This is a genomic window from Bradyrhizobium denitrificans (genome assembly GCF_013179005.1).
GTDB classification, from domain to species: Bacteria; Pseudomonadota; Alphaproteobacteria; order Rhizobiales; family Xanthobacteraceae; genus Bradyrhizobium; species Bradyrhizobium denitrificans.
This window is the reverse complement of sequence record NZ_JABFDP010000019.1, coordinates 55,916-167,449: the sequence shown is the minus strand read 5'-3', so window position 1 is coordinate 167,449 and position 111,534 is coordinate 55,916. Positions and strand designations below refer to the sequence as shown.

Annotated in this window: 109 protein-coding genes, 1 pseudogene and 1 riboswitch (1 of these 111 running past the window's edge); of the genes and pseudogenes, 61 read left to right on the top strand and 49 right to left on the bottom strand. The window is 65.6% G+C overall.

The genetic code is table 11. The annotated features are described in order from the left end of the window. Positions 1-939 carry the 5' portion of a carotenoid oxygenase family protein gene (locus HL671_RS22145; RefSeq protein ID WP_172238526.1) on the bottom strand. Its footprint begins 465 nt before the window's first position, so the window shows 939 of its 1,404 coding nt (coding positions 1-939); the start codon lies at positions 937-939; its stop codon lies beyond the left edge, outside the window. A 107-nt stretch (positions 940-1,046) separates the two neighbouring features. Between HL671_RS22145 and HL671_RS22140 the strand changes: the two genes are divergently transcribed. Both HL671_RS22140 and HL671_RS22135 read left to right on the top strand, forming a co-directional pair. Further along, positions 1,047-1,769: a TetR/AcrR family transcriptional regulator gene (locus HL671_RS22140; protein ID WP_012045401.1), complete on the top strand. Its 723-nt coding sequence runs from the start codon at positions 1,047-1,049 to the stop codon at positions 1,767-1,769. Positions 1,770-1,814: 45 nt separating this feature from the next. After that, on the top strand, positions 1,815-2,486 hold the full coding sequence (locus HL671_RS22135; protein ID WP_172238523.1) for a DUF6321 domain-containing protein: 672 nt from the start codon (positions 1,815-1,817) through the stop codon (positions 2,484-2,486). On the opposite strand, the gene HL671_RS22130 is transcribed toward HL671_RS22135, so the two are convergent. Continuing rightward, positions 2,483-3,115: a hypothetical protein gene (locus HL671_RS22130; protein WP_172238521.1), complete on the bottom strand. Its 633-nt coding sequence runs from the start codon at positions 3,113-3,115 to the stop codon at positions 2,483-2,485. The genes HL671_RS22135 and HL671_RS22130 overlap by 4 nt on opposite strands. Positions 3,116-3,241: 126 nt before the next feature. Between HL671_RS22130 and HL671_RS22125 the strand changes: the two genes are divergently transcribed. Beyond that, the gene (locus HL671_RS22125) at positions 3,242-3,934 is read left to right on the top strand and encodes an SET domain-containing protein (protein ID WP_012045398.1); all 693 of its coding nucleotides are present in this window, start codon (positions 3,242-3,244) and stop codon (positions 3,932-3,934) included. 5 nt (positions 3,935-3,939) lie between these two features. Here HL671_RS22125 and HL671_RS22120 read toward each other — a convergent pair whose 3' ends face one another. From HL671_RS22120 to HL671_RS22110, 3 genes are all read right to left on the bottom strand, one after another. Beyond that, complete coding sequence (locus tag HL671_RS22120) at positions 3,940-4,578, bottom strand: class I SAM-dependent methyltransferase (protein ID WP_012045397.1); 639 nt, start codon at positions 4,576-4,578, stop codon at positions 3,940-3,942. A gap of 123 nt (positions 4,579-4,701) precedes the next feature. After that, on the bottom strand, positions 4,702-5,100 hold the full coding sequence (locus HL671_RS22115) for a hypothetical protein (RefSeq protein WP_172238518.1): 399 nt from the start codon (positions 5,098-5,100) through the stop codon (positions 4,702-4,704). Positions 5,101-5,134: 34 nt separating this feature from the next. Further along, a complete protein-coding gene (locus tag HL671_RS22110; RefSeq protein ID WP_012045395.1) occupies positions 5,135-5,359 on the bottom strand; it encodes a hypothetical protein in 225 nt (74 codons plus the stop codon). A 103-nt stretch (positions 5,360-5,462) separates the two neighbouring features. Between HL671_RS22110 and HL671_RS22105 the strand changes: the two genes are divergently transcribed. Beyond that, positions 5,463-6,278: a helix-turn-helix domain-containing protein gene (locus HL671_RS22105; RefSeq protein ID WP_012045394.1), complete on the top strand. Its 816-nt coding sequence runs from the start codon at positions 5,463-5,465 to the stop codon at positions 6,276-6,278. 67 nt (positions 6,279-6,345) lie between these two features. Next, entirely contained in the window at positions 6,346-7,011 is a 666-nt protein-coding gene (locus tag HL671_RS22100) for a DsbA family oxidoreductase (protein ID WP_172238515.1), read from the top strand. On the opposite strand, the gene HL671_RS22095 is transcribed toward HL671_RS22100, so the two are convergent. From HL671_RS22095 to HL671_RS22085, 3 genes are all read right to left on the bottom strand, one after another. Next, entirely contained in the window at positions 6,989-8,164 is a 1,176-nt protein-coding gene (locus tag HL671_RS22095) for a GNAT family N-acetyltransferase (protein ID WP_246579549.1), read from the bottom strand. The genes HL671_RS22100 and HL671_RS22095 overlap by 23 nt on opposite strands. A 201-nt stretch (positions 8,165-8,365) precedes the next feature. After that, positions 8,366-9,412, bottom strand: a complete 1,047-nt coding sequence (locus tag HL671_RS22090) for an HD-GYP domain-containing protein (RefSeq protein ID WP_012045391.1) — start codon at positions 9,410-9,412, stop codon at positions 8,366-8,368. Between the two features lie 212 nt (positions 9,413-9,624). Then, the gene (locus HL671_RS22085; protein ID WP_012045390.1) at positions 9,625-10,014 is read right to left on the bottom strand and encodes a hypothetical protein; all 390 of its coding nucleotides are present in this window, start codon (positions 10,012-10,014) and stop codon (positions 9,625-9,627) included. Positions 10,015-10,236: 222 nt separating this feature from the next. Here HL671_RS22085 and HL671_RS22080 point away from each other — a divergent pair, with 222 nt between their 5' ends. Continuing rightward, positions 10,237-11,736, top strand: coding sequence for a caspase family protein (locus HL671_RS22080; RefSeq protein ID WP_172238509.1), 1,500 nt, complete (start codon positions 10,237-10,239; stop codon positions 11,734-11,736). A gap of 231 nt (positions 11,737-11,967) precedes the next feature. Continuing rightward, complete coding sequence (locus tag HL671_RS22075) at positions 11,968-14,013, top strand: pyrroloquinoline quinone-dependent dehydrogenase (protein WP_172238506.1); 2,046 nt, start codon at positions 11,968-11,970, stop codon at positions 14,011-14,013. A 107-nt stretch (positions 14,014-14,120) separates the two neighbouring features. Here HL671_RS22075 and HL671_RS22070 read toward each other — a convergent pair whose 3' ends face one another. Both HL671_RS22070 and HL671_RS22065 read right to left on the bottom strand, forming a co-directional pair. Beyond that, positions 14,121-14,372 carry a PilZ domain-containing protein gene (locus tag HL671_RS22070; RefSeq protein WP_012045388.1) on the bottom strand — a complete coding sequence of 84 codons (252 nt, stop codon included), beginning with the start codon at positions 14,370-14,372 and terminating at the stop codon, positions 14,121-14,123. A 144-nt stretch (positions 14,373-14,516) separates the two neighbouring features. Continuing rightward, positions 14,517-14,957 (bottom strand): PaaI family thioesterase, encoded by a 441-nt coding sequence (locus tag HL671_RS22065; RefSeq protein WP_172238503.1) that lies wholly within the window; start codon positions 14,955-14,957, stop codon positions 14,517-14,519. Positions 14,958-15,194: 237 nt separating this feature from the next. Here HL671_RS22065 and HL671_RS22060 point away from each other — a divergent pair, with 237 nt between their 5' ends. Continuing rightward, positions 15,195-15,491 (top strand): hypothetical protein, encoded by a 297-nt coding sequence (locus tag HL671_RS22060; protein ID WP_012045386.1) that lies wholly within the window; start codon positions 15,195-15,197, stop codon positions 15,489-15,491. Between the two features lie 129 nt (positions 15,492-15,620). Further along, a complete protein-coding gene (locus HL671_RS22055) occupies positions 15,621-15,851 on the top strand; it encodes a hypothetical protein (RefSeq protein WP_172238500.1) in 231 nt (76 codons plus the stop codon). A 15-nt stretch (positions 15,852-15,866) separates the two neighbouring features. Here the strand turns inward: HL671_RS22055 and HL671_RS22050 are convergent, their stop codons facing one another. The 4 genes from HL671_RS22050 to HL671_RS22035 form a co-directional block, all read right to left on the bottom strand. Continuing rightward, positions 15,867-16,004, bottom strand: coding sequence for a hypothetical protein (locus tag HL671_RS22050; RefSeq protein WP_172238317.1), 138 nt, complete (start codon positions 16,002-16,004; stop codon positions 15,867-15,869). A 182-nt stretch (positions 16,005-16,186) separates the two neighbouring features. After that, the gene (locus tag HL671_RS22045; RefSeq protein ID WP_012045383.1) at positions 16,187-16,426 is read right to left on the bottom strand and encodes a DUF6894 family protein; all 240 of its coding nucleotides are present in this window, start codon (positions 16,424-16,426) and stop codon (positions 16,187-16,189) included. A 396-nt stretch (positions 16,427-16,822) separates the two neighbouring features. Continuing rightward, positions 16,823-17,035, bottom strand: coding sequence for a hypothetical protein (locus tag HL671_RS22040; protein ID WP_012045382.1), 213 nt, complete (start codon positions 17,033-17,035; stop codon positions 16,823-16,825). Between the two features lie 637 nt (positions 17,036-17,672). Next, positions 17,673-18,026: a hypothetical protein gene (locus HL671_RS22035; RefSeq protein WP_041750887.1), complete on the bottom strand. Its 354-nt coding sequence runs from the start codon at positions 18,024-18,026 to the stop codon at positions 17,673-17,675. A 451-nt stretch (positions 18,027-18,477) separates the two neighbouring features. On the opposite strand from HL671_RS22035, the gene recA reads away from it, so the two are divergent. Both recA and HL671_RS22025 read left to right on the top strand, forming a co-directional pair. Further along, positions 18,478-19,566: a recombinase RecA gene (gene recA, locus HL671_RS22030; RefSeq protein WP_012045380.1), complete on the top strand. Its 1,089-nt coding sequence runs from the start codon at positions 18,478-18,480 to the stop codon at positions 19,564-19,566. 290 nt (positions 19,567-19,856) lie between these two features. Beyond that, the gene (locus HL671_RS22025) at positions 19,857-20,936 is read left to right on the top strand and encodes a DUF1835 domain-containing protein (protein ID WP_172238497.1); all 1,080 of its coding nucleotides are present in this window, start codon (positions 19,857-19,859) and stop codon (positions 20,934-20,936) included. On the opposite strand, the gene gcvP is transcribed toward HL671_RS22025, so the two are convergent. The 3 genes from gcvP to gcvT all read right to left on the bottom strand — a co-directional run bounded on the left by gcvP (position 20,915) and on the right by gcvT (position 25,528). Continuing rightward, positions 20,915-23,788: an aminomethyl-transferring glycine dehydrogenase gene (gene gcvP / locus HL671_RS22020; protein WP_172238494.1), complete on the bottom strand. Its 2,874-nt coding sequence runs from the start codon at positions 23,786-23,788 to the stop codon at positions 20,915-20,917. The two genes, HL671_RS22025 and gcvP, sit on opposite strands and share 22 nt — an antisense overlap. A gap of 194 nt (positions 23,789-23,982) precedes the next feature. After that, the gene (gene gcvH / locus HL671_RS22015) at positions 23,983-24,348 is read right to left on the bottom strand and encodes a glycine cleavage system protein GcvH (protein ID WP_172238491.1); all 366 of its coding nucleotides are present in this window, start codon (positions 24,346-24,348) and stop codon (positions 23,983-23,985) included. 25 nt (positions 24,349-24,373) lie between these two features. After that, on the bottom strand, positions 24,374-25,528 hold the full coding sequence (gene gcvT, locus HL671_RS22010; RefSeq protein ID WP_172238488.1) for a glycine cleavage system aminomethyltransferase GcvT: 1,155 nt from the start codon (positions 25,526-25,528) through the stop codon (positions 24,374-24,376). Between the two features lie 146 nt (positions 25,529-25,674). After that, positions 25,675-25,786, bottom strand: a riboswitch (glycine riboswitch). Positions 25,787-25,967: 181 nt separating this feature from the next. Here gcvT and alaS point away from each other — a divergent pair. The 5 genes from alaS to HL671_RS21990 all read left to right on the top strand — a co-directional run bounded on the left by alaS (position 25,968) and on the right by HL671_RS21990 (position 33,252). Then, entirely contained in the window at positions 25,968-28,658 is a 2,691-nt protein-coding gene (gene alaS / locus HL671_RS22005; protein ID WP_172238562.1) for an alanine--tRNA ligase, read from the top strand. 2 nt (positions 28,659-28,660) lie between these two features. Next, positions 28,661-29,890, top strand: a complete 1,230-nt coding sequence (locus HL671_RS22000) for a cyclic nucleotide-gated ion channel (RefSeq protein WP_172238485.1) — start codon at positions 28,661-28,663, stop codon at positions 29,888-29,890. A 1,149-nt stretch (positions 29,891-31,039) separates the two neighbouring features. After that, positions 31,040-31,606 (top strand): serine hydrolase, encoded by a 567-nt coding sequence (locus HL671_RS38825; protein ID WP_283813094.1) that lies wholly within the window; start codon positions 31,040-31,042, stop codon positions 31,604-31,606. Between the two features lie 23 nt (positions 31,607-31,629). Then, positions 31,630-32,151, top strand: coding sequence for a serine hydrolase domain-containing protein (locus HL671_RS38820; RefSeq protein ID WP_283813093.1), 522 nt, complete (start codon positions 31,630-31,632; stop codon positions 32,149-32,151). A 117-nt stretch (positions 32,152-32,268) separates the two neighbouring features. Further along, a complete protein-coding gene (locus HL671_RS21990) occupies positions 32,269-33,252 on the top strand; it encodes an alpha/beta hydrolase family protein (RefSeq protein ID WP_172238482.1) in 984 nt (327 codons plus the stop codon). A 34-nt stretch (positions 33,253-33,286) separates the two neighbouring features. Here the strand turns inward: HL671_RS21990 and HL671_RS21985 are convergent, their stop codons facing one another. Continuing rightward, positions 33,287-33,631 (bottom strand): leucine-rich repeat domain-containing protein, encoded by a 345-nt coding sequence (locus HL671_RS21985; RefSeq protein ID WP_172238479.1) that lies wholly within the window; start codon positions 33,629-33,631, stop codon positions 33,287-33,289. A gap of 35 nt (positions 33,632-33,666) precedes the next feature. After that, positions 33,667-34,044 carry a tautomerase family protein gene (locus HL671_RS21980; protein WP_012045371.1) on the bottom strand — a complete coding sequence of 126 codons (378 nt, stop codon included), beginning with the start codon at positions 34,042-34,044 and terminating at the stop codon, positions 33,667-33,669. A gap of 117 nt (positions 34,045-34,161) precedes the next feature. Here HL671_RS21980 and HL671_RS21975 point away from each other — a divergent pair, with 117 nt between their 5' ends. From HL671_RS21975 to HL671_RS21960, 4 genes are all read left to right on the top strand, one after another. Beyond that, positions 34,162-35,019, top strand: coding sequence for a LysR family transcriptional regulator (locus HL671_RS21975; protein WP_012045370.1), 858 nt, complete (start codon positions 34,162-34,164; stop codon positions 35,017-35,019). A gap of 444 nt (positions 35,020-35,463) precedes the next feature. Beyond that, positions 35,464-35,634: a type II toxin-antitoxin system RelE/ParE family toxin gene (locus tag HL671_RS38420; RefSeq protein ID WP_244424111.1), complete on the top strand. Its 171-nt coding sequence runs from the start codon at positions 35,464-35,466 to the stop codon at positions 35,632-35,634. 503 nt (positions 35,635-36,137) lie between these two features. After that, complete coding sequence (locus HL671_RS21965; protein WP_172238476.1) at positions 36,138-37,478, top strand: carbohydrate porin; 1,341 nt, start codon at positions 36,138-36,140, stop codon at positions 37,476-37,478. Between the two features lie 197 nt (positions 37,479-37,675). Further along, entirely contained in the window at positions 37,676-38,890 is a 1,215-nt protein-coding gene (locus HL671_RS21960) for an adenylate/guanylate cyclase domain-containing protein (RefSeq protein ID WP_172238473.1), read from the top strand. A 76-nt stretch (positions 38,891-38,966) separates the two neighbouring features. On the opposite strand, the gene HL671_RS21955 is transcribed toward HL671_RS21960, so the two are convergent. After that, positions 38,967-39,254, bottom strand: a complete 288-nt coding sequence (locus HL671_RS21955; RefSeq protein ID WP_172238470.1) for a DUF3303 domain-containing protein — start codon at positions 39,252-39,254, stop codon at positions 38,967-38,969. A gap of 238 nt (positions 39,255-39,492) precedes the next feature. Further along, positions 39,493-41,334 (bottom strand): dihydroxy-acid dehydratase, encoded by a 1,842-nt coding sequence (ilvD, locus tag HL671_RS21950; protein WP_012045365.1) that lies wholly within the window; start codon positions 41,332-41,334, stop codon positions 39,493-39,495. A 404-nt stretch (positions 41,335-41,738) separates the two neighbouring features. Here ilvD and HL671_RS21945 point away from each other — a divergent pair, with 404 nt between their 5' ends. Beyond that, entirely contained in the window at positions 41,739-42,104 is a 366-nt protein-coding gene (locus tag HL671_RS21945) for a copper resistance CopC family protein (protein ID WP_041750885.1), read from the top strand. 7 nt (positions 42,105-42,111) lie between these two features. After that, entirely contained in the window at positions 42,112-43,770 is a 1,659-nt protein-coding gene (locus HL671_RS21940; RefSeq protein WP_172238467.1) for a copper resistance D family protein, read from the top strand. Here HL671_RS21940 and HL671_RS21935 read toward each other — a convergent pair. The 3 genes from HL671_RS21935 to HL671_RS21925 all read right to left on the bottom strand — a co-directional run bounded on the left by HL671_RS21935 (position 43,755) and on the right by HL671_RS21925 (position 46,448). Beyond that, positions 43,755-44,558, bottom strand: a complete 804-nt coding sequence (locus tag HL671_RS21935; RefSeq protein WP_172238464.1) for a hypothetical protein — start codon at positions 44,556-44,558, stop codon at positions 43,755-43,757. The genes HL671_RS21940 and HL671_RS21935 overlap by 16 nt on opposite strands. Positions 44,559-44,624: 66 nt before the next feature. Beyond that, positions 44,625-45,134, bottom strand: a complete 510-nt coding sequence (locus tag HL671_RS21930; protein WP_172238461.1) for a DUF3455 domain-containing protein — start codon at positions 45,132-45,134, stop codon at positions 44,625-44,627. A 96-nt stretch (positions 45,135-45,230) separates the two neighbouring features. Further along, on the bottom strand, positions 45,231-46,448 hold the full coding sequence (locus HL671_RS21925) for an NADP-dependent isocitrate dehydrogenase (protein ID WP_012045360.1): 1,218 nt from the start codon (positions 46,446-46,448) through the stop codon (positions 45,231-45,233). Between the two features lie 305 nt (positions 46,449-46,753). Between HL671_RS21925 and HL671_RS21920 the strand changes: the two genes are divergently transcribed. The 8 genes from HL671_RS21920 (at position 46,754) to HL671_RS21885 (ending at position 58,189) form a co-directional block, all read left to right on the top strand. Continuing rightward, positions 46,754-47,953 carry a TrmJ/YjtD family RNA methyltransferase gene (locus HL671_RS21920; RefSeq protein ID WP_172238458.1) on the top strand — a complete coding sequence of 400 codons (1,200 nt, stop codon included), beginning with the start codon at positions 46,754-46,756 and terminating at the stop codon, positions 47,951-47,953. A gap of 328 nt (positions 47,954-48,281) precedes the next feature. Further along, positions 48,282-49,523 carry a tetratricopeptide repeat protein gene (locus HL671_RS21915; protein WP_210264013.1) on the top strand — a complete coding sequence of 414 codons (1,242 nt, stop codon included), beginning with the start codon at positions 48,282-48,284 and terminating at the stop codon, positions 49,521-49,523. 80 nt (positions 49,524-49,603) lie between these two features. Next, the gene (locus tag HL671_RS21910; protein WP_172238452.1) at positions 49,604-50,884 is read left to right on the top strand and encodes a tetratricopeptide repeat protein; all 1,281 of its coding nucleotides are present in this window, start codon (positions 49,604-49,606) and stop codon (positions 50,882-50,884) included. A 194-nt stretch (positions 50,885-51,078) separates the two neighbouring features. After that, a complete protein-coding gene (locus HL671_RS21905; RefSeq protein WP_172238449.1) occupies positions 51,079-52,791 on the top strand; it encodes a C2 family cysteine protease in 1,713 nt (570 codons plus the stop codon). Between the two features lie 337 nt (positions 52,792-53,128). Then, positions 53,129-55,246: a type I secretion system permease/ATPase gene (locus HL671_RS21900; protein ID WP_012045357.1), complete on the top strand. Its 2,118-nt coding sequence runs from the start codon at positions 53,129-53,131 to the stop codon at positions 55,244-55,246. A 10-nt stretch (positions 55,247-55,256) separates the two neighbouring features. Continuing rightward, the gene (locus HL671_RS21895; protein WP_172238446.1) at positions 55,257-56,678 is read left to right on the top strand and encodes an HlyD family type I secretion periplasmic adaptor subunit; all 1,422 of its coding nucleotides are present in this window, start codon (positions 55,257-55,259) and stop codon (positions 56,676-56,678) included. A 156-nt stretch (positions 56,679-56,834) separates the two neighbouring features. Beyond that, positions 56,835-57,947 carry a DUF2336 domain-containing protein gene (locus HL671_RS21890; protein WP_012045355.1) on the top strand — a complete coding sequence of 371 codons (1,113 nt, stop codon included), beginning with the start codon at positions 56,835-56,837 and terminating at the stop codon, positions 57,945-57,947. 23 nt (positions 57,948-57,970) lie between these two features. Beyond that, positions 57,971-58,189: a hypothetical protein gene (locus HL671_RS21885; protein ID WP_172238443.1), complete on the top strand. Its 219-nt coding sequence runs from the start codon at positions 57,971-57,973 to the stop codon at positions 58,187-58,189. An 18-nt stretch (positions 58,190-58,207) separates the two neighbouring features. Here HL671_RS21885 and HL671_RS21880 read toward each other — a convergent pair whose 3' ends face one another. Then, positions 58,208-58,888, bottom strand: a complete 681-nt coding sequence (locus tag HL671_RS21880; RefSeq protein WP_041750884.1) for a TetR/AcrR family transcriptional regulator — start codon at positions 58,886-58,888, stop codon at positions 58,208-58,210. Positions 58,889-59,136: 248 nt separating this feature from the next. On the opposite strand from HL671_RS21880, the gene HL671_RS21875 reads away from it, so the two are divergent. The 8 genes from HL671_RS21875 to HL671_RS38415 all read left to right on the top strand — a co-directional run bounded on the left by HL671_RS21875 (position 59,137) and on the right by HL671_RS38415 (position 66,273). Next, positions 59,137-59,679: an OsmC family protein gene (locus HL671_RS21875; RefSeq protein ID WP_012045352.1), complete on the top strand. Its 543-nt coding sequence runs from the start codon at positions 59,137-59,139 to the stop codon at positions 59,677-59,679. Between the two features lie 36 nt (positions 59,680-59,715). After that, positions 59,716-60,837: an acyl-CoA dehydrogenase family protein gene (locus HL671_RS21870; protein ID WP_172238441.1), complete on the top strand. Its 1,122-nt coding sequence runs from the start codon at positions 59,716-59,718 to the stop codon at positions 60,835-60,837. A gap of 47 nt (positions 60,838-60,884) precedes the next feature. Further along, positions 60,885-61,760: a sulfurtransferase gene (locus tag HL671_RS21865; RefSeq protein WP_012045350.1), complete on the top strand. Its 876-nt coding sequence runs from the start codon at positions 60,885-60,887 to the stop codon at positions 61,758-61,760. Between the two features lie 96 nt (positions 61,761-61,856). Then, a complete protein-coding gene (locus HL671_RS21860; protein ID WP_172238438.1) occupies positions 61,857-63,242 on the top strand; it encodes a CmpA/NrtA family ABC transporter substrate-binding protein in 1,386 nt (461 codons plus the stop codon). 181 nt (positions 63,243-63,423) lie between these two features. Further along, complete coding sequence (gene ntrB, locus HL671_RS21855; RefSeq protein ID WP_012045348.1) at positions 63,424-64,263, top strand: nitrate ABC transporter permease; 840 nt, start codon at positions 63,424-63,426, stop codon at positions 64,261-64,263. 7 nt (positions 64,264-64,270) lie between these two features. After that, complete coding sequence (locus tag HL671_RS21850) at positions 64,271-65,173, top strand: ABC transporter ATP-binding protein (protein WP_012045347.1); 903 nt, start codon at positions 64,271-64,273, stop codon at positions 65,171-65,173. Positions 65,174-65,220: 47 nt separating this feature from the next. Beyond that, on the top strand, positions 65,221-65,709 hold the full coding sequence (gene cynS, locus HL671_RS21845) for a cyanase (RefSeq protein ID WP_172238436.1): 489 nt from the start codon (positions 65,221-65,223) through the stop codon (positions 65,707-65,709). A gap of 177 nt (positions 65,710-65,886) precedes the next feature. After that, entirely contained in the window at positions 65,887-66,273 is a 387-nt protein-coding gene (locus HL671_RS38415) for a hypothetical protein (RefSeq protein ID WP_085972725.1), read from the top strand. A gap of 19 nt (positions 66,274-66,292) precedes the next feature. Here the strand turns inward: HL671_RS38415 and HL671_RS21835 are convergent, their stop codons facing one another. Continuing rightward, complete coding sequence (locus HL671_RS21835) at positions 66,293-66,613, bottom strand: DUF1476 domain-containing protein (RefSeq protein ID WP_012045345.1); 321 nt, start codon at positions 66,611-66,613, stop codon at positions 66,293-66,295. A 312-nt stretch (positions 66,614-66,925) separates the two neighbouring features. Between HL671_RS21835 and purC the strand changes: the two genes are divergently transcribed. The 5 genes from purC to HL671_RS21810 all read left to right on the top strand — a co-directional run bounded on the left by purC (position 66,926) and on the right by HL671_RS21810 (position 71,140). Beyond that, positions 66,926-67,693 carry a phosphoribosylaminoimidazolesuccinocarboxamide synthase gene (gene purC, locus HL671_RS21830; protein ID WP_008974302.1) on the top strand — a complete coding sequence of 256 codons (768 nt, stop codon included), beginning with the start codon at positions 66,926-66,928 and terminating at the stop codon, positions 67,691-67,693. Between the two features lie 13 nt (positions 67,694-67,706). Continuing rightward, positions 67,707-67,949, top strand: a complete 243-nt coding sequence (gene purS, locus HL671_RS21825; RefSeq protein ID WP_012045344.1) for a phosphoribosylformylglycinamidine synthase subunit PurS — start codon at positions 67,707-67,709, stop codon at positions 67,947-67,949. 186 nt (positions 67,950-68,135) lie between these two features. Next, on the top strand, positions 68,136-68,837 hold the full coding sequence (gene purQ / locus HL671_RS21820; RefSeq protein WP_012045343.1) for a phosphoribosylformylglycinamidine synthase subunit PurQ: 702 nt from the start codon (positions 68,136-68,138) through the stop codon (positions 68,835-68,837). A gap of 286 nt (positions 68,838-69,123) precedes the next feature. Further along, positions 69,124-69,555 (top strand): hypothetical protein, encoded by a 432-nt coding sequence (locus tag HL671_RS21815; RefSeq protein WP_012045342.1) that lies wholly within the window; start codon positions 69,124-69,126, stop codon positions 69,553-69,555. A gap of 184 nt (positions 69,556-69,739) precedes the next feature. Then, positions 69,740-71,140 carry a DUF1236 domain-containing protein gene (locus HL671_RS21810; RefSeq protein ID WP_172238434.1) on the top strand — a complete coding sequence of 467 codons (1,401 nt, stop codon included), beginning with the start codon at positions 69,740-69,742 and terminating at the stop codon, positions 71,138-71,140. A 102-nt stretch (positions 71,141-71,242) separates the two neighbouring features. Here HL671_RS21810 and HL671_RS21805 read toward each other — a convergent pair whose 3' ends face one another. Continuing rightward, the gene (locus HL671_RS21805; RefSeq protein ID WP_012045340.1) at positions 71,243-71,725 is read right to left on the bottom strand and encodes a PaaI family thioesterase; all 483 of its coding nucleotides are present in this window, start codon (positions 71,723-71,725) and stop codon (positions 71,243-71,245) included. 197 nt (positions 71,726-71,922) lie between these two features. Between HL671_RS21805 and purL the strand changes: the two genes are divergently transcribed. Beyond that, positions 71,923-74,130, top strand: coding sequence for a phosphoribosylformylglycinamidine synthase subunit PurL (gene purL / locus HL671_RS21800; protein ID WP_172238431.1), 2,208 nt, complete (start codon positions 71,923-71,925; stop codon positions 74,128-74,130). 298 nt (positions 74,131-74,428) lie between these two features. Here the strand turns inward: purL and HL671_RS21795 are convergent, their stop codons facing one another. Further along, positions 74,429-75,625: an acyltransferase family protein gene (locus tag HL671_RS21795; RefSeq protein ID WP_172238428.1), complete on the bottom strand. Its 1,197-nt coding sequence runs from the start codon at positions 75,623-75,625 to the stop codon at positions 74,429-74,431. Between the two features lie 413 nt (positions 75,626-76,038). Between HL671_RS21795 and HL671_RS21790 the strand changes: the two genes are divergently transcribed. Beyond that, positions 76,039-76,212 carry a DUF1328 domain-containing protein gene (locus HL671_RS21790; protein WP_012045337.1) on the top strand — a complete coding sequence of 58 codons (174 nt, stop codon included), beginning with the start codon at positions 76,039-76,041 and terminating at the stop codon, positions 76,210-76,212. 79 nt (positions 76,213-76,291) lie between these two features. On the opposite strand, the gene HL671_RS21785 is transcribed toward HL671_RS21790, so the two are convergent. Continuing rightward, positions 76,292-76,654 carry a DUF427 domain-containing protein gene (locus tag HL671_RS21785; RefSeq protein WP_172238425.1) on the bottom strand — a complete coding sequence of 121 codons (363 nt, stop codon included), beginning with the start codon at positions 76,652-76,654 and terminating at the stop codon, positions 76,292-76,294. A 227-nt stretch (positions 76,655-76,881) separates the two neighbouring features. On the opposite strand from HL671_RS21785, the gene HL671_RS21780 reads away from it, so the two are divergent. Continuing rightward, complete coding sequence (locus tag HL671_RS21780) at positions 76,882-77,121, top strand: BolA family protein (protein WP_012045335.1); 240 nt, start codon at positions 76,882-76,884, stop codon at positions 77,119-77,121. A gap of 25 nt (positions 77,122-77,146) precedes the next feature. Next, entirely contained in the window at positions 77,147-78,349 is a 1,203-nt protein-coding gene (locus HL671_RS21775; RefSeq protein ID WP_172238559.1) for a low temperature requirement protein A, read from the top strand. Here HL671_RS21775 and egtD read toward each other — a convergent pair. Further along, positions 78,325-79,296, bottom strand: a complete 972-nt coding sequence (egtD, locus tag HL671_RS21770) for an L-histidine N(alpha)-methyltransferase (RefSeq protein WP_172238422.1) — start codon at positions 79,294-79,296, stop codon at positions 78,325-78,327. The two genes, HL671_RS21775 and egtD, sit on opposite strands and share 25 nt — an antisense overlap. Before the next feature lie 52 nt (positions 79,297-79,348). Beyond that, a complete protein-coding gene (gene egtB / locus HL671_RS21765) occupies positions 79,349-80,602 on the bottom strand; it encodes an ergothioneine biosynthesis protein EgtB (protein ID WP_172238419.1) in 1,254 nt (417 codons plus the stop codon). A 303-nt stretch (positions 80,603-80,905) separates the two neighbouring features. Between egtB and grxD the strand changes: the two genes are divergently transcribed. From grxD to HL671_RS21750, 3 genes are read left to right on the top strand one after another with little or no spacing between them, the layout of a single operon-like run. Then, the gene (grxD, locus tag HL671_RS21760) at positions 80,906-81,244 is read left to right on the top strand and encodes a Grx4 family monothiol glutaredoxin (RefSeq protein WP_006609190.1); all 339 of its coding nucleotides are present in this window, start codon (positions 80,906-80,908) and stop codon (positions 81,242-81,244) included. Continuing rightward, the gene (locus HL671_RS21755; RefSeq protein ID WP_172238556.1) at positions 81,241-81,801 is read left to right on the top strand and encodes an O-acetyl-ADP-ribose deacetylase; all 561 of its coding nucleotides are present in this window, start codon (positions 81,241-81,243) and stop codon (positions 81,799-81,801) included. Before grxD ends, HL671_RS21755 begins: the two co-directional genes overlap by 4 nt. Beyond that, positions 81,802-83,046, top strand: coding sequence for a serine hydrolase domain-containing protein (locus tag HL671_RS21750; RefSeq protein WP_172238416.1), 1,245 nt, complete (start codon positions 81,802-81,804; stop codon positions 83,044-83,046). A 31-nt stretch (positions 83,047-83,077) separates the two neighbouring features. Here HL671_RS21750 and HL671_RS21745 read toward each other — a convergent pair whose 3' ends face one another. The 7 genes from HL671_RS21745 to murI form a co-directional block, all read right to left on the bottom strand. After that, complete coding sequence (locus HL671_RS21745; protein WP_172238413.1) at positions 83,078-84,145, bottom strand: threonine aldolase family protein; 1,068 nt, start codon at positions 84,143-84,145, stop codon at positions 83,078-83,080. A 77-nt stretch (positions 84,146-84,222) separates the two neighbouring features. Continuing rightward, entirely contained in the window at positions 84,223-84,750 is a 528-nt protein-coding gene (locus HL671_RS21740; protein ID WP_172238410.1) for a hypothetical protein, read from the bottom strand. A gap of 200 nt (positions 84,751-84,950) precedes the next feature. Further along, positions 84,951-85,568: a 30S ribosomal protein S4 gene (gene rpsD, locus HL671_RS21735; protein ID WP_012045327.1), complete on the bottom strand. Its 618-nt coding sequence runs from the start codon at positions 85,566-85,568 to the stop codon at positions 84,951-84,953. Between the two features lie 217 nt (positions 85,569-85,785). Next, a complete protein-coding gene (locus HL671_RS21730; RefSeq protein ID WP_172238407.1) occupies positions 85,786-86,601 on the bottom strand; it encodes an acyltransferase in 816 nt (271 codons plus the stop codon). 98 nt (positions 86,602-86,699) lie between these two features. Then, a complete protein-coding gene (locus tag HL671_RS21725; protein ID WP_172238404.1) occupies positions 86,700-87,086 on the bottom strand; it encodes a cupin domain-containing protein in 387 nt (128 codons plus the stop codon). Positions 87,087-87,148: 62 nt separating this feature from the next. Then, positions 87,149-87,922, bottom strand: coding sequence for an HpcH/HpaI aldolase family protein (locus HL671_RS21720; RefSeq protein WP_012045324.1), 774 nt, complete (start codon positions 87,920-87,922; stop codon positions 87,149-87,151). A 13-nt stretch (positions 87,923-87,935) separates the two neighbouring features. Then, positions 87,936-88,733, bottom strand: a complete 798-nt coding sequence (murI, locus tag HL671_RS21715) for a glutamate racemase (protein WP_172238401.1) — start codon at positions 88,731-88,733, stop codon at positions 87,936-87,938. Between the two features lie 1,290 nt (positions 88,734-90,023). On the opposite strand from murI, the gene HL671_RS21710 reads away from it, so the two are divergent. From HL671_RS21710 to HL671_RS21675, 8 genes are all read left to right on the top strand, one after another. Further along, positions 90,024-90,695 carry a transposase gene (locus HL671_RS21710; RefSeq protein WP_172238398.1) on the top strand — a complete coding sequence of 224 codons (672 nt, stop codon included), beginning with the start codon at positions 90,024-90,026 and terminating at the stop codon, positions 90,693-90,695. A gap of 181 nt (positions 90,696-90,876) precedes the next feature. Continuing rightward, on the top strand, positions 90,877-91,278 hold the full coding sequence (locus tag HL671_RS21705; RefSeq protein ID WP_012045321.1) for a thiol-disulfide oxidoreductase DCC family protein: 402 nt from the start codon (positions 90,877-90,879) through the stop codon (positions 91,276-91,278). A gap of 118 nt (positions 91,279-91,396) precedes the next feature. Then, positions 91,397-91,816: a CopG family transcriptional regulator gene (locus tag HL671_RS21700; RefSeq protein WP_172238395.1), complete on the top strand. Its 420-nt coding sequence runs from the start codon at positions 91,397-91,399 to the stop codon at positions 91,814-91,816. A gap of 4 nt (positions 91,817-91,820) precedes the next feature. Next, the gene (locus HL671_RS21695) at positions 91,821-93,056 is read left to right on the top strand and encodes an extracellular catalytic domain type 1 short-chain-length polyhydroxyalkanoate depolymerase (protein ID WP_172238392.1); all 1,236 of its coding nucleotides are present in this window, start codon (positions 91,821-91,823) and stop codon (positions 93,054-93,056) included. 85 nt (positions 93,057-93,141) lie between these two features. Next, the gene (locus HL671_RS21690; protein WP_012045318.1) at positions 93,142-93,420 is read left to right on the top strand and encodes a hypothetical protein; all 279 of its coding nucleotides are present in this window, start codon (positions 93,142-93,144) and stop codon (positions 93,418-93,420) included. Between the two features lie 159 nt (positions 93,421-93,579). Further along, positions 93,580-94,341, top strand: coding sequence for an ABC transporter ATP-binding protein (locus HL671_RS21685; protein WP_012045317.1), 762 nt, complete (start codon positions 93,580-93,582; stop codon positions 94,339-94,341). Next, complete coding sequence (locus HL671_RS21680) at positions 94,335-96,701, top strand: ABC transporter permease (RefSeq protein ID WP_012045316.1); 2,367 nt, start codon at positions 94,335-94,337, stop codon at positions 96,699-96,701. The genes HL671_RS21685 and HL671_RS21680 overlap by 7 nt, the downstream gene beginning before the upstream one ends. A gap of 2 nt (positions 96,702-96,703) precedes the next feature. Continuing rightward, entirely contained in the window at positions 96,704-97,903 is a 1,200-nt protein-coding gene (locus tag HL671_RS21675) for an efflux RND transporter periplasmic adaptor subunit (protein WP_172238389.1), read from the top strand. Between the two features lie 22 nt (positions 97,904-97,925). Here the strand turns inward: HL671_RS21675 and HL671_RS21670 are convergent, their stop codons facing one another. The 4 genes from HL671_RS21670 to HL671_RS21655 form a co-directional block, all read right to left on the bottom strand. Further along, positions 97,926-99,029, bottom strand: coding sequence for a D-alanine--D-alanine ligase family protein (locus tag HL671_RS21670; protein WP_012045314.1), 1,104 nt, complete (start codon positions 99,027-99,029; stop codon positions 97,926-97,928). A gap of 143 nt (positions 99,030-99,172) precedes the next feature. Further along, entirely contained in the window at positions 99,173-99,703 is a 531-nt protein-coding gene (locus HL671_RS21665) for a thermonuclease family protein (protein WP_012045313.1), read from the bottom strand. Positions 99,704-99,928: 225 nt separating this feature from the next. Then, positions 99,929-100,096: a hypothetical protein gene (locus HL671_RS21660; RefSeq protein ID WP_168167918.1), complete on the bottom strand. Its 168-nt coding sequence runs from the start codon at positions 100,094-100,096 to the stop codon at positions 99,929-99,931. A gap of 131 nt (positions 100,097-100,227) precedes the next feature. Continuing rightward, the gene (locus HL671_RS21655; RefSeq protein WP_012045311.1) at positions 100,228-100,641 is read right to left on the bottom strand and encodes a hypothetical protein; all 414 of its coding nucleotides are present in this window, start codon (positions 100,639-100,641) and stop codon (positions 100,228-100,230) included. Between the two features lie 513 nt (positions 100,642-101,154). Between HL671_RS21655 and HL671_RS21650 the strand changes: the two genes are divergently transcribed. From HL671_RS21650 to HL671_RS21645, 3 genes are all read left to right on the top strand, one after another. After that, entirely contained in the window at positions 101,155-101,970 is an 816-nt protein-coding gene (locus HL671_RS21650) for an HWE histidine kinase domain-containing protein (RefSeq protein ID WP_246579546.1), read from the top strand. A gap of 189 nt (positions 101,971-102,159) precedes the next feature. Continuing rightward, entirely contained in the window at positions 102,160-102,291 is a 132-nt protein-coding gene (locus HL671_RS38815) for a hypothetical protein (protein ID WP_012045309.1), read from the top strand. Positions 102,292-102,440: 149 nt separating this feature from the next. Next, a complete protein-coding gene (locus HL671_RS21645; protein WP_172238383.1) occupies positions 102,441-103,454 on the top strand; it encodes a zinc-dependent alcohol dehydrogenase family protein in 1,014 nt (337 codons plus the stop codon). A 108-nt stretch (positions 103,455-103,562) separates the two neighbouring features. Here the strand turns inward: HL671_RS21645 and HL671_RS21640 are convergent, their stop codons facing one another. From HL671_RS21640 to HL671_RS21610, 7 genes and pseudogenes are all read right to left on the bottom strand, one after another. After that, positions 103,563-104,210: a hypothetical protein gene (locus tag HL671_RS21640; RefSeq protein ID WP_246579547.1), complete on the bottom strand. Its 648-nt coding sequence runs from the start codon at positions 104,208-104,210 to the stop codon at positions 103,563-103,565. 151 nt (positions 104,211-104,361) lie between these two features. Further along, positions 104,362-105,258, bottom strand: a pseudogene (locus HL671_RS21635) (DMT family transporter); the annotation flags it as partial. A gap of 290 nt (positions 105,259-105,548) precedes the next feature. Then, a complete protein-coding gene (locus HL671_RS21630) occupies positions 105,549-106,721 on the bottom strand; it encodes a M20 aminoacylase family protein (RefSeq protein ID WP_012045305.1) in 1,173 nt (390 codons plus the stop codon). Between the two features lie 203 nt (positions 106,722-106,924). Next, positions 106,925-107,137, bottom strand: coding sequence for a zinc ribbon domain-containing protein (locus tag HL671_RS21625; protein WP_041750878.1), 213 nt, complete (start codon positions 107,135-107,137; stop codon positions 106,925-106,927). Between the two features lie 85 nt (positions 107,138-107,222). Beyond that, positions 107,223-109,013 (bottom strand): CYTH and CHAD domain-containing protein, encoded by a 1,791-nt coding sequence (locus tag HL671_RS21620; protein ID WP_172238377.1) that lies wholly within the window; start codon positions 109,011-109,013, stop codon positions 107,223-107,225. A gap of 240 nt (positions 109,014-109,253) precedes the next feature. Next, positions 109,254-110,207 carry an exopolysaccharide biosynthesis protein gene (locus HL671_RS21615; protein WP_172238374.1) on the bottom strand — a complete coding sequence of 318 codons (954 nt, stop codon included), beginning with the start codon at positions 110,205-110,207 and terminating at the stop codon, positions 109,254-109,256. Positions 110,208-110,235: 28 nt separating this feature from the next. Beyond that, complete coding sequence (locus HL671_RS21610; RefSeq protein WP_012045301.1) at positions 110,236-111,213, bottom strand: TerC family protein; 978 nt, start codon at positions 111,211-111,213, stop codon at positions 110,236-110,238. Positions 111,214-111,534 lie beyond the last annotated feature (321 nt).

The following is a 111,534-nucleotide window of genomic DNA, read 5'->3' as shown; positions in this document are numbered from 1 at the left end:
CGGATCGGTCGGCCGGCCGTCGGGGTGCGGAAACAGCGGCGGCTCGTCGAACTGCATGACGTCGGCGATGATGTGGTGGCCGTCCTCCCAGGCGTTCATGACATGAAAGACGTAACAAGCCTCGCCGCGATACCAGACGATGTCCTTGACGGCGCCGCCGCGCTTCATGACGCCGACATAGGCGCCCTTGTCGGGCTCCCAGGCATACGGCGGCCTGCCGGACATTGCGCGCTCCAAGCTTCCGGTGAGCGGCAGGATCGGAAACAGCACGTGATCAGCGGTGACGACGAAATCATGCACCATGCTGGCATAGGGGGCGTCGAAGCGATTGAGGCGCGTCAGCCGGCCGGAGGCGTCGACGGTGCCGTAGGTCAATGCCGGCGTCAGCGGCCCGGCGGCGTTGTAGCCGAAGAACAGCAGCTCGCCGCTGACCGGATCGGTCTTCGGATGCGCGGTGAAGGCGCCGCGCAGACGGCCGCCGAAATCGTGATAGCCCGATGTCGCCAAGGTGCCCGGCTCGATCTCGGTCGGCAGATGCGCCTCCTCCAGTGCAAGCAGACGACCGGCATGGGCGATGATGTTGGTGTTGGCGACGCCGCCATCCGTGACGTCGGCCGGCGCGTCCGGGAGTTTGCGGCCGAAGCCGCCGAACAGCGCGCGTCCCGCGCGGCGCTCGGCCTCGAATTTCGGCGTCCGGACCCAGCGGTTGCGATAGGAGGCGCGGCCGTTTTCGAGATGGAACGCGTGCAGCATGCCGTCACCGACGAACCAATGTGCGCCCGGCGACGAGAATTGCGGGTTCGGACCGTTGCGATACAGCGTGCCGTTGAGCTCGCGCGGCAGCTCGCCGCTGATCTCGAGGAACGGCGCATCGCATTCGAACGGGATCGGCGCGAGGTTGCTACGGTCCGTCCGGGGCGTGGCAGGCGTCTGCGTCATGGCCGTTTCCTCAGCTTATCTTTACGATGTAAAGATAAGCTAGCGGGACTTCCTGAGCTGGTCAAGTTCAATCTTTACGATGTCAAAATCACGAGTATAAGGAGTCCATGACGATCAAACCGGAACAGGGGCGGACGCGCACACGACGCCCGACCGCAGCAACGACACGCGGCAAAGCGCGCCGCGGGGCCGGCACCGCCGGCGATGCGGTCGCACCCTATCATCACGGCGCGCTGCGCGATGCGCTGCTCGAAGCGGCCGAGCGCGTGCTGGAGCGCGACGGTCTGGCGGGGCTCACATTGCGGGCGGTGGCGCGGGAGGCCGGCGTGTCGCATGCGGCGCCGACGCATCATTTCAAGGATCTCACCGGTCTGGTGAGTGAACTCGCCGCGATCGGCTTCACGCGCTTCAATGCCGCAATGAAGGCGGCGGGCGAGGGGCCGGGCACGCCGATCGAGCGCGCGATGGCGCGGGCGCATGCCTATGTCGCCTATGCGCAGGCCAATCCCGGCATGTATGGACTGATGTTCCGCACCGAGCGGCTCGACTATTCGCGTCCCTCGCTGCACGAGGCGGCCGAGGCGTCCTTCGCCGGTCTTGCTGGTTCGGTGGCCGCACGCAGCGGAGACCAGGTCGGCAATGAGGAGCTGACGATCGATCAGGCTGCGGCGATCGCGCGCGCCTGGTCCCTGGTGCACGGCTACACGATGCTGCTGCTCGACGGCCGTCTCGCCGACATCCTGCGCCGTTCACCGCCGGGCACCAATGCCGAATCGCTATTGGAGGCGATGCTGCGGGCCACGGTGCCGAAGCTGCCGCCGGGCGCGTAGCTCGACACAGCGGAAACCGGGCGGCGGATTGCGCGTTGGTGGGGCATGGCACGAACACCACGCGCTCCCTGGACGAAGCCCAATCCGCGCAAGCGCGCCGGCAAGGCTTCGACGCATCTCACCCCCGCCGAAAAGGCGACGGCCAAAGCGCGCGCCCGCCGCGCCGGATGGCGCTATCCCAATCTGGTCGACAATATGCGGGTGGCCGCCAACAAGGCGGCCAACACCAAGACCAGCGGGCGCAAGCGCGCCGCGACGTCAAAGACCAAGCGGCGCCCTGCATCGTCTGCCAAGAAACCGTCCGCCAAACCCGCCACGAAACGCGCCGTCCCCCGCGCCACAGCGACAGCGCGCAAGACAAGGGGGCACGCGCAGGAGAAGGATCCGCGCGGCGGCTTGACCGCAGCGGGACGCCGGGCGTTCGCCGAACGCGACGGTGCGCATCTGAAACCGGGCGTCAAGAAAGCGGTATCGCAGATGACGCCCTCCGAGATGCGCCGCAAGGGCAGCTGGGCGGTGCGGTTCTACGGACGCAAACAACTGCCGCCCTTGGTCGACGCAGAAGGGCGGCCGACCCGGCTCGCGCTGTCGGCGCATGCCTGGGGCGAGCCGGTGCCGCGCACGGTGAAAGCCGCGCGCCGAATTGCGGCCAAGGGCGAGCGGCTGCTCGCCCGCTATCATCGCATCAAGGACCGCGGTGCGCGCAGCCCGCGCTAGGGTCGCGCCAGGCCGATGACGCGGCCGCGCGTGCCGACGATCCTCACTTCGTCCTTGCTGCAGATGAAGCTCCGTGCGGTCTCATCGGCGGCCTGCCGCGCCAGTTCATTGGCGTTCGCGTTGGCGGTCGCATCGACATAGGCAACGTGGCACACCGGCCCTGGCGGTAGACGCGTCACCACCAGCATCGGCTTGTCCTTCGGCCCGCTCTTGCCCTGGTCGTCATTGTCGGCGATCTGCCAGCGCTGGATGATCGCGAACGGCCTGCCGTCGGCCACGCGCCATTCGACGGTGTTGCCGGCGGAATTGAACGGACCGAACCAGGATTCGGCTGCGGGCTCCTTCGCGGCGGCGCGCGCACTACGTCCCACCGAGACCGTCTGGCGAAGATCGCCCTCGTTGACGAGCAGGATCAGCCCGTTCTTGCCGGGGCAGATCTGCGTCGAACTGTCACCGTCCTTCTTGCCGCTGATGGTACGGCAATCCTTGGCGGCGGCCGAACTGTAGATGCTTCCGATCGTCTCGGCTGTAGCCTGGCTGCCGCACGCGCCGGTGAGGAGGAGTGCTGTGCCGATCCAGGCCAGGACCTGTGAGGCGGAGAGGGCGGTCAGTTGTTGGGCAGGAGACATCAGGAACTCGCCGTTAGGCCTGCGCAAGCTGGGGAAGGATCGGCGCGACGGCTTGAAACACCTGACAGCACCATGAATTTGTCCTAGAACGACCGCCTTGTACCATCCACTTATCAGCTCTCGGTCATGCCTGCCATCCCGCCGACCAAACCCTATCGCATCGGCCGCTCCAAGACGGGGCTCGGCCTGTTCGCCACCAAGCCGATCAAGAAGGGCACCAAGATCATCCGCTATTTCGGTCCGCTGCTGGATTCGAAGAAGGCGGATGAGGACGCGATCGAGAACAAATATCTGTTCGAGCTCGACAAGCGCTGGACCATCGACGGCTCGATTCGCGAGAACGTCGCGCGCTACATCAATCACTCTTGCAAGCCGAACGCCGAATCCGACGTCAAGCCGCGCAAGAAGAAGATCTTCATCCGCGCCATCAAGGACATCGAGCCGGGCGAGGAGATCAACTACGATTACGGTACCGACTATTTCAAAGCCTATCTGAAGCCGATCGGCTGCAAATGCGAGGCCTGCGAGAAGAAGCGGGCAAAGAAGAAGGCTGAGGCGCGGGCCGATCGCGTTCTTCAAAAGGCGAAGGACGAGCGCAAGGCCAAGAAGAAGGCCGAGAAGCTCACCAAGGACACGGCGAGGGATCCAGCGAAGGACAAGGCCAAGCAGCGTTCCAAAGCCAAAGCGAGCACCAAGGCCGGAGGCGATGCCCAGGCGCGCGGCAAGGCCAAGAGCCGGCGGCCGGTGCCGACCGTCGGCAAGCGCGTGAAGACTAGGTCCACCGTCAAGACGCTGACCAGCCGCGCCAAGGCGGCCTGAGGCGGTCAGCCTGCGTTCCTTGCCTCGTCACGCGGGCTTCTGAAAGCCAGCGTCGTCCAGGTGACGCCCGCGGCGCGGTTCTCGGCGCCGCGCGACGCGCCATCTTGGTTGAACACGAGGCTCATCCCGAGTTTCCGCGCAGGTTCGATGATCGCCTCGGCGTCGATCTCGAACATGCGGCGGCCCGGAGGCACCGGCCCGTGCCGCAAGGTCATGATCAGCAGGCCGCCGGGAGCGATTCGTGCCGCGATGTTGGGAAGCGCTTGTCGCCGCTGCGCGTCGTCGAGATGCATCAAGACGGCGGTCGACATCACGAGATCAAACTGTTCACCGCGAGCGGCCAGAACTGCGAGGTCCGGGAGGCTGTCGTCGATCCAGGTGATGGCAGGGCAGGCATGCAGCTCGATTGCGCCGATGCGCAGCTCATGAGTCGGCTCGACGGCCACCACCTGATGTCCCAGGCTTGCAAACCAGGCGGCGTCACGCCCCGTGCCCGCGCCGATGTCGAGCACGCGGGCAGGAGTCTCCGGAAGCAGATGACGCACGGCCGCATGGACCTGCTCCGCGGGGATGCTTTCATAACGGATCAAGAGGGTGTCGGCCTCGGCGGCGTAACCTTCCGTTCCGCTCACATGCGGCTGCATCGCTGCGCTCCCCCTTACGTTTTCGATCCTGCAGGGGACAGTTTCGCCGCCCATGTGCAGCCGTCAACCGGGTAGGAACGCCGGCCATCCGATCGCCATGGCCGGCGCCCATCTGCGTTTGCCTCATGCCATGATCGGACCCGCACTGCGGCGCAAGCCCATATATTGCAGCTCGGCGAACACGCCGGTGCCCACCGCCTGGGCCGCGACAAAGATCTCGCCGAGCGCGTTCGGGGCAACCAGGCCCGAGAACAAGAGGCCGATGCTGCCGACCGTCCACGCCGCGTTGCCGGCGATGACGAGCAGCACCAGCGGCCTGGGCGCCGTTGCGCGCGAGGCGAGCCAGCCGACGAGGATCGTGTAGGCGATCAGGAACAGGCCGGTCTCCCGCAGCAGCGCGTCAGGCAATTGCATCAGCGTCGCGAGGGGACCAGCGTCGACCGTGAGGACGAGGCCGGCGACGCCGCTGAAGATGGCGTCGGCGAGCAAGGCGCGGCGGAGCAGGGTGGACGAGGTGATCATGTTGTGTCTCCTTCGGTTGGGGGAACGGCATGGTTCAACGGAACCAGGCGAGGAGCTGACGGCGCAGGCGCCTCGGGCACAGCGAGCGTGCCGCCCGCGTCTCGATGGCGTAGACCTGCGCGAAGACGAGGCTGCCCGTGGCGTGCAGCAGCGGCTCCGGCATGTTCAGCGAGCGTGCCAGCAGAGAAGTCGCGAGGCCCGCCAGCCAGCTGCTGTGCGCCGTGAATGGAGTGCTCTCGGGATCCTGCTGCCTGCTCATGGTCTGCTCCTGTGAGCATCACGATGATCGGTCGCGGGAGGCTTTTCGATTACCTCGCACGTCATGGTGGCGCTGACGTCTGCGTGATAGATCTCCGCTCATGATGAACCAGCTCGCTTCGGCGCGCGCCGACCGCGCCAAACCCGTTCATGTCGGCGAGCATCTGCGGCAATGGCGGCAGCGGCGGCATCTCAGCCAGCTCGATCTCGCGCTCGATGCGGAAATTTCCGCCCGGCATCTGAGCTTCGTGGAGACCGGCCGGGCAGCGCCGTCGCGCGACATGGTCCTCAAACTGGCGGAGCGGTTGGACGTGCCCCTGCGTGAACGCAATGTGCTGCTGGTCGCGGCGGGCTACGCGCCCGCCTTTCAGCAGCGCCCGCTGGACGATCCGGCGCTGAAGCCGGCGCGCGAGGCGATGAACCTGGTGCTGACGGCGCATGAGCCCAATCCCGCGCTCGCGGTCGATCGGCATTGGAACCTGGTCGCGGCGAACCGCATGATCGCGCCGCTACTCGCCGGCATCCCGGATCACCTGGTGGCGGCGCCGCTCAACGTGCTGCGGGTGGCGCTTCATCCGGAGGGCCTGGCGGCGCGGACGGTGAACTTGGCCGAATGGAGCGGACATCTGCTGGAGCGGCTGCATCGGCAATGCGAAGCCACGGCCGACGCCGATCTGCTGGCGCTCTATCAGGAGCTGCGATCCTATCCGTTCCCGGCGCGATCCGGGCCGCTGGCGGCCGACAGCGTCGCGATTCCGCTGCGGCTCCGGGTCGGCAATGATGTGCTGAGCTTCTTCTCGACCACCATGGTGTTCGGCACGCCCGTGGACATCACCCTGTCGGAGCTGGCCCTGGAAACCTTCTTCCCGGCCGATGAGCTCACGGCGAGCAAGCTCAAGGAGATGGTTACCCTGCTGTGACCCCGGCTTGTGCTGGCGGGGCACGGGTTTATCTTGGGCGAATGCAAGCGAACCCGGAGCGACGCGCATGAGCCCCTTGAAGCCGCTGACCATCGATGTCGTGTCCGACGTCGTCTGTCCCTGGTGCTACATCGGCAAGCGGCGGATCGAAGAGGCGTTGAAGCTGGTGCCGGACGTGCCGGTCGAGGTGAACTTCCGGCCGTTCTTCCTCAATCCCTGGGTCCCTCGCGAGGGCATCAGCCGCGAGCAATATCTGACGACCAAGTTCGGATCGGTCGAGGCCTACAAGGGGATTGCGGGCCGGGTGGTCGCGGCTGCCGCGCAGGAAGGGCTGAGCTATCATCCCGAGCTCGTCGCCCGTCAGCCCAACACGATCGATTGTCATCGCCTGATCCGCTGGGCTGGCGACATCGGCAAGGCGCCCGAGATGAAGCAGCGGCTGATGGAATTGTATTTCCGCGACGGCGGCGATCTCACCGATGTGAACGTCCTGGTGCAGGCCGCAGCGGATTGCGGGCTGGATGCCGACGTCGTCCGCAAGATGCTCGCCACCGACCAGGATGTGGAGCTGGTCTCGGCGCAGGCCCAGGAAGCCGCAGAGAAAGGTATCTCGGGCGTGCCGACCTACGTGTTCGCGCAGAAATACGCGGTTTCCGGCGCACAGGATCCGCAGATGCTCGCACGGGCGATTCGCCAGGTGTCCGCCGAGGTCAACGCTGCGGCTGCGGAGTAGCGGCCCGGTTCTTTCGGCTGCCGCGCAGCGCATGCACTGTGCGGCGTGCAGCGGCGAGGCCGTCGCGGCGAAGCACCAGCGCCGCATGGATGATCTCGGCCACCGGATCGCGCCTGTAGAGCGGAATCAGCACGTCGCCGATGGCCAGGCGTCCGCGCCAGATCGGATTGATCATCGGATGATCGGGACCGGCGGTGGAATCGGCAGAGTTGATAGCCGGGTCACTGCAGAGGTGCCGTGTCAGATCAAGCGTCAGCTGCACGCCTGGGGAATATCTCGCGAAATGCTCGTCGACGCCGAGCTTGAAGAAGAAGGCGCGGTGCGCGTGGCGCAGCACGATGCCGGCGGCCACCGTCGTGTCTCCGGCCACGAGGCTGATGATCTCGCAATCGCCGTCCTGAGCCAATGCTGATGCCGCGCGCCGGATGAAGGCCGCGTCGCCATCGTGCTGAACAAGCGCCGTGCCACGGCGTCCCTTCCAGCCGCTCGCCTCCAGCCTCAGAAACGTCTCGAGCGCAGGAGCAATCTCGCCAGCCGACCGCGCGACCTCGAACCGCACGGGACCGTGCTCGGCCAGTCGATGCCGCTGGCGGCGTAACTCCTTCAGCTTCTTGGGGCCGAGAGCGTCCTGGAGCACCTTCTCGCCATCGCCCGTCGCATCCAGGCACGCCCGCTCATAGGATTGCAGGATTCGCGGCGACAGGCCGTCACGACGAAGAGCCGTCGTGAACGCCTGCATCACGGGCCCCGCGATCGACATGTCACGGAGCAGGATCGCGCGTGCGCCGGTGCGTCGTGCCTCGTCGAGCAGTCGGGCAGCGGCCGGTTCCGCATGCTCACGATCGAGCAACGGCGTGCACAACGTGCCGTAGGGATGGCCGCTGGCGAGGGCAGGCAGGGGCAGCTTGCAGGCCTTCCATAGCGAGGTGACCGGCATCAGACCGGCGAGAGAAGAGGGCTGAGCCTCATCGGAGGCGCAGAGCGCCGAGGTGCCGGTGCGGCCGCGGGCAGAGGCGTTGACCGCGAGCTCCCATCCGGGAAGATAATAGCCGTTGGGCTCTAGGGCGCGCGCGGCCAGATCCCGCCAAGCCTGCGGCGCTACGCTGTCGAGCGGAAGCGGCCGCGCGATCGGCGCGCGCCGTTCGCGATCCATGCCACGGTCCTCCGCTGCCGAAGGCGCATGGGCAATCGTACGATCGATGATCTCGGTCACGTCCCGCTGGTCCCCTCGCTGCACGCACATCGCGCAGCTTGGTCGAATGGTAATTGCGAAGCTGCCAAGATAGGCCTTGCCGATCAGCTCGAATTTGCGCGGCCGACTTCACCGTGCATTCACCACCCGGAGCAGCTGGGATCAGCGGATCAGGGCCACGTCGCGGAACGCGCCGATCAGCGGCTTCTCGAGCTTGCCCTCCATGCTCTGCAGGATCTCATAGGCCTTGTCGCGGGCCATCACCGGCTTGTAGCTGCGATATTCGATCAGCGCCGAGAAGATGTCGGAGATGGTGAGAATGCGCGTGAGGTCCGGGATGCTGTCGGCCATCAGCCCATCGGGATAGCCGCTGCCATCGAGAAACTCGTGGTGATGACGGACCGCATCGAGCACCTCGGTCGTGATCGCCGGGGTGCCTTTCAGGGCGTCATAACCTGCCGCCGGATGGGTCTCGACCAGCGCGCGTTCCTTGGTATCGAGGCGGCCCGGCTTGTCGAGAATGGCCAGCGGGATCTTCGCCTTGCCGATGTCGTGAAACATCGCGGCCATGTAGAGCCGCTCCAGATCCGTACTATGAACGCCAAGGCTCAGGCCAAAATCGACGGTAATGCCGGTGACCAGCAGACAATGCTGATAGGTGCCTTCATGATGACGGCGAACCGTCGCAAGCCAATCCGACAAGCCGTTCTCGGCGATGCAGTCGGCGATCCGCTTGCCGGCACGTCGGGTCTCGTCGACGTCGATCGCGGCGCCGCCGAGCACCGCCGCGAACATCGAGGCGATGCATGAAGCGCCTGCAAACGCGGCCTGGCGATCATCGGCCGCAACGCTCTTCGCATTGGATTGCGGGCGGGCATCGAGCAGTTTTCCCAGCAGCTGATTGCGGGTCGGCGTACTCGACAAGACGCTCGTGGCACCGAGCGCATAGGCCTGCACGGTCGACAGGCGTGACTTGTGGTTGGTCAGGAAGATGCGGCGCGGAATGCGCGCCAGCCGGTCGGAAATTTCTTTCAACGCCGTGATGTTGTCGACATCGCGCAGATCTGCGGATACGACGATCGCGTCAATGTCACCGCCGCGTATATCGGCGTCACCAATCAATTCAGATGTGAGCGAGCAGCGTTCGGCCAGCATGCCGCGTAGCAATGCGAGCTTGGCTGTATCGTCGCCAACGAGGTGAACGTTCATGTAGAACAGGTCCAGTGATCGTTCTGCACTTTAATGGGACCTGATGTTCCGCGAGAATCGTTAAATTTGAGCCATTCGTTCGGTCTCCGGCTACGGGTTTACGTTAGCTAAGAACTAACACTATTCTCTTTGAGCGGTAGCTGGTTCCGCCGCATCGCTGCTGCTGATCAGTTCAGGTGAGCGTCTTTGGCGTGTCTCGTCTGTAGGTTGTATTATTTGCTCGCGAGGACGGCGTTGTATTTTTGCGACATGCAGTCGTCGCCGGAGCCAGCGCGTCGGCGGTCGATGATCTCGTTCTGCTTGATCGTGAGCCGATACGTCTGGCGGCGGAGGGGAGCTCCGCTCGCGGAGATGATCTGGGCGCGCACACAGGCCGTCCATGCGTCACTCTCGTCGGCCCGCCGGGCTATGGAAGCTTCCAGCTCGCGGGGCTGCGTTGTCGCGACGAAAATCATGTCGAGGTTCTTGCGGACCAGGAGCGGAACGTCGGGGGGACTCTCGGGCGGCGACGGGGCGGCCTCCTTGGCGCGCATGAACGCCGGAAGACTGGAATGGCTGTCCGCGGCGCAGCCTGCGAGCAGCAGGGCAGCCAGAAGCGCCAATCGCGATGTGATCCGCCTCACTTTCGACCCGCCTCGCATCACCCGGGCGATCTAATCGGCGATCACGGCAAGGATGGGGGGATCTCGTGTCTGAACACGTCTGAACCATTGCGCTTTGCGTCTAATGTCGCGGCGGCGACGCGGCGGAGTTGCTCGCCGCAATGAACCGGGCCGCAAGCGACGTCGACCAACGGACATACCGCGCCCAGATTGGAGATCGTCATGTTCCGCCACGCTCTCGCAGCCGCCTTGCTTGCGGGCAGTCTGCTTGCCGGGCTGACGCCGGCTTTGGCCGAAAGCAGCCGGCTCGCGCTGGTGATCGGACAGTCGGCCTATCGGTCCGTGATGCCATTGCCGAACCCGGCGAATGACGCCAATGCCATGGCCAAGATGCTGGGAGAGGCCGGTTTCGATGTGACGATCGTCGTCGATCTTTCGCAGAAGGATCTCAACCGCGAGGTCGGTGATTTCGCGGCCAAGATCGCAACCAAGGGGCCCGAGACGGTGGCGCTGGTCTTCTATGCCGGCCATGGGCTGCAGATCGACGGCGAGAATTACCTGGTTCCCGTCGACGTCGATCCGCGGCGCGAAGCCGACATTCCTTTGCAGGCCGTGCGTCTCAACGATGTTCTCAACACGCTCAATTCAGTGCCGAGCCGGATGCGCATCCTGCTGCTCGATGCCTGCCGCAACAATCCGTTCCCGTCGATCAGCCAGAGCGCCGGCCGCGGTCTCGCGTTGCTCGATACGAAGAGCGGAGCACCCGGCACGTTTCTGTCCTATTCGACATCACCGGGCGCAGAGGCCGAGGACGGCAATGGCGCCAACAGCCCTTACACCACGGCCGTGCTCCAGGCCGCGCGCGAACCGGGCTTGCCGATCGAGGAGGCCTTCAAGCGGGTGCGCGTCGCCGTCAACAAGGCGACCGAAGGCCGGCAGACGCCCTGGGATTCCTCGTCGCTGACCGAGGATTTTCGTTTCGTCGGTGCAACCGACGCCAGCGCGGCCAATGCCGGGCCGCGGCCGGTGGTCGCCAAGCGCAGCGTCGACGAGTGGAAGCGCAACCTGCAGGGCAAGCCGATCGAGGCTGCGAACGAGATGATCGTCGGCGACGGCAGCGTCGAGGCCTACGAAGCCTTCGTCACGCTCTACACCGCGCCGCCTTTTGGCCCGCAGGCACGGCAATGGCTGGACCTTCACAACCGGATGGCGGCCTGGAACGAGGCCGTGCTGATCAACACGGTTGCGTCATATCAGACGTTTCTCGATCGTTATCCCGACAGCGACCTGACGCCGACCGCGCGCAAGCTGATTGAACGGCTGCGCAACCGTCCGGTGGTGACGCCGGTCGCCGCCGTAGCCAATGCGGCCATCCCCGTGAGTCCGCCCGTCGTGCCGACCAATGCCGCCCTCGGGCCGACCTGTCCGTGCTCTCCGTCACCACGCAAATTGGATACGCCCAAGCGGGCGGAAGAGAAGCCGGCGAAGAAGCGTGCCGAGGATCCGCCCAACAAGCGCGCCGGCCGCGCCCCGCGCTACCGCGATCCCGGCGATGATGTCGTGGTCTACGCGCCGCCGCCGCGGGACTATTATCCACCTCCGGTGCGGGTGGTGCCGCCCGCCGGCATCAGTATTGGCATCGGAATCGGTGGTGGCTATGGCGGCGGTGGCTACGGGCGGGGTCCCGTGACCTCCCCGACCCAGCGCGGCTACGGATATTGATGCCGGCTGACATCTGTGCCGTCGCGGTGGCCGTCCGAAGCGGCGGCCATTTTCGCGCGGCTCAACAGACGCCTCATCCAGCGATCCCGGTGGGTCTGCCAGCCGCCCCGCAATGATTCCGCTCGTCCCGCAGGCTCCGCCGCCCGTCCCATTGATGTCGACGCCGGGCTTGCCGCCAGCATCATGGTGCTGCGCGCCGCTCGCGGCGTTGTTCGCGACAAGGGAAAAGACATGGCGTTACGTCGGGATGCGATCGCAATTGTTGTCATCGTGGCGCACGGCCTTTTGGTGCAGGCGGCGGTTGCCTCGGCGCGGGCGTGGCCGCAATGGGGCGGTGATGCTGGCGGCACGCGGTTCTCACCGCTGGCGCAGATCACGCCGGCCAATGTCGACAAGCTGGTGCGGGCCTGGGACTACCACACCGGGGACAGCACGGTCCGGCCGCCTGCAGCGGCCCTGCGCACCAAATTCGAGGCGACGCCGCTGCTGATTGACGACAGCCTGGTGTTCTGCTCGCCGTTCAACGAGGTGATTGCGCTGGATCCTGGCACGGGCGTCGAGAAATGGCGCTTCGATCCGAAGCTCGCGAACGATCTGAGGCCGGCCAATCGATACGCCTGCCGCGGCGTCGCTCACTGGGTCGATGCGCAGGCGCCGGCTGACGCGGTCTGCCGCAGCAGGCTGTTCATGGGCACGGTCGACGCGCGGCTGATTGCGCTGGACGCCCGGACGGGCCGGCCCTGCGCGGGCTTCGGCGTCGGCGGAGAGGTGCGTATCGACCTCGGGACGGACCTGCTCTGGCCGGGCGAGTTTCAGATCACCTCGGCGCCGGCGGTCGGCCGCAATATGGTCGTGGTCGGCTCGTCGATCGCCGACAATCAGCGAGTCGCGGCGCCCCCCGGCACGGTGCGTGGCTTCGATGCGCGCACCGGCGCGTTGCGATGGAGCTTCGATCCGTTGATCCATGACGGCATCACGGCCGGCCACGCCAATGTGTGGGCGCCGATGTCGGTCGATGACGAACGTGGTCTCGTGTTCCTGCCGACGTCCTCGCCAAGCCCCGATTTCTTCGGTGGCGCGCGTCCCGGCGACAATCGCCACTCCGACTCCGTCGTCGCGCTGCGGATCGAGACCGGCGCGCTCGTCTGGTCGTTTCAGACCACGCATCACGACGTCTGGGACTACGATTTGCCGGCGCAACCGACGCTGGCGAGACTCGAGACCGGGCAGGGCGCGCGCGACGTCGTGATGCAGCCCACCAAGCAGGGCTTCGTGTTCGTGCTCGATCGCGACACGGGAGCGCCGATCTGGCCGGTGGAGGAGCGTGCGGTGCCGCAGGGCGCTGTCGATGGCGAACGGCTGTCGCCGACGCAGCCATTCCCGACCCATCTGCCGCCGCTGCTCGCGCAGCGTTTCACATCGGAGGACATCTTCCGTGTCGTGCCGCGCTTCGTCGATTCCTCCTGCGAGGATCAGCTCGCGCCGTTACGGAATGATGGCCTCTACACGCCGCCGACCACGCAAGGCACGTTGATCTATCCGATGACCGGCGGCGGCGTGAATTGGGGTGGCGCGGCGTTCGATCCCGTCCGCCAGATCCTTTACGCCAATGTCAGTCGGGCCATTCACATCGTCAGGCTGATCCCGCGTGACCAGGCCGACCGCATGCGATCACAGCCGGGGATCGAACTGGGTCTGCAGCGCGGCGCGCCCTTCGCCGTGACGCGGGCGATCGCGATGTCCAAACTCGGCCTATTGTGCAACCGGCCGCCCTGGGGGGAGATGGTCGCGCTCGACCTCAAGGCGGGCAAGGTGCTTTGGCGGTCAACGGTCGGCACCACGGAAGACCGCGCGCCACTCGGGCTGGCCTTCAAATGGGGGACCCCGCTCGTGAACGGCCTCGTCGTCACCGCCGGGGGACTCATCTTCACCGGCGCGATGGATGCGTATTTGCGCGCCTTCGATGCGGGCTCGGGCGAGGAGCTGTGGCAGGGGCGGCTGCCGGCCCCTGGTGTCGCCAATCCAATGACCTATCAGTGGAAGGGCGAACAATATGTGGTGATCGCCGCGGGCGGCCATTCCGAGGCGGGCACGACGCTCGGCGACGGCGTCGTGGCGTTTCGGCTGGCGCGGGTTGGCGAGTCGCCGTCCCTCTGGTCCCGCACCATCGACAGGCCGGGCGGCCGGCTCGCCGGTAGCGCGATGATGGCGGGCTTCGTCCTCGCCGCGCTGCTGCTGGCATGGTGGCAATGGCGTCGACGTCGCCGGCGCGCCTAGCGCATGATCCGCAAAGATGAAGACTGGCTCTCCGACGAGATCATGCTCAAAAAGAGCGATGAGATCGTGATGCGCGTCTGCGGAAACGCGTCATGATCTACGCGCGGTCAGTCGAATGCGACGCCGATCCGCTTGTCGTGGCTCCACACCGCATGGCAGCGCCGCGTGAACTTGTCGGAGGGGATCACCAGCGTGAAGGCTCCGGGCAGGCCGACCGGATTGACAACCTCGACGCGCGCGCCGGTATTCGACATGTTGCGGACCATGCAATCGACGGCGCCGCCGCCGTCGAACGCCAGCCTGCCTTGCTTCAGCACCCGGTGCCGGGGTGCGATCCGTTTCTCGTCTGTCTCGCTCATGGCCGTAACCCGATGCCGCTTGGCGCCGCCTTTCGCTTCAAATGCGCCTAAAATAAACCAGGGCCGGGTTTCATCGAGATAAATGCGGCTCGCGAAGATCGACATGCGATCTTCATCTTCTGTTAACGCCCGTAGCTTCCCGGATCAGAGCATCGCGAATGCGCTCGACACCATCGCGACGGGCTTGCCGTCAGTGGCGCTCGTCAGCGTGACACGGCCGAAGCTCATGGTGCGGCCGAGTCGGACAACGCGCGCATCGGCGAGCACATCGGAGGAGGCGACCGCGCGCATGAAATGCGTGGTCTGGTCGACCGTGGTCATCGGCCGGTAGCCGCTATTCGCCGTGACCATGGCGATCACCATCGCAGTGTCGGCGAAGGCCATCAGCGCCTGTCCGCAGACGACGCCATTGTCCCGGCACAGACGTGACGAGAACGGCATGCGCAGAATAGCGCCGGGCTCGCCCTGCGGCGTCGGCGCAATGTCCTCCACGGTCAAGGCAAGATCCTTGATCCAGGGCGCGAACACGTCGTCCAGGATTCGGCGCGCGTCGTCGAGGGTGAAGTTCAGGGCGTCAGTCGGCACGTACGGAGCCTCCCATGTCGTGTCATTTCGCCAGCCTTGATCGGGCGGGCAGCCGACCGATTGCCGCAGGCTGGCGGCTTGAAAAGGCCGGAGTTCGAATCCTATGATGAATGGCGGGCCGATGACAGCCGGCAGTGGATGGCCGGATTCGGCGCGGCGGCGTGGCTTGGCGCAGGGCGAAAGACTTGGCGCATGGCGAAGCGATGCTATAAGGCCCGCCACTATCGGGAGTAACCAATGAAGAAGCTGATTGTGACGATGGCGCTCGCCGTGGCTGCTGGCTGGGCTGTCCCGGCCGTGGCGCAGATGCCGAACATCAATCTTCTCGCTGACGGTCCCTCCAAGACGCCTGAGGAGAAGGAAGCCGAGGCGGCGCGCGAGAAGGCCTACAAGGACACGATGCGCAAGATCCCCGACGCCAAGACCTCCGCTGACCCATGGGGCAATGTTCGCGCCGTGGAACAGCCGAAAACGGCGCCGGCCGTGAAGACCACGGCAGCCAAGAAGCCCAAGGCGAACCCTACGACCAACTGAGCGCTGCCGCACTCGGCCGCCTGTGCCGTCCAGGCAAGATCGGCGATAGGCCCGGGTGGCAGTATGCCGGACTCGGATTCCGTGCGGCCTCGTCTATATTGACGGGGTGTAACGCGCTGGAGTTCGTCGATGGGATTGCGTCCGCGTGACATTGCCAGCCGGATGGCGGCCCGGCGCCGTAAGGGCGACGGCTATGTCCGTGACACGTTCAAGTTGCCGCGCGAGGAAGCACGCGCCAAGGCTCGCGACTATCTCACCCGATATCCGAAGGCGGGCTATATGAGCGCCGTCGAAAGCTGGCGCGAGCTGCCCGACGGGGCCATCGAGTTTACGATGCGGCGCCTGCCGAGCGCCGACTGAGCCGCTGCGAGACGATCATTCCTTTTCGCCCAGCAGTTTGCGCGTGTCGCGATTGATGAAGTGAAGCCGGGTACAGGCCTTGCAGACCACCGTTTCATACGCGCAGGCCGGGTCGCCCGGCTTCGGCTCTTCCAGCCAATGCTGCACGTTCATCCCGGTTCGCGGACATTTGAAGATCAGATTACCCATACAAATTTAAATGTCTGCCAGGACGGGAACAGGCATTTTGATCTAAATCAAAGTCTCACGAAGAATGGCCGGTCGCTCTACGTTCGCAACAGGCAATGATTGAATCTCAATTGCTGTTTCTACCTGGGAGATATGAATGGCCGCTATCACGCCTGATCGAGGGATTCCGCGACGATCCTGATCCGGAATACGGGCTGCCTCGCTTCGTCGAGCAACTCCATCTGCCATTCGGAGTTTTCGGCAAGCTTTCGCGAGATGCTGCTCGCCATGTCGGCGCAGACAGTGGTCATCTCTTTCCAGGCTGCATTCCGATCGGCACATTCGGTGCCATACTCGGACGCGCCGGAGAAGTGGCCATTACGGATACGAAAGAAATAGAGCGGCATTGCCAAAACCGTTGACCCCTGACCGCCCCAGGCCGCTGGGTTTGATGAACGCAGGGTAAATGGATGCGGAAAACCCAATCGGATCAATTCCGGTAAAATACGGTCGATGACGACCGCACCGGCACAGCGGAAACGTGTCCGCGGTGAAGCCTCACCCCTGATCTGCTGTAATCTTGGGCGGCCTGTGAACTGAAACAAGTGAGCCTCGGACCGCGGCGGTCCGAGGCTCCGCGTCAACGTCGTAGCTTCCCGACGGGGCAGTTCGGCAATGACAATTGCAACTATATGACAGGGCGTGCGCGCATGCTTTGCGACAGGTCAACGCTCGTCGCATAGGGGACCGACACCACATCCGCCGCGGCGTTTTCCCGAAACAGTCAGGGCCATCAACCGGTCTCAGCGATCGATGATCCGCTCCGGCGCGACCGCCAGGCGGTACGCGACGGCGGTCGAACCATCCGGCGTTTCGAGCAGCGCGTCGCATAGAGGGCAGCGCACGTCACCCGGTGGGCACGCATATGACCGCAGTTCGATGCGCTGCAAACCGGCTCTGCAGGAGAGGCACATGACCTCATCTTGTTTCATCCCCTCATGATGCACGAGCGGCACGATCAGTTCCGCGCGGATTGCGCCGGGCTGTATGACAACACCGTGCGGGGAGGCGGACGATCCAAAACGTCGAAAGCCCCGGACGGGGTCCGGGGCTTTCTCTCGCCCTTTGGCGCGGATGGTTTCAGGGCCGTGCGCCTAGAGGTGACAAAGCGCGGCCGTAAATCATGTGCTGATATCGGCCAGCTATCATCGCAACAAACAAACAAATTCGGGGCTGATCAAAAATCTGTTCGTGTCCGACAACCGAACCCATATATCGCAACCAAGAGTTTATGACAATGCTTGTTGTCCGATCCACTCCAGAGCGACTTGCGGGTCAGTGTTGCGCAGCGCGCGGTTCCGCCCCCGGGGCCATCCCTTTCGGCTGGCGTGGAAGAGATCGCTCTTTGCGGCCTGCGGCGCTTTATCTGCTGACCATCATATCGCGGCCATGGAACAAGCTGAGGGGGGCGCGGGGCGCATCGCATGGAGCGCATGACCGATGAAGCTCAGGCAGAAACGGATCGGATTGCACGAGAAATAAGCTGTCGCACGCGCTACGAGCCGAACAAAAGCAGAAGAGCGGTTGGAACTTCGTTCTTCTCAGGAGAACCACGGAGGTGCGGTCAGCGCACGCGCGCAGAAGTTGGTTGTTTCAAGGAAAAGTCTTGACCAGCACGATCGGACCGACAATGGCCGCATTGAACTCAGCAAGGTGCTCGCTCGGAATCCAGTACTCGAGATGATCGCGTCCGCCGGCCTCGCGTACCTCATAGCGATCGACGAAAGTGCGCAGCACCTCGAAGCGCAGCACGTGACCGCTGCCGCTCGCCGGCACGTTCCAGTCGCGCGCGATCTTCACCGCGTAGGCCTCGGTCAGCACGGGATAGAAGATCGGCTGCTCCGGCAGCCGCGGCGGAAACGCACGCATGCCCGACGCCGCGATCAGTGCGAGTTCCTTCGGACCCACCGGGCGCCATAGGGTGATCGTCGGGTTGGCGATGGTCATGTGGTTTCAAGGGAGGCCGGTGATCTGGTCTCTCCAGACCAAGCAGAACGGCACGGCTCCGGCAAGTTTTTCGTCATTGTCTCAATCTGTGATTGTCGTTCGATCTGCTTCGGTGGGGAGATGTGGCACCGAGCCTGCGGTCTTGTCCTGATCAGCGCCCGCCGATCATGCCCCCGCGCAGCGCCTGTGCCTCAGCGGGCAGCCCTGGCGCTGGGAACCGGTGCGTACTGCCGGGCGCGAGCGCGCGCCGGTCTGGCTCAGGCTCGGGATGTCCAGCGACCAGGGCAACTGGCTCTCTCGGGGCGCTATGAGCCGAAGCTGTAAATGCCCCCGAATGCGAGAAAGAACATATTGCGAACAAAGAACAGATCGGGTACATTCACCTCAAGATTGTTGCCCGGCCTCGTTAACCATTTGTCCATCCCGCGAATCCCCGCCATAAGGAGCGCCAATGTCCGCCACCGCCCTGCGTATCGTCGAAGGTTCCTCAATGGATAAGAGTAAGGCGCTCTCCGCTGCGCTGTCCCAGATCGAGCGTCAGTTCGGCAAGGGCTCGGTGATGAAGCTGGGCAAAAACGACCGCTCGATGGATGTCGAGACGGTGTCGACCGGTTCGCTCGGGCTGGACATCGCGCTCGGGATCGGCGGTCTGCCGAAGGGGCGGGTGATCGAGATCTATGGGCCGGAATCGTCGGGCAAGACCACTCTGGCCTTGCACACCGTCGCCGAGGCTCAGAAGAAGGGCGGCATCTGCGCCTTCATCGATGCCGAGCATGCGCTCGATCCGGTCTATGCGCGCAAGCTGGGCGTCAACATCGACGAGCTGCTGATCTCCCAGCCGGATACCGGCGAGCAGGCGCTGGAGATCTGTGACACCCTGGTTCGTTCCGGCGCGGTCGATGTGCTGGTGGTCGACTCGGTGGCGGCGCTGGTGCCGAAGGCCGAGCTCGAGGGCGAGATGGGCGAGTCGCTGCCGGGCCTGCAGGCCCGCTTGATGAGTCAGGCGCTGCGCAAGCTCACAGCCTCCATCAACAAGTCCCATACCATGGTGATCTTCATCAACCAGATCCGCATGAAGATCGGTGTGATGTACGGCTCGCCGGAAACCACCACAGGCGGCAACGCGCTCAAATTCTACGCCTCGATCCGTCTCGACATCCGCCGCATCGGCGCGATCAAGGAGCGCGATGAGGTGATCGGCAACACGACCCGCGTCAAGGTGGTCAAGAACAAGCTGGCGCCGCCGTTCAAGCAGGTCGAGTTCGACATCATGTATGGCGAGGGCGTGTCGAAGATGGGCGAGATCCTCGATCTCGGCGTCAAAGCCGGCATCGTCGAGAAGTCCGGTGCCTGGTTCTCCTATGACAGCCAGCGGCTCGGGCAAGGGCGCGAGAATTCGAAGTCGTTCCTCAAGGCCAACCCCGATATGACGGCGAAGATCGAGGCCGCGATCCGCCAGAACTCCGGCCTGATCGCCGAGCAGATCCTGGCCGGCAACGCGGAGCGCGATGCCGACGGTGAGGAGCCGGCGGAGGAGTAGGGGGACGACGGCGGCGGGGGCCGTGGACGTGAGTAGCCGACGTTCCGGCGCCCGCTTGCAGATGTGTGGTGCTCTATCGAAAACCGCGGCTGCTGCGTTCCCGAGTGCCGCGAGTATCCGTTTCTGAGCGCCGGATAAGATCTTCAACGCGACTAACTTAAAGTGCGCGCGGGCGGACCGGATCCGCGCGGCGGCGTTGCGATTTCCGACGCCAATCCTGGGCGTCGGGCGTCGATCGCGAACGTGTTGCTCGCGCCTTGAGCCAATCAGGTCGTCCCGGAGCCAACAGCATGACGCGTTTGTTTCTAGTGGCTGACGATCCCAGCGCCGGAGCGCTTCGGAGGAGCGGCTTTGCCGATCTGGTGGTACCAATTCTCCATCGTTTCGTGTGGGGACCGTTGCCATCCGACGCCGAGTTGTCGGCCAATCTCGCCCAGCGCACCGCGCGACGGAAGCGGGGGCATTGGTTGGACTTCGCCTCGCGTGGCGACTTCAAGGCGGTCGGCGGCCGAAGTCACAGTTTTCTCGAACTTGTCGACCGTTGCGATAGCGTCGAACTGTGGATGGGGACCCGTCCGAACGACCAGTTGGTGCTGATTTGGCTCTTGGACTATCTGCGCGATCACGCGGAGATCGCGACGAAGATCGTATTGCGGCATGTCGATGTCCCGCTATTCGATGCCCCGGCCGGGCGACGCGCCGGTCGGATGATGGCCGGCGTCGAGCTTGCACGTGCGCATCTCGACCTGGGTCATCTGGCATGGCAGGCGTTTCGTGCGCCGACGCCGCAAGCCTGGTCCGATCTGTTGAAGCAGGATCTCAGTGCGCTGCCGCAGCTTCGCCGCTGCGTGCAGGAGATGCTCGATGAGCTTCCCGGTGTTGCGACGGGCCTCGGAGCATCGGAGCTGAGAATCCTCGAATTGCTGTCAGCCGGCTATCAGCACCCGTTCGACCTGTTGCCGCATCATCGGGATCGCTTTCAACGCCGCGTCTATGACTATTGGGAAGGAGGCACGTTGCTCGACGGTCTGGCGCTGGCACGGGTGCCTGCAATTGCCGGCCTTGCCGAATGGCCATTCTCGGTCGAGATGCACGACCGCCGTGAAAGCCTCGAGCGCTACACGGCCAGCACCCTGTCGCTGACACCGCTCGGCAAGGCAATCCTCGCCGGCGAGGAGGATTTCAGCAGCCATAATCCGATCCGGCGCTGGTGGGGCGGCACCGAATTGACCAACGCCAATCTCTGGCGTTGGCATGCGGTGCTCGTCGCGCCGGATCCCGGCATGCCTGACCTCATTGATTGTCGCGAGCCGTGGTGTGCGATCTCTTGGGACATGCGTGAGGAGGCTTACTCCGCGGCCTGTGCGTAGTCGCCAATCGGCGGACACGAGCAGACCAGGTTGCGATCGCCATAGACATTGTCGACGCGTCCGACGGGGCACCAATATTTGTCGGTGCGCGAGGTGCCTTCGGGGAAGCAGCCCTCGCTGCGGCGATAGGCGCGGTTCCAATCGTCATCGGCGATGTCGTGCACCGTGTGCGGCGCGTGGCGCAGCGGTGAGGCCTCGATGGTGAAACGGCCCTGTTCGACCGCGGCGATCTCCTTGCGGATCGCGATCATGGCATCGCAGAAGCGGTCGAGCTCGGCTTTCGATTCCGACTCGGTCGGCTCGATCATCAATGTGCCCGCCACCGGGAAGCTCATCGTTGGCGCATGGAAGCCATAGTCGATCAAGCGCTTGGCGATGTCGTCGACGGTCACCCCGCAGGTCTGCTTCAGCGGCCTGGGATCGATGATGCATTCATGCGCGATGCGGCCGCGTTCGTTGCGATAGAGCACCGGGAAATGCGGATCCAGGCGCGCCGCCACGTAATTGGCGTTGAGGATCGCGATTTCGGTGGCGCGGGTGAGGCCTTCGCCGCCCATCAGGAGCATGTAGATGTAGGAGATGGTCAGGATCGAGGCCGAGCCGTAGGGAGCGGCCGAGACCGGTCCGACGGGAGACGGCGTCGCGGCGTCGGTCGCGGGGTGACCCGGCAGGAACGGCGCCAGGTGCGCCTTGACGCCGATCGGGCCCATGCCCGGGCCGCCGCCGCCATGCGGAATGCAGAACGTCTTGTGCAGGTTGAAATGGCTGACATCGGCGCCGTAGTCGCCGGGCCGGGAGAGGCCGACCTGCGCATTGAGATTGGCGCCGTCGAGATAGACCTGGCCGCCATGGGCATGGACGATGTCGCAGATGTCGCGGATATGCTCCTCGAACACGCCGTGGGTCGAGGGATAGGTGATCATGATCGCCGCGAGCTTGGCGCTGTGCAGCTCGGCCTTGGCCTTGAGATCGGCAAGATCGACATTGCCGTTGCTGTCGCAGCCGACGACGACGACCTCCATGCCGACCATGTGCGCAGAGGCCGGGTTGGTGCCGTGGGCGGAGGAGGGGATCAGGCAGATCGTGCGATGACCCTCGCCGCGTGCGGCGTGATAGCCGCGGATCGCGAGCAGGCCGGCATATTCACCCTGTGCGCCCGAATTCGGCTGCAGCGACACCGCGTCATAGCCGGAGATCCGGCACAGCCAGTCCTGCAGATCGGCGAACATCGTGTGATAGCCGGCGGCCTGCGCGCGCGGCACGAACGGATGCAGGCTGGAGAATTCCGGCCAGGTCAGCGGAATCATCTCGGTGGTCGCATTCAGCTTCATCGTGCAGGAACCGAGCGGAATCATCGCGCGGTCGAGCGCGAGATCGCGGTCGGCGAGCTTGCGCAGATAGCGCAGCATCTCGGTTTCGGAGCGATGCGCGTGGAACACCGGATGGGTCAGGAACGGCCGCTGCCGCTTCAGCTCGGCCGGGACAGCGTCGCGCGCCTCGGCTTCGATGGCCGCGTAGGAGAGCTCGCCGCCAAAGGCGCGCCAGACGGCTTCGACGACATCGGCCGTCGTGGTCTCGTCGAGCGCGATCCGCAGCCGGCTGCCGTCGCGCCCGAGATTGATCCGCTGGCTTTCCGCACGCGTGATGATCGCATCGCATTTGGCGCCGGCCTCGACGAGGACCGTATCGAAGAAGCTGTCGCTCGCCGGTGCGAAGCCGAGCTTGCGCAGCCCGGCGGCCAGCACTGCAGCCCGGCGATGCGCGGTCCGGGCGATCGATTTGAGCCCGTCGGGACCATGATAGACCGCGTACATCGCGGCGATCACCGCGAGCAGCACCTGCGCGGTGCAGATGTTCGAGGTCGCCTTCTCGCGCCGGATGTGCTGCTCGCGGGTCTGCAGCGCCAGGCGATAGGCGGGAGCACCGCGCGAATCGACCGAGAGGCCGACGATGCGGCCGGGCAGCGACCGCTTCAGCGCGTCGCGCACCGCCATATAAGCGGCATGCGGTCCGCCATAGCCCATCGGTACGCCGAAGCGCTGCGCCGAGCCGATCGCGATGTCGGCGCCGAGCTCGCCGGGCGAGGCGATCACCGTCAGTGCCAGCAGGTCGGCGGCGAGAATCGCCAGCGCACCCTTGTCGTGCAGCTTGGCGATATCGGCGCGCGGATCGCGCAGCGCGCCCGTGGTCTCCGGATATTGCAGCAGGCCGCCGAACACCTCGGCGCCGTCCAGATCCTTGACCGGATCGCCGACGATCAGCTGCCAGCCCAGCGGCTCGGCGCGGGTGCGCAGCACGGCCAGCGTCTGCGGATGCACGTTCCTGTCGACGAAGAACGCCTTGGTCTTGGCTCGCGCCGAACGCTCGGCGAGCGCCATCGCCTCGGCCGCCGCAGTGCCCTCGTCGAGCAGCGAGGCGTTGGCGACGTCGAGCCCGGTGAGGTCGCAGATCATGGTCTGAAAGTTGAACAGCGCCTCAAGCCGGCCCTGGCTGATCTCGGGCTGATACGGCGTATAGGCCGTGTACCAGGCCGGGTTCTCCAGGATGTTGCGCTGGATCACCGCCGGCATGATCGTGCCGGAATAGCCTTGGCCGATCAGCGAGGTGAACACCTGGTTCTGTGCGGCCAGCGCCCGCATGTGGCCGATCGCCTCGACCTCGCTCAAGGCCGGTTCGAGCGTGAGCGGCGTGGCCTGGCGAATCGTGCCGGGCAGGGTCTGCGCCATCAATTCGGCGACGCTCTTGGCGCCGACGGTCTCCAGCATCGCCGCGACATCACGGGGCGATGGACCGATATGGCGGCGGGCGAAGCTGGTGGCGGCATCATCGAGCGGCTTGAGCGGCGTGGTCATGAGGGCCTCGCTGGAAGATCCAAAGTTGGTGTCATCGTCCGTCCCACGGTCTCGCCTGCGGCGAGCCCGTGGACAGGCTGCAGCGGACGATCCAGTACGCCGAGGCGTCTCTGGTCGACCGCTGCCGCTGGTGTGAGTACTGGATGCCCCGCCTGCGCGGGGCATGATGGCGGGTGTGGTGGCCCGCAGAGGTCTCACGCCGTGTGCGCCTTGTACGCGGCCTCATCCATCAGGCCGCCGAGCTCGCTTTTGTCGGCGATCTTGAGCTTGAAGAACCAGGCCTTGCCGCCGGCGTCAGTGTTGACCAAAGCGGGCTCGTCGACGATGGCCTGGTTGACCTCGACCACCTCGCCGGTGATCGGCGCGTAGACGTCGGAGGCGGCCTTGACCGATTCGACCACGGCGGCGGCCTCCGTCTTCTTCAGCGCGCGGCCGACCTGCGGCAGTTCCACGAAGACGACGTCGCCGAGCTGGGCCTGCGCGAAATCGGTGATACCGATGGTGGCGACATCGCCCTCGATGCTGAGCCATTCATGGTCGGAAGTGTAGAGCGTGGTCATGGACGTCCTTCAGCGCTTTGCAGGGTCAACGTTTGTAGGTGTTGGGAACGAACGGCGTGGCGGCGACGCGCAGCGGCAGTCGCTGGCCACGCACGTCGGCGAAAAGCACGGTGTCCAGTGCGGAGAGAGCGGTCGGCACATAGCCCATCGCGACCGGTGCATTCAGCGTCGGACCGAAACCGCCGGAGGTCACCTTGCCGATCGGCTCGGCCGAATCGGCCGTCGCGAACAACGTCGCGCCCTCGCGGACCGGCGCGCGGCCTTCGGGCTTCAGACCCACGCGGCGGCGGGCCGCGCCACTATCGAACTGCGCCAGGATCTTGCCCGCGCCCGGGAAGCCACCCGCACGGGCGCCGCCGCTGCGGCGGACCTTCTGCACCGACCATTCCAGCGCCGCCTCCACGGGCGTCGTAGCCGTGTCGATGTCATGTCCATAGAGACAGAGCCCGGCTTCGAGCCGCAGGCTGTCGCGGGCCCCGAGCCCGATCGGCAGCACGTCCTTGTCGGACAGCAGCGCTTCGGCGAGTTGCTCGGCCTTGTCGGCCGGGACCGAAACTTCGTAGCCGTCCTCGCCGGTATAGCCGGAGCGCGAGACGTAGCAGGTGAGCCCGTCGACGTTGCGCGGCCCCGCATCCATGAACCGCATGGCCTCGGCGTCCGCACAGAATTTCGCCAGCACGGACGCTGCCTTCGGGCCTTGCAACGCCAGCAGCGCCCGGTCGGCGAGAGGCTGCACGTCGCAGACGCCCGAAAGTCCGTCGCGCAGCAGCTGAATGTCGGCGTCCTTGCAGGCAGCGTTAACGACCAGCACCAGATGCTCGCCGAAATTCGCCACCATCAAGTCATCGAGAATGCCGCCCTCGGCATTGGTGAACTGGGCATAACGCTGGCGCCCGGGCGGAATACCGATGATGTCCTGCGGCACCAGCCGTTCCAGCGCGGCTGCGGCGTCGGCGACTGTGCCGGATTTCGGCACCACAGCGACCTGGCCCATATGGGACACGTCGAATAGTCCAGCCGCGGCGCGGGTATGGAGGTGCTCCTTGAGCACGCCGGGCGCGTATTGCACGGGCATCTCATAGCCCGCGAATGGCACCATCTTGCCGCCGAGGCTGACATGCAGCGCATAAAGCGGCGTTCGCTTGAGAGGAGAGGCGGGAGTAGCAACGGGTTCAGCCATGGATCAGGGGTCCTCGCGCGGTTCCTCGGGACCAGTCCCGAAAAACGCCACCGAAGCCCCATCTGTCGCTGTGCCTGAGAGTATTATCCCGTCGGCGGACACTTCCCGGGATCAGGCCCGGCCAGCGTCTCTTTCCAGATGCAGTAGCAGTCGCGAGGGTCCTTTTGCCTGAGAGTTTCCGGGGCGGTTGCTCCTTCGGCGCCGATCCTTGAAGTTCAAGCAGAACCTCAAGAGAGCGGTCTCTCCCGACGCGACTGTCGTCAACGCCGCCGACCAAACACCAGGGCGCGCGAACTGTCAACGCGTCACGCTGGCTTTCAACCAGCTTTAGGAGCCGTGCAGCAAGCCCATGATGTTTCTGCACAGTTTCTGGACAGGCGAAGTCCGCTTGTCTAAAAGCAATGCCGCCGAATTCCCGGACTTCTTCGATTGGATTGCTATGAGCGGCGTCAACGAGATCAGGTCGACCTTCCTCAACTTCTTCGCCGCGAACGGCCACGAGATCGTGCCGTCCTCGCCGCTCGTGCCGCGCAACGACCCGACCTTGATGTTCACGAACGCCGGCATGGTGCAGTTCAAGAACGTCTTCACCGGCGTAGAGAAGCGGCCGTACCACCGCGCCACCACGTCGCAGAAATGCGTTCGTGCCGGCGGCAAGCACAACGATCTCGACAATGTCGGCTACACCGCCCGGCATCACACCTTCTTCGAGATGCTCGGCAACTTCTCCTTCGGCGACTACTTCAAGGAGAACGCGATCGAGCTCGCCTGGAAGCTCGTTACCAAGGAGTTCGGTCTCCCCAAGGACAAGCTGACCGCGACCGTCTATATCGACGACGACGAGGCGTTCGGCCTCTGGAAGAAGATCGCGGGCCTCCCTGAGTCGCGTATCATCCGCATCGCGGGCTCGGACAATTTCTGGCAGATGGGCGACACCGGCCCGTGCGGCCCGTGCTCGGAGATCTTCTACGACCATGGCGACAAGGTCTGGGGTGGCCCGCCTGGCTCGCCGGAGGCCGATGGCGACCGCTTCATCGAGATCTGGAACCTCGTGTTCATGCAATACGAGCAGCTCGAGGGCGGGGTCCGCAATCCCCTGCCGAAGCCGTCGATCGACACCGGTGCGGGCCTCGAGCGCGTCGCCGCGGTGCTGCAGGGCAAGCACGACAATTACGACATCGACCTGTTCGTCGCCCTGATCCGCGCCATCGCCGACCTCACCAATGCCGATCCGCAGGGCCCGCAGAAGGCGAGCCTGCGCGTCATCGCCGACCACCTGCGCGCCTCGTCGTTCCTGATCTCGGACGGCGTGCTGCCCTCCAATGAAGGCCGCGGCTATGTGCTGCGCCGGATCATGCGCCGCGCGATGCGCCACGCCCAGCTGCTCGGCGCCCGCGAGCCGTTGATGCACAAGCTGGTCGGCGCGCTGACCCGCGAGATGGGCCAGGCCTATCCGGAGCTGATCCGCGCCGAGGCGCTGATCAAGGAGACGCTGCGGCTCGAAGAGACCCGCTTCCGCAAGACCTTGGAGCGCGGCCTTGCGATCCTCGACGAGAAGTCGTCCACCCTCAAGAAGGGCGACATGTTCGACGGCGACGTCGCCTTCACCCTTTACGACACCTATGGCTTCCCGCTCGACCTCACCCAGGACGCGCTGAAATCGCGCGGCATCAGTGTCGACCAGGCCTCCTTTACCGACGCGATGGAGCGTCAGCGCGCCAAGGCGCGCGCGGCCTGGGCCGGAAGCGGCGAGGCGGCGACCGAGAATGTCTGGTTCCCGCTGCGCGAGAAGCTCGGTGCCACCGAGTTCCTCGGCTACGAGACCGAGACGGCGGAGGGCGCCGTCACCGCGCTGGTCAAGGACGGTGCCGAGGTCGACGGCCTCAAGGCCGGCGAGAGCGGCGCGATCGTGCTGAACCAGACGCCGTTCTATGGCGAGTCCGGCGGCCAGGTCGGCGACACCGGCGTGATGAGCGGCGATGGCGTTCGCGTTCGCATCACCGACACCCAGAAGAAGGCCGGCGACCTGTTCGTGCATATCGGCACCGTGGAGCAGGGCACGCTCAAGCTCGGCGCCGCGCTGCAGCTTGAGGTCGATCACGGCCGCCGCTCCGCGATCCGCGCCAACCATTCGGCGACCCACATCCTGCACGAGGCGCTGCGCCAGGTGCTTGGCGACCACATCGCGCAGCGCGGCTCGCTGGTCTCGCCCGACCGGCTGCGCTTCGACTTCGCCCATCCCAAGCCGATCTCGGCGGAGGAACTCGCCCGCGTCGAGGACATCGCCAACGACGTCGTGCTGGAGAATGCCGAGGTCACGACCCGGTTGATGGCGCTCGACGACGCCCGCGAGGCCGGCGCAAGGGCGCTGTTCGGCGAGAAATATGGCGACGAGGTTCGCGTCGTCTCGATGGGCAACGCCGCGCGCGACCAGGCCTCCAATGCGCAAGCCTCCAATGCAATGGGCTGGTCGGTCGAGTTGTGCGGCGGCACCCACGTCAAGCGCACCGGCGATATCGGCCTGATCGCGGTCACCTCGGAGAGCGCGGTGTCATCCGGCGTTCGCCGCATCGAGGCGCTGACGGCGCGCGGCGCCCGTGCCCATGCCAACCACAATCTCTCGCTCGCCAAGGCCGCCGCGGCCGAGCTGCGCACCACCGTCGACGAGGTGCCGGCGCGCATCGCGGCGCTGATGGAGGAGCGCAAGAAGCTCGAGCGCGAGCTGTCGGATGCGCGCAAGAAGCTTGCGATGGGCGGCGGCGCCGCGGCCGGCGGGTCCGCTTCCGGCATCCGTGAGGTCGCCGGCGTCAAGCTGATGGCCCGCGCCGTCGAGGGCGTCGAGATGAAGGATCTCAAGTCGCTGGTCGACGAGGCCAAGAAGCAGCTCGGCTCCGGCGTCGTGGCCATCGTCGGCCGCGCCGAGGACGGCAAGGCCGGCGTGGTCGTCGGTGTCACCGCCGATCTCACCGCGCGCTTCAACGCGGTCGAGCTGGTGCGCGCGGCATCGGAGGCGCTGGGCGGCAAGGGCGGCGGTGGCCGTCCCGACATGGCCCAGGCCGGCGGTCCCGATGGTTCCAAGGCGGAGGCCGCGCTCGCCGCGATCGAGAGCGCGATCAGCAGGGCGGGCTGATCGTGCCGCCGCTCGGGCCGGGGCAGAGCATTCGCGATCCCGACCTGCGGGACCGGCTCTACGAGCTGCTCGAGCACGACCATCTGCCGCTGTCGGTCGGTTCGCGCCTGGTGCGGGCGGTCGTCATCGTGATCTTTGCCGACGTCCTGGCGACGGTCCTGGCCTCGGTGCCGCATCTCGACGCCCGCTTCGGCGCGACCTTCACCACGGTGAAGGTCATGGCCGTGCTGGTGTTCGGCTTCGAATATGTCGCCCGTCTCTGGAGCGTCGCCGGCCATACGCCGCTGCATGTGTCGCCGTTGCGCGACCGTCTGCAATACGCCTTCTCCGCGCTCGGCCTCATTGATCTCTGCGCCTTCCTGCCGGCTGCCCTCGTGCTCGCCTTCGGCGATCACGCCACGCTTGCAGTGCTGGTCGTGCTGCCCTTCCTCAAGCTGGTGCGCTATTCGCCGGCGATGCGCTCGCTGTTGGCCGCGATCCAGGCCGAGCGCCGCACCTTGGTCGGCTGCATCGCGATCCTGGCCGGCGCCGTGCTGCTGTTCGCCTCGCTGCTCTACGCGGTCGAGCGCAACGTGCAGCCCGACAAGTTCGGCACCATCCCCGACGCGATGTGGTGGGCGATCGTGACGCTCGGCACCGTCGGCTATGGCGACGTGGTGCCGGTGACCCCGCTCGGCAAGGCGATCTCGGTGTTCACCATCGTCGGCGGCCTCGCCATGATCGCGCTGCCGGTCGCCATCATCTCCAGCGCTTTTGCTGATGAGGTGAAGCGGCGCGACTTCGTCGTCACCTGGGGCATGCTGGCGCGGGTGCCGCTGTTCTCGCATCTCGCCGCCGCCGAGATCGCCGACATCATGCGGCTGTTGCGCGCGCGCACCATCGAGGCCGGCGAGATCCTCGTCCGCCGCGGCGATGTCGCCTCGTCGATGTATTTCATCACCGCGGGCGAGGTCGAGATCGAGCTGCCGACGCAATGCGTGCGGCTTGCCGACGGCACGTTCTTCGGCGAGATCGCGCTGCTGCATCGGACCAAGCGCTCCGGCACCGTCAAGGCGACGCGCAAGACGCGGCTGCTGGTGCTCGATGCGCAGGATTTCCACGCGCTGATCGCGCGCATGCCGGCGCTCGCCGCCCACGTCACCACCACGGCGAAAGCGCGCATGGCCGATTCCGGCGACCTCGCCATCGCCGAACTGTCGCAGGTCGAGCACGACGACCAGCCGGGCGGGTAGGGAACGCGACACGTCCGCTGCCATCCTCCCCTGGAGGGAGAGGGTCGGCTCACATGAGCGCAGCGCATGTGAGCCGGGGTGGGGGTCTCTCCACGCGCACCAGCGTCCCCGCCATCCACGTCGTTCGGCGCCCTGAGAGCGACGTGGATGCCCGGGACGGAGTCCGGGCATGACGCCTTGGAGGCCGGGTCGCGAAACGACTCAGATCGTCCTGTGGGACAGAATGAGATATGCGTTTCGACGCGAGCCCAGGGCGGCGCCGACACAGGCGAACGCATCCCATCTTCCAACCAGTCAAACAGCCGGGCGTGCAGGCGCGATCCCGCGGCGCGTGGCGTCCGGGAGATGCAGCGGCGTCCGCCCTCGACAATGATGAGGGCGCAGGGAATGCCGGGCGAAGGCCTCGCCCATGGCCCGCCTGCGAACAAAAATGCAGGCGGCAGGTACCACAGGTTCAGCCGAACATCCGGCATTCCCTGCGCGGCAGTTTTAACGCTTATACGCGATCTCCTCGGTGCACCGGGCTTGTTGGCCACCGTGGCGACGACGCGCGTCACGCACGCCATCGCGGGACACCAGCATCGGGGTGTCAGGACCACGCGACTTCACGTCCGCAAGCGCATCATTCGTCCGCACCATTGAGGTGCGCTGATGCCCTCACGTCCACCGCATTGCCGGCCCAACGTCTCGTGACGACGCGTACGCCCCTCATCCGGACCGGAACGCGCGCAGCATATGCATGGAATGCTGATTTTCGGAAGATATTTATTTCTCCGCGAAGCTCTTGAAACGGACGATGGCGTTGAAGCTGCGGATGAAATACGCCGTTCGCCGCGAGGTGATCCGGGGGCAATCGGGACCAATTTCGCTGCGCACACGGCAGGCACGCTGCTCGTCGGGCAAATCGGCGAACGGCAGGTCACTGCAGGACCTGCGTCCAACTCGAGCGATGACAAGACCGATTGTGAGGCAAGCGGACCAAACCGCGATTTGCCAGTGACGGTCGCTTGTGACCAGCCGTCTTGGTGACCCGGTCTTAGCCTTGGCAATCGCCCTTGACCAAATCATCGGATATCGTAGGACGGAATAGGGTCTCGTGAGGGGCGAATGAGACGGCGCCGGTTTATCTCACTTCTGGGCGGAGCCGCGTTGGCGCCGTTCAACGCAATGCCAGTGTTCGCGCACCCACCCGATAGCTGCGGCGTCCCGCTTGCGCGGGAGGACGGCTGGCCCATCGCTCTCGTTGGCGAGGACAAACTCATAGACCACGCCGCGCTGTGCCGGATAGCGGAGCGGCTCGCCGCCCTCGGCAACCCCAATGTACATGCCGTGCTCGTCGTCCGCGCTGGCAATTTGGTGTTTGAACAATACTTCAAGGGTTCGGACGAGGTGCCCGGCCGCTTTTACGGCAGCAGGGTGGCAGATATCAACTTCGACGCCGATACGCTGCATAACGTGAAGTCGGTCTCGAAGAGCGTCGCGTCTCTCGTCCTCGGGATCGCGGTTGACCGCGGGCTGGTAAACAGCGTCAACGATCCGATCTTCAGCTTCTTTCCCGAATTGTCTGACTTGCGATCTCCCGAAAAGGAACGCATTCAGTTGTCGCACGCGCTCTCCATGTCGATGGGTCTAGAGTGGGTGGAGGCGACCCCGGCCACTGGAGACAATAACATAGGTCGCCCGATCCGTGTCGTTACGTCCTCGGTCTTCCAGTGAAGACTCCAGCCGGAACAGAATTCTTGTACAACACCGGCGCGCTCACTCTGGTGTCTGCCATCATCCGCAAGGCGACCGGACGCCCGCTCGACGAATTTGCCCGAGAGAACTTGTTCGAGCCGTTAGGCATCACCAAGGTCGAGTGGACGCGGATAAAGGGGGATACCGATGCTGGCGGAGGATTGCGCTTGCGACCGCGCGATATGGCAAAAATCGGCCAGCTAGTTCTTGCGGGCGGCTGCTGGAACGGCCGCCAGATCGTGTCCAAGGCATGGATCGAGACCTCGACAGCCCCTAGGATCAAGATCTCGGACGGTCGATCTTATGGATACCTTTGGTGGCTTGGTCGTTCCCTGGTCAACGGGCGCATGTTTCACCGGGCTGAGGCGCTTGGCCGAGGCGGGCAGCAGATTCGCATCGTTCCCGAACTCGATCTCGTTGTGGTGGTCACCGCAGGGTACTACCAGGACTATAGTCCCCGAGCCTTTCAAGTGCAGTCCGATGTTTTCAGAGACGTCTTACGGGCGATTTCGTCTTCTGGCTGACATACAAGCGCCACCACCAGCCTGCGTGCCGGATTTCCGCTTCTGGACCCAAAGGCGACATAGTCGCTTGGTCCAACGTGCCTTATTGTGAAGAGTCTTAGGCTATCGGAGCCAATGATGCGTAGCACTAAATTCGTGTTCGCCATCTGCTTCCTCTTCGGACTGACAGCGGCGAAAGCCGCGGGGGTCAGAAACTTTGACATTCCCGCTGGCGCGACGGGGCCGGCGATCAGACTGCTGGTCTGGACGCCGTGCGCGGAGTCGCCACAAGAAATGGACGCACGTGGAGCCATTTTCTTCGCCGTGCCCGGATGTCCAGTGACGGGCGAAAAACTCCCGCTCATCGTGATTTCGCATGGCAGGCGCGGATGGTTCGGCGGTCACCATGACACGGCCGCGGCGCTGGCCGATGCCGGTTTTGTCGTCGCCGCGCTCAACCATCCTGGTGACACCTGGCGCGACACCAGCCGCACTGACAGCCTTTCGGTGCTCGTCGAGCGCCCGGCGGATATTAGCCGGCTGATCGACTACATGCTCGATGGCTGGCCGGATGCGCCACGCATCGACGCCCAACATATTGGTCTCTACGGCTTCTCGTTTGGCGGCTATACGGGGATTGCTGTCATCGGCGGCAATCCCGATTTACGAAAGGGTTTGCCCAATTGCGCGACGTCGAGCCTGTTGGCCTGCAAGCAACTCGAAAGCGGCGAGGCGCCCGGTCAGCTGATCAAGCCTGATCCGCGCGTCAAGGCCGCTGTCATCGTTGATCCATATCCCGCTTTTGTCTTCCCCGAGAAGAACCTGAAGAGAACAACGATTCCCGTGCAACTGTGGAGTTCCGATCCGGCCCAGAATGCTGACGGTCTGTCAGGATGCTGCGCGGCAGCGGTCAAACAAGGGCTCCCGGTGCCAGACTATCACTTCGTGGCAAACGCCAGGCACTTCTCGTTCCTTGCCACCTGCACCCTAAAGGAAGCGCAGGCAAATCCCGCCGTTTGCACCGATGCGCCGGGTTTCGACCGCGTCGATTTTCATCGGAATCTCCACGCTGATATCGTGGCGTTTTTCCGCAAGCACTTCGCTGAAAGCGCGAACCCGTAGTCATCTCGCCGTGGCTGCCCCGACATTGGGGTTCTCACACACACGTCACCCAGCGCAGATCGAGCTTTTCGAGACGTGGAAGCTCGATCAGCGTTTCCGGCAATGCGGCGAGAGGGGTCCCTCTCAAATCGATCTGGCGCAGCTCCGCCATTGAACCGATCTCTTCCGGCAAATGGGGCAAGCTGTTGGTCCTGCGATACAGCTCACGCAGCCTTGAATCAGCTGTCCCTGACTCCAGGGGATTTATCCAGCATGCCGCCGTTCCAACGACGCGCTCTCCTTGTCGTTGCGAGCGCAGCAGCGAGGCAGCCCAGACTGTCTCGCCTGAGAGGGGATTCTGGATTGCTTCGCTCGCGCTCGCAATGACGCGTGGAGACATCGTGCTTCCAGGCCAGCCGCCCGTGACCCGTCGCCTCACGCGAACTGCGCGAGGCCGTGGCCGACCGACCAGTTTTCCTTGGCGGCGTCGAGGATGACAACGAAGACGTCCTCGGGCCGGAGGCCGGGGCTGTCGCCGAGCAGCGCGGCGATGCGTCGGAACAGCGCCGTCTTCTGCTCTGGCGTGCGGGTGTCGAAGACGGTGATCTGGATGTAGACGAGATCGTCACTGCGGTTGACGTCGAAGGCGTTGCCATAGCGGAAGTTGGAAGGATCGTGCTCGGTGATGATCATGAACTGATCGTCCTCCGGCACGTCGAGCGCCTCGCGCATCGCCCGGTAGAGGCTGTCGAAGATCGCCTGCCGGTAGGCCTCCGGCTTGCCCGCGCGCAGCGAGATGTGAAGCAGCGGCATCCCTGGTCCTTTCATCCGCGACGTCGGCTGATCATCCGCGACGTCGGTTGAGAGATTAGATGCGGCGGTGCGGTTCGGGTATGCTGAGGATCGAGATATCAGTCATAATGGCTGGAAATGACCGAACATCCGCTCGACCTGGACGAGGTCCAGGCCTTCGTCCGTATTGCCGAGCTCGGCAGCTTCACCCGCGCCGCCGAGGCGATGCAGACGACGCAGGCCGCGATCAGCCTGAAGCTGCGGCGGCTCGAGAACCGGCTGGGGTGCCGGCTGATCGAGCGCACGCCGCGGCATGTGCAGCTGTCGGAGCGGGGCAGGGTGTTTCTCGATCCGGCCCGTCAGCTGCTGGCGGCGCACGACCACGCGCTCGCGGCGTTTGCCGGCGTGCGGCAGCGCCTGATCATCGGCATCAGCGACCATGTCGCCGGGCCGGAGCTGCCGGCGCTGATCGCGCGCATGAACGACCATGATCCGCATCTCGTGGTCGAGATCCGCATCGGATCGTCGGGCGATCTGTTGCAGAGCTACGACCGGCGCGAGATCGAGGCGGTGATCGTTCGCCTGCATGCCGGGCGCAGCGATGGTGACCTCGTGACCGAGGAAAAGTTTGGCTGGTTCGCGAGCCCGAACTGGCAGCCGCGCGCGGGCGAGCCGCTGCCCGTCGCGACCATGGCGGAGTCCTGCGGCGTGCGCGCGATGGCCGCGCAGCATCTCGACGCCGCCGGCGTGTCCTGGACCGAAATCTTCGTCGGCGGCGGCGTTGCGGCGGTCGTGGCCGCTGTCACGGCCGGGCTCGGCGTCGCCGCGCTGGCGCCGCGCATGCTGCCATCGGGCGCGGTCGATGTCGGCGCAAGGCTCGGACTGCCGGAGCTGCCCCGGCTGCCGGTCCTGCTGCACACGCGGGTGCGGGAGGGGCGGGCGCGCGCGGCGCTCGATGCCCTGGTGGACGCCTACCGAAGCGCGGTGCAGGCGTGACCCATGCGGCGTCGGGGAGGGATCCTGGAGCTGATCATGGCTGCGGATCCTGCCTCGTAAATTTCCGTTGGCTTTGCTATAAGTTAGCAGGCGGCTCTGACCGGGCGTCGCGTCCTGGAAACCACCGATGTCTGAAACCAAAGCCCGCGTAATGCCCTCGGCGCTTCCGTCCAGCGAGGTGGAGCTCGCGGAATGGAACGCGTTGACCCGCGAAGAGCAGATCGCACGCGTCAGTGGATTCTTCGCGCATCCCGATTGTGAAACGTTCACCGACGAGACCGCTCAGGACATCATTGCGGCCGCTCGGCAGCGAGCTGCGGCGCGTCGTGGGTCGCTACCGGCTCTCGGTCCGCGCGCGAGACCAGCTCGCGCAGATCTTTGACTATACTGAGATCGAGTTCGGTCTCTATCAAGCCGAAGCCTATGCATCCGGAATGATCCGAGTTGCTCGCGGATTTTCCTGCCGTCGGTCAAGCCGACGAAGAGTTTCGGCGCGGACTGCGTCGGTTTCGTTTCCAGGCGCACGTCATCTACTACACGGTGTCGATCGACATGGTCGAGATTCGAGGCGTGTTGCACCATGCGCGTCGGATCAGGCCAAGCATGTTCGACTGATGCATTGGTTATGGACGGCCGCTTCAACTCGTCGGCGATAGTCCCCTGCAACTGCTCGGCCTGGCGCTGTTGTATCGCGAGCGGGGTGCCGATTGGTGTGCGGCCGACGAGGACATTGAAGCGTTCCTAGCTCGTTTCTGTTCCTGATCGCACGTCGGAACAAGGCGGCAGTGCACTCATGAAAATCATCTTTGATCCCGACCTCGGCGCGCTCCGGAGCAGTCGCCTCGGCAGGCGACTGGGTGCACGTCAAATTCCGCATCGCAGCATGTGACACTCATGTCACAGTTACTTTTATACCGACTCTCAAATATAATATGACTATTCAAAGGCATCTCGACGCTTGCTAGGGTCGCGGTCCAATCTCAGGTTGATGAACTTGCTCAGCTAACGAGCGACGCCGGGATTGAGCCGAGGGGAAGCGCGCACCGGGACGACGGCTTTGGGGCCGGGGCGCGACATAAAAACAACCAGAGCCTGGGGCGCTGCGAGGAGCAGAAAAGATGAATGGGTTTGTGACGACCGCACGCATGTGCGGCGTGGGTGTTGCTTTGTCTCTGGTGGGGTGTGGGGCGTATGCGGCGGATATGCCGACCAAGGCGCCGATTCCCTATGCCGGTGTCGATGACTTCTGGACGCGGCCATATCTGTTCGGCGATCTCGGCCGGACCAAATTGAAGGAGCAGGGCATCTCGCTCGCGCTCACGCTCGGCGACGAAGCCGTCACCAATCTCTCCGGCGGCTCGCGCAACACTTCGGCCAATGCCGGGCAGTTGTGGTTCCAGGCCAAGTTCGACATGGCCAAGCTCGCCGGAATCCCCGGCGGCACGATCGGCATCACGCTGGTCGATCGCTTCGGCAAGAACCTCAACAGCGAGGCCGGCATCCCGGCGCTGCAACTGACCAACGAGGTGTTCGGCCGCGGCAACATCCTGCGCCTGACCGAGTTCTACTACTCGCAGAAGCTGCTCGGCGACCGCCTCGAACTGAAGGGCGGCCGGCTGCCGGTCGGCTCCGACTTCTTCTTCGGCCAGTGCGAGTTCATCAACCTGACCTTCTGCGGCGGCCAGCCCGGCAACATCCAGGGCGGCTACATCTACAACTGGCCGGTCAGCCAATGGGCCGGCGTCGTGCACTACAATTTCACCAAGGAGTGGAAGCTGTCGGTCGGCGTCTACGACGCCAATCCGAACTATCTCACGACGTCGGATGCGGGCGTCTATTTGGCGCCGGGCATTCCGCGCTCGAACCCGGCCGCGGGCGTGCTGGTGCCGGTCGAAGTGGTGTGGGAACCGAGCGGTCCGCTGAACGGCACCTGGCGCTTCGGCGGCTGGTATGACAGCGCCCCGTCGATCGACGGTGGCCTGCCCGGCATCATCGGCGTTGTCCGCGGCGGCCCCGGCGTCGGCGACCAGAACCTCAGCAGCCAGCGCGGCCGCTACGGCTTCTACGAATCGATCCTGCAGCGCCTGACGGTCGACGGTCCCAAGGCTCAGGGCTGGTACACCTTCCTCAACACCAGCGTCGCCGATCACCGCACCTCGTATCAGGACTACCAGATCGCCTGGGGCATCAAGCACACCGGCACCTTCTCGTTCCGTCCCGAGGACGAGGTCGGCTTCGCGGTGGGCACGACACACGTCAATTCCGCGGCGCTGACGCCGAATGCCGGCGGCAACGAGATCCCGCTCGAAGCCTGGTACGGCTGGCAGGCGACCGGTTGGATGAACATCAAGTTCGACGCGCAATATGTCATCAATCCCGGCGGCCGCGGCTTCAACGGCGCCGGCGTGAAAACCAACAATGCCGTGGTGCTCGGCCTGCGCACCGTGGTCCACTTCTGATCCGATGCTCAATCGAGGGGCGGATGGCCACATCCGCCCCTCAGCGGCGCTGGAGCGCGCGATGGCGTTGCTGCGCGGATGAGCCGCCGCAGGGCTGCCCATCCGGGCAGGGGCGCGATGCGCGGACGCCGATTGACTCTTCCACACTGCGGCACGACATCTCCTGAAGCGCCGAGCGCGAGTCCGAGGGAGATCGCATGACCGTTTCAGACGCCCATCTCGTTCCCGGTCAACTGGTTCCCAGCCAACGCCGCGGTGACGACGTCGTGGACTGGCTTACCAACGGCACCCGCGACGAACGCTTCATCGACAACATCTTCGCCCAGATGTGTATCCGGCTGCAGCGTGCCGGCATCCCGGTGAAGCGCGCCTCGCTGCACGTCCAGATCAATCATCCGCTCTGGCTCGGCGCGCGCATCCTGTGGAGCGACGGCATGGAGGGCTCCGAGATCGACCGCATCGACTACGACGTCGGCGCGCGGTCCGAATTTATCGGCAGCCCGGTGAGCGAGATTTTTCATGGGGCCGACGAGATCCGCGAGACTCTGACACGCGACCGCGCGCTTGGCCGCCAGCATGCGGTCTATGACGACATGCGGGCCCAGGGTCTGACCGACTATGTCGCCTGGCCGATCTTCCACACGCTCGGCAAGCGGCACTGCGTCACCTTCGCGACCGACCGCCGCGACGGCTTCGATGAGGCCGATATCGATGCGTTGAAGCAGCTGCTGCCGGTGCTGGCGCTGGTCAGCGAGATCCGCATCAAGAACCGCCTGGCGCGCACCCTGCTCGAAACCTATGTCGGGCCGCATGCCGGCGAGATGGTGCTCGCCGGCGCCACGCGGCGCGGCAGCGGCACCACGGTGCGCGCGGCCATCATGATCTGCGATCTGCGCGACTTCACCAGGATCTCCGACAATTGGCCGCGCGACGACGTCATCGATCTCCTCAACGGCTATTTCGACGCGATGGTGGAGCCGATCACCCAGCATGGCGGCGAGATCCTGAAATTCATCGGCGACGGCCTGCTCGCGATCTTCCCGCTCAGCGACCCGCAGGCCTGTGCCAAGCTGCTGTATGCGGTGACCGATGCGCGCAAGGCGATGGCGGCCCTTAACGCACGCAATGCTGAAATCGGCCGCGCGCCGCTGAACTACGGCATCGGCGTGCATCTCGGCGACGTCATGTACGGCAATATCGGCTCGCTCAGCCGGCTCGATTTCACGGTTATCGGCCCCGCGGTGAACATGGCCTCGCGCATGGAGGCGCTGACCAAGCAGGTCGGCCGCAACGTGCTGCTGTCGCGCGCCTTCGCCGAGCACCTCGAGGGCGAGTTCGCGCTGGAGCGCGTCGGCGAATATCCGGTGCGCGGCTTCAGCGAACCGATCGAGCTGTTTGCGTATGAGGGGTAGGGGACGCGCGTATCCCGGATGAGCGCAGCGACGTCCGGGTTCAACTAACGAAATCGAGCATCGCGAGGCTTCGCCGTCAACTCTCATCCAGATACGGCGTCACCACCTCGCGGGTCTCGGCGCTGGTGACCACCGGCACGATCTCGAAGGTCATGCCGGTGTCGCGGGCATTGGCGAGAATCCACTGTTGCAACAGCCGTGCGTCGTCGCATTCCATCAGCTGGAAGCAGCGGTCGAAATTCGGCTCGATCCAGCTGCCGAGATATTTCAGCCCGTCGGGAAATTTGATTCCGGGATCGCGCACCCGGCGATAGACCGGGATCGGATCGCGGTCCTTGAAACGTTCGATGACCATGAACAGCATGCGCGCCCCCTCTGTGTCGGGCGCATTGTGAGCGGGATTCAGCTCTGATGCCAGATCGCACCGGTTGTCTTGCTGTTCGACCAGGCCGGGCTGCAGCCGCGCGGCGTCGTCCGCTCGCCGCCGTCCGGCCATCATCCGGCCGATGCGAGGAGATGGCCTGAACCATCTCCCCCTGAGATCGCGCTGTCCTCCGCATGATGAGAACCGCGCGTTGGTCCGCAACGCACGCAGTCGCGTGTCAGTCCTTGACGATGCGCACGGCGCCCTTGGCGGCGCTGGAGGCGAAGGCCGCATAGGCCTTGAGCGCGGTCGAGACCTTGCGGGCGCGCGTCTTCGGCTTCCAGGCCTGGTCGCCTTTGGCCTCCATCGCGGCGCGACGCCTGGCCAGCTCCTCATCCGACACCGCGAGATGGATGGTGCGGTTGGGAATGTCGATCTCGATGCGGTCGCCGTCCTGCACCAGCCCGATCAGGCCGCCTTCGGCGGCTTCCGGCGAGACGTGGCCGATCGACAGGCCCGAGGTGCCGCCGGAGAAGCGGCCATCGGTGATCAGCGCGCAGGCCTTGCCCAGGCCCTTCGACTTCAGATAGCTGGTCGGATACAGCATCTCCTGCATGCCGGGGCCGCCGCGCGGGCCTTCATAGATGATGACGACGACGTCGCCTTCCTTGATCTTGTTGGTGAGGATCGCTTCCACCGCGGCGTCCTGGCTCTCCATGACGCGCGCCGGACCTGCGAATTTCAGGATCGAGGCATCGACGCCGGCGGTCTTCACGATGCAGCCGTCGCGCGCGATGTTGCCGGTCAGCACTGCAAGGCCGCCGTCCTTCGAATAGGCATGGTCGATGTCGCGGATGCAGCCTTTCTCGCGGTCGAGATCGAGCTCCTGGTAACGGCGGTCCTGGCTGAAGGCGACTTGCGTGGGCACGCCGCCGGGGGCGGCCATGTAGAAATTCCTGACGCTGTCGCTCGCCGTGCGGCGGATGTCCCAGCGCTCCAGCGCAGCCTCCAGCGAGGCCGAATGCACGCTCGGCAATTCGGTGTGCAGCAGGCCGGCGCGGGCGAGCTCGCCGAGGATGCCCATCACGCCGCCGGCGCGATGCACGTCCTCCATGTGCACGTCGGCGACAGCGGGCGCGACCTTGCACAGGCAGGGGACCTTGCGCGAGAGGCGATCGATGTCGGTCATCGTGAAGGGGACCTCGCCCTCATGCGCGGCGGCGAGCAGATGCAGCACCGTGTTGGTCGAGCCGCCCATCGCGATGTCCATGCTCATCGCGTTCTCGAACGCCTTGAAGTTGGCGATGTTGCGCGGCAGCACGCTGGCATCGTCCTGCTCGTAATAGCGGCGGGCGAGATCGACGATCAGATGCCCGGCCTCGACGAACAGGCCGCGGCGGTCGGCATGCGTCGCCAGCACCGAGCCGTTGCCGGGCAGCGACAGGCCGAGCGCCTCGGTCAGGCAGTTCATCGAGTTGGCGGTGAACATGCCCGAGCAGGAGCCGCAGGTCGGGCAGGCCGAACGTTCCATCACCTCGACATCCGCATCCGACACCTTGTCGTCGGCGGCCACAATCATCGCGTCGATCAGGTCGACCTTGCGCAGCTTGCCCTGGATGTTGACCTTGCCGGCCTCCATCGGACCGCCCGAGACGAACACCGCAGGAATGTTCAGCCGCATCGCGGCCATCAGCATGCCCGGCGTGATCTTGTCGCAATTGGAGATGCAGACCATGGCGTCAGCGCAATGCGCGTTGACCATGTATTCCGTGCTGTCGGCGATCAGCTCGCGCGAGGGCAGGCTGTAGAGCATGCCGTCATGGCCCATCGCGATGCCGTCGTCGACCGCGATGGTGTTGAACTCCTTGGCGACGCCGCCGGCCTTCTCGATCTCGCGGGCGACCAGCTGGCCGAGATCCTTGAGATGCACATGGCCGGGCACGAACTGGGTGAAGGAGTTGACGACGGCGATGATCGGCTTGCCGAAATCCTCATTGGTCATGCCGGTGGCGCGCCACAGGCCGCGGGCGCCGGCCATGTTGCGGCCATGGGTGGAGGTGCGGGAGCGATAGGCGGGCATGACGGTTTCCTCAGGCGTTCCTCGAGAACAGGCAATGTTGGTCCGGACAGGCGGGCAGCAGGCCACGGCCGCCGTCCGGCCAAGGACGCCGCGAGGCATACAGCGAAGTCCTTGACGATTCGACCCTAAATTTCGCCGCATCGGGGATGCCAAGCGGGCAGGGCGGCGGTCCGCTGCCCGCCTGTCCGGCGGCGGCCGTCCACAGGCTGGCGGCGTGGTCACAACTTTGTGCCTATTTGTGGAACGCGCGCACGCCGTACATTAGAACGGAGCGGTTCTGTTCCTGGCCGGGAAAGCCGGACAGGTCCGCCATCAGCCTCGGTCGTTTGACTCCAGCTTCTAGAAACCAGCCGTTTGAGCCCAGTCGCTTGATCCCAGTCGCTTGATCCCAGTCGCTTGATCCCATGTCGTGCATCACCCGATCCCTTCACCTGCCCGTCATTGCCGCATTGCTGCTGGCCTGTCCCGGCACGGCGTCCGCGCACGCCATCATCGTCACCTCGCAGCCCGCATCGGGCGCGACCATCGACAAGGACGCGGTCGCGATCCGGCTGCGCTTCAACAGCCGCATCGATCACGCCCGGTCGCGGCTCAAGCTGCGCGCCCCCGATGGCGCGGAGCAGGCGCTGATTCCGGCCGCGGATGCGCCGGCCGACGAGATCGATGCCGAAGCCCGGGCGCTTCGCCCCGGCGCCTGGCACCTGCAATGGCAGGTGCTGAGCGTCGACGGCCACATCACCCGCGGCGACATCCCGTTCAACGTGCGCTGAGCGCGCCATGGCGCTGTTCCTCGACATTTTCGGCTATCTCTCGGTGGTGCTGCGCGGGCTGACCTTGCTGGCGCAATCCTTCACCATCGGCGGTCTCGCGTTCCAGCTCCTGCTGCTGCGGCCGCTGCAGGCCGAGCTCTCCGCCGAGGCGATCATCGTCGGCAAGCGCGGCCAGCGGCTGCTGCGCCTCAGCGCGTTCGGGTGGTTCGCCATCGTGCTGGCCGCGCTTGCGGTCAACATGGCGGCGCTCACCGGCACGCTGGAGCTCTCGCTGGGCGAGGCCGCAGGCGCCGATTTCGCGCGCTCCGGTTTCGCCGTAGCGGCCTGCGCGCTCGGCATCGCGTGGCTCGCCCGCACCGGCCATTGGGGGAGAGCGCGCGCGATCATGCTGGTCGCGCTGGTGGGTCTCGCGCTCGCGATGCAGCTCAATCTCACCCATGCGGCGAGCCGGCTCGACGTGCGCTGGCCGCTGCTCGCCGCCGACTTCCTGCACATGCTCGGCGCCGGGATCTGGATCGGCGGCCTGCCTTATTTCCTGCTGGCGCTGAACGGCTGCAGGTCAGAAGACGACCAGCGCCGGATCGGCCGGCGCTATTCGCTGATGTCGATGGCCTCGGTCGCCGCCATCGTGCTCGGCGGCACCATCATGGCGATGGCCTATCTCGGCTCGTTCGCGGCGATCTATGGCACCGCCTATGGCGTGATGACCTCGGCCAAAGTGGCCATGCTGCTGATGCTGCTGGCGCTCGGCGCCGGCAATTTCCTCGCCGTCGAGCGCCTGCGCCGCCGCGATCCGGCAGCACCGCTGCTGCGGATGAAGCGCTTCGTCGAGGTCGAGCTCGGCATCGGGCTCACGGTGCTGCTCACCGCGGGATCGCTGACCTCGCTGCCGCCCGGCATCGACCTCAGCCAGGACCGGCTGAGCTGGAGCGAGATCGTCGAGCGCGCCACGCCGCAATGGCCGCGGCTCTCCAGCCCCTCGGTCGACCAGCTGACGATCTCCCAGCTGCAGGCCAAAATCGACGCCGCCGACGCCCAGCGTGTGACCGCGCCGCAGGCCTATGTGCCGGGCGAGGGCGTGATCCTGCCGCGCAGCGCCGCCGACATTGCCTGGTCGGAATACAACCACCATTGGGCCGGCATCTTCGTCGTGCTGATCGGCGTGCTGGCGCTGATCGAGCGTTTCTCCTGGGGCCGGTGGGCGCGGCATTGGCCGCTGCTGTTCCTGGTGATGGCGGCGTTCCTGTTCTTCCGCGCCGACGAGATGGCCTGGCCGCTGGGCCCGATCGGCTTCTGGGCCTCGTGGCGCGATCCCGAAGTGGCGCAGCACCGGCTGTTCGTGGTGCTGATCATCCTGTTCGGCCTGTTCGAATGGCGGGTGCGGCTGCGCGGGCAACAAGCCGGCCGGGCGGCGCTGGTGTTTCCGCTGACGGTCGCCGCCGGCGGCGCGCTGCTGCTGACGCATTCGCACGCCATCGCCAATATCAAGGACCAGCTGCTGATCGAGATGAGCCACACGCCGCTGGCGCTGTGCGGCATCACCGCCGGCTGGGCGCGCTGGCTGGAATTGCGCATGGATGGCCGGATCAGCCGCGCCGCCGCCTGGGTGTGGCCGGTGGCCTTCGTGCTGGTCGGCTTGATCCTGCTCGATTATCGCGAGGCCTGAGGCGATGGGACGGCCGCGCCCGTGCCAGCCTCAGGCCATACGATCTCGATATGCTCGTTGTTGAAGTCGGGGTCGTTCTCGTCGCCGCGCCGCCAGCAGGTCATGCCGGCCGGCAGCCCGGCCAGCCGGATCGGCTGGCCGTCCGGCACCCGCGCGCCGAAGGCGAGCAGGTCGATGAAGCGGTTGACGAGGTCGAGAATGGCCTCGCGATGCTCTGTGCGGAGCCGGTGGATGCTGAGGTCGGGACGGCCGAACTTGCGCATGCCGCGGGTGTGGACCCACTCCGTGCCGTCTCCGTCCGGAGAGATCAAGGTCACGACGTGATGCCGGGGTGCGCAATGCCCGACATTGAAGGCGCGCGTGCGCCATTCGGTCGGACTCCACCATTTCAGCATCTGCGGGTCGTAGATCGCGACGCCGCCCACATCCAGGCAGAAGGCCAGGAGGCCGATCACATCGCGGAAATAGCTCAGCGTCCGCGGATCGGCGATGTCGCCTTTCACCACCAGGCAGCAATCCTGCGCGGCCACGATCGCCGCCAGATCGGGATCTTCGGCGATGAGCCGGGTCCAGGGATGTCCGGTGCGAAAGCGCCTCACGACGTCGGGATGCTCGGTCGGACCGTAGGACAGCAGATCGATGCCGTCAGGCACGCCGCTCGACCGATAGGCGCTCCTCGACAGCGGCCGATCGAGATCCACCCAGCCATAGACGACGTAGATCAGGAACGGGTTGTTGCCGCCCGCCACATAGTGAGTTCGCGGCCACTCGGCGAGCAATGGCGTCATGCGCGATGCTCCTGACATGGTGCCGGCTTGGCTTCGGCCTGGTCGCCTGCGCCGCGTTGCATCCGCTCACTCCTTGCGGAGGAAGACATAGTCCGCGGAATAGGCCACGCTGCGGAACTGCCCCGCGGTCTCGCAGGCGCCTTCCAGTTTGCCGCCGGCGGTGTTGATCCGCTGCACCGTGGTGACGTCGGAGAGCACGCCCTTTCCGCCGCGGTGCGAGACCACTTCGAGCTTCAGCCAGGCAATGTCGTTGTCGGTGGCGCCGATCGCGGTGCCCTGCACCCGGCCGCCGATGATCGAGCCGTCCTGATGCTCCCAGCTCGGCCCGGCAGAGTGGCGGCCGACGGTCTTGCCGTCCGCGACCAGCGTGGCGATCGGCTCGCGGAACGTCCAGGCGAGCTTGCCGTCTTTATCGGTCTTGCATTCATAGACCTGCGCGCCCTCGGCATGCAGCGTCAGCACCGGCTTCTCGCCGGCGGCGACGAGGGCATCGGGAATCGCGGTCTCGGCGGCATCGACCTGGACGGTCAGGGCGCCCAGCAGCAGCAGCAGCGACAGCGTGGGGATCACGCGCATGGTCAAGTCCTCGATCATAGCGAAAACGGAAACGAGCCGCGCTTGCGGCGCGGCCCGTCGATAGGTGACCAAACCAGAAGGCGAAAGTGGGGAGACTTACGCCGCCGCCATCGCCTTGGTCAGGTTCTCGGCGATCTTGTCGAGGAACCCGGTGGTCGACAGCCAACGCTGGTCGGCGCCGACCAGGAGCGCGAGGTCCTTGGTCATGTAGCCGGCTTCGACGGTGTCGACGCAGACCTTCTCTAGGGTGGCGGCGAACTTGGCGAGCTCGGCATTGTTGTCGAGCTTGGCGCGGTGCGACAGGCCGCGGGTCCAGGCGAAGATCGACGCGATCGAGTTGGTCGAGGTCTCCTTGCCCTTCTGGTGCTCGCGGAAATGGCGGGTCACCGTGCCGTGGGCGGCCTCGGCCTCGACGGTCTGTCCGTCCGGCGTCATCAGCACCGAGGTCATCAGGCCGAGCGAGCCGTAGCCCTGTGCCACGGTGTCGGACTGCACGTCGCCGTCATAGTTCTTACAGGCCCAGACATAGCCGCCCGACCATTTCAGCGCCGCGGCGACCATGTCGTCGATCAGGCGGTGCTCGTAGGTGATCTTCTTGGCCTCGAACTTGTCCTTGAACTCCTTGTCGTACACCTCCTGGAAGATGTCCTTGAAGCGGCCGTCATAGACCTTGAGGATGGTGTTCTTGGTCGAGAGGTAGACCGAATAGTTCTTGGCGAGGCCCATGTTGAGCGAGGCGCGGGCGAAGTCGTAGATCGACTCGTCGAGATTATACATCTCCATCGCGATGCCCGGGCCCGGCGCCTTGAAGACCTCCTTCTCGATCACCGTGCCGTCGTCGCCGACGAACTTCATCGTCAGGACGCCCTTGCCGGGGAATTTGAAGTCGGTGGCGCGGTACTGGTCGCCATAGGCGTGGCGGCCGATGATGATCGGCTTGGTCCAGCCGGGGACGAGGCGCGGCACGTTCTTGCAGATGATCGGCTCGCGGAACACGACGCCGCCCAGGATGTTGCGGATGGTGCCGTTCGGCGACTTCCACATCTCCTTCAGGCCGAACTCCTTCACCCGGGCCTCGTCGGGGGTGATGGTGGCGCACTTCACGCCGACGCCGACCTTCTTGATGGCGTTGGCGGCATCGATCGTGATCTGGTCGTTGGTCTTGTCGCGGCTCTCCATCCCCAGGTCGTAATATTGCAGGTCGATGTCAAGGAACGGGTTGATCAGCTTGTCCTTGATGTACTGCCAGATGATCCGGGTCATCTCGTCGCCGTCGAGCTCGACGACCGGGTTGGTCACCTTGATTTTTGCCATGATCGATGGGGCCTTCTTGGGAACAGCGCGCCAGGAATGGAAAGCGCTTGTGAAATCAAGCGCGTCATAGCACTGCTGCACCGCGGGCGGAAGCGCACCCGGTATGCGCCCGGTGCTGATTTTCGCAGCCCGCTCATGCAACGGGCGAAGACGGCGGGGCGGCCTCCCTCCGGCTTCGCGCAAACTGCAAAAATCCGGCTTAAGCCGATTATTTTGCTTGAGAATTCTCGCCAGCCGGGCCAACGGAGCGGGAGAGGCGCGCGCATGGCCGCGCCTCACGTGAGATGGAAGGTGAGGGCAGACCCGTGTCGGGGACCGACAAGACCAAGGCAGGCGTGGAGATCGCAGGACCGGTGGTGATCCTGGTCGAGCCGCAGCTCGGCGAGAACATCGGCATGGCCGCGCGTGCGATGGGCAATTTCGCCCTGACCGAGCTGCGCCTGGTCAACCCGCGCGACGGCTGGCCGAACATCGCAGCCACTCGGGCGGCCGCTGGTGCCGACCACATCATCGACCATGTGCGGCTGTTCGAGACCCTGCCGGAGGCGATTGCCGACCTCGACCTGGTGTTCGCGACCACGGCGCGCTCCCACGACCAGGCCAAGCCGGTGATGGGGCCGGAGGCGGCGGCGCGGGAGATGCAGGGCCAGATCGCCAGTGGCGGCCGGGCCGGCATCCTGTTCGGCCGCGAGCGATCGGGCCTGACCAACGAGGAGGTTGCCCGCGCCAACCGCATCATCACCTATCCGGTCAATCCGGGCTTCGCCTCGCTGAACCTCGCCCAGGCCGTGCTGCTGATGGGCTACGAATGGTTCAAGCTGGTGACCTCGGGCGCGCTGCCCTTCACGATGCCCGAGCGCTCCGAGCGCGCCACCCAGGAGCAGCTGGAGGCGTTCTTCGAGAACCTCGTGCGCGAGCTCGACCGGGTCGAATTTCTGCGCCCGGCCGAGAAGCGCGAGACCATGCTGGTCAACCTGCGCAACATCTTCTTCCGCATGGAGCCGACGAGGCAGGACATCCACACATTGCACGGCGTGGTCATGGCGATCGCCGAGGGCCGCAAGGGGCCAGCCAAAGGCGGCGTGCTCGACAGCACGCAGGCGACGCGGCTCCGCGCGCTGATCGCCGAGCAGGGCACGGTCGCCAACCTGCCGGATTCGCGCGGCTCCTTGCGCGGCCTGGCGCGGCTGCTCCGCCGCAACCCGACCGATGCCGAGCGCGCGCTGTGGCACGCGCTGTCGCGCGACCGCCGCTTTGCCGGCCAGTTCAAGCGCCAGACCCCGGTCGGCCGCCACATCCCGGATTTCGTGTCGTTCATCCACCGCCTGGCGATCGAGCTGGTCGGGACGGACGAGAGCGAGGGCGTGGTCGCGGACCGCGCCCAGCGCCGGGCGTGGCTGGAGAGCCGCGACTACCGCGTGACCGAGGTCAGGACGGCGGATGTCGAGAGCGATCTCGAAGCGGAGCTGAAGCGGCTGCAGGCGCTGATCGCCGGGGCGAACTAGCCGATCCGCTTCGACCTGCCGTTGCGCAGTGATCCCATTGTGATCGCGTTGGATCGCGAGCGGGGTGGCGAGCTGGCCTCCGCCTCTGCGCGTCCGCTGGGAGTGTCTTGGTCAATCCCCACGCACGGCGCAATCGCAGATTGAGACTTTGGCCGGCTCACAGCGCGGAAGACGCTGATGAGTCCAGCAGCGCGCGCGTGTCTGCGGCCCGGACATCGCCGACGCCCCTTGGCTTGCCGCGCCGCGTTGTCGGGCCGGACCTTCGCTGGTATCCTGATCGGCGAACGGACAGGGGCGTGGTGTCATGACGATGACTTGGCGGGGGCGTGTGACCCCAGCGGCCTTGGCGCTGGCTGTCGCAGCGTCCCTCTCGATGGGCGTTGCACGCGCGCAGGCGCCCTCGAGCGCGACGTGCGGCAACGAGGAAAATCTGAGCCTGGAGGACCGGATCGCGGGCTGCACGGCCGTGATCGAAGCGGCGGCCGCCAGTCAGCAAAGTGATGCCTTTGCCCGGCTCCGGCGTGCCGAGGCCTACGCCTTGAAGGGGCAGCTGGACCTCGCAATCGCGGACTATGACCGGATCATCGAACGCGATCCCAACGATTTGGCCGCCAGGCTGCGGCGCGCGTCTGTCTATCTCCTTCGGCGCGACCCGGAGGCTGCGACCGCTGATTTCGACAAGATCATTGCGACCGATCGCAGGAACGTCGACGCCCTCATCGGACGCGCCATGCTTCGCTTTGCCAAGCGGGACTTCGACGGCGCGGTGGCTGACTATGGACAGGCCCTGCGGGTCCATCCGGAGAATCTCAAGGCCCATGTCGGCCGCAGTCGGGCCTACAGGGGCATGCGGGATCTCGATAGCGCGATGGGCGACTGCAGCAAGGCGATCGAGATCGGCCCGCAGCGGGACGATGGTTACGTTTGCAGGGGCGAAATCTATCTCTCCAAGAGCGATCTCGATCGCGCCGCCGCGGATTTCGAGCGGGCCATCCAGGTCGATGCAAAAAGCTCGCGGGGATTTGCCGGCATGGCCGTCGTGCAGCAGCGCCGAGGAGAGATCGACGCCGCCATGGCCAGTCTCAATCAGGCCATTGGGCTTGACCCGAAGAATTTCGGCCTCTACCGCAGCCGCGCCTTTCTGTACCTCGAAATCGGCGACGTGCAGGATGCTGCGAGCGATTTCAGTCGATCACTGGAGCCGAATCCAAGAGATCGCTACGTTCAACTCTGGCTGGACGTCGCGCGCCGACGCAGCGCTCAGCCGAGCCAGCTTGCCGAAGCTGCCAAGGGCCTCAATCTGTCGGCTTGGCCGGGGCCGATCATCAAGTTCTATCTCGGCGAGATCACCTTCAGCGAGCTGATGTCGAAGGCCGACGATGCTGATCCATCGAAACTCAATGGGCAGATGTGTACGGCCAATTATTTCGCTGGCGAGCTCGCGCTGGCCGAGAAGGATTCTGGCAAGGCTGCCAAACTTCTCGGGGACGCCGTGAATATCTGTCCTGAAAGCTTCGCCGCGTCGACAGTGGCACGAGCTGAACTCCGCTCGCTCGGTATGAATCCATGATCAGCCGTGGGTCTCAGGTTGGCGACTGTCCTGTGAACGTCACGGAGCGAGCTTGGGGATTGAGCAGGGGACACAGCGTGATGCGGCAAGCTTCGCGCGCATTGGTCGTGACGGTGCTGATCGTGCTGGGAGGGATGTTGCCAGTCCCGATCCCGGCGGCGTATGCCAAGGAGGACCTCGCCGCAAAATGCCTTGCCGCAGCAGTCCAAATGAGCCCGGAGGATCGCATTGCCGCGTGCACTGCGATGATCGATGGCGAGACTGCGCCCCTGCAACGGTTGGTATGGGCGCGCCTCACACGGGCCGATGCCTATCTCAAAACGCAACAATTCGATCTCGCGATCGGAGACTATGACCGGGTCATCCTACAATTTCCAGACAACATCGTTGCGCGCCTTGCGCGCGCCTATGCTCATTGCAGGCAGGGAAACATCGCCGCCTCATTGGCGGACTACGAAGACGTCATCGGTCGCGATCCGCAGAATGCCGCGGGCTATCTTGGGCGAGCCGGCACTCGCATGACCGAAGGCGATCTTGACGGCGCCATCGCTGATTATGAGAGGGCCATGAAGGTTCATCCAGACAATGTCCAAGCCTATCTCGGCCGCAGCGCCGCCTACCGGGCCAAGGACGATCTGGATCGTGCCATCGCCGACTGCAACAAGGCTATCGCGATCAGCCCGGAGCGACAGTACGGCTACCTCTGCCGCGGCAGCGTCTATCGCGCAAAGGACGATCTTGATCACGCGATGGCAGATTTCGTGCATGCGGTCCAACTCGACCCCAAGGATCTGCGCGCAAAAGCAGCCATTGCCGGCATCCATCAAAGCCGCGGCGAGCAGGAGGCCGAGCTCGCCGCTCTCGACGAGGCGATCCGGCTCAATTCGCAAAATGCGTGGATCTACCGATTACGCGGATTCGCACGGATTCAAGCCGATCTGCTGCCCGATGCGATCGAGGATCTTCACCGATCGATCGAGCTCGATCCCAAATGGCCTTATACGCGGTTGTGGCTCGAGATCGCGCTGCAACGCAGCCGACAGCCAAGCCAGCTCGCGGATGCAGCCAAGGGGCTCGATATGGAAAAATGGCCGGCGCCGCTCATTCGCTTGTTCCTGCGTGAAACAACAGTCGACGCCGTGCTGGCCGCAGCCGATGACTTGATCATCAGCAAAAAGCGAGGGCAGGTCTGCGAAGCGAACTTTTATGCCGGGGAGTTGGCGTTGTCCCAAGGCGCCGTGGAAGAGGCAGGGCGGTTGCTGCGCCTTGCGGTCGATGAATGCCCCAGGACATTCATCGAACGGTCAGCGGCCAAGGCCGATCTGCGCAGGCTCGAAGCGGCTTCTCGGGACCCGTACTAATACGGCCGCCGTATCATTTGCTGCCGATCCGTAAATTGCTACCGATTCAACGGTCACAGCATACTGTTGATCAAGACAAGTTTCTAAAATTCGAACGGATTGCGCAGCTTTGCCGCAACGGCTGGTGCGAACGATGGGAACCCGATCGCGATGACGATCACCCATGCCCCATCGTTCACGGAGAGCCTCGACCAATGCCGATCCTGCCGCAGGGCCTACGCAAGCCGCAGACCGACCCAACCAGCGACCAGACCGGTTTCTTCGAGAACGACAGCTGGCTCACACCCGATCTGACACCGCTCTGGGTCGCCAACTCGGCCGCGAGCGCAGCCCAGCCGGCCGCCGCCCCCGCCGCGGACCAGTCGGCGGCGATCGCGCTCTACGGCAATTTCTGCAGCGTCGCGGCGACGGTGACCACGTCGTCGACATCGACGGCGACGAAGACGGCGGCGCCGACGACCAGCACCGCGACGGTCGCGGCGACGACCACGACCAAGACCACCGTGCCGGCCTGGGTGAACACGCTCACCAACGCCCAGATCAAGGCCGACATGACCGCGGCGATCACCAACGGCACCGTCACCTATGCCGGCCTGCTCAAGGTCTTCACCGACGTCGATGCCTCGCTGGCTGCGACCAAGACCAAGCTGAGCGCCAGCCAGTTCGCCGATCTCAAGACGATCGCCGCCAATCTCAACAACGGCGTGTCGACCTCGAGCTACCTGACCTACATCACCCAGGCCTTCGTCAACGGCAATGCCGCCAACGCGACCTGGACGGGCGGCGCCGCGAGTTCGGTTGCGCTCGGCAACCTCGCCACCGGCTCGACCGAGCTGCAATTCGCCGAACTGATCGGCAAATGGTTCCTCGGCACCGATCTGCCGTCGTCCAAGGTCGTCCTCGGCAGCACCCAGTTCTCGGTGTCCTACTCGAACGTGACCAAGCCGCTGTTCGCGACGGGCGGCGCCAGCCTCAACGACATCAACCAGGGCTATCTGGGCGACTGCTACCTGCTCGCCGGCCTCGCCGAGGTCGCCTACAAGGAGCAGTCGGTGATCTCGTCGATGTTCACCGCCAACGACAACGGCACCTATGGCGTGCGCTTCTACGTCAACGGCACCGCGCGCTACGTCACCGTGAACACCGCGCTCGCCAATGGCGGCACCATCTTCAACAAGGGCGGCAATGCGATCTGGGCGAGCCTCGCCGAGAAGGCCTATGCCGAGCTGCAGGCCAGCGGCGTCTACACCGGCAACTCCATCAATTACGGCAATTCCTACACCACGATCGGCAATGGCGGCGCGCCCGAGATCGCGCTCGAGGCGATCACCGGCGCCACCCAGATCACCGACTTCCGCGCCATGGGCGGCTCCTGGGGCAAGGTGGTGTACAACTCGTCGTTCGGCGTGACCGGCTACACGACCGGCAATTCGACGGCGAGCGTGCTGGCGACGATCGCGGCGAGCCTCGCCGCGGGCGACGACGTCATCCTGTCGTCCTACACCAACGCCAAGGATTCGACCGGCAAGACCACGCTCGTGGCCAGCCACGCGATGTCGATCTACGGCTACAACAGCGCCAACGGCATGCTGCAGGTCCGCAATCCCTGGGGCTCGGCGGCCGGCCAATATTGGCAGACCACCTTCGAGGTCAGCCTGGCGACCCTGCTGGCCGCCGGCGACACCATCACCATCGACAATGTCGGCGACGCCAAGAAGCTGGCGGCGAGCACCACCACGTCATCCTCGGGGCTGAAGCTCGTCTCCGACGTCAGCGATCTCTCGGGAGCCGCATCCGGCTTCGTCCAGGCGATCGCCTCGCTCACCGATGGCGGCGCGTCGAACGTCGCGTTCACGCAATCGCTGGCCTCGCAGCAGCACACCTTGGCGATGCCGCTGGCGGCGTGATCCGCCCCTGATCGCCGGGACGCGCACATGTGACGGATTCGCGATCGGCTCTCTGCACACGTCATGGCCGGGCTCGTCCCGGCCATCCACGTCGCGCGGCTTCCTGGGAAGGACGTGCATGCCCGGACATATGACGAGCAACTCATTAAGAGGTTGCCGGTGTGCGCGGGCGCTCGTCCGTGAGTTTGCGGCCGATTCGGCGGTGCAGCCGGCACGGTCTCTTCGTACCAGACCGCCGCCGCCATGCGTCACCTGTTAAGCATCCGATTTAACGTCGCGCCAACGCGAGCCGCGGAGGGTGTCGCGGGGATGTCGAACCACGAGGCGGGATCATTCGATGCAGGCGTGTACGGATCAGGGCGCATGGGCGCTGGCGCTGTCGCTGCATCTGCTCGGCATCGTCGCCGATCCCGGCCGCATCCAGCACGAGGCTGGCCGCAGCGACGCACTCTCGGTTGATGATCTCCTGCGCGCCACCGCGCGCTTTCCGGTCAAGGCGAGGCTGGTCACATCGAAGATCGCACGCCTGAAGACGACGCCGCTGCCGGCGCTCGCCGTGCTCAAGGATGGCGGCTTTGCCGTGATCGGCAAGGTGACCGAGACCGCTGTCCTGATCCAGGGGCTTAGCGATGCGGGGCCGCGTCTGCTGGCCTTTGCCGAGTTCGAAACGCTGTGGTCCGGCCAGCTCATCCTGATCGCCAAGCGCGCGGAGCTGTCGGACACCGCGCGCCGGTTCAATCTTGGCTGGTTCGTTTCAGCCATCGGCAAGTACCGGCGTATCCTGATCGAGGTGCTGCTGGCGTCGTTCGTGATCCAGCTGTTCGGCCTGGCGACGCCGATGATCTTCCAGGTCGTCATCGACAAGGTGCTGGTGCATCGCGGATTGTCGACGCTTGAGGTGATGGTTGCGGGCCTCGCGCTGATCGCGCTGTTCGAGGCGGTGCTGTCGGGCCTGCGCACCTATCTGTTCACCCACACGTCCAACCGCATCGATGTCGAGCTCGGTGCGCGGCTGTTCCGGCATCTGATGCGGCTGCCGCTGGCCTATTTCGAGAGCCGTCGCGTCGGCGACAGCGTCGCGCGGGTGCGTGAGCTGGAGACCATCCGCCAGTTCATCACCTCGTCCTCGATCACTTTGGTGCTCGATCTCGCCTTCGCCGCCGTCTTCATCGGCGTGATGTTCCTCTATAGCTCCACCCTGGCCTGGATCGTCTGCGCGACCCTGCCGGTCTATGCACTGCTGTCGCTCGCCACTACGCCCGCGTTCCGGACACGGCTGGACGAAAAATTCCGTCGCGGCGCCGAGAACCAGGCGTTCCTGGTCGAGAGCGTCACCGGCGTCGAGACCATCAAGGCGATGGCCGTCGAGCCGCTGATGCAGCGGCGCTGGGAGGAGCAGCTCGCGAGCTATGTCGGCGCCTCCTTTTCGGCGTCGCAGATCGGCAATTGGGCGAGCCAGGCCGCCAGCCTGCTCAACAAAAGCGTCGGCGCTCTGACGCTGTTCGTCGGCGCCGGCCTCGTGATCGCCAATCGGATGACGGTCGGCGAACTCGTCGCCTTCAACATGCTCGCCAACCAGGTCTCAGGCCCGGTGCTGCGGCTGGTGCAGGTCTGGCAGGATTTCCACCAGGTGCGGCTGTCGGTCGAGCGGCTCGGCGACATTCTCAACACGCCGGTCGAGGCGCAGAGCGGCGGCGCCGAGCAGAACCTACCGCCGCTGCAGGGCGCGATCGAGTTCGAGCGCGTGACTTTCCGCTACGGGCTCAACACTCAGCCGGTGCTGCGCGATGTTTCCTTGAAGATCGGGGCAGGGCAGGTGGTCGGCATCGTCGGTCCCTCGGGCTCCGGCAAGAGCACGATCGCCAAGCTGGCGCAGCGGCTGTACCTGCCGGAAGCGGGCCGGGTGCTGGTCGACGGCGTCGACACCGCGGTGCTCGATCCGTCCTGGCTGCGCCGCCAGATCGGCGTGGTGCTGCAGGAGAACGTGCTGTTCAACCGCTCGGTGCGCGAGAACATCGCGCTCGCTGATCCAGCGTTGCCGATGGAGAAGGTCGTCGAGGCGGCCAAGCTCGCCGGCGCGCATGAGTTCATCTGCCGGATGCCGCAGGGCTATGACACGGTCATCGGCGAGCGCGGCGTGTCGCTGTCCGGCGGCCAGCGCCAGCGCATCGCGATCGCGCGCGCGCTGGTCGGCGATCCCCGCATCCTGATCTTCGACGAGGCGACCTCGGCGCTCGACTACGAGTCCGAGAGCATCATCCAGGCCAATATGCGCGACATCGTGCGCGGCCGCACCGTGCTGATCATCGCGCACCGGCTGTCGACGGTGCGCAGCGCCGACCGCATCCTGACGATCGAGAACGGCGTGATCATCGAGGACGGCACCCACGATCAGCTGGTGGCCGGCGGCGGGCGCTATGCGACCTTGCACAGAATTCAGTCCGCGGGCCGCTGAGGAGAAGGCAATGAGCACACCTGCAAGCCTTCTGCGAAGCCTGTCGTTCGGCGGCGGCAACGTGTCGGAACGCGAATTCCTTCCCGCGGCCCTCGAAATCACGGAGACGCCGCCCAATCCGCTCGGACGCATCACGGCGCTGGCGCTGTGCACCGTGACCTTTGCGGCGCTCGGCTGGGCGTTCCTCGGCAAGGTCGATATCGTCGCGGTCGCCAGCGGCAAGGTGATCTCGCACACCCGGACGCAGGTGGTGCAACCGTTCGAGACCGCAAGCGTCAAGGCGGTGCTGGTGCAGCCGGGGCAGCGCGTGCGCGCCGGCGACGCGCTGATCGAGCTCGACAAGACGTCGGTGAGCGCCGAGGCCGATCGCGCCCGCAGCGACCTGATCGCGAGCCTGCTCGACGAGGTACGGCTGGCGGCGTTCCTCGACGGCGTGAAGATCGGGCCATTCGACCTCGTGGTCGGCGTCGATCCGCTCGACCGCGCCCGCGCCCAGGCCCAGCTCACGGCACAGCTGGCAATGCGCGCCAGCCAGTTGGCGGCGCTCGCGCAGGAGCGCGCCCAGCACATCGCCGAGCGCGAGGCGCTGCAGCAGACGGTTGCCAAATATGAGCAGACCCTGCCGATGGTCGCCGAGCGCGCCGAGATCCGCACCAAGGCGAGCGAGATCGGCAATGCCTCGATCATCGCCCGGCTGGAAAGCCAGCAATTGCTGGCCGAGACCCGCGCCGAGCTCGCGATCAACAAGGCCAAGATCGTCGCGCTCGACGCCACGATCGCCGGGCTCGATCAGAAGATCGCCGCGACCGAGGCCGAGATCCGCGACAAGGCGATGCGCGATCTCGCCACCGCGCGCGAGCGCGCCCGCGCCGCCGGCGAGGCCTTGACCAAGGCGACGCGACGCGCCGAGCTGCAGACCCTGCGCGCGCCGATCGACGGCACCGTGCAGCAGATGCACGGCGCCGCCGCGGGCGCCGTGGTGACGCCGGCGCAGCAGCTGCTGTCGGTCGTTCCCGACGACGACAGGATCGAGGTCGAGGCGGTGGTCGAGAACCGCGATGTCGGCTTCGTCGAGGCCGGCCAGCGCGTCGAGCTCAAGGTCGACGCCTTTCCGTTCACGCGCTACGGCCTGCTCGGCGGCCAGGTGACCTCGGTCGATCGCGACGCCGAGGCCGCGCCGGTCAATCCCAATGGCGTCCAGGGCGCCGAGCGCCAGGCCGACCAGACCGACCGCGTCGAGGCCAGCGAGCGGCTGCGCTACATGGTGCATATCGCGCTCGACCGCAGCACGCTGGACGTCGATGGCCGCACGGCGGCGCTGGTGCCGGGCATGTCGGTGAAGGCCGAGATCCTGACCGGCAAAAGGCGCATCATCGATTTCCTGCTGGCGCCGTTGCGGGAGCACCTCCACGACGCGATGCGCGAGCGCTGAGCAACGGCCCGGGCCGCCGGGCATGCTTAACGCGCCCTTGCGCATTTGACCGAAAAACCACGATCAAATCGTCACGCGCCCCGTTACGGAACACTCGCGTTCCGGCGGTATGAGTGCCGTACTACATTTTTTTCGCTGTGGCTGGCGGCTTTGATCATGAACGAAACACATTCCATATTGCAGGATCTTGAGGATGCGATCGCGCGGGGGACGGCTGACAGCCGCGAGCGCGCGCTCTGGCACGCGACCGATCTTTTGATCGCGGGACGTTATTGCGAAGAGGAGATCGCCACGTTCGGCGAGGTGATCGGCCGGCTCGCCGACGAGATCGAGACGGAAGCGCGCGCCAAGCTGGCGCATCGGTTGGCGAGGATCGAATATTCGCCGGCCAGCGTCGTTCGCAAGCTCGCTTTCGACGACGCGATCGAGGTCGCCGGCCCGGTGCTGCGCGAATCCGAACGGCTCGACGATGTCGCGCTGCTGGAGAACGCCCGCACCAAGAGCCAGGCGCATCTGCTCGCGATCGCCGAGCGCAAGAGCCTGAGTCCTGCCGTGACCGACGTGCTGGCCTCGCGCGGCAACAGCGCTGTCGCCAATGCGGTTGCGCGCAACCAGGGCGCGCAGTTCTCCGGCTCGGGCTTCCTGCACATGGTGCAGCGTGCCGAGAACGACTCCATCCTGGCCGAGCATCTCGGCCGGCGTCTCGACATCCCGCGTCATCTGTTCCAGCAATTGATCGCCAAGGCCTCCGACGACGTCGGCAAACGGCTGGCGGAGGAACGGCCGGAGCTCGTCGGCGAGATCCACAGCTCGGTCGCCAATATCGCCGGCGATCTGCAATCCAAGTTCGGCCCGGGCTCGCGCAACTACTTTGTCGCCAAGCGCACTGTCTCGATCCAGCATCGCCTGGGCAATCTGCACGAAAGCACCATTGCCGGCTACGCCGTCGCCCACAAGGTCGAGGAGGTGATGATCGGCCTGGCGCTGTTGTCCGGCCTGCCGGCCGATGTCGTCGAGCGGGCGCTGTTCGACCGCAATCGCGAGATGCTGCTGATGTTGGCCAAGGCGCTGCATTTCAGCTGGGACACGACCATGGCGCTGGCGTTCCTCGGCGCCCGCGAGCATCGAATCACCGCCGGCGAGCTGCAGGATCTGGAGCGCGACTATGCCCGCCTCGACATGCAGGCCTCGCGCAGCGTCATCGATTTCTATCAGTCACGGAAGAATCCCGCCAAGACCGGACGCGAGCCGCGTGCTCTCGCCCACTGACGTCGTCATCGAAGGACAGTGTTATGAACAGCATGGATCTACACGGCTCCGCACGACCGCTCCGCCGCGAGCCGGCGGCCGACCGCAGCGTGGCGGAGGCCGCCTGGCTCGTGCTCGAAGCCGCCAATGAACTCGGGGATGAGGATGCGGTGGCGGCCTGCCGGCGGGTCATCGACGCGGGCCTGAACGGGGCAAAGCCTCTGCCGCGCGACCTCGACCTTGTCGGCGATTATTTCCGCTGAGGGCGGCAGCCGCGGCGGCTACACCGCGGCGAGCTGAGCATCCGGCCTGCTGCTGCGCTTTCCGGCCTTCAGCCTGACCGGCTCGAACAGGGTGCTCGCGGCCAGGCCCGCGGTGTCGGCGACCTCGGGATTGCGCGACACCATGGCGGCGACGATCGCGCCGTCGATCAACAGCGCCAGCTGATGCGCGAAGCTTTCGGGATCCTGAGCTCCCATCTCACGGGCCAGTTTTTCGATATGGGCAAGCACCACCTTCTTGTGGCGCATCGCGATGGTGCGGAACTGCTTCTGGTCCTTGTCGTGCTCGCCGACTGCGTTGATGAAGGGGCAGCCATAGAAGCGCTCCTCGCCGAACCAGCTCTTCAACGCCGGAAAGATCCGCGCCAGCTTGGTCTCGGCATCGCCGCCGCCGGCCTCGATCGCGCCGATGAACCATTCCCGCCATTGCTTGCCCTCGCTCTCCAGCACGGCGGTGACGAGCGCGGTCTTCGATCCGAATAATTTGTAGAGTGTGGTCTTCGCCGTCCCAGCCTCGCTGATGATGGCGTCGATGCCGGTGGCGTTGATGCCGTTCTTGCAGAACAGCCGCGTCGCCGCGCCGAGCAAGCGGCCACGCGCCGAGTCCTCATCAACCGCCGCAATCGTCCGCACGATCGCCGGCTTCTTGCTTGTCTGTTTGCCCGCAGCTGACTTGCCCATGCGCGCGAGCTTAATCGCTGTGCGCGTGAGCAAGCAAGTGTGCTCGCGGCCAACAGGCGGACTTGCGCTCAATTTCATCGTGACGAGCAGCATTGTGCATCGCGCTTGGGCAGGCAAGGTCGGGCCACATTCTGCCATCTTGTCCTAAGCCGCGAGGATCATTCCGCCTTTTGATTTCCGGCCTCCCTGGCACGCTTCGTGCAGGAAACAGACCGTTCGGTATCCTCGATCCCAGGGAGAGAAATCAGATGACCGCTGTTGTTCAGAAGACGGCCCTCACGGGCTGCCTCGCACCGATCGATAAAGGCGGGCTCGAACAGCTCATCGCCAACGGCAAGGCCAACCCCAAGGTCATCAAGACCCTGAAGTGCAAGACCGTCGCGGAGGGCAAGTTCCGCCACGCCAACTACATCCGCAATCTCGCGCCTTACATCGTCGACGAGCCGCCGGGCCTGCTGGGCGACGACACCGCGCCGAATCCGTCGGAGGCCTCGCTCGCCGCGCTCGGCTCCTGCCTCGCGGTCGGCCTGCACGCCAATGCCGTGCATCGCGGCTGGATCGTGAACAAGCTCGAGCTGGAGCTCGAGGGCGACCTCAACATCACCGCGGTCTGGGGCACCGGAGACGTCTCCGAGAAGCCGGTCGGCTTCACCGATGTGCGCGTCAAGGTCGACATGGAATGCGAGGGCATCTCCAAGGAAGAGGTCCAGGCCCTGATCGATCACGTCAAGAAGTGGTCGCCGGTGGCCAACACCTTCACGCGTCCGGTCAATCTCGAAGTCGGAATCTGAGTTGGGCTGACGGCCTGAAGCAGCGGAGGACGCGTCATGGGTTCACTCGGACAGCATCTGGCGGTCGATGGGGCGGGCGTGATGCCCATGCCGTCGACCGTCGAGCAGGTGGCGGCGATCGCGCGCAATGAGCTCGCGCCGCTGGCCGCTGGCATCGACGCCGGCACGGTGTATCCGGCCGAGGTGCTCCGCCGCTTCGGCGAGGTCGGCGCCTGGAGCAGCCATGTGCCTGACAATGGCGAGGCTGATCTGAACAGCGCGATCGCCGCGATCGCGGCGATCGGCGAGGTCTGCGGCGCCTCGGCCTTCATGGCGTGGTGCCAGAACACGCTGGTCTGGTACATCGCGAATTCGAGCAACCGGGCGCTGGTCGATCGCCTGCTCGACGATGCGGCCTGTGGCCGGCTGCTCGGCGGCACCGGGCTCTCCAACCCGATGAAGAGCTTTTTCGGCATCGAGAAGCTGAAGCTGAAGGGGCGGAAGGTCGAGGGCGGTTATATCGTGCGCGGCGCGCTGCCCTGGGTCTCCAATCTCGGGCCCGACCACATGTTCGGCACGATCTTCGAGCGCGAGGATGCGCCCGGCGAGATCGTGATGTTCGTGGCCGATTGCGCCGATCCGGCGGTGACCCTGCAGCCATGCCAGCCGTTCCTGGCGATGGACGGCACCGGCACCTATGGCATCCAGTTCCGCGACCTGTTCGTGCCGGACGAATTGATCCTCGCCGATCCCGCGGGGCCCTTCGTCAAGAAGATCCGCGCCGGCTTCATTTTGCTTCAGGCCGGCATGGCGCTCGGCCTGATCAAGGACTGCATCAAGATCATGCAGGAGGTCGAGGCGCCGCTCGGCCATGTCAACCGCTATCTGCCGCAACAGCCGGTCGACTTCAGCGCGCTCGCCGACGAGCTCGCCAAGGAGACGGCCATCCTGGCCAGTGATCCCTACAACACGGACGAGACCTACTGGCGCAAGGTGGTCGCGCTGCGCCTGCGGGCCGGCGAGGCCAGCGTTGCTGCAGCTCACGCCGCGATGCTCCATTGCGGGGCGCGCGGCTACATCAAGGGCAATCGCGCCGAACGTCGCCTGCGCGAGGCCTATTTCGTCGCGATCGTCACCCCCGCGACCAAGCAGCTCCGCAAGATGCTCGCCGACGGCTGACGCCGGCGAGAACGGCAAACCAACACATCCACCAGGAGAGGCCTGCCATGACGGACGTTCTGATTACTGCCGGCGAACTCGCTGAACTCATCAAGACCGAGCCGTGTGTCGTCATCGACACCCGCAATCCCGATGCCTATGGTGCGGGACATCTTCCCGGCGCCGTCAACGTCCATGAGATCTTCACCTATCTTGCGACGTCGACGCCGGAGGGCATCGAAGAGCTGAAGACAAAATTCGCCGACGCCTTCGGCGCGGCCGGTCTGTCGGGCGCCGAGACGGCCGTGGTCTATGAGCAATCGATGAACTCCGGCTTCGGCCAGTCCTGCCGCGGCTATTTCCTGCTGACGATGCTCGGCTATCCCAAGGTGAAGGTGCTGCATGGCGGCTACGACGCCTGGGTCGCGACGGGCTTGCCGATCACGACCGATGTGCCGACGCCGGCGAAGGCTTCGTTCAAGATCGTACCGGAGGCGGGCAGCATCCTGATCGATGCCAAGGCCATGCTGGCGGCGGTCGGCAATCCTGCGATCGCGATCCTCGACGTCCGCGACGTCGATGAGTGGATCGGCGATTCATCCTCGCCCTACGGCAAGGATTTCTGCCCGCGCAAGGGCCGCATCCCCGGCGCCGTGTGGCTCGAATGGTACCGCATGATGAAGCCGACCGGCGAAGGCCCGCGCTTCAAGTCTAAGGACGAGATCCTCGCCGAATGCGCCACCGTCGGCATCAACGTCGACACGCCGGTCTATCTCTACTGCTTCAAGGGCGCGCGGGCGTCGAACACGTTCCTCGCGCTGAAGAACGCCGGTGTGAAGGATGTGCGGATGTATTTCGGCTCGTGGAACGAGTGGTCGCGCGACCCGTCGCTGCCGATCGAGGAAGGCCTGCCGATGCCGGCGATGACCAGCAAAGCGGCATAGAAGCTGCATGTTATGCACGTCCGGCCGCTGAAAAATGCGGCCGGACGAGCTGTTCGAAGGCGCTGATAGCGCGGGTGTGACAAAGGGGCGCAGCACATGTCGATTTTCGATGATCCGTTCGATGCCGATTCACGCGTGAATGCCGGTTGTATTTGCGGCCAGCATCGCAGTCCGGCCGAACATGAGCACGCCCTGCGCGCGTTGCGCTGTGAGCCGGTGGTGGAGTCCGCGGAGAAGCGCTACGAGAACGTCGTCGCCTCGGCGGTGCTGCGCGCCGTCTTTCCGCAAGCCGCCACGCGCCGCGCGTTCCTGAAATCGGTCGGCGCGGCCACCGCGCTGGCCGCGGTGTCGCAATTCTTCCCGCTGAAGACCGCGACCGAAGCCTTCGCCGAAGCGGGGGCACCTGAGAAGAAGGATCTCAAGGTCGGTTTCATCCCGATCACCTGCGCCACGCCGATCATCATGGCGGCGCCGCTCGGCTTCTATGCGAAGGCTGGCCTGAATGTGGAGGTGGTGAAGACCGCGGGCTGGGCCGTCATCCGCGACAAGACCATCAACAAGGAATACGACGCCTCGCATATGCTGGCGCCGATGCCGATCGCGATCTCGCTGGGGCTCGGCGCGCAGCCGATCCCCTTCACCGTGCCCGCGATCGAGAACATCAACGGGCAGGGCATCGTGCTGTCGATGAAGCACAAGGACAAGCGCGATCCGAAGGATTGGAAGGGTCTCAAATTCGCGATTCCCTTCGACTATTCGATGCACAATTATCTTCTGCGCTATTATCTCGCCGAGCACGGCATCGATCCCGATACCGACGTGCAGCTGCGTTCGGTGCCGCCGCCGGAGATGGTCGCCAACCTCAGGGCCGACAACATCGACGGCTTCCTTGCGCCCGACAACATCTGCCAGCGCGCGATCTATGACGGCGTCGGCTTCCTGCATATTCTGTCCAAGGAGATCTGGGACGGCCATCCCTGCTGCAGCTTCGCCGCCAGCCGCGAGTTCATTACATCCGCGCCGAACAGCTTCGCCGCGCTGACCCGCGCCATCGTCGATGCCACGGCCTACGCGTCGAAGGCGGATAACCGCAAGCAGATTGCGGAGGCGATCGCGCCGGCCAACTACATCAACGCGCCGGTGACGGTGCTGGAGCAGGTGTTGACCGGCACCTATGCCGACGGCCTTGGTGGCGTGAAGACCGACCCGAAACGTGTCGATTTCGATCCGTTCCCGTGGCAGTCCTTTGCGGTGTGGATGCTGACCCAGATGAAGCGCTGGGGCCAGATCAAGGGCGATGTCGACTACAAGGCGGTTGCCGAGCAGATCTATCTGGCCACCGACACCCGCAAGGTCATGACCCAGATGGGCCTGACGCCGCCGAAGGACTCCTACAAATCGTTCTCGGTGATGGGCAAGCCGTTCGATCCAACCAAGCCAGATGATTACGTCGCCAGCTTCAAGATCAAGAAGGCCTCGTGATGGGGGCGATATGCGCGGCGCTGCTGACCTCCCCAATGGTGTCGTCCCCGCGAACGCGGGGACCCCTACGCAGTGACCTGCCTTGGGGCAGGGGCGGTCGCGATTGTCTTATCCATCAACTGACGACGGTGGCCATGGGTCCCTGCGTTCGCAGGGACGACACCGTGGGTGGAGCGACGGCATGACCGCCTCCCTCCGTCTGCGCGCCGCCGTCGTCTCGATCGTACTGCTGGCCGTCTTCCTCGGTGCCTGGCATCTCGCCACGCGCAGCACGGGGACGGCGGCCAATATGAGCCCCGAATACGCCAAGCTGATGGGCATGACCGCCACGCAGGGCAAGTCGGCGATGCCCGGGCCGCTCGATGTCGGCGCCAAGCTGTGGGAGCATCTGAAGCGGCCGTTCTATGATAACGGGCCGAACGACAAGGGGCTCGGCATCCAGCTCGCCTTCTCGCTCGGGCGGGTGATGCTGGGCTATCTGATCGCGGTCGCGATCGCGATCCCGCTCGGCTTTCTGATCGGCATGTCGCCCTTGATGAGCAAGGCCCTCGATCCGTTCATCCAGATCATGAAGCCGATCTCACCGCTCGCCTGGATGCCGCTGGCGCTCTACACGATCAAGGATTCGAGCCTGTCGGCGATCTTCGTGATCTTCATCTGCTCGGTGTGGCCGATGCTGATCAACACCGCCTTCGGCGTCGCCAGCGTCCGCAAGGAGTGGATCAACGTCGCGCGCACGCTCGAGGTCGGCAATGTCCGCCGTGCCTTCACCGTTATCCTGCCGGCGGCGGCGCCGACCATCCTCACGGGCATGCGAATCTCGATCGGCATCGCCTGGCTCGTCATCGTCGCCGCCGAGATGCTGGTCGGCGGCACCGGCATCGGCTACTTCGTCTGGAACGAGTGGAACAATCTCTCGATCACCAACGTGATCATCGCGATCCTGCTGATCGGCGTCGTCGGCATGGTGCTGGACCAGATCCTGGCCCGCGTGTCGCGGCTCGTGACGTTTCCGGAGTAGGCGAGCCATGACCGACAAGTTCATCTCGATCGAAGGCATCGCCAAGCGCTACGACGGCGCGCGCAGCACGACGATCTTCGAGAATCTGTGGCTCGGCATGGCCCGCGGCGAGTTCGTCTGCGTGATCGGGCATTCCGGCTGTGGCAAGACCACCGTGCTCAACATCCTGGCCGGGCTGGATGTGCCGAGCGAGGGCGCTGTCATTGTCGACGGCCAGGCCATCGAGGGACCGAGCCTCGACCGCGCCGTGATCTTCCAGAGCCATGCGCTGTTGCCGTGGCGGACGGTGCTCGGCAATGTCGCCTATGCGATCTCGTCGAAATGGCGCAGATGGGATCGCGCCAAGGTCAAGGCGCATGCGCTCAAATATATCGAGCTGGTTGGCCTCGCAGGCTCCGAGCACAAGCGGCCGTCCGAACTGTCCGGCGGCATGAAGCAGCGCGTCGGCATTGCCCGGGCGCTGTCGATCACGCCGAAGATCATGCTGATGGACGAGCCGTTCTCGGCGCTGGACGCGCTGACGCGCGGCACCTTGCAGGACGAGGTCCGGCGCATCTGCGTCGAGACCGGCCAGACCGTGTTCATGATCACCCACGACGTGGATGAGGCGATCTATCTCGCCGACAAGATCGTGCTGATGACCAATGGGCCCGGTGCTGTCCTGGCCGAGATCGTCGAGAATCCGCTGCCGAAAGACCGGCTGCGCGGTGACCTGCATCGCCATCCGCTGTATTACGCGCTGCGCAACCACATCATCGACTTCCTGGTCAGCCGCAGCAAGATCTTCACCGCCGAGACGCCGGATCATGATCCGCGCAAGGTGCCGGTGGTGAAGATCGGCCGGACGGAGCCGACGATCGTCGCATCCAAGCCGGTCGACAGCGATGCGCCGCAGGCGGTCGCGCGCTGACAATCAGAAGAAACCCGTCAACGAAGGCCCAGCAAGGGAGACCAAGCATGAAGCGATCCGACCTCACCGAGAAGCTGCTCGACATCAAGCGCGAGAAGGGCTGGAGCTGGAAGTACATCTGCGAAAAGATCGGCGGCTATTCCGAGGTGCTGATCGTCGGCGCCCTTCTTGGCCAGATGAAGCTGACGAAGCCGCAGGCCGCGAATGCCGGCGAGCTGTTCGGCCTGTCGAAGTCCGAGATCGCGATGCTGAACGAGACGCCGATGCGCGGCGAGGGCGTGCAGATGCCGCCGACCGATCCTTTGATCTATCGCTTCTATGAGCTCGTGATGATCAACGGTCCGGCCTGGAAGGAGCTGATCCAGGAGGAGTTCGGCGATGGCATCATGTCGGCGATCGATTTCGACATGGTGATGGAGCGCCTGCCCAATGCCAAGGGCGACCGGGTCAAGATCACGATGTCGGGCAAGTTCCTGCCCTACAAATATTACGGCGCCAGCGGCAACGTGCCGGAGTACGGCTTCAAGGAAGAGTGAGCCAGGGGCGAATAGGGAGCGGCGAATAGGGGGACTCTATTGGCCGCTCGGTTGCGTGACGTCGACGTGGTTAAGCGAGACTGAAGTGGCCGATGAGTTTGACAGCATGTCGATTCGTCAATCTGCAATCCGCAATTGATAGGAGATGAACGCGCCACCTCAATGTCGGAGTATCGAATGCCGCGCCTTCAATTCTCGCTTGCTGCTGCAATCGCTTTGCTTGTCGTTGCACCTGCCGCAAGCCAGGCACAGGGACAGCGCATCATTGTCGAACAAGCCGGCGCCAGCCCGCGTCAGGAAGGTCTTGTACGGGTCCAGAGTTCAGTGAACTTCTTCGTCGCAGGGCCGACCGGAGACGGCGACGAGGCCCAGAAACTGCGCGATCGCGCGCGCCGCACGGTGTACGAGATGGCGGCGCGCGAATGCGACCTCTTGCGCGAGGTCCTCGCCAAGGACTGCCGGATGGAGTCGGTCAGCACCAACATCAACCGGCAGTACGGCCAGCAGCAGCAGGAGGGCTTTAACGTGAACGGCGCGATGAATTTTCAGATCAGCATCAAATAGCCGTTCCGTCGCAGGGCGATTATCCCGCCTTGATCTGGGCGACCGCGGTCGCCAGCAACTCGCTCATCTTGGCGCGGACCTCGGCCTCGGTCACGGCCGCGCCCTTGGCGGAGAGATCGCCGAGCACCTTGCGCAGCACGTCGGCGTCGCCCGCTTCCTCGAAATCGGCCGCGACGACCTCCTTGGCATAGGCATCGGCGTCAGCGCCGCTCTTGCCGAGCTTTTCGGCGGCCCAGAGGCCGAGGAGCTTGTTGCGGCGGGCTTCCGCCTTGAATTTCAATTCCTCGTCATGAGCGAATTGCTTCTCGAACGCGTCCTCGCGCTTGTCGAACGTGGTCATAGCCGGAACTTCCAGTGTTGCCGAAAAGGGTTAACCGCGCAGGCGGTTGCGGGGCGGTGGCCGCACGCCTAAATAATTGGAACACCTTGTCAATACAACGGGCACGAGGCCGCAGGGAAGGGCGGTAAAACTCCGCTTCCGTGGTCTGGATCGATTGTGCTCGGGACACCAATGGGATAGGTTTCCCACAGGCCCGGTTCCTGTTCTGTTTCCGTCAGAATCCAGGCCCTCGCGGCAGCTCCGTCGTGGTCCTGTCCAAAGTCATCCGGAGCCCACCATTTCATGGATTTCAACAAAACACGGTACATCCCAATGAGCCGTCGGCGTCGCATTTATGAAGGCAAGGCCAAGGTCCTTTACGAAGGTCCCGAGCCCGGCACCCTGATCCAGCACTTCAAGGACGACGCCACCGCCTTCAATGCCAAGAAGCACCAGGTGATCGAAGGCAAGGGCGTCCTCAACAACCGCATCTCGGAGTACCTGTTTCAGCACCTCAACGACATCGGGGTGCCGACCCACTTCATCCGCCGGCTCAACATGCGCGAGCAGTTGATTCGCGAGGTCGAGATCGTGCCGCTCGAGGTCGTGGTGCGCAATGTGGCGGCGGGCTCGCTGTCGCAGCGCCTCGGCATCGAGGAAGGCACCCAGCTGCCGCGTTCGATCATCGAATTCTATTACAAGAACGACCAGCTCAACGACCCCATGGTGTCGGAGGAGCACATCACGGCGTTCGGCTGGGCTACTCCCCAGGAGATCGACGACATCATGGCGCTGGCCATTCGCGTCAACGACTTCCTGACCGGGCTTTTCCTCGGCATCGGCATCCGTCTGGTCGATTTCAAGATGGAATGCGGCCGGCTGTTCGAGAACGAGATGATGCGGATCATCGTCGCCGACGAGATTTCCCCCGATTCCTGCCGGCTGTGGGACATCAAGTCGAACGAGAAGCTCGACAAGGACCGCTTCCGTCGTGATCTTGGCGGCCTTCTGGAGGCCTATACCGAGGTCGCCAAGCGGCTCGGCATCCTGATGGAGAACGAGCGTCCGGCGGGCTCCGGCCCGGTCCTGGTCAAGAGCTAAAGGGAAGCAAGACGTGAAAGCGCGTGTCACGGTGACGCTGAAATCCGGCATCCTCGATCCCCAGGGTAAGGCGATCGAGGGCGCCCTCAAGTCGCTCGGCGTCGACGGCGTCGCCAGCGTGCGCCAGGGCAAGGTGTTCGACATCGAGCTCGCAGGCGACGACAAGGCCAAGGCGGAGGCGGCGCTGAAAGCCGCCGCCGACAAGCTGCTCGCCAATACGGTGATCGAGAATTACCGGGTGGAGCTGTTGGGGTAGGCGATGGTCGTGACCGACCGCGAGATCTACGAGCTGGTGCTTGAGGTCTCGCGTGATCTGGTCCGGGTCGAAGCTTCAGTCGATGAGCTGCTTGCTGGTGTGCGAGCGTTGAACCGGGAGCTCTCGTCAGACTCACATACTCTCGCGACGCTGCGAGGGGATCATTCTCGAGCAAGCACGTAGAACATGAAATCCGCCGTCCTCGTCTTCCCAGGCATCAACCGCGAACGCGACATGGCGCGGGCCTTGCGCATGATCTCCGGCCATGAGCCGGCGATGGTCTGGCACGCCGAGACGGCGCTGCCGAAGGGAACCGACCTCGTCGTGGTGCCCGGCGGCTTCTCCTATGGCGATTATCTGCGCTGTGGCGCGATCGCCGCGCGGGCGCCGGTGATGGATGCGGTGCGCGATCACGCCGCCAAGGGTGGCCTCGTGCTCGGCGTCTGCAACGGCTTCCAGATCCTGTGCGAGTCGGGCCTGCTGCCGGGCGTGCTGATGCGCAACGACCGGCTGAAGTTCATCTGCAAGGACGTGCATCTGCGCGTCGAGCGCTCGGACTCGCCGTTCACCCGCGGCTACAATGCCGGCCAGGTCATCCGCGTGCCGGTCGCCCATGGCGAGGGCAATTACGCGGCCGATGAAGAGACGTTGAAGCGGCTCAATGGTGATGGGCGCGTGCTGTATCGTTACTGCTCGGCCGATGGCGAGGTCGGCGACCTCAGCAACATCAACGGCGCCGCGCATTCCATCGCCGGCATCGTCAACGAGAGCGGCAATGTGCTCGGCATGATGCCGCATCCCGAGAATCACGTCGAGGACATCATGGGCTGCACCGACGGCCGCGGCCTGTTCGCCGGCCTCGTCGCGCATCTCGACCGCGCGGCCTGATCCTCTCTCAGCAGCAGCGCCCGTCACGTCCGGGGCGGGACGCTCGGCAGCCGGACCAACAAACGATCGATTGGCGGCGGAGGGATGAGGGACGTTCCTCCAACTTTGGATCGTCCATGACCTCCGCCCTTGCCTTGATCCCGACGGTGCCTTGATGTCGACGCTGCCTGCTACCCGGCGCACTCTGCGCTGGCCTTTCGTTCTGATGTTGCTCTTGGCCGTCCCGGGCCTCGATGCCGTCCGGGCTGAGACTCCGTCGCCTGCTGCGCCGAGTCAGCCGGTGGCTGTGCGCGGCTGGACACCACAGCGACCGAACGGCACCGACGTGACCTTCTTCCTGTGCGAGGATGCCAAATGCGGCCCGGGCTCGAAAGTGAGCTATCGGCTCTATGCGCCCAACACGACCTTGACGATCGAGCAATTCCGCGCGTCACAGGAACAGACGGTCAAGCTGCTGGACCAGCGCGTGCCCGGCCAGAAGACCACAATTCTGCGCGTGGAGGGCGACAACGGCACCGGCGTGCCGCGGGTGTTCCGGGTGCGCCGTCTGAAGGTGGCGCCGGATGGGACCAAGGAATATCAGGTCAGCGGCGTCCTGTTTGGCGCAAAGGGCAGCGCAAGTCTGATCAGCACGGCGAGCAGCGAAACGGGCAGCACCGCCAACTTTGCCCAGTTTGCCATTCCCGTCATGGCCCTGCTCGGCCCGTCGTCGCGGTAAGGCGTGCGAACGCTGCCGCTCCATAGAGCGGCGGCCCGCGCGGCCGCAGGCGGTTCTTGGCGGTCGATGAAGACGCCGTTCATCGAAATCGTTCCGCAGTTTTTTCTCGCGCCGCCCGGCAACGCCGAGCGGCTGTTCGCGTTGTCCGCCCGCGAGTGGGGCAGGGAACCAAGGAGGTTCTCTTATGACGACGAAACATTGGCTGGGAACGGCCGCGATCATCCTGGCGATCGGCACGGCATCAGGTGCTGCATCGGCGCAATCGGACACGAAGCGCGAGAGCGGTGCTGCCGCTCCCACGGCGCGCGAGGCGACTCGGCCCGGCAGCGAAGCCAAAGGCGAGGTCAAAGGCGGCGGCGCCGCGGCTGCTGAACGCGGCGCATCCGAGACGCGGCAGAGCGCGCAGGAGCCGCGCCGGGGCGAGCCGTCCTCCGCGGCGGGCCGCGAGCAGGCCCAGGAGCGGTCCTCGGAGCGGTCCTCGGAACGGTCGGCGCCTGATGCCAAGCAGAGCGCCGAAAGCAAGGGCGAGCGCGGGCCAGCTGCCGCCGAGCGCGGCCGCGACGCCAAGGAGAGCGCCGAGACGAAGTCGGCAACCGACAGCAAGCAGGCTGACAAGCAGCCGGACAGCAAGACCAAGGCGGAGTCCAAGCCGCAGCAGGGACGCGCCGAGGATCAGCGCAAGGGCGAGGACCGCGCCGCCGAAACCAAATCGGGCGCGACGGAGCGCAAGTCGGATCGCGAAGCCGATCGCAACGACCGCAACGGTGCCGACAAGAACCGGCAGAGCCAGGACGAGCGCAAGCCCGGCACCTCCGACCAAGCGGCCGACAAGCAGGCGACGGACAAGCAGTCGACTGACCGCAACAAGCAGGCCAATCAGCCGACTGGCGCGGACAAGGCTTCCACCGCGCAGCAGAACCAGCAGCCGGGTTCGACCACGGCCGACACACGTCAGCAGAATGCGACCGGACAGGCCAACAATCCGGCCCAGCCCGGCGCCAACCGCTCCAGCACGCAGGTCTCCGTCAACGCGCAGCAGAAGACCCGCGTGGTCGATCAGCTCAAGCGCGATCACGACTTCGATCAAGCGCGGACCAATGTCGACATCCGCATCAATGTCGGCGAGCGCCTGCCGGAACGTGTCCGGCCGCGTCCGCTGCCGTCGGACATCGTGACCATCGTGCCGGAATATCGCGGCTACGAGTACACCGTCGTGCATGACGAGATCGCGATCGTCGATCCGCGCAGCCGCGAGATCATCGACATCATCCCGCAGAACGGCATGCGCGCTGATCGGGGCTACGATCGCGGCGGCTATGGCGTGGGCTCGACCCGTATCGTGCTGTCGGACGACCAGCGCCAGATCCTGCGCCGCGCCGCCACCGAGACCAGCACGGTGGGCTCGACCACATCGTCGTCCTCTTCGTCCGGCGCGAGCTGCCTGAGCCTGCGTCGCGTGCCCGACGAGCTCGCCCGCGCCAATCCGGAGCTCGCCAACTACCAATATCTGGCGATCGGCGATCAGGTCGTGCTGGTCGACCCCCGCGACCAGAAGGTGGTGCAGGTGATCGACCAGCAGCAATAGGCGCGCTGCGGAGACCGAGTGGAGGGGCGGGAGCGCAAGGCGGCGCTTCCGCCTTTTTCCTTTCCTTGGTGCTGACGAGCAGCCCTATCGTGCAACGCTCCGCTACGGCGAATTCGCCGCGTCCGGTGTGCGCCGCTTCACCCGCTTGATCGTGCCGGAGAATGAGAACAGCGGCCGGGTGCCGGAATGCAGCATGCCGCGGAGGAAGATCAGCGAGGCGCCGGCGCGGGTGACCTCGCCGGTGGCTTCGATCAACTCACCCTCGCGTGCGGCGTCGAGGAATTCCGACGAGAACGACACGGTCACGCCCGGGCCCTGCAGGATCGGCGCGGCGAAGGCGAACAGGCAGTAATCGGCGAAGGTCATCAGGCAGCCGCCATGGACGTTGCCGCCGCCATTGAGATGCTTCTTCTCGACCCGGAAGGCGCATCGGATCGAGCCATCCTCCTCCATCCGGTGCCAGAACGGACCGGTATGGGATTCGTAGCTGTCGCGCAGCCAGGTGCGCCAGCCGGCGAACTCGCCGTCGGTCGCGATGTGGATGCCGGGGCGGTTCTCGAAGGCGGAACGGGACAGGTCGTGCACGTGTCAGGGCCTTTAACTGTTGATTTACCGTCTTAAATCCGATTGGCCGCCAATCTGCAAATATCCCGCCTGGCGGGGCGGGCCAAAGCTCTGGACAGGGCGGAATAGGGCCGTAAAAGGCCTTTTCCGCTTCTGACTCTGTATCTATGAAGCAGGGTTTAAGGGACCAGCGGCCCACGGGGCAAAGGCATTTCTCCATGCGCAATGAACCGCAGATCACCCCCGAGCTCGTCGCCGCCCATGGCCTGAAGCCCGACGAATATGAGCGCATCCTGAAGCTGATCGGGCGGGTGCCGACCTTCACCGAGCTCGGCATCTTCTCGGCGATGTGGAACGAGCACTGCTCGTACAAATCGTCGCGGATCCATCTGCGGGGCCTGCCGACCAAGGCACCCTGGGTGATCCAGGGTCCGGGCGAGAACGCCGGCGTGATCGATATCGGCGACGGCCAGGCGGTCGTGTTCAAGATGGAGAGCCACAATCACCCGAGCTATATCGAGCCGTACCAGGGTGCCACCACCGGCGTCGGCGGCATCCTGCGCGACGTCTTCACGATGGGCGCCCGCCCGATCGCCTGCCTGAACGCGCTGTCGTTCGGCGCGCCGGAGCATCCCAAGACCCGGCACCTGGTGTCCGGCGTGGTCGCCGGCATCGGCGGCTATGGCAACTCGTTCGGCGTGCCGACGGTGGGCGGCCAGACCCGTTTCCACACCCGCTATGACGGCAACATCCTGGTCAACGCGATGGCGGTGGGCCTCGCCGATGCCGACAAGATCTTCTATGCGGCGGCCTCCGGCGTGAACATGCCGATCGTCTATCTCGGCTCCAAGACCGGCCGCGACGGCATCCACGGCGCCTCGATGGCCTCCGCCGAGTTCGACGACTCCTCCGAGGAGAAGCGCCCCACGGTGCAGGTCGGCGATCCCTTTGCGGAGAAGCTGCTGCTCGAAGCGTGCCTCGAGATCATGGCCGCCGACTGCGTGATCGCGATCCAGGACATGGGGGCGGCGGGCCTGACATGCTCGGCGGTCGAGATGGGCGCCAAGGGTGATCTCGGCGTCGACCTCGATCTCGACGCGGTGCCGACCCGCGAGACCGGCATGAGCGCCTATGAGATGATGCTCTCGGAAAGCCAGGAGCGCATGCTCATGGTGCTGAAGCCGGAGAAGGAGAAGGAGGCCGAGGCGATCTTCCGCAAATGGGGGCTCGACTTCGCCGTCGTCGGCTACACCACGCCGAGCAAGCGCTTCGTCGTCAAGCACGGCGGCGACGTCATGGCCGACCTGCCGATCAAGGAGCTCGGCGACGAGGCGCCGCTCTATGACCGTCCGCACGTGGCTTCGCCAGCGCTGCCGGTGATCCATGCCCGCGAGGTCAAGGCGCCCATGGACACCATCCCGGCGCTGGAGAAGCTGATCGCAACGCCAGATCTGTGCTCGAAGCGCTGGATCTGGGAGCAGTATGATCACGTCATTCTCGGCAATACCGTGCAGCGTCCGGGCGGCGATGCTGCTGTCGTGCGCGTGCAGGACGGGCCGAAAGGCTTGGCGCTGACCGTCGACGTGACGCCGCGCTATTGCGAGGCCGATCCTTATCAAGGCGGCATGCAGGCGGTGGCGGAGGCCTGGCGCAATATCACCGCGGTCGGCGGTCGGCCGCTCGCGATCACCGACAATCTGAATTTCGGCAATCCGGAGCGGCCCGAGATCATGGGGCAGTTCGTCGGCTGCCTGAAGGGCATCTCGGAAGCCTGCCGCGCGCTCGACTTCCCGGTCGTGTCCGGCAACGTCTCGCTCTACAACGAGACCAACGGCCGCGCGATCCTGCCGACGCCCTCGATCGGCGGCGTCGGCCTGCTCGACGATTTCACCAAATCGGCCAGCATCGCCTTCAAGGCCGAAGGCGAGGCGATCCTGCTGATCGGCGAGACTCATGGCTGGCTCGGTCAGTCGGTGTATCTGCGCGACGTCTGCGGCCGCGAGGAGGGCGCTCCGCCGCCGGTCGATCTCGCCGCCGAGAAGCGTATCGGCGACGTCGTCCGGGGCATGATCCATGCGGGCACGGCGACCGCTGCGCACGATCTCTCCGACGGCGGCCTGCTGGTGGCGCTGGCCGAGATGGCCATGGCGTCCGGCATCGGCGCCCGGCTGCTGGCCGCCCCCGCTTCGATCGTGCCGCACGCTTATTGGTTCGGCGAGGACCAGGCCCGCTATCTGGTGACGGTGCCGGAGACCGAGGCCGGCCGCGTGCTCGCCAAGATGCGCGGTGCGGGCGTGCCATGCACCCGTATCGGCACCACCGGCGGCTCGGCGCTTGCCATCGCCGGCGAGGCGTCGGTCGAGGTCACCACGCTGAAGACCCGGTTCGAGAGCTGGCTGCCGGGCTACATGGGCGGCGCTGCCTAGTCCATCGCGGTCGTCCCGGACAAGCCACGGCGGCGCCCCGCGCCGACGGGGCGCCGATCCGGGACTCATACGCCGTGCGCACGAACGCGTTGCGCGGGCTGATCGTTGACCCACGCCAACAACAAAGTCCTGTGGCGATGGGGACCCGCTTTCGCAGGGACGACAGCGGAGTTCGTTGTCCGAGCAGTGGTTACCCTTGGCGTCATTGCGAGCGAAGCGACGCAATCCAGAGCTCCGGCGGGACCCTGGATTGCGTCGTCGCTTCGCTCCTCGCAATGACGGACGAGACAGGGGCGTCCTACAACACGCTCTTCGCGCCCGGAATTTGCCGTAACACCCAGGTCGCTCCCCAGCTCAACAACACGCTGCCGACAAAGGCGATCGTGGCCTTGACGATGGCCGGCAGGCTGAGGTCGAACAACCAATATTGGATCCACAGCACGATCGGATAGTGCACCAGGAACATGCCATAGGCGTCGGCCTGCAGCCGGTCGAGCACGGAGAATTCCGAACGGCGGTTGTTGAGGAAGTAGGACAGGATCGCGAACATCATCGCGGCGCTGAAGATCACGAAGAAGAAGCCATAGGCCGCCTCGTACCAGTGCGGCAGCTCGGGCGGATTGCCGAGCACCTGACGCTTGATCGTGATCAGCACCCAGAGCAGCGCGTAAGGCACGATCGTGACCACGATCCATGCGCCGAGCCCACGCTGCGACATCTGCCCTTCGGCAGCCAGCAGGCCGCGCTCGAAATTGGCCGAGCCGATCCCGGCGCCGACGAAGAAGTAGGCGGCGTAGAGCAGCACGCGGCTGGCCTGGACCGAGAGCGGACCAAGTTCGAACCAATGCGTCGGTCCAAAATACAGCCGCGCCGGGATGTAGAGCACGCCGGTGATCAGCAGGAAGATGAAGAAGAAATCGCGCGGATGAGCGAAGGCGCGCAGCGACAGCCGGTTGATCGGATCGAGCAGGTGCGGCGAGACGCGGTAAAGCAGCGCGGCCGCAAGATCGAACGCCAGGAGCACCCAGATGAACCAGATCGGCCCGCTCGGCCAGGGGCCGACGGTGACGGTCTTCCACCAGAATGCGGCGAAGGTCGCCTCGGGATTGGCGCGCAATTCGATCGCATAATAAGCCAGCGGAATAACGGTCAGGGCAGCGATCACGAAGGGCAGACCAAGCCGCAGCAGCCGGTCGCGCAAGTGCTGCAAGGTCGATTTGTGGGCAAGGCCGGACCACACGAACAGGCCCGACAGGAAGAAGAACATCGCCATGAAGAAGCTGTCGGTGGCCAGCACGATGCCATCGAAGCCGATGAACGAGGTCGGATCGGTGTGGCCGAAATAGGTATAGGGAATCACGGCGTGATGCAGCAACACCACCAGCGTCAGGAATGTTCTTGCATGGTCGAGCGCTGCATTGCGCGCCCGGGCCCGAGGCCTGGCCTGAAGCTCGACCTTCGCGGCCGCCGCCGATTGCGTAACCGATATGACCATATACCCCCCTCAAATGCCCCTGCGTCAGTTCGCCGACCTCGCTGGACGATTGCATCCGCCCTCATCGCCAAGGCCGTCGGCAAGATCGGTCCGACCTGCGTGAGCAAGAATTGAATGATCGCGTGCACATTGGCAGCACTCGCGCCGAGCAGCGGATGACCCCGCCGGGACACCCGATCTCATCGCCGATGCTGCAAATCAGCAAGCGCCGCGACCCGCAAGCCGATTTCTCACACAGTTGAACATTTCTCGTCATCGATCATTACGACGAGCGGCGCTCAAAGTTACGGGCCGGCGGTCTCCCGGTTGCGAGATTCTTCCGTCCGAGGCGCGATCGCTCCAGGAACCGGTTCCAGGCACCGTCGTTAGTGAGGCGAACGCGCCGGCACGGCGCCGGACTGGAGGACCATACCGTGACTATTCTCAAATGGGCGCTGCTGTTCTTCGTAATCTCGGTGGTTGCCGGTATTCTCGGCTTCACCGGCATTTCAGCAGCTTCCGCCGACATTGCGCGGATCCTGTTCTACATCTTCCTGGTGATCTTCCTCGTGCTCCTGATCCTCGGATTGACGATCTTCAGGGTCTAGACATTCAGGGTCGAGGCACCATGAGTCAACGACACCGCGTGCGGTTCGGCCCCTGCGCCGCCCGCGCGGCATATGACGATCAATCAGCCACTTCCTCGATCCGCACCTTGTCCGGATAGAACGCCAGATGACCCGCAATCTCGGTCATCGCGGGGAAGGGGGCCTCGTAGCTCCAGATCGCATTGTCCAGAGTGGTGCCATTGGCGACGATGCTGAAATAGCTGGCATCCCCCTTATACGGACAGTGGGTGACGCGAGCCGTCTTCTGGAGGGCTGCCATGTTGGCGTCGGCCCGCGGCACATATTGGACAGCCGGGTAGCTCGCCTCTTTCAGCGTCAAGGCGCGGGTGGTGTCGGCAATCACGGCCCCGCCGGCAAGCACGCGCACGCGCTTCGGATTGGGCGTGATGGTGATCGGGTGGTCCGGACCGGGAAGCTTCATGTTGCGCGTCCTCATCTGGTCGACCGGGTGCGGCACCCGGTCCTGCCATTTTGTTGTATCCAGCTATATAGTGGCTCCGGACGTGACCTCGAAAGCAGTTCGCGCTAATTTCGGCCATCACGGTCGCGCGAGAGTGCCTTGATTCGTTGCATTCGACGGCCCACGCCAGGGTCGGGCGCTGTATCACCAAGGTGCCCTCGGACCGAGCACAGAAGGAGATTGATCGGATGCCCATGGATGCCCACGATATCGAGCAGATGATCAAGGCCGCCATCCCCGATGCCCAGGTGACGATTCGTGATCTCGCAGGCGATGGCGATCATTACGCCGCCACGGTGATCTCGGAGACCTTCCGCGGCAAGTCCCGCGTGCAGCAGCATCAGCTCGTTTATCAATCGCTGCGTGGCCAGATGGGAGACGTGCTGCACGCCCTCGCCTTGCAGACAGGGGTCCCAGATCAGCGCTGACGCCGCGGCGCACACCTTGGGGGAGGTGGGAGTGGAGAATCCGCGAGGTGCGCTGTTCCGGGTTCTGGAGCCGAACCGGCATAGCCGTGTGACGTTCGTCGAGCTGTTCTTCGATCTCGTCTTCGTCTACGCGGTGACGCAGATCTCGCATTATCTGATTGGCCATTTCACGCCGCTCGGCGCCGCGCAGACGGCGATGCTGTTCCTCGCGGTCTGGTGGGTCTGGGTCTATACCGCCTGGGTGACCAACTGGCTCGATCCTGAAAAAGCGCTTGTTCGCGGCCTGCTGTTTGCGTTGATGCTGGCGGGCCTCGTACTGTCGATGTCGATCCCGCGGGCATTCGAGGATCGCGGCCTGTGGTTCGCGATCGCTTACGCCGCGATGCAGGTCGGCCGCACCGCCTTCTGGTTGACAGCGACGCCGCCGCAGCGATCGGCCGTCCGCCGCAACGCCGCCCGCATTCTGGCCTGGCTCTGTGCATCCGCCGTGCTCTGGCTGCTCGGCGGCCTGGCCGAGGGGACATCGCGAATGGCGCTCTGGGGCGCTGCGCTCACGCTGGAATACATCTCGCCGGCCGTTCGCTTCTGGGTTCCGGGTCTCGGCAGCTCGACCGTGGAAGACTGGATGGTCGAGGGCGGCCATATGGCGGAGCGCTGCGCGCTGTTCATCATCATTGCGCTGGGAGAATCGATCGTCGTCACCGGTGCCACTTTCGCGGAGCTCGACTGGTCCGGCGCCAACATCGCCGCCTTTGCCAGCGCCTTCATCGGTACGGTCGCGATGTGGGCGGTGTATTTCAATCGCGGTGCCGAGGCAGGCTCCGAGATGATCTCGCGATCCACCCAATCCGGGCTCGTTGCCCGATCGGCCTACACCTATCTGCATATGCCGATCGTCGCCGGCATCATCGTGTCGGCCGTGGCTGACGAGATTGTCCTCAAGCATCCCCTCGGACATAGCGACTTCAAGACCGTCGCCGTCACGATCGGAGGACCATTCGTCTTTCTCGTCGGGACCATCCTGTTCAAGCGCGAAGCGCGCGGATTCCTCCAGCTGTCTCACGGCGCGGGCCTGCTTGCGCTGGTCGGACTCGGCTGGTTCGCGCCTGCGCTGTCGCCGCTGCTCCTTTCCGCGCTGACGAGCGCGCTGCTCGCGATCGTCGCGCTGTGGGAGACGCTGTCATTGCGAGCGAAGCCGGAGCCTCACGCCTCGGCGACCAGCGCCTGAACCGAGAACATCTCGCTGGCATCTGTCCACACGGTCTGCACGCTCCAGCCCGAGCCGCGCGCCAGCGCGCCAAACCGCGCGATGCTGTATTTGTAGCTGTTCTCGGTGTGAATGCTCTCGCCGGCCCGGAACGCGATCGTTGTGCCGAGCAGGCGCACGGTCTGCGGCTTGCGCGCAACCAGATGCATCTCGATGCGGTGCTGCTCGCGATTGTAGATGGCACGGTGGGCGAAGGCAGACAGGTCGAAATTGCCGCCGAGCTCGCGGTTGATCCGCAACAGCAGATTAAGATTGAAGCGGGCGGTCACGCCGGCTGCATCGTTATACGCCGCATGCAGGATCCGCTCGTCCTTCTCAAGGTCCACGCCCACGATCATCAGGGCGCCGGTGCCGAGGATCTCCCGCGCGGAGCGCAGGAAACGGCAGGCTTCATGCGGCTCGAAATTGCCGATCGTCGACCCCGGAAAGAAGCCGACCTTCGGCTTGCCGTCGATTGCGCGGGGCAGACTGAAGGCCGTGGTGAAGTCGGCGATGACGGGGTGGACCGCCAAATCGGGGAAATCGTGCCGCAAGCTCTCGGCCTGCGCGGTCAGGAAGTCGCCGGAAATATCGACGGGGACGTAGGCTGCAAAGCCGCAGTTTTCGAGCAGCAGCCGCACCTTGGTGGTCGCGCCGGCGCCGAACTCGATCAGGGCCGCATCCTCTGGGATGATCGCGGCAATCTCGGCACCCCGATCTCTGAGAATGCCAAGCTCGGTGCGCGTCGGGTAATACTCCGGCAACCGTGTGATCTGCTCGAAGAGATCCGATCCGGCGGCGTCGTAGAAGTATTTCGGTGACAATTGCTTGGGCTGCTGCGTCAACCCAGCCAACACATCTGACGCGAAGGCCGATGTCTTGGCGTCCGGGAGATGAGCATTGGCCAAAGCATTGACGTGGACGTTCATGATACTCTCCAGGACGCGCATGGGCGCGGTTGTCGGGATTTGACGCTGACGGCTAGTCGTAATCGGCGAGCCTCAGCCCCGTGAATTGCCAGCGATGATGCGGATAAAAGAAGTTGCGGTAGGTGACGCGGCTGTGGCCCGCTGGCGTCGCCAGCGATGATCCGCGCAGCACCAGCTGGTTGACCATGAACTTGCCGTTGTACTCGCCGAGCGCCCCTTCGATGGCCCGATAACCGGGGTAGGGGCTGTAGGCGCTGCGCGTCCATTGCCAGACCGTGCCGAAGGCATCGTTGAGGTGATGGCCGCGCGCGGCGACTTCCCACTCCATCTCCGTCGGAAGATGCTTGCCGCGCCAGCGCGCGAAGGCGTCCGCTTCGTAATAGCTGACGTGGCAGACCGGTGCGTCGGGGTCGGCGGGCTGCAGGCCGCCGAGCGTCATGATGCGCCATTCGCCCTCGACCTTGTACCAGTGGCCAGGTGCCTGCCAGCCTTCGCGCGTGGCGGTGGCGAAGCCGTCCATCAACCAGAGCGTCGCCATCTCGTAGCCGCCGGCGTCCATGAAGGCGAGCCACTCGGCGTTGGTGACGAGGTTGCGCGCGAGTTTGACCGGCCCAACCAGCGCCCGATGCGCCGGACCCTCATTGTCGAAATGATAGCCCCCGCCAGCATGGCCGACGGTGTGGATGCCCTCCGGGAGGTCAACCCACGTTTCGCCGGTGGCCGCCTGGGCGGGGAAGCGCCAAGCCGGATCATAGGCCGGGGCCGTCGGATTCTGTGCGAATGCGTGCAGGATGTCGGTCAGCATCAACTCCTGATGCTGCTGCTCATGATTGAGGCCGACCTCGACGAGCGGTGCGACCGCCTGCAAGGTGGCCGCATCGGCGCGGCCCAGGAAGTCGACCATGGCGGCATCGACATGGCGGCGGTAGGCGGTGATGTCGGCCACTCCGGGGCGAGTGATCAGCCCGCGCTCGCCGCGGGTATGCCGCGGGCCGGCACTCACATAATAGGAATTGAACAGGAAGGCATAATCCGGGTGGAAAGGGGCGTAGCCGCGGCAATGCCCGCCGAGCACGAATTGTTCGAAGAACCAGGTCGTATGGGCCCGGTGCCATTTCGCCGGGCTGGCATCCGGCATCGACTGGATCACCTGATCTTCGGGGCTGAGCGGTGCGGCCCGTCGCTCGGTTTCGCCGCGGACCACCAGAAAAGCCTCGATCAGGCTTCCGGCCAGGGAGCCGTGGCTCGATGTCGGCAAGGTGGCTGGGGCGGGGGACGAGGCCGTGGCGGAGGCTGAACTGGTCACGCGGGTCTCCGTTTGGGTGGAGAGAACGTTGTTCGCAGGAACAAGTTCCTCCGGACAGTTCGTCCTAAATGGGGGCTTGGTTACGGGATGAAACCCTCGCGGCGGCTATAATATTGCTGCCGTCAGCCCATGACGGGGCCGGGGCTGGCCTTGGGGTGGTTGATCCTCGGCATTTTACTATGGCTGAACAACGGTTTGCGCTACATATAGGGGAGTGGCCTGTCAGCCGGGACGGAATGCGTCCCTGGTGCAGGACGGCACCGAGCCCCAGGCGTTCCTTGAGGCGCCCTAGAGGAAGCGAAGATGAGCATTGAGCAATTCATTGACAACGAAGTGAAGTCGAACGACGTCGTCCTGTTCATGAAGGGGACGCCGCAATTTCCGCAGTGCGGATTTTCCGGCCAGGTCGTCCAGATTCTCGATCATGTCGGCGTCGGCTATAAGGGCCTGAACGTGCTGGAATCCGCCGAGCTCCGCAACGGCATCAAGACGTTCTCCAACTGGCCTACCATCCCCCAGCTCTATGTGAAGGGTGAGTTCGTCGGCGGTTGCGACATCGTGCGCGAGATGTTCCAGAGCGGCGAGCTGCAACAGCTGTTCACCGACAAGGGCATTCCGGTCGGCACGGCAGCCTCGGCCTGAGCTATCCAGTCCGAAAGATCGGCGCGACCCGGTTCGAGGTCATCACAGCCGACATCACCAAGCTCGGCGTTGACGCCATCGTCAACGCCGCCAACTCGTCGTTGCTCGGCGGTGGCGGCGTCGATGGCGCAATCCATCGCGCGGCGGGACCGGAGCTCGTCATGGAATGCCGCATGCTCCATGGCTGCAGGACCGGCGAGGCCAAGATCACCCGGGGCTACCGGTTGCCGGCCCGCCACGTGATCCATACGGTGGGTCCGGTGTGGCAGGGCGGCGAGCGCGGCGAGCCGGAATTGCTGGCGTCGTGCTATCGTCGCTCGATCGAGCTGTGCCACAAGCATTTGCTGGACTCCGTCGCGTTTCCCGCGATCTCGACCGGAATCTTCCGCTTCCCCGCCGATCTTGCCGCCTCGATCGCGGTATCGACGGCGATCGATGCGACCCGCGAGGAGACGTCGCTGTCGCAGATCGTGTTCTGCTGCTTCTCCGAACAGAGTGCCGAGCTGCACGACCAGGCGTTGAGCGAGGCCATCATCAACCGCGGCCACGCGACGTGAATGCGGCCGATCGCTGACGAACCCGCTTGCAAGATCCGGCTGCTCTCGCGCCGCGCGCTGCTCGGTGGGCTTGTCGCGGCGCCGATGCTGCCGGTCCTGGCGCGGACGGGCGGGGCCTCGCGCCAGCTCGATCGGGCGCGGCTCGATCGCGTTTCCGACTACTTCCGAAACGAGGTCTCCTCCGGCAACATTCCCGGCGCGGTCGTTCTGGTGCAGCAGCACGCCGCTCCGGCGTTACTGCAGAGCTTCGGCTTGCGCGATCCCGCGACCCGCACGCCGATGACGGCGGATGCGATCTTTCGCATCTACTCGATGACCAAGCCGGTCACGTCGGTGGCTGCGATGATGTTGGTCGATGACGGCAGGCTCAGCCTGAATGACCCGCTGTCGAAGTTCATCCCTGCCTTTGCCGAGACGACGGTCGAGGGGGCGCCGCTGGCGCGCCCGATCACCATTCTCGATCTGCTGCGTCACACCTCGGGCATCACCTACGGGTTCTATGGCGAGACGGCGGTGCGCCGACTCTATGCCAATGCGCATCTGTTCGATGGCGACATCGACAACGCCGCCTTCGTCGCACGCCTCGCCAGGCTGCCGCTCGCCGAACAGCCCGGCACGTTGTGGGACTACGGCCACTCGACCGACGTGCTCGGGCGGGTGATCGAAATCGTCTCCGGCCGCTCGCTGTTTCAGTTCGAGACCGAGCGGCTGCTCGGGCCGCTCGGCATGCGCGAGACCGCGTTCGTCCTCGCCGACCCGAGCCAGCGCAGCCGCGTTGCCGAGCCGTCGCCGCGCGATTGGTTCGATCGGCCGATTGCCGGCCTCGACGATCCCATTCGGCCGCGGCGCTGGGAGTCGGGTGGGGCGGGCATGATCGGCACCATCTCCGACTATGCGCGGTTTGCGCAGATGCTGCTGAATGGCGGCGCGCTCGACGGCAAGCTCTATCTGAAGCCCGAGACCGTCGCGTTGATGGCGCAGGATCATGTCCTGGCGGCGGGAATTCGTCGTGATGATCTTTACTTTCCGGGCGCGGAGAGCGGTTTCGGCCTGGGATTCTCGGTGCTTCTTGTTGAGAAGCCGCCGCGGCCGCGAGGCGAATATGGCTGGGACGGCGTCGGCGGAACGTTCTTCTTCATCGATCCCGCCGACGATCTGTTCGTCATCGTCATGATGCAGGCGCCGTCGCAGCGGGGCCGCATCGCCAACGAGGTGCGGCAGCTGGTCTACGAGGCTCTGACGTAGCCCAGGTGAGCGGAGCGTCCCCCGGGCTCCTTCATGCCCCGCGCACGATCTCCCTGACATGGCCGATCGTTTCCTCGATCATGCCGGCTGAGACGTCGAGATGGGTGCAGGCGCGGATGCGGCCGTCCATCATCGCGAGCAGCACGCCGCGCCGGCGCAAGTCACTCACCATCCTGTCGCCGGAGACGCCGGCGCCGTCGGGCCTGAAGAATACGAGATTGGTCTCGGGCTCCTGCACCTCGATGCCCTGGATCTGCGCCAGCCCGCGCGCCAGCGCGCGCGCATTGGCGTGATCCTCGGCCAGCCGGTCAACGTGATGATCGAGCGCGTGGATGCAGGCGGCTGCGATCACCCCGGCCTGGCGCATCGCGCCGCCGAGCCGCTGCTTCCAGCGCCAGACCTCGTCGATGAAGCCGGCGCTGCCGGCGAGCACGCCGCCGATGGGGGCGCCCAAACCCTTGGAGAAATCGATCCAGGCCGAATCCCAGCCTGCGGTCATCTCGGCCGCCGGAATGCCGGTGGCGACGGTGGCATTGAGCAGCCGCGCGCCATCCATATGCGTCGCCATGCCATTCGCCTTGGCGATCGCGACGATCTCGTCGAGTGCGGCCTTCTTCCAGATCGTCCCGCCGCCGATATTGGCGGTCTGCTCAACGCTGACCACGGTCTGCGGCGGCTGATAGCGCGAGCGCGGATGCAGCGCGGCGCGCAATGTCTCCGGCGTGAACTGGCCGTCCGGTCCTTTCAACTGCGTCACCTGGAAGCCGCCGAGCGCGGCATGCGCCCCGCCTTCGCGCGAGATGATATGAGCGGTCTCATGCGCCAGGATCTCGTCGCCGGGCCGGCAATGCACCAGCGTCGCGGCGACGTTGCACATGGTGCCCGACGGCATCAGCACCGCGGCCTCCTTGCCGAGTAGCGTGGCGACCCGCCCGCACAATTCATGCACGGTCGGATCGTCGCCGATCTGCTCATCGCCGACCTCGGCCCGCGCCATCGCCTCGCGCATCGCGGCGGTGGGGCGGGTCTGCGTGTCGGACAACAGGTTGACGCGCACGGGCGGCGCCTTGGGATCGCGCGGGGGCGGGGTGTAGTACATCGGCAGTCCTCGTTCGGCTTTCAGACTGCGACCTTACCCAACTCGTGCCCTCTCGGCAAAACGCGCCGCCATCCCGGTCATGCTGCGAGCCAGATATCCGGCCGCAGCGGCCTGGAGATATCGATGGGCTTGGTCACCAGCAGCGGCGCCTTCGCACAATCGAACACCCAGGACTCCAGCGGGCTGCGTCGGGACGGTGAAAGAAGCAGAGCGGCGCCCGGCCGCTGCCGCTTGATGTTCCAGCCCATGTTCACCGCGGCCCAGCCGACAAGCATGGTCTGCCAGTCGTCGGGCTGGTCGTGGGCCTCATCGAAACAATGGAGAAGCTCGAGCGCGAACGGATCATAGCCGAGTTGCGCGTCGGCAAAGGTGAGCCCGGTGCCGAGATGGCGGATCACATGGGCTGTCGCATCGGACTGGACGTGCCAGCAGGAGCGTTCAAGAATGTCGAAGACGGTCGAAGGATAGACGCCGTCGTTGAACCGGTAGCGGATCCCCGACGGCCGTGCGCGTAACGGTGGCGAACGCAACGGCGGAAGAGGCGGAGCGCCGACCGCATCGGTCGGCAATGCGCCGAAGATGATAGTGCGCCTGTTGAACTCCATGGCGAACGCCCCGCTACTTTACAACTGGCGACAGTGAATCACGGGACGGCGGAGCTGTCAGCCCAGGGTGAGGCGAATTCGTGGCAAGTGTGGCATTCGGGAATCTGTTCGCCTCATCCGAAATTCCAAAAGACAAAGGCCCCGGCGCGTGCCAGGGCCTTCGGAATATCAGATGTGATCGGACCTGGGTCCGGTCAAGATCAGCGCGAGTAGAACTCGACGATCAGATGCGGCTCCATCTGCACCGCGAACGGCACGTCCGACAGCGCCGGGATGCGGATGAACTTCGCTGTCATCTTGGAGTGATCGGCCTCGATATAGTCGGGCACGTCACGCTCGGCGAGCTGGGTGGCTTCGAGCACGATGGCGAGCTGCTTCGAGGCTTCCTTGACCTCGATCACGTCGCCCGGCTTGACTTGGTAGCTCGCGATGTTGACCTTGCGGCCGTTCACCTTGATGTGGCCGTGGTTGATGAACTGGCGCGCGGCGAACATGGTCGAGACGAACTTGGCGCGGAACACCACGGTGTCGAGACGGCGCTCGAGAATGCCGATCAGGTTCTCGCCGGTGTCACCCTTCAAGCGGCCGGCCTCGACATAGATGCCGTGGAACTGGCGCTCGGAGATGTTGGCGTAATAACCCTTCAGCTTCTGCTTGGCGCGCAGCTGCACGCCGAAATCGGAGAGCTTGCCCTTGCGGCGCTGGCCGTGCTGGCCGGGGCCGTATTCGCGGCGGTTCACGGGGCTCTTCGGGCGGCCCCAGATATTCTGGCCCATGCGGCGATCGATCTTGTACTTCGCCTCACTGCGCTTAGTCATCGCGTCCTCTTCAAGTCTTGCGTTCGGGTTTGAGGAAACGCGCCCTCCTGTGTGTCCGGGAAACCCGGTCCACCGACAGGCCGATCCCCAAAGCGTGAGGGGACGAGGCCACGGGTCGCGAAACGCAACGCGGGCCGAAAGCGGCCCGCGAGCAGGGCGGTTCTTAAGGGAGAAACCGCTGACTTGTCAAACCTTAACCGCCGCGCCGGCCGGTAAATCACCGCTCCGGCGCCTGCGGGACGGCGATTTTCTCCCGCGCGGCGGTGCAATTCCGGCCAGCGTCCGCTGCTCCGCGGCCGGCCGCCCTCAGCTCGGCCGCGAGCTCGCCGTTCAGCACCTGGGCGAGCCGGATGGCCGTCCTGGCGATCATGGCCCCATCGGTGACGCGGTGGTCCCAGCGGATCAGGAGGCGGATCGTCTGATCCGGCTGGACGAGGTCGAAATTGATGATGAACGGCCCCGGGCTCAGCGCCAGCAGCTCACCGCCGCCACAGGCGGCGACGCTGGTGACGGAGAAATTGCCGAACCAATTGGCCCGTTGCCGGCCGAAACTGAGCCCCACCCACCAGGCGAAGCGGCGCAGCGGCAGCGGTAACCGGGTCGCCCGCATGATCTTGCGGAACATCGGGACGTCGCCGAGCGGCGCCTCCTTGCCCTGCCGGATCATGGCGTCGATCTCGGCCAGGGTCATGTTTTCCGGTCCGGCGATGCGCTGCGGCAGCACGCAATCCTCGCCATTCTCGACCCGGGCGATGGTCACGGTCGCGACGCTGCGCGGCAGCTCGTAGAAGCAGGGCCACGGCCATTTGACATAGAGCGTGCGCAGCACCGGCTCGTCGCGGGCGACCAGCGCGAAGGCCTTGACGAACAGCGCGGCGAAGCCGGGCGGGCAGGCGGCCGCGGCCCGCGCGTCCAGCAGAGGGCCGATAGCAATCGAGCGGGACAGCGACACGAAGGGCACGTCGCGGGAGGCACGCATCAGATCGATGATCAGACGGCGGTGCAGGGAAATCGGCCTGGTTGTTCCGCGCATCCTGAACCCGTCACTCCCGATCCGTATTTTGTGGCCTGTCCGTCGCCCCGGCGGCGGCTGCTGTTAGCACCGAGCGACGGGGCAACGAAAGCCCTCGCCTATGGCGCGGGCGAGGCGAGCGGCCTGGTCTTGTCGACGACGTAAACACCGAGCACTTTCAGGCCCTTGTCGCCATGAACCTTGGCGTCATGGACCACGCCCGCGGGAATCTGGAACGAATCACCCGGTTTCAGGCGCCGGTCCGGCTGTCCCTCGACGATCAGATCCGCCTCGCCCTCCAGGATATAGGCGGTCTCGACGCCCGGATGGGTATGCCGGCCCGCGGCGCCGCCGGCCGCCACCTCGGCGATCGCCTGGACGATGGTATAACCGTCCGGAAAATCGGTCTTCTGCAGCAGCGTGCGCTTGATCGCCGGCTGCTGGGCCAGCGCCGCGCCAAGTCCGAGCACGGTCAGCGACAGGCCGAAAATCGTCTTTTTCATCATGGTCTTCTCCCCAAATGTTGTTTTTCGTTGGAAAGTTGAGGCGCGCCGCAGACGGCACCGAATCAGCGTTTGATCCCTTCGAAGCTTGCGGCAATGCCGCGCTGGAACAAGGACCAGTCGAAACCCAGCGCCAGCGCCACATAGCCGCGTTCGATCATCGCATTGGCCTGCTCGGCCGAGCGCGCCGCGCCGCCGATCGGCACGCCGGATTTGAGGATGCCGGCCTCGGCACGGGCGATCAGGGATGTCACTGCGGGATCATCGAGCTGGCCGCGCTTGTTGATCGAGGTGGCCAAGTCGCCGGGGCCGATCACCGCGATGTCGATGCCGGGCGTGGCCATGATCTCGTCGATGCGCTCGACGGCCTCGACATGCTCGATCGTCACCATGCAGACCATGTCGTCATCGGCGGTCGCCATGTACTCGGCCATCGACACGTTCCAGTGGAACGGCGCGTGGAACGGTCCCCACAGCCGGTCGCCGCGGGGCGGATAGCGCACGCTGCGCACCGCCTTCTCGGCCTCTGTGCGGCTGGAGATCATCGGGAAGTTGATGCCGAGGGCGCCGAGATCCATCGGCGCTTTCGCCAGATGCGGCTCGTTGGCCGCGATGCGCACCAGGGGGACGCAGGGTGTGCCCGATGTGGCCGTGATCATCGCATGCGCGGTGGAAAGATCGATCGGCCCGTGCTCGAGGTCGACGATGATCCAGTCGAGCTGCTGCGCCATGATGCGCACGGTCTGAATGCTCGGGATGGTGGCGATCGCGCCGAAGGTGGGTCTCTTGTCGCGCCAGGCCTGTTTGAGGCGGTTGAGCGGTTTGGGCGTCGCAGACATCGCAAGGTCTCCGTCAGGCCGGCACGCGGCCGCCGAAATAGGACGTCAGCGCCTGGCTGAGTTGATGCGGCTTTTGCGAGGTGAAGATCATGGTGGCGCCGCAATCGCCGGCGCTCGCGGTCGCCGGCCCCAGCAGATCCACGACACGGCGCGCGATGGCCGGTGCCGGGTCGATCCAGGCGATCGGCCATGGCGCCAGCCGTTCAAGGCGATCGAGCAGCAGCGGATAATGCGTGCAGGCGAGTACGACCGTGTCGGTGCGGCCTGCGGGATCGGTGGCATCGCCGACGAAGCAGGGCGCGATCTCGGCCGCGATGGCCGCGTCGCTGACGCTGGTTCCGCTGAGCGCCGCTTCGGCCAGCGAGGCCAGCTCCGGCGAGCCGACCAGGGTCACGGCGCAGCCTTGCGCAAAGTCGCGGATGAGGGCGTGGGTGTATTCGCGCTGCACGGTCGCCTTGGTGCCGAGCACCGACACGCGTTTGGTCCGCGACTGCGCGCAGGCCGGCTTGATCGCCGGCACGGTGCCGACGAACGGCGTGGCGTAAGCGGCGCGCAGCGGCGCCAGCGTCTGCACCGACGCGGTGTTGCAGGCGATCACGATCAGGTCCGGCCGATGTCCGGCGATCAACTCGCCCATCAGCGGCACCACGCGGGCGATCAGCGCCTCCTGGCTGTGATGGCCGTAGGGAAAGAACGCGTCGTCGGCGACATAGACGTAATGCGCATCGGGGCGGGCGCGCACCACCTCGCGCAGCACGGAAAGGCCGCCGAGGCCGGAGTCGAAGACGAGAATCGTAGGGCGGTTTGTCACGTCGCAAGTGTACCGGATCGGGGAGGCGGATTCAGTCGGTTTTTCTGCGGGATTTGGCGGGAGTGAGGCGCTTGGGTGTGTTCCGATGGCGGGAGTAAAGGTTCAAGCATACATCCGTGAGCCCCCCGCAGCCCCCAAACATTCGGTGTCATCCCGGCGCACGCCGGAATCCATAACCACCGTCTTGCATGGGGCGAAGGCTGCATGCTCCATCATGCCTCACACGACCGCCGCGGAGTCCGGGTCCCGGGTCGGCGCCGCGCCGCTGCGCGGCGTCGCGGCTTGCCGGGACGACGACAGTAGAGAGGGGCGCCATTGCGAGCGAAGCAATCCAGAGTCCCGCGACGACGCTGGATTGCTTCGTCGCTGCGCTCCTCGCAATGACGGTGGTGAAACATGCGTTCTCATCCTCGCACCCGCTTTCGCGTCCGAGTGTTGCTCATCTGATCGCCCTCTCGAGAATGAGGGCGCGGGGAAGGCCGGGTGCCGGTCGGCACCCATGGCCCGCCTGCAGCAGAAAAAGCAGGCGGCAGTCACCACAGGTACGGGCCGGATCATCCGGCCTTCCCCGCGCGATGGCTGGAACGGCTTATACGTGCTCTCCCCGGGGACCGGCGTTTTGCCCCCGTCGCCCGCGCGCTCGTCGAACGTGGCAGCGCGAACTTGGTCTCAGCACCGGGAGACCAGGACCACACGATTTCGCCGTGCGTATCGGATCGTTCGTCGGCATGATCGCTCACGCTGCAACCCGACACGCCCACCGCATCCCGCACCCCACGCTCGTGACGATCGCGATGCGCCCCTCAAGTGAGGCGGGATGGCGAGATCATAGCATTGATTTCCGAAAAACAGAAGGCGTATAATTCGGATTTTCGGTTGGGGTCTGCTGATCGCGCCGGCCCTGCGGGCGGCCCGTGCAGGGGACGGGCAATCGCATATGGCGATTCTTGGTTCGCGCTCGTCTGCTTCCCCGCCGTCATGGCCGGGCTTGTCCCGGCCATCCACGTCGGTTTGGCGTGGAAAGAAAGCGTGGATGCCCGGGTCAAGCCCGGGCATGACGCAGTAACTCATTGTCGGGCTCCCTCGGAGCGCGCCGATGTCTGCTCATATCCGACAGCCCTGCTGGAAGGGGTAGGCGGATCGCGAGGGGAGGTCGTCAGGGGGCCGTCGCTCCGATAACAATAGTATTAACTAATTAATTAGTGGCGGCTATTTATTCGGCATGATCCAGGTATTACGGTGACAGTGCATTTAATTTGACATCCGTCGCCCGAACGCGCAGGATGGCACATGGCCCGCCTTGCCCGTGTCGTCGTCCCCGGTCTGCCGCATCATGTCACCCAGCGCGGCAATGGTCGCGCACGCACCTTTTTCGGTGACGACGATTACGCGCTCTATCGTGACCTGCTTGCGACCCATTGCCAGGCGGCCGACGTTGCGGTGTGGGCGTGGTGCCTGATGCCGAACCATGTGCATCTGATCCTGGTGCCGTCGGATGCCGATGGCCTGCGTCGGGCGCTGTCGCGGGTGCATCGTGTCTATGCCGGAATCATCCAGGCGCGCCGCAAGCGCAGCGGGCATTTCTGGCAGGGGCGGTTCGGCGCGGTGGCGATGGACGAGGCGCATCTGGCGGCGGCGCTGCGCTATGTCAGCCTCAACCCGGTGCGGGCGCGGCTGGTGACACGCGCCCAGGACTGGGCGTGGTCGAGCACGCGCGCGCATCTGCGCGGGCGCGACGACGGCGTCACCGCGCGCGAGCCTGTCAAGACGATGTTTCCGGACATGGCCGGGCTCCTGAGCCGCGCGCCCGAGGATGAGGAGGAACTGTTCGCCCGCCTGCGCGCCGCCGAGAGCATCGGGCGTCCGATCGGCAGCGACCGTTTCCTCACCCGAATCGAGAAAATGACCGGGCGCGTGCTCAAGCCGGCCAAACGCGGGCCGAAGCCGGCAGCGGAGGATTGAGCGGAGACAGGCCGCGCAACGAGACTTGCGCAGTTCTGTGCACTGTCTCCGTAAACTTGCACCGTAACAACCCGTAATAGCGCCGAGATCAACACGATCCCGGGAGCACGCAGACCCAAACCGGTCCGCGAAACGTATCCGACTTAAGGGCTGAGATCGGCCGTTCCCGAAGGAGATCCGGATGGAGCCGGAGCGCGCGACGTCGACCGTTTATTATGACGGATCCTGCCCGCTGTGCAGGGCGGAGATCGGTTACTACAGCCGCACGGACCAGGACGGCGCGCTGTGCTTCGTCGACGTCTCCGCGGCGGGGGCCGCGCCTCCGGAGGGACTGACCCAGCGCGAGGCCATGGCGCGGTTCCATGTGCGCGCCGGTGACGGACGGCTGCTCTCGGGCGCGGAAGCATTCGTCGAGGTCTGGCGGCGGCTGCCGCGGTGGCGCTGGGCGGCGCGGCTGGCGTCGCTGCCGGGCGTGCTGGCGGTGCTGGAATTGGGCTACCGGCTGTTCCTTCCCGTGCGGCCGTTCATCTCCCGCGGCGTCGCGCGCCTCCAGCAGCGGGCCGCTGGCTCGGAACGCGGGTGACAGGGCGGGGGGAGGGGGCCAGCGCATGGAATGACACGCGCCGCTTGAATAAGTCTGAGGGACATCCATATGCCATCCATGCACCATCCAATGGGATGGCAAGATGGATGCCGTCACGATGCCCGATAACGTCCAGCCGCTCCGCGCCAAGGCGCCCGACACCGAGAAGATCACGGTCAATCTCGGCTATGTCGATCTCGGTCAGATCGACCTGATGGTGCAGGAGGGGTTCTATTCCAACCGCACCGATTTCATCCGTACCGCGATCCGCAACCAGCTCGACCGGCATGGCGACGTGGTCAAGCAGTCCACGCTGCGCCACAGCCTGGATCTCGGCCTGCGCAACTTCAGCCGCGCCGATCTCGAAGCGGCGCAGCGCGCGGGCCAGATGCTGCAGATCAACGTCCTGGGGCTCGCCACCATCGCCGCCGACGTCACGCCCGAACTGGCCCGCGCCACCATCGCCTCCGTCTCGGTGCTGGGCGCGCTCCATGCCACCCCCGCGGTCAAGGCCGCTCTCGCCGACAGAATGAGGTAGCGTCATGCTCGATCAGGGTATCATGCGCGAAGCGACGCGACTGACGCGGGCCGGCCAACTCATCGAGGCCACGGCGCTGCTGCAGCGGATGCTGCGCGGCGCCGGCACTCCGGCTGCGGCCTCGTCCGCGGCTGCGCGGCCGGCGCCAAGGCGGTTGTCGGCGCCGACCATCGACGGCGAGGCGACGCGTATCGGCGAGCGCGCGCGTTCTGCCGCGCCGGACGCGGCGGCGCAGGTGCGCACTGCGGAACGCACGGCAGCGCAAGACTCCGACATGCCATTGCGAGGCGCGTCCGCTTTGGCGCGCAAGCGCTTCGTCCGTCGTGACGGCCTTCGCGACCTCCCGGGCATCGGCTTGCGAGGTCCTGCTCTGCGCATGCCGGCCGCGCATGAGATCGCGCCGGAGGGCGCGCGCTTCATCCAACGCAGCTTCAGCAATGCGGCCGGGCACAGGTCCTACAAGCTGCTGATCCCGAGCAGGACGCACGGACATCCGTTGCCGCTGATCGTCATGCTGCATGGCTGCACGCAATCCCCCGACGATTTCGCCGCGGGCACGCGGATGAATTTTGCGGCCGAGGCGCAGGGCTGCTTCGTGGTCTATCCCGAGCAGCCGAGCGGCGCCAATCCGTCGAGATGCTGGAACTGGTTTCGTACCGGCGATCAGCAGCGCGACGGCGGCGAGCCGTCGCTGATCGCGGGCATCACGCGCCAGGTGATGCAGGACCACGCGATCGATCCCAAGCGCGTCTACGTCGCCGGCCTGTCGGCTGGAGGCGCTGCGGCTGCCATCATGGCCGCGACCTATCCCGACCTTTATGCAGCCGCCGGCATCCATTCGGGCCTCGCATGCGGCGCCGCGCGCGATCTGCCCTCGGCGCTGATGGCCATGCGTCAGGGCGGCGCCGCGCCGGCGGCCGCGCGCAGCGCGGTCGTGCCGACCATCGTCTTTCATGGCGACCGCGACACCACCGTGCATCCGGCCAATGGCGACCAGATCGCGCAATCCACCAATGGGCGCGGGACGGCGTCGGTCGCGCGCGGCCGCGTGCCCGGCGGCCATGCCTACACGCGCACGGTTCTGACCGACCGCGGACAGGTGACGTCGGAGCACTGGATCATCCATGGCGCCGCTCATGCCTGGTCCGGCGGCAGCCCGGCCGGCTCCTACACCGATCCGAACGGCCCGGACGCCACGCGCGAGATGCTCCGCTTCTTCCTCGCGCATGCGCGAGGCTGATGAAATCAGGGGCGCATGACGGTGATGCCGTACTGAATTGCGCCCGCCGCCAAGCAGCTCATTCACATCGAACGCCTGTGGTGCGATGCGCCGATTGCTGGATTGGTTGTTCCGAAATCGCCAGACCGGCGAGATCACGATCGCACAGATGCCGAACCCCGCGCTGTGGATCGTGCTGGTGGGAAGCGTCGTCAGCTGGGTCTGGCATCCGCCAGGGCGGATGGGTCTCAATCTGGACGGCCTGGTCAAGGCCAGCCTTGTCGTGTGGGCCGTCGACGAACTCTGTCGCGGCGTCAACCCGTGGCGACGCTGCCTCGGCGCGGCCTTGCTGGTCTATGTGATCGCAACCGTCGAATGGACATAGGGAGGCGTGAGTTCAAGCCTCGGCGCCGGGAATGCCGACCGCTTGACCTGCATCAACGGACATTGGCGCCTGCTGGCCGATGCTTGGTGATGTTGTCCGGTGTCACGGGAACATGCATGGGACGTTCGACGCGTGCCTTGCGGCAGGAACCACAGTTTGATGAGTCCCTCGATCATCAACGACATGAACGCTGCCGCGCGCTTCGAGGGGCCGGGCGTCTCGCCGGTGTTTCGCGCCCGCAAGCTCTCCAAGACCTACCGCATGGGCGAGGTCGAGGTGCATGCGTTGCGCGACGTTGATCTCGACATCATCGAGGGCGAATTCGTGGTGCTGCTCGGGCCCTCTGGTTCAGGCAAGTCGACGCTGCTGAACATCCTCGGTGGGCTCGACAGTCCGACGTCGGGCGACGCGCAATGGCGGGATCATCAGCTGGTCGGCGCCGGCGATGCCGAGCTGACGCGCTACCGGCGCGAGCATGTCGGCTTCGTGTTCCAGTTCTACAACCTGATCCCCAGCCTGACCGTGCTCGAAAATGTCCAGCTGGTCACCGAGATCGCCGACAGGCCGCTCGATCCGCTGGAGGTGTTGAAGCTCGTCGGCCTCGAGCGGCGGATCGACCATTTTCCCTCGCAACTGTCCGGCGGCGAGCAGCAACGGGTCGCGGTAGCCCGCGCCATCGTGAAGTCGCCTGACGTGCTGCTGTGTGACGAGCCGACCGGTGCGCTCGACTACGAGACCGGCAAAGTGGTGCTGGCCGCGATCGCGCGCGCCAACGAGCAACTCGGCACCACCACCATCGTCATCACCCACAATGCGGCGATCGCCGGGATGGCCGACCGCGTGCTGCGGCTCGGCGGCGGCCGCATCGTCGGCGAGACGCGCAATCCGCGGCGGCTCTCGGCCGAGGAGGTGACGTGGTGAGCCTGCTCAACCGCAAGCTCTGGCGCGATATCGGCGCCATGCGCGGGCAGGTGATCACCATCGCGCTGCTGGTTGCGGCGGGTGTCGCCGTGTTCGTCGGCTCGGTCTCCACCTATCAATCGCTGCGCGCCGGCTGCGAGCTGTTCTATGCAGAGGCGCGGTTTCCGCAGGTCTTCGTCACCTTGAAGCGCGCGCCGCTGACGCTGGTCGCCCGCCTCAACGCTGTCGCCGGCGTCCTGGCGGCTGAGCCGCGGATCGTGCGCGAGGTCATCGTTGACGCGCCCGCCGCGGCGCAGCCGGTGTCGGCGCGCCTCGTCTCGCTCAGCCGCGCCGGTGATGAGCCGCTGGCGCGGTTGCATCTGCGCCGCGGCACGGCGCCCGCGCCTGGCGACGCGCGCAGCGCCGCGGTCAACGAGGCCTTTGCGGATGCCAATGGCGTCAAGCCGGGCGACGAGATCCGCGTGCTGCTCAACGGCCGGCTGCAGGCGTTCCGGGTTTCCGGCATCGTGCTGTCGCCGGAATATGTCTATGCGGTGCGTCCGGGATTGCCGATCCCGGACGATCGCCTCTATGCGATCCTGTGGGTCGACCGCAGCGCGGCCGAGGCCGCCTTCGACATGAAGGGCGCGTTCAACGACGCGGTGGTCGCGCTGGCACCGGGGGCCGATGCACAGCCCGTCATCGAGGAGCTCGACCGGCTGCTCGAGCCCTATGGATCGATCGGCGCGATCGCGCGGCGCGACCAGCCGTCGAACCGGTTTCTCGAGGACGAGCTGAACCAGCAGAAGGTGATGTCGATCACCATTCCGATCATTTTCTTCGGCGTCGCCGCCTTCCTGCTCAACAGCGCGCTCGGGCGGCTGGTCGCCGCGCAGCGCGAGCAGATCGCAGCCCTGAAAGCGCTCGGCTTTCCGACCTCGGCCTTGACCCTGCATTACCTCGCGCTGATGCTGGTCATCGTGCTGATCGGATCGGCGCTCGGCATCGTCGGCGGCCTCGGCTTCGGCCAGGCCATGATCACGAGCTACCACGGCTTCTTTCGCCTGCCGGAGCTGCCGTTCCGGCTTGCGCCGTGGTCGATCCTTGCTGGCGTTGCGATCAGCACGGCGGCCGGGTCGCTCGGTGTCATCACGGCGCTGCAGGCGGTCGTCGGACTTGCGCCTGCGGAAGCGATGCGGCCGGCCGTCCCGATGGGGTTTCGCCGCTCCTGGATCGAGCGGATCATGCCCGGCGTGGCGCGCCGCGCACGGCGGATGATGATGCTGCGCAACGTCGCGGGGCGTCCGTTCCGCTCGCTGTTCACCGTCGTCGGTATCGCCTTCGCGGTGCCGATGATGGTGCTCGGAATCTTCTGGCGCGATGCGATCGGCGAGATGATCGAACTGCAGTTCAACCTGGTCGAGCGCGGCAACGCCTCCATCACCTTCCCGCATCCGGTGGATCGCGCGGTGTTGCGCGACCTGGCGCGACAGCCGGGCGTGCTCCTGGCCGAAGGTCAGCGTATCGTGCCGGTGCGGCTGCGCGCCGGCCAGCGCAGCTACCTGACCTCGGTGATCGGGTTGGCGGCGGCGGACGAGCTGCGCCGTCCGCATGATGCCGCGCGCCGCCCGATCGTGGCGGCGCCCGACGGCATCACGCTGACGCGGCGGCTCGCCGAGCGGCTGGCCTTGAGCGCGGGCGATCTCGTCACCGTGGAGGCGATGGAGGGCCGCCGGCGCCGCCGCGATGTGCCGGTGAGCGCCATCGTCGACGAGGCGATCGGGATGGCGTCCTACATGGACATCGACACGCTGAACCGCTTCACCGGTGAAGGCAAGGTCATCTCGGCCGCCAGCCTGCATGTCGATCCGGCGGCGCTGCCCGCGCTCGGCGCGCGGTTCAAGAATCTGCCGATGATCGAATCCGTCTCGATGAAGGCCTATGCCGTTGCATCCTTCATCGACAAGATCGCGGGCCTCGTCTTCGTCACCGCGGGAATCCTCACCGGCTTCGCTGCGATCATCACCGTCGGCGTGGTCTACAACAGCGCCCGCATCAGCCTGCAGGAGCGCGCCTGGGAGCTCGCCAGCCTGCGCGTGCTCGGCTTCACCCGCGGCGAGGTCGCCGGCATCCTGTTCGGTGAATTCGCGCTCGAGATCGCGCTGGGGATTCCGCTCGGCCTGTTGCTGTCACGCGGCATCATCGCGCTGATCGCGCGGCTGCATTCGAGCGAGAGCTTCCAGATTCCCGGCGTGATCGCGCCGCGGACGTACCTGATCGCGACAGCGGTGGTCTTGGCCAGCGCCGCGATCAGCGCCATCATCGTGCGCAGGAGGGTCGATCGGCTCGATCTGGTCGCCGCCCTCAAGACCAGGGAATGAGCATGCGTCCTGTGTTGCGCCGTGTCGTCATCGCGTCGATCGCTCTGGCGGTCGCTGCCGCCGTCGGCTGGATGGCGATGCCTGGTCCCATTCCGGTGGAGACGGCTGTGGTGACCAAAGGGCGGTTCGTCGCGACCGTGGAGGACGACGGCAAGACGCGGGTGCGCCAACGCTATGTCGTGGCCGCGCCGCTCGCCGGACGGCTGGGCCGTCTCCGCTTCAAGGCCGGCGATCAGGTCAAGGCCGACGACGTGGTCGCCACCATCACGCCGGCGCCGGCACCCTTGCTCGATCCGCGCGCCCGCCGCGAGGTCGAAGAGCGGCTCGGCGCGGCCGAGGCCAATGTCGAACGCGCCAAGGCGGTGGTGGCACGGGCGCAGGCGCAGAGCGCGCAGGCGGCGGCCGATCTCGCGCGCACCATGGCCCTGGCCGCAAGCGGGGCTGGGACGATTCAGGCGAAGGAGCGCGCCGAGCTCACGATGCGCGTCGCCGAACGCGACCTGCGCGCCGCCGAATATGTCGACCACGCCGCCCAGCACGAACTCGGACAGCTCCGGGCGATGCTGGCGCGTTACGGCAGCAACACCGATGCGGACGTGCCGGCGGACAGCTGGAACGTGACGGCGCCGGTCGGCGGGCTGGTGCTGAAGGTGACCCAGGAAAGCGAGACCATGGTGCAGCCGGGCACGGCGCTGCTCGATCTCGGCGATCCCCATGATCTCGAAGTGGTCGTCGACGTGCTGAGCACCGATGCAGTCGAGATCGCTCCCGGCGCTGACGTCACGATCGACCGTTGGGGCGGCGCGGGCCGCCTGTCGGGGCGGGTTCGCCGCGTCGAGCCGGCGGCCTTCACCAAGATCTCCACGCTCGGCGTCGAGGAGCAGCGCGTCAACGTGCTGATCGACATCGTCTCGCCGGCCGACCAATGGCAGCGGCTGGGCGATGCCTATCAGCTCGATGCGCAGATCGCCGTCTTCACCCAGGACGATGCGACCATCGTGCCGACCGGCGCGCTGTTCAAGCGTGGCGACGACTGGTCGGTGTTCGTGCTCGAGGACGGCCGCGCCGCGTTGCGCAAGTTGCGGATCATCCGCCGCTCGGGCCGGTTCGCGGCGGTGGCCGAGGGCGTGTCCAGCGGCGACGTCGTGATCATCTATCCCGGCGACCGGGTGGCGGATGGCGTCAAGGTCGCGCCGCGTTGACGTGACGCGCGCAGAAGCGTCCTCAGCGCTGTGACGCCAGCTGCCTCAGCCGCGCATGCCGCGCCAATGCGTGCGCGATCAGGGCGTCCATCAGCGCCGGCTGGGGCAGGCCGGTGGCCTCCCACATCTTTGGATACATGCTGATATTGGTGAAGCCGGGCAGGGTGTTCACCTCGTTGACGTAGACCTCCTCGCCGTGGACGAAGAAGTCGACGCGCGCGAGGCTCTCGCAGCAGAGCACGCCGAACACCTCGGTCGCCATCTTGCGGATGCGCTGCGCCAGGCCAGGCTCGACCTGCGCCGGGACGTGCAGCGAGGCCCCCGATGCATCGGTGTACTTCGCCGCGTAGGAATAGAAGCCGTGGCTGCTCGCGGGCACGATCTCGCCGAGCTCGGAGGCTTTGACCTCGCCATCGGCATGCTCCAGCACGGCGCATTCGATCTCGCGCACCGGGGAGATGCAACGTTCGATCAGGATCTTGCCGTCGAAGCGCAATGCGAGATCGCAGGCGGCGGCGAACTCCTGCGGGGTGCGCGCCTTGGAGATGCCGACCGATGAGCCGAGATTGGCCGGCTTGATGAACAGCTCAGAGCAGCCCACGGCATGGACGGCGTCCTCGTAGCTCACCGGTGCCGCTGCCGTCATCGTGACGAAGGGCACGATCGGCAGGCCGGCATCGCGCAGCAGGCGCTTGGCGACGTCCTTGTCCATCGCCGCCGCCGATCCCATCACCCGCGCGCCGACATAGGCGACATCGGCGAGTTCCAGCGCCCCCTGCATGGTGCCGTCCTCGCCGTTGGGACCATGCAGCACCGGGAAGATGACATCGAAGGTGAGTTCGCGCGGTGCGGCCGCGCCGTCGCCGAGCACCAGCGCGCGGCCCTGGCCGGCCGGCAGCAGCACGATCTGCGGACCGTCCGGCGGCACGGTCAAAGCCTGGGCTGTCCTGGCGTTGACGGCGTCGGCCAGCACCCAGCGCCCCTCCGGCGTGATGCCGATCAAGGTGACGGCGTATCGGCTCGCATCGAGCGACCGGAAGATGTTGGCGGCCGAGGCGCGGGACACGTCATGCTCGGCCGAGCGCCCGCCGAACAGGATCGCCACGCGCGTCGTGTTGTGTGCCATGACGTCAATCCATCCCACCAGCTTCAGCCTCTGCGCCGCAGCGTATCGCGGCTGACCCGAACGTGGCAATCACCGCGACGAGATCCGCGCTCGCAATGACGGATGATGCAGAGTTCGCTCTGATGGCGACGTCTCGCCCGCACTCATCGCCAGCCGGTCGCGCCTTCGGAGCAGACGGACCGCGTGCCGGCGGCGTGCATGCAGCTGCGATAGAGTGACGGCTCGACGAAGCGGCCGGACCACACGCCGCGCCCGGCACGGCGGGCTGCGACCTGATCGGCCGCGTAATGACCGTGGGAATATTGCGGCTCCTCCAATGCAAGCCCGCGCGACACCATGAACTGGCCGAGATCGACACCGCCGGCCGCGCAGCGCGCGACGACGCGGCCATAACGGTCGCCATCCACGGGCATGCAGCGGATGGTCTTGCCGCGGGTGAACGCGTCGAGCGTGTTGGCGGCGAGCGCGCCGCAGCGATATGGCTTGCGGTCGCGGCCGCGGCACAATTGCGCGCTCTCCGGCGCGTCGATGCCCCACAGACGAATGCGCTGATCGTGAAGATCCAGCGTATCGCCATCGACGATGCTGCCGCGGCCAACAAGGTCGCGCGCGACGGCAGAAGGCGCGGCAGCCAGCAGCAGAGCCCCGCAGACGAAGAGAAGTGAATATCGCAAGATCGGCACCGTGCACTGGGGCGTCAATTCGCCGAGCGGCGAATCAGATGCTGCCCGTGAGGTCTTATAGCGAATAGCTAAGCCGAGCAGCGCGATCCTATGGCTGCCGAGCGAGATCACGCCAAGATGCGCCACATCGCGCGCGTTCGCGGTGCGGACGTCATGGGGGGAGGCGACATGCGGCCGTGATGCCACATCGCCGTTGGGATCAGCTCGCCGGGGGGATCAACTCGCCGGCCTGCTGCTCCGCGCCGCATGCTCCACGTCGGCGGCCAGCGCGCTCAGATGCGCGGCGAGGCGCGCGAACAGCTCGCGCTTGTCGCGGTCGGTGGCGAGGTCACGAATGATGGCGCATTCTGCCGCGTCGGCCCGCAGCTTGTCGGGCTCGGTCATCAACTCTGACATAATTCGCTTCCCTGCCGCGCTGGCGAAATGTCGAAACGACGAGCAGGCGAGATTGTTCCGGGGCGCCGAGAAAGAATTTCGGGCCTCACTCGTTGTCGGATCTGAATACCGTCGCACGGCTATCGCTCTCCGGGCCACCATGTCGAGGCGGGATGGGCGGCCGAGATCTTGGTCTCGCGCAACGCCACCAACGCGCTGCGCTTGTAGGGATGACCGCGCAGCCGCGAGCAATCCTGGCACCGCATGTAGCGCTCCAGCTCGTGGATCGGCGTCGTCTTGGGCCGTCTGATGATGTCGAGCGCGACGGTCTGGTTGGTGTCGCAGCCGAGGCAGCGCACTTCGAGATAGAAGTAGCCGGCATTGAGGGCATCGCCGAGCAGCGGCGAGGGTTGCGCCGGCCCCTTGTAGCCGAGCATCCGCTTGTTCCAGGCCGCGCAGGCGAGGCGGTCCGCTTCCTTGCGCGCGCGGGCGGCCTGTTCCTGCGCGATCCTGATGCCGGCGCCGTAGAGTCTCTCGCGCGATCTGGTGGTCATGAGCGCCATGATCGATCCCGCGGCGTCGCGCAGCAAGCCGCTAGGTTTGGGGCTGCAGGAACCGTGGGACTACAAGCTCATCCACAGGGGAGCGTCATGATACCGCATTCATTGCCGCCACGCGTCGGATCGCGCGCGGGCTGCGCGTGAAGGCAGGTGACATTCTTAATGATCGGCGGTCACGATCGTCACTGCCGGCCGCACGCGGCGTCTTATTCTGCAACATGAGCGGTCGGTGAGATGCCTTGCGCGCGGCTGCAGGCCGCGGCCCGCAAGTTCCATGGCGCGCCTCGTAACGCAACTACTTAGGAAAAGTTCCAAAGTTTTTCTCGCGCATCGGCAGTTCCTTCAGCTTGTTCCCCTCGGCGCGGGACGATAGACGTGAATGCGGTGTCGAACGTGCGCGCGGGTCGGAGTTTGTCAGATTGGGTGTTGAGACGCAGGCCGTGGTCAGCGACCACGTTTCTGCTGACACTTCTTGCTGTCGCCCTATCGAGCGCCGCGCGCGTTGCGTTGGATCTGCTCGGTGCGAGCCTGCCTTACGCCACCTTCTACCCCGCGGTCGTGTTTTCGGCGTTGTTCGGTGGCATCCCCTCGGCGATTTTTGCCACGTGGTTGTCGGCGACGGTGGTGCTGGTCGCTTTCACCGACCGGCCGGGACATGGTGAAGCCGTCAATCTCGTCGCATTCCTCGGCACGGCTGCGCTGGTCATCTGGCTGGCCAATCTCTGCCGGAACGCGCTGCTCGAGCTCAAGCGTAGCGAGCATGCGCGCGAATTGCTGCTTGGCGAGCTCCGCCATCGCGTGAACAACCAGCTCGCGGTGTTTCAGTCGATCGTCCGGTCGAGCCTGTCGGGCGAGGATCATGACAAGGGCGAGGCGATCTCGCTCAGGCTCGAGGCTGTGGCGCGTGCCAACACGCTCGCCTGGTCCGACCACCGCATCATGACGCTGCGCATGCTGATCGAGATGGAGCTGCAGCCCTATCGGGTGCCGGGCGTGATCGCGGTGGAGGGAGCCGATGTGCAATTGGGGCCGGACGCGGTGCGCAATCTTGCGCTGGTGTTCCACGAACTCGCGACCAACGCCGTCAAATATGGTGCGCTGCGCGGCGATGGCGGCCGGCTCGAGGTGCAGCTGGCGCAAGACGGCGGTCGCACGGTCGTGACCTGGCGCGAGCTGTGTGCGCATGCGGTCGAGCCGCCGATGCGCGAGGGATTTGGCATGCGCATGATCCGGGCAAGCCTTGCCGCGATCGGCGGCAGTGTCGAGCAGGATTTTCGCGCCGACGGACTGCTCTGCCGGATCAGGTTCGAAGCGGGCGCGTGAGGCGCGGGCTGCGATCAGCTGCGACGGACGTGGCGGATTGAATGCGAGCAGCGATGTCGCCCGCGGATCATCCGGTAAGCCGATCGAGAGCCGCAGGCGCGGGTTCCAATGGTTGACGCCGCGAATCGATGCGGCCGGCCTGAAACGGCCGCAGCGCTGCCGCGTAGTTCTTCAATGAATCGACGCGACATGTTGCTCTTGGCCGCGCTGCTGCTGATCTCGCTGATCGTGACCTGGCTGGGCACGGACTATGTGCTCAACCATGTGGTGATCCCGCTGATCGAGGATCGGCAGCCTGGCCCTGACCTGCCCGCATCGTGACGAGTCGATGCGCGATCGACCGCCATTGCGCACTGCGCTTGCCGCATGTTTGTCCGCCGCGCGGAACGCGGCGCGGCTTGATCGCCGGAGCGAAACGCTCCACCATCCCGCGACGAAGCGCGAAACGCGCCGCGGGCAGGAGACGTCGGATGAAATGCTATGAGCTGCAGGGACCGGGCGGCATCGAGGCGCTGGCACTGGTCGACAAGCCCGTGCCCGCGCCGGGCCAAGGCGAGGTGCTGGTGCGGCTATCTGCCGCCAGCATCAACTATCGCGACCTGCTGACGGTGAAGGGGGGCTATGGCGCGCGGCAGAAATTTCCGCTGGTGCCGCTGTCCGACGGCGCCGGCGTGGTCGAGGCGGTCGGCGACGGCGTGGTGGGGGTCGCGCCCGGCGAGCGCGTGATCGGCAGCTTCTTCGAGAGCTGGAGTGCTGGTGAGCCGAGTGAAGCGAAGATGCGGGCCGCGCTCGGCGGCGCGGTCGACGGCACCTTGAGCGAATATCGGATCTTTCCCGCGCATGCGCTGGTGAGGACACCGGCGCATCTCGGCGATATCGAGGCGGCGACCTTGCCCTGCGCCGGCGTCACGGCCTGGAGCGCGGTGGTCAAGCTCGGCGGCATCCGGCCGGGCCAGACGGTGCTGACGCAAGGGACGGGCGGCGTTTCCATCTTCGCGCTGCAGATCGCCAAGATGGCCGGCGCGCGAGTGATCGCGACGTCCTCGAACGAGGCCAAGATCGCGCGGCTGCAGGCGCTCGGGGCCGACGTCACGCTGAACTACAAGGCGTCGCCGGATTGGGGCAAGAAGGCGCGGGAGATCACCGGGCAGGGCGTCGATCTCGTGGTCGAGGTCGGCGGTGTCGGCACGCTCAACGAATCGATCCGGGCCACCCGTATCGGCGGCACCATCGCCTTCATCGGCGTGCTCGCCGGCGCGCCGGCCGCCGAGCTGCGCCTGCCTTTGATGGTGATGCAGCAGCAGCGGCTGCAGGGTGTCACGGTCGGCTCGGTCGAGGATCTGCAGGCGCTGGCCAATGCGCTGGCGCTGCACCAGGTCAAGCCGGTGGTCGATCGTGTGTTTCCGTTCAGCGAGGCGCGCGCGGCGTTCCACTACATGTCGAGCGGCGCGCATCTCGGCAAGGTGGCGATCGCGATCGGGTGAGACTTGTTCGGTCGGCTCGCGTCGCCCGGGCGAGCGAGACGACCCCGGGGAGACCATCTCCGCACGTCGCTGCGCTTGTGCGCTCGACGTGCTTTCCGTCGCATCAGGCTAGCGGCGCGGTGGTGGCCGGTGCTGCTTGGGCAGCTTGAGTTGCCAGGCGCCGTTGACCCGTTCGATCGAGGCGGGGAAGGGCTTCATCTCTGCGCCGACCTTGAAGGTTGCGACGAGCTTGACCCGGTCGTCACCGTCCCAACCGGCGAACTCATAAAGCGTGTAATCGTCGTCGGGAACGAGATAGTTCCAGCCATGCATCTTGAGATCGAACGGCGCGGCGACGATGTCCATGCCGTTGCCGCAGCCGGACGGGCCGTCGCTGGAGCAGACCGAAAACAGCCAGCGATGGCTGGGCGAATAATGCGGCGGTGAATGGATCTTGGTCTCCGTGCCGCGGTCGAGCCGTAGCAGCATCCATTCGACGCCTTCCCAATAGCCGATCTCGATCAGCAGCAGTCCATGCTCCGGAAAATAGCCGACGAGCTTGTACTCGACCGAGTTGCCCTCGTGGCCCGGCAGATCGTCCGGCAGCCGTGTCACGTAGCTGCGGGTGAAGCCGTCTCTGAACGTGACCTCCAGCGCCTTGCCGTGGCGCCTGACGATATCCTTGAGCTGATCGAGGCACGCCTGCTCATCACGATCGAGATCAGCCTTGCCGGGATCGCCTTTGCAGCGCCCATCCTGCGATGGATGCTCCGACATCGCGTAGGGAATATCGGCCGATGCGGCAGCAGGAACGATCGCGGCCGCCAGCGCGACGAGAGCCATGACGAAGATGCATTGCATAGAGCGATCCAGCATTACCGTCCGATTCTAAGTGGCGCAGACGTCCGCGGTCAACCTTGGCTGGCTCGTTCCTCGCCGCCTTGCGCGCCGGCAGCGCCATCGCGACCACGCCGATGACGATGCAGGCGAGGCCGATCCAGGCGGTTGTCGCGAGGTGCTCGCCAAGGGCGGTCACGGCGACCGCCACGCCGATCGGCACGCGCAGATAGGATTGCGCGGTCGCGCCGATCGAGCCGAGGGTCTGCACCAGGCGGAAATAGATCACCATCGCGGCGGCGGTCGAGACGGTCGCCAGCGCGACCAGCGCCAGCACCGAGCGCAGCGACGGCGTCAGCGTCCAGGGATGGTCGATGACGAGCGCGAGTGGGATCAGGACCACGGCGCCCAACAGCAGCGATCCTGCAGCCGGTAGCATCGGGTCAAGCCCCTTGAAGCCTTTTCCGACGATCGCAGCACCGGCATAGCAGATCGTCGCGGCGACGATCGCAAGCTGCGCCAACCATTCGCGGCCGAGCCCGTGCAGTGCCTCGACGCCCACGATGAGGCAGGTGCCGGCGAGGCCGGTGGCGATGCCGCCGAGCTTGCGCCGCGTGACCGGCTCGTGGCGCGTGACCAGCGTCGTCAGCAGGAAGGCGAAGATCGGTGAGGTCGCGTTCAGGATCGTGGCGAGTCCGGCCTCGACGGTGCGCTCGGCCCAGGCGATCAGCGTGAACGGCACGACGCTGTTGAGGCCGGCCTGAATCAGAAAGCGGCGCCAGGTCGCGCGCTCGCGCGGCCAGCCGAGGCCGCGGCTGCGGATAATCGCGGCGAGCAGCAGTCCTGCGATCAAGGTCCGTGCAGCGATCAGGGTCAGCGGCGGGATGGTCTCCACGCCGATCTTGATGAAGGTGTAGGAGGCGCCCCACAAGGTGGACAGCACGAGCAGGAGGGCGAGCTCGCGGGTGAGATCGGAGCGGGTCTGCATGTGGCCTCGCGGGCGGGAGAAGGATCACCTTCTCCTAGCCGTGCGGCCGCGCTCGACGTTTCGATAGGGAACGAACCGTTCTGGCCATGCCGGTTCGTGCACTGGGCCCCTGGACCGCTTCGCTGACGCTCGCGATGACGGAGCTTGTGGGGCTTCCGGTGCCCGCCACGGCCGCCATTGCGAGCGCAGCGAAGCCATCCAGGCTGTCGATCGGATGACGATCCTGGATGGCTTCGTCGCCTGCGGCTCCTCGCAATGACGCTGCGGGGAACTGATGGGATTGCCCCCGATCAGTTCGCCGGCATGCTCTTCTCGACCAGCTTCACCCAATAAGAGGCGCCGGCGCTGAGGATGTTGTCGTTGAAGCGGTAGGCCGGGTGGTGACATTCATTGCCCGGACCCATGCCGATGAACACGAACGCGCCGGGGCGCGCTTCCAGCATGAAGGCGAAATCCTCGCCGCCCATCAAGGGCGTGGCGCGGTCATTCACGCGCTCATTGCCGGCGACGTCGCGGGCCACGTCGGCAGCGAAGGCGGCCTGCGCGGCATGGTTCATCGTCACGGGATATTTGCGCTCATAGATCGCCTCGGCCGAGCCGCCATAGGCCCGGGCAGTGGCCTCGGTGACCTCGATGATACGCTTCTCGACGAGGTCGCGGATGTCCGGATCGAGGGTGCGCACGGTGCCGAGCATCTCGACCGTCTCGGGGATGACGTTGAAGGTGGTGCCGCCATGGATCGAGCAGATCGAGATCACCGCCGATTTCAGCGGGTCGACATTGCGGGCGACGATCGACTGCAGCGCGTTGACGATCTGCGAGGCGATCAGGATGCTGTCGACCGCCCGGTGCGGACCGGCGCCGCCGTGGCCGCCCTTGCCGGTGACCTTGATGTGGATCGCGTCCGCCGACGCCAGCATCGCGCCGGGTGAAATCTCGAAATGGCCTTCGGGAATGCCGGGCATGTTGTGCATGCCATAGACCTCCTGGATGCCCCAGCGCGTCATCAGCCCGTCATCGACCATCGCCTTGCCGCCGGCGCCGCCTTCTTCCGCAGGCTGGAAGATGACGACCGCGGTGCCGTCGAAATTGCGCGTCTCGGCGAGATATTTTGCAGCGCCGAGCAGCATCGCGGTATGGCCGTCATGACCGCAGGCATGCATCAGGCCGGGCGTCTTCGAGGCGTAGGGAACGCCCGACGTCTCCTCGATCGGCAGCGCGTCCATGTCGGCGCGCAGGCCGATGGTCTTGCCGGAGGCCGATTTGCGGCCCCGGATCACGCCGACCACGCCGGTGCGGCCGATCCCGGTCACGACCTCGTCGCAGCCGAATTCGCGCAGGCGGTCCGCGACGATGCCGGCGGTGCGGTGCACCTCATAGAGCAGTTCGGGATGCTCGTGAAAATCGTGCCGCCAAGCGGCCATTTCATCTGACAATGCGGCGATGCTGTTGAGGATGGGCATGAGGAAGGAACTGCTCGCGATGTGGAATTTGGACGCTGCGGTCCACGCGGCCAGGGACGGCCGCGCGGGGCTCTCCGCACGATCGGACGACTATGACGTGGTCCAAAAATCCCGGCAAGCTGCTGCCCGCCATGGCGCCATGCAGAGATGCGCGGCAACGGGGCCACGTCGCATTGCGCGTTCCGGATTCCGGAACGAAGCTGTCAGGCGAAGCAGGACGGGGTCGGCACGCGCGGATATTTGTGCTCGGGCGGCACCACGAGCCGGAAGGCGCGCAGGCTCGGCTCCTCCCACGCGACCAGCAGCGTTCCACAAACGCCGCAATCGGCCTGGCCGGGGCTGCCCAGGGCGGATGTCGATTCGGCGATCTCGTAGGCCGCATGGCAATGCGGGCAGGTCACGCTGGATATCTTCATAAGTTCACACTGACACACATCGCGATCATGCGTCTTGAAGCAGATCAATGCGATCACAATGATGACTATGCCGGCGGCCCTGGCGCTACGCCTCCTCGGAGCCCCAGGGAGTCGGCGCTTTCGCGAATGCACGCCACGCCTCGCGTAGCGGTTGCTCGACGCCGGCCATCGCATGGGCGTGCCAGCCGGTGATTGCGGCCGCGGCGATCGCCGCATCGGTCGAGGTCGTGCCGAGATCGGCGATGACGCCGGCGGTCACCGCCATGTCGTTGTAATAGCCGAGCTGCTCCTGCAGGTCGGCGAGGGTCCTGGCATATTTCCTGGCCGGCTTGCTTGCGCCGTAGAGCGGCAGCAGGAAGTCGATGCTGTAGCGCAGCTTCTTCAGCGCCAGCCGCACCCGATGGCGGCGCTCGGCCGGCAGCTTCTTGAAACGTCGGCCGCGCTTGAGCACCGTCTGATGCCGCTCGGCCAGCACGTGTCCGGCAAAATCGAGCGCCGGCCCCGCGAGCCGCCCAAGCTCGTCTGGAGAGACGTCGTTGCGCCAGCCACGCGTCGCGATCAACGCGCCGAGACCGAGCACGAAGGCGGCGCAGCGGCGGTCGGCGACCGCCATGCGCAGCTTGCGATAAGCAAGCGCGCGCTGCCGCTCGGCCAGGCTCTGCAGCGTGTCGAAGCCGGCGACCGTCGGACAGGCTTCGGCGATCTCAGGCAATGTCTCGGTCAGGAAGACGTCGAGATCGCGCGCCGTGGACAGATTCTGTGCGAGCCAGCGTGCATCGGTCTCGAGGCTCTCCAGCGTCGCCGAAACCCCGAGCGGCCGCATCAGATGCAGCGCCGCGCGGAGCCGCCGCAGCGCCACCCGCATCTGATGAACGCCTTCCGGATCGCGGCCATCCTCGGCTGCCGGCAGCGCCTGCAGCAGATGATGGAAGCTGCCGCGCAGGATCACCGCGAAGGCCTCGTCCAGCGAGACCGCGGGATCCAGATGAAGCTTCTGCGGTTTCTCGGCGCCTGGCGCTACGCTTGCGGCGAGATCGAAACCGCGTGCCGACTTGCTGCGGATCGAGGGCCGCACCGGACCGTGCTCGGCGAGCCGCAGCGCCGCCTCGTAGATCGTCGCGGGGTTGCCGCTCTTGAGTTCCAGCTCAATCTCGCTGACCGTCTCGCTGTGCTCACCCGCCTTGATCACGCCGCTGTCGAAGGCGACCTCGAGGGTTGCGTTGGGCAGATCGAGCAGCCGCGCATGACGATGCACGTCTGCCGTGAACACCGGCTCGAGCGGCGAGTCGGTCACGGCTGCGCGCAGTTCCTCGGGCAGCAGTGCCGCCGCCAATGCCGTGTCCGGCGCGAGCGAGGTGACGCTCGCTTCCCATTCGCCGCGCTTCAGCGGGTCGTCGCTCTGCTGGGACTTGACGGTCTGCACGAAACGCGAGCCGCTCTGGCGCACCCGCAGCGTGAAGCCGTTCTTCCAGAGCTGTCGTCGCGGCGTATCGTAATAGACGGATGTGAGATGCTTGCGCGTGCCCTTGTTGCGCGCATGCGCTACGACGATCGGCGCATTGTTGAAATCGGCGAGCTGCTCGGGGACGACGAGCAGCTTCAGCTCGATCTCTTCGCCGGAGATTGCGGGATCGGGCAATGCGGGTCGCGCGGGATCGAGAGGCGCCGCGCCCGCATCTGCAGCTGCCGGATCCGCAGCCTCCGAATCCGCAGCCAAAGAGACCGGCTGGCCAGCAGTGTCGATCCGACGGGAAGGTGCAATCCCACTTGGAGGGTCCGCCGTGCAGTCTGCGTTGCTGCTCGTCGCATCTTGTACGCTTGATCCAGGCATAACGCGATCGCTGCCTTGGATCGACGCGGCGTTCGAATCCGGCATGTGTTGGTTCATTGACGGTTTGATGACTGTTGCCCCGAAACATAACCGAAATTAGCAGGATGAGACAGCAGGAATTGTTCAGCGTGATGACGGGCATTGGCATGCCATATGACATCAAGCTGATTTTCCCTCATTCCATCAATGCCAACGCCCTGCGGCCGGGCCGCGAGGCGCCTCACGAAAAAATGTTTGCGGCGCGAGAACCCCTGTGGCGGGACGTCGCGTCTGGCGGGGGACCGCTCAAATCCAGGCCGTCAGCATCAGGCGCGTGGCGATCAAGATCGCCGCCGCCCCCGTGGCGATGGTCGCGGCCGCGACCAGGCCTCGCCCGCGCCGCGCCATCGCGCGCGAGCGCTCCCGCGGGTCCTCCGTCGGATCGAACAGGCCGCGTCGGCCGCGCCGGTGACGCGCCGCCTGAACCCAGAAGGCCAGCGCGGTGAGCCCGGCCGCGATTGCGCACCCGGTCGCAACGCCGGCAGCGAGGCCGAGATCGACGCCCAGACTCTGCATCATGCTGCGCAGATGAAAGCCCAGATGCGCCAGCAGCGTGGCCGCGTAGTCGGCTGCGGCCGCGCCGGTGTAGAGCAGCACCGCCGTCCACACCACGGCGGCCATCGCGATCAGCATCGACACCAGCACGGCCAGGCCGTCGCCGGCCATGAAGCCGATCGAGGCGGCGATCAGCGCCAGAGCCGGCATTACATTGCCCATCGGGATGGGAAGAATGATCGTGACCGCCATCAACAGCAGCGGTAGCGCCAGGACCATGCGCGCGGTGCGGCCGGTCAGCCAGACCAGGCGGTCCTCGCGCAGGGCGCGCTCGGCAAAGCCGGCCCAGTCGAGCCCGGCCCGGATGACCTTGCGCAGCAGCCGCTGCGGGACTGGCCGGCGCCGCACCGTCTCCGGCAACCACAGTCGCTCGGCGCCGAACAGGATCTGCAGCGCTACCAGCGCGACGAAGGTGCCGAACACCATGCCGAACGGGCCGGGCAGCGGGATCAGCGCCGGGATCGTCAGCAGCAGCAAAGTGAGGCCGAGCCCTTCCGACTCCAGGCGGTCGAACAACTCGCCGACCGACGGCTCCTCCGATCGCACCGTGCGCGCGATCGCGAGCAGCCGCCGGCTGATCGGGCCATTGTGCCGGCGTGGCGCCGCCGAGACCTCATCATTGGATGCGCCATCGTTCATCGCCACGCCGTGACCTCGTGTCCTCTGCGCGTCCTTACTTCACCTGCTCGGCCGCGGGCCGCGTCTTCCACAATGAATAGCCGATGCCGGCGCCGAGCAGGCCGAAGGTGATGCCGAGCGACAGCGCCGGCGGAAACTTCTCCAGCCCGAGCAGGTCGGCGAGGAAGATCTTCGAGCCGATGAAGATCAGCACGGCCGCAAGCGCCAGCTTGAGATACTGGAAGCGATCGACCATCGCGGCCAGCGCGAAATAGAGCGCACGCAGACCCAGGATCGCGAAGATGTTCGAGGTGTAGACCACGAACGGGTCGGTCGAGATCGCGAAGATCGCGGGCACCGAGTCGACGGCGAAGATGACGTCGGCGAACTCGATCAGGATCAGCGCCAGGAACAGCGGCGTCATGAACCAGGTCATCTTGCCGCTGGCGTTGGGCTGACGCACGAAGAAGTGCTCGTCATGCAGCCGGTCGGTGACGTCGAAGCGGCGCCGCATCCAGGCCAGCGCCGGGTTGGAGCCGACGTCATGCGGCTTGTCCTTGAACACCAGCATCTTGACGCCGGTCGCGACCAGGAAGAGCGCGAACACGTAGAGCACCCAGCTCGCCTGGGCGACGATCGCGGCGCCAAGACCGATCATGATCGCGCGCAGCACGATGACGCCGACGATGCCCCAGAACAGCACGCGATGCTGATAGGCGCGGGGGATCGCGAAATAGCTGAAGATCATCGCGATGACGAAGACATTGTCCATCGCCAGCGCCTTCTCGATCGTGAACGCGGTCAGATAGGCCGTGCCGGCCTCGCCGCCGAGCTGCCACCACACCCAGCCGCCGAAGCCGAGGCCGAGCATGATGTAGATCGCGCTCATCACGAGGCTCTCGCGCACCGATATTTCGCGCGTCTTGCGATGCACGATGCCGAGGTCGAAAACGAGCAGGGCGAGCACGATTGCGAGAAAGGCAAGCCACATCCAGACAGGCTTGCCGGCAAACGCGATGAACAGGAAATCCACGACGGGTCCTCTTTGAGCCAGTGTGATTGATGTCGTCAGGTCCGACATCGTGAAAGCACCGGCAGCTTCACCAGAGGGGCCCGGACCAGGGTTACCACACCATGTATTCGCCTGCCGCGCGATTTCAAGGGGACGCGAGGCCGCGCCGCTGAATGTGACGCCACCGAATGCGACCTCACCGAATGCGACAGAGTGTCATGCGTCTTGCGGCGCTGAAAACCCGAACTAGGTGTGATGAACCGGAGATCCGGGCCCCTCTGATAGTCTGCACGGCTATGATGTCGGACTCTCTTTCGTAACAAATACCAATGACGGTATTTC

What these genes read in the sequence shown, in the direction of transcription:
- HL671_RS22105 (WP_012045394.1), top strand. Translation starts at nt 5,463, where the DNA reads ATGAACCAGCTCGCTTCGGCGCGCGCCGACCGCGCCAAACCCGTTCAT.
- HL671_RS22110 (WP_012045395.1), bottom strand. Translation starts at nt 5,359, where the DNA reads ATGAGCAGGCAGCAGGATCCCGAGAGCACTCCATTCACGGCGCACAGC.
- HL671_RS21975 (WP_012045370.1), top strand. Translation starts at nt 34,162, where the DNA reads ATGACCGAACATCCGCTCGACCTGGACGAGGTCCAGGCCTTCGTCCGT.
- HL671_RS21850 (WP_012045347.1), top strand. Translation starts at nt 64,271, where the DNA reads ATGACCGACAAGTTCATCTCGATCGAAGGCATCGCCAAGCGCTACGAC.
- HL671_RS21945 (WP_041750885.1), top strand. Translation starts at nt 41,739, where the DNA reads ATGTCGTGCATCACCCGATCCCTTCACCTGCCCGTCATTGCCGCATTG.
- HL671_RS21620 (WP_172238377.1), bottom strand. Translation starts at nt 109,013, where the DNA reads ATGCCGGATTCGAACGCCGCGTCGATCCAAGGCAGCGATCGCGTTATG.
- recA (WP_012045380.1), top strand. Translation starts at nt 18,478, where the DNA reads ATGTCCGCCACCGCCCTGCGTATCGTCGAAGGTTCCTCAATGGATAAG.
- HL671_RS21780 (WP_012045335.1), top strand. Translation starts at nt 76,882, where the DNA reads ATGCCCATGGATGCCCACGATATCGAGCAGATGATCAAGGCCGCCATC.
- HL671_RS21940 (WP_172238467.1), top strand. Translation starts at nt 42,112, where the DNA reads ATGGCGCTGTTCCTCGACATTTTCGGCTATCTCTCGGTGGTGCTGCGC.
- HL671_RS21985 (WP_172238479.1), bottom strand. Translation starts at nt 33,631, where the DNA reads ATGTCTCCACGCGTCATTGCGAGCGCGAGCGAAGCAATCCAGAATCCC.
- HL671_RS21880 (WP_041750884.1), bottom strand. Translation starts at nt 58,888, where the DNA reads ATGGGCAAGTCAGCTGCGGGCAAACAGACAAGCAAGAAGCCGGCGATC.
- HL671_RS21740 (WP_172238410.1), bottom strand. Translation starts at nt 84,750, where the DNA reads ATGGAGTTCAACAGGCGCACTATCATCTTCGGCGCATTGCCGACCGAT.
- HL671_RS22075 (WP_172238506.1), top strand. Translation starts at nt 11,968, where the DNA reads ATGGCGTTACGTCGGGATGCGATCGCAATTGTTGTCATCGTGGCGCAC.
- HL671_RS21910 (WP_172238452.1), top strand. Translation starts at nt 49,604, where the DNA reads ATGCGGCAAGCTTCGCGCGCATTGGTCGTGACGGTGCTGATCGTGCTG.
- ntrB (WP_012045348.1), top strand. Translation starts at nt 63,424, where the DNA reads ATGACCGCCTCCCTCCGTCTGCGCGCCGCCGTCGTCTCGATCGTACTG.
- HL671_RS21725 (WP_172238404.1), bottom strand. Translation starts at nt 87,086, where the DNA reads ATGATGAAAAAGACGATTTTCGGCCTGTCGCTGACCGTGCTCGGACTT.
- ilvD (WP_012045365.1), bottom strand. Translation starts at nt 41,334, where the DNA reads ATGCCCGCCTATCGCTCCCGCACCTCCACCCATGGCCGCAACATGGCC.
- HL671_RS38415 (WP_085972725.1), top strand. Translation starts at nt 65,887, where the DNA reads ATGCCGCGCCTTCAATTCTCGCTTGCTGCTGCAATCGCTTTGCTTGTC.
- HL671_RS21865 (WP_012045350.1), top strand. Translation starts at nt 60,885, where the DNA reads ATGACGGACGTTCTGATTACTGCCGGCGAACTCGCTGAACTCATCAAG.
- HL671_RS22090 (WP_012045391.1), bottom strand. Translation starts at nt 9,412, where the DNA reads ATGAACGTTCACCTCGTTGGCGACGATACAGCCAAGCTCGCATTGCTA.
- HL671_RS22135 (WP_172238523.1), top strand. Translation starts at nt 1,815, where the DNA reads ATGGCACGAACACCACGCGCTCCCTGGACGAAGCCCAATCCGCGCAAG.
- HL671_RS22130 (WP_172238521.1), bottom strand. Translation starts at nt 3,115, where the DNA reads ATGTCTCCTGCCCAACAACTGACCGCCCTCTCCGCCTCACAGGTCCTG.
- egtD (WP_172238422.1), bottom strand. Translation starts at nt 79,296, where the DNA reads ATGAACGTCCACGTCAATGCTTTGGCCAATGCTCATCTCCCGGACGCC.
- HL671_RS21875 (WP_012045352.1), top strand. Translation starts at nt 59,137, where the DNA reads ATGACCGCTGTTGTTCAGAAGACGGCCCTCACGGGCTGCCTCGCACCG.
- HL671_RS21640 (WP_246579547.1), bottom strand. Translation starts at nt 104,210, where the DNA reads ATGTCGGAGCATCCATCGCAGGATGGGCGCTGCAAAGGCGATCCCGGC.
- HL671_RS21645 (WP_172238383.1), top strand. Translation starts at nt 102,441, where the DNA reads ATGAAATGCTATGAGCTGCAGGGACCGGGCGGCATCGAGGCGCTGGCA.
- HL671_RS21885 (WP_172238443.1), top strand. Translation starts at nt 57,971, where the DNA reads ATGAACAGCATGGATCTACACGGCTCCGCACGACCGCTCCGCCGCGAG.
- HL671_RS21980 (WP_012045371.1), bottom strand. Translation starts at nt 34,044, where the DNA reads ATGCCGCTGCTTCACATCTCGCTGCGCGCGGGCAAGCCGGAGGCCTAC.
- HL671_RS22080 (WP_172238509.1), top strand. Translation starts at nt 10,237, where the DNA reads ATGTTCCGCCACGCTCTCGCAGCCGCCTTGCTTGCGGGCAGTCTGCTT.
- HL671_RS21675 (WP_172238389.1), top strand. Translation starts at nt 96,704, where the DNA reads ATGCGTCCTGTGTTGCGCCGTGTCGTCATCGCGTCGATCGCTCTGGCG.
- HL671_RS22095 (WP_246579549.1), bottom strand. Translation starts at nt 8,164, where the DNA reads ATGGATCGCGAACGGCGCGCGCCGATCGCGCGGCCGCTTCCGCTCGAC.
- HL671_RS22115 (WP_172238518.1), bottom strand. Translation starts at nt 5,100, where the DNA reads ATGATCACCTCGTCCACCCTGCTCCGCCGCGCCTTGCTCGCCGACGCC.
- HL671_RS21925 (WP_012045360.1), bottom strand. Translation starts at nt 46,448, where the DNA reads ATGGCAAAAATCAAGGTGACCAACCCGGTCGTCGAGCTCGACGGCGAC.
- purC (WP_008974302.1), top strand. Translation starts at nt 66,926, where the DNA reads ATGAGCCGTCGGCGTCGCATTTATGAAGGCAAGGCCAAGGTCCTTTAC.
- alaS (WP_172238562.1), top strand. Translation starts at nt 25,968, where the DNA reads ATGAGCGGCGTCAACGAGATCAGGTCGACCTTCCTCAACTTCTTCGCC.
- HL671_RS38815 (WP_012045309.1), top strand. Translation starts at nt 102,160, where the DNA reads ATGTTGCTCTTGGCCGCGCTGCTGCTGATCTCGCTGATCGTGACCTGG.
- HL671_RS21935 (WP_172238464.1), bottom strand. Translation starts at nt 44,558, where the DNA reads ATGACGCCATTGCTCGCCGAGTGGCCGCGAACTCACTATGTGGCGGGC.
- HL671_RS22060 (WP_012045386.1), top strand. Translation starts at nt 15,195, where the DNA reads ATGAAGAAGCTGATTGTGACGATGGCGCTCGCCGTGGCTGCTGGCTGG.
- gcvP (WP_172238494.1), bottom strand. Translation starts at nt 23,788, where the DNA reads ATGACCACGCCGCTCAAGCCGCTCGATGATGCCGCCACCAGCTTCGCC.
- purL (WP_172238431.1), top strand. Translation starts at nt 71,923, where the DNA reads ATGCGCAATGAACCGCAGATCACCCCCGAGCTCGTCGCCGCCCATGGC.
- HL671_RS21730 (WP_172238407.1), bottom strand. Translation starts at nt 86,601, where the DNA reads ATGCGCGGAACAACCAGGCCGATTTCCCTGCACCGCCGTCTGATCATC.
- HL671_RS21905 (WP_172238449.1), top strand. Translation starts at nt 51,079, where the DNA reads ATGCCGATCCTGCCGCAGGGCCTACGCAAGCCGCAGACCGACCCAACC.
- HL671_RS21720 (WP_012045324.1), bottom strand. Translation starts at nt 87,922, where the DNA reads ATGTCTGCGACGCCCAAACCGCTCAACCGCCTCAAACAGGCCTGGCGC.
- gcvH (WP_172238491.1), bottom strand. Translation starts at nt 24,348, where the DNA reads ATGACCACGCTCTACACTTCCGACCATGAATGGCTCAGCATCGAGGGC.
- HL671_RS21810 (WP_172238434.1), top strand. Translation starts at nt 69,740, where the DNA reads ATGACGACGAAACATTGGCTGGGAACGGCCGCGATCATCCTGGCGATC.
- HL671_RS21685 (WP_012045317.1), top strand. Translation starts at nt 93,580, where the DNA reads ATGAGTCCCTCGATCATCAACGACATGAACGCTGCCGCGCGCTTCGAG.
- HL671_RS22035 (WP_041750887.1), bottom strand. Translation starts at nt 18,026, where the DNA reads ATGACCATCGCCAACCCGACGATCACCCTATGGCGCCCGGTGGGTCCG.
- HL671_RS21660 (WP_168167918.1), bottom strand. Translation starts at nt 100,096, where the DNA reads ATGACCGAGCCCGACAAGCTGCGGGCCGACGCGGCAGAATGCGCCATC.
- HL671_RS21895 (WP_172238446.1), top strand. Translation starts at nt 55,257, where the DNA reads ATGAGCACACCTGCAAGCCTTCTGCGAAGCCTGTCGTTCGGCGGCGGC.
- HL671_RS22050 (WP_172238317.1), bottom strand. Translation starts at nt 16,004, where the DNA reads ATGAACGTGCAGCATTGGCTGGAAGAGCCGAAGCCGGGCGACCCGGCC.
- HL671_RS21870 (WP_172238441.1), top strand. Translation starts at nt 59,716, where the DNA reads ATGGGTTCACTCGGACAGCATCTGGCGGTCGATGGGGCGGGCGTGATG.
- HL671_RS21655 (WP_012045311.1), bottom strand. Translation starts at nt 100,641, where the DNA reads ATGACCACCAGATCGCGCGAGAGACTCTACGGCGCCGGCATCAGGATC.
- HL671_RS22070 (WP_012045388.1), bottom strand. Translation starts at nt 14,372, where the DNA reads ATGAGCGAGACAGACGAGAAACGGATCGCACCCCGGCACCGGGTGCTG.
- HL671_RS21690 (WP_012045318.1), top strand. Translation starts at nt 93,142, where the DNA reads ATGCGCCGATTGCTGGATTGGTTGTTCCGAAATCGCCAGACCGGCGAG.
- grxD (WP_006609190.1), top strand. Translation starts at nt 80,906, where the DNA reads ATGAGCATTGAGCAATTCATTGACAACGAAGTGAAGTCGAACGACGTC.
- HL671_RS21930 (WP_172238461.1), bottom strand. Translation starts at nt 45,134, where the DNA reads ATGCGCGTGATCCCCACGCTGTCGCTGCTGCTGCTGCTGGGCGCCCTG.
- HL671_RS21990 (WP_172238482.1), top strand. Translation starts at nt 32,269, where the DNA reads ATGCGTAGCACTAAATTCGTGTTCGCCATCTGCTTCCTCTTCGGACTG.
- purQ (WP_012045343.1), top strand. Translation starts at nt 68,136, where the DNA reads ATGAAATCCGCCGTCCTCGTCTTCCCAGGCATCAACCGCGAACGCGAC.
- HL671_RS21900 (WP_012045357.1), top strand. Translation starts at nt 53,129, where the DNA reads ATGCAGGCGTGTACGGATCAGGGCGCATGGGCGCTGGCGCTGTCGCTG.
- HL671_RS21785 (WP_172238425.1), bottom strand. Translation starts at nt 76,654, where the DNA reads ATGAAGCTTCCCGGTCCGGACCACCCGATCACCATCACGCCCAATCCG.
- HL671_RS21750 (WP_172238416.1), top strand. Translation starts at nt 81,802, where the DNA reads ATGCGGCCGATCGCTGACGAACCCGCTTGCAAGATCCGGCTGCTCTCG.
- HL671_RS21860 (WP_172238438.1), top strand. Translation starts at nt 61,857, where the DNA reads ATGTCGATTTTCGATGATCCGTTCGATGCCGATTCACGCGTGAATGCC.
- HL671_RS21695 (WP_172238392.1), top strand. Translation starts at nt 91,821, where the DNA reads ATGCTCGATCAGGGTATCATGCGCGAAGCGACGCGACTGACGCGGGCC.
- HL671_RS21625 (WP_041750878.1), bottom strand. Translation starts at nt 107,137, where the DNA reads ATGAAGATATCCAGCGTGACCTGCCCGCATTGCCATGCGGCCTACGAG.
- HL671_RS21710 (WP_172238398.1), top strand. Translation starts at nt 90,024, where the DNA reads ATGGCCCGCCTTGCCCGTGTCGTCGTCCCCGGTCTGCCGCATCATGTC.
- HL671_RS22100 (WP_172238515.1), top strand. Translation starts at nt 6,346, where the DNA reads ATGAGCCCCTTGAAGCCGCTGACCATCGATGTCGTGTCCGACGTCGTC.
- HL671_RS22045 (WP_012045383.1), bottom strand. Translation starts at nt 16,426, where the DNA reads ATGCCGCTCTATTTCTTTCGTATCCGTAATGGCCACTTCTCCGGCGCG.
- HL671_RS21955 (WP_172238470.1), bottom strand. Translation starts at nt 39,254, where the DNA reads ATGCTGTTCATGGTCATCGAACGTTTCAAGGACCGCGATCCGATCCCG.
- HL671_RS21670 (WP_012045314.1), bottom strand. Translation starts at nt 99,029, where the DNA reads ATGGCACACAACACGACGCGCGTGGCGATCCTGTTCGGCGGGCGCTCG.
- HL671_RS22120 (WP_012045397.1), bottom strand. Translation starts at nt 4,578, where the DNA reads ATGCAGCCGCATGTGAGCGGAACGGAAGGTTACGCCGCCGAGGCCGAC.
- cynS (WP_172238436.1), top strand. Translation starts at nt 65,221, where the DNA reads ATGAAGCGATCCGACCTCACCGAGAAGCTGCTCGACATCAAGCGCGAG.
- HL671_RS21745 (WP_172238413.1), bottom strand. Translation starts at nt 84,145, where the DNA reads ATGTACTACACCCCGCCCCCGCGCGATCCCAAGGCGCCGCCCGTGCGC.
- HL671_RS21835 (WP_012045345.1), bottom strand. Translation starts at nt 66,613, where the DNA reads ATGACCACGTTCGACAAGCGCGAGGACGCGTTCGAGAAGCAATTCGCT.
- HL671_RS21705 (WP_012045321.1), top strand. Translation starts at nt 90,877, where the DNA reads ATGGAGCCGGAGCGCGCGACGTCGACCGTTTATTATGACGGATCCTGC.
- HL671_RS22055 (WP_172238500.1), top strand. Translation starts at nt 15,621, where the DNA reads ATGGGATTGCGTCCGCGTGACATTGCCAGCCGGATGGCGGCCCGGCGC.
- HL671_RS22125 (WP_012045398.1), top strand. Translation starts at nt 3,242, where the DNA reads ATGCCTGCCATCCCGCCGACCAAACCCTATCGCATCGGCCGCTCCAAG.
- rpsD (WP_012045327.1), bottom strand. Translation starts at nt 85,568, where the DNA reads ATGACTAAGCGCAGTGAGGCGAAGTACAAGATCGATCGCCGCATGGGC.
- HL671_RS21795 (WP_172238428.1), bottom strand. Translation starts at nt 75,625, where the DNA reads ATGGTCATATCGGTTACGCAATCGGCGGCGGCCGCGAAGGTCGAGCTT.
- HL671_RS21890 (WP_012045355.1), top strand. Translation starts at nt 56,835, where the DNA reads ATGAACGAAACACATTCCATATTGCAGGATCTTGAGGATGCGATCGCG.
- HL671_RS22025 (WP_172238497.1), top strand. Translation starts at nt 19,857, where the DNA reads ATGACGCGTTTGTTTCTAGTGGCTGACGATCCCAGCGCCGGAGCGCTT.
- HL671_RS21700 (WP_172238395.1), top strand. Translation starts at nt 91,397, where the DNA reads ATGCCCGATAACGTCCAGCCGCTCCGCGCCAAGGCGCCCGACACCGAG.
- HL671_RS21960 (WP_172238473.1), top strand. Translation starts at nt 37,676, where the DNA reads ATGACCGTTTCAGACGCCCATCTCGTTCCCGGTCAACTGGTTCCCAGC.
- HL671_RS21965 (WP_172238476.1), top strand. Translation starts at nt 36,138, where the DNA reads ATGAATGGGTTTGTGACGACCGCACGCATGTGCGGCGTGGGTGTTGCT.
- gcvT (WP_172238488.1), bottom strand. Translation starts at nt 25,528, where the DNA reads ATGGCTGAACCCGTTGCTACTCCCGCCTCTCCTCTCAAGCGAACGCCG.
- HL671_RS22140 (WP_012045401.1), top strand. Translation starts at nt 1,047, where the DNA reads ATGACGATCAAACCGGAACAGGGGCGGACGCGCACACGACGCCCGACC.
- HL671_RS21630 (WP_012045305.1), bottom strand. Translation starts at nt 106,721, where the DNA reads ATGCCCATCCTCAACAGCATCGCCGCATTGTCAGATGAAATGGCCGCT.